Origin of the sequence: Paractinoplanes pyxinae (genome assembly GCF_026626335.1) — a bacterium.
GTDB lineage: Bacteria > Actinomycetota > Actinomycetes > Mycobacteriales > Micromonosporaceae > Actinoplanes > Actinoplanes pyxinae.
In genome coordinates this window covers 396,258-507,948 of sequence record NZ_JAPNTZ010000006.1, presented here as the reverse complement: position 1 = coordinate 507,948, position 111,691 = coordinate 396,258, and the positions used below count along the sequence as shown (strand labels likewise).

108 protein-coding genes and 3 tRNA genes (2 of these 111 only partly in view) are annotated in these 111,691 nt (G+C 70.5%); 58 read left to right on the top strand and 53 right to left on the bottom strand.

Annotated features, from left to right (window positions below; genetic code table 11):
• Positions 1-1,492 carry the 3' portion of an alpha/beta hydrolase gene (locus OWR29_RS19570; RefSeq protein ID WP_267564353.1) on the top strand. Its footprint begins 71 nt before the window's first position, so the window shows 1,492 of its 1,563 coding nt (coding positions 72-1,563); its start codon lies off the left edge, out of view; it ends in the stop codon at positions 1,490-1,492.
• Here OWR29_RS19570 and OWR29_RS19565 read toward each other — a convergent pair.
• Positions 1,443-1,901: a potassium channel family protein gene (locus OWR29_RS19565; protein WP_267564352.1), complete on the bottom strand. Its 459-nt coding sequence runs from the start codon at positions 1,899-1,901 to the stop codon at positions 1,443-1,445. The genes OWR29_RS19570 and OWR29_RS19565 overlap by 50 nt on opposite strands.
• A 64-nt stretch (positions 1,902-1,965) precedes the next feature.
• Here OWR29_RS19565 and OWR29_RS19560 point away from each other — a divergent pair, with 64 nt between their 5' ends.
• Entirely contained in the window at positions 1,966-2,427 is a 462-nt protein-coding gene (locus tag OWR29_RS19560) for a GNAT family N-acetyltransferase (protein WP_267564351.1), read from the top strand.
• Positions 2,428-2,443: 16 nt separating this feature from the next.
• On the opposite strand, the gene OWR29_RS19555 is transcribed toward OWR29_RS19560, so the two are convergent.
• The 4 genes from OWR29_RS19555 to msrB all read right to left on the bottom strand — a co-directional run bounded on the left by OWR29_RS19555 (position 2,444) and on the right by msrB (position 5,272).
• A complete protein-coding gene (locus OWR29_RS19555; protein WP_267564350.1) occupies positions 2,444-3,256 on the bottom strand; it encodes a carbon-nitrogen hydrolase family protein in 813 nt (270 codons plus the stop codon).
• An 86-nt stretch (positions 3,257-3,342) separates the two neighbouring features.
• A complete protein-coding gene (gene ligD / locus OWR29_RS19550; protein WP_267564349.1) occupies positions 3,343-4,374 on the bottom strand; it encodes a non-homologous end-joining DNA ligase in 1,032 nt (343 codons plus the stop codon).
• Between the two features lie 169 nt (positions 4,375-4,543).
• A complete protein-coding gene (locus OWR29_RS19545) occupies positions 4,544-4,738 on the bottom strand; it encodes a hypothetical protein (protein WP_267564348.1) in 195 nt (64 codons plus the stop codon).
• Positions 4,739-4,861: 123 nt separating this feature from the next.
• Positions 4,862-5,272 carry a peptide-methionine (R)-S-oxide reductase MsrB gene (msrB, locus tag OWR29_RS19540; protein ID WP_267564347.1) on the bottom strand — a complete coding sequence of 137 codons (411 nt, stop codon included), beginning with the start codon at positions 5,270-5,272 and terminating at the stop codon, positions 4,862-4,864.
• Between the two features lie 64 nt (positions 5,273-5,336).
• Here msrB and OWR29_RS19535 point away from each other — a divergent pair, with 64 nt between their 5' ends.
• Together OWR29_RS19535 and OWR29_RS19530 are read left to right on the top strand one after the other, a co-directional pair.
• Positions 5,337-5,801 carry a hypothetical protein gene (locus OWR29_RS19535; RefSeq protein ID WP_267564346.1) on the top strand — a complete coding sequence of 155 codons (465 nt, stop codon included), beginning with the start codon at positions 5,337-5,339 and terminating at the stop codon, positions 5,799-5,801.
• Positions 5,802-5,895: 94 nt separating this feature from the next.
• Complete coding sequence (locus tag OWR29_RS19530) at positions 5,896-6,447, top strand: LPXTG cell wall anchor domain-containing protein (RefSeq protein ID WP_267564344.1); 552 nt, start codon at positions 5,896-5,898, stop codon at positions 6,445-6,447.
• A 1,657-nt stretch (positions 6,448-8,104) separates the two neighbouring features.
• Here the strand turns inward: OWR29_RS19530 and OWR29_RS19525 are convergent.
• On the bottom strand, positions 8,105-8,824 hold the full coding sequence (locus OWR29_RS19525; RefSeq protein ID WP_267564343.1) for a TetR/AcrR family transcriptional regulator: 720 nt from the start codon (positions 8,822-8,824) through the stop codon (positions 8,105-8,107).
• 90 nt (positions 8,825-8,914) lie between these two features.
• Here OWR29_RS19525 and OWR29_RS19520 point away from each other — a divergent pair, with 90 nt between their 5' ends.
• Positions 8,915-9,826 carry a zinc-binding dehydrogenase gene (locus OWR29_RS19520; RefSeq protein WP_267564342.1) on the top strand — a complete coding sequence of 304 codons (912 nt, stop codon included), beginning with the start codon at positions 8,915-8,917 and terminating at the stop codon, positions 9,824-9,826.
• 248 nt (positions 9,827-10,074) lie between these two features.
• On the opposite strand, the gene OWR29_RS19515 is transcribed toward OWR29_RS19520, so the two are convergent.
• Positions 10,075-11,520 (bottom strand): deoxyguanosinetriphosphate triphosphohydrolase family protein, encoded by a 1,446-nt coding sequence (locus tag OWR29_RS19515; RefSeq protein ID WP_267564341.1) that lies wholly within the window; start codon positions 11,518-11,520, stop codon positions 10,075-10,077.
• Positions 11,521-11,530: 10 nt separating this feature from the next.
• Positions 11,531-12,109, bottom strand: a complete 579-nt coding sequence (locus OWR29_RS19510) for an LURP-one-related family protein (protein WP_267564340.1) — start codon at positions 12,107-12,109, stop codon at positions 11,531-11,533.
• Positions 12,110-12,145: 36 nt separating this feature from the next.
• Here OWR29_RS19510 and OWR29_RS19505 point away from each other — a divergent pair, with 36 nt between their 5' ends.
• From OWR29_RS19505 to OWR29_RS19495, 3 genes are read left to right on the top strand one after another with little or no spacing between them, the layout of a single operon-like run.
• On the top strand, positions 12,146-13,249 hold the full coding sequence (locus OWR29_RS19505) for an MBL fold metallo-hydrolase (RefSeq protein ID WP_267564339.1): 1,104 nt from the start codon (positions 12,146-12,148) through the stop codon (positions 13,247-13,249).
• Positions 13,231-13,809, top strand: a complete 579-nt coding sequence (locus OWR29_RS19500) for a YdcF family protein (RefSeq protein WP_267564338.1) — start codon at positions 13,231-13,233, stop codon at positions 13,807-13,809. The genes OWR29_RS19505 and OWR29_RS19500 overlap by 19 nt, the downstream gene beginning before the upstream one ends.
• Before the next feature lie 8 nt (positions 13,810-13,817).
• Positions 13,818-14,486 (top strand): glycosyltransferase family 2 protein, encoded by a 669-nt coding sequence (locus tag OWR29_RS19495; protein WP_267564337.1) that lies wholly within the window; start codon positions 13,818-13,820, stop codon positions 14,484-14,486.
• A 45-nt stretch (positions 14,487-14,531) separates the two neighbouring features.
• Here the strand turns inward: OWR29_RS19495 and OWR29_RS19490 are convergent, their stop codons facing one another.
• From OWR29_RS19490 to OWR29_RS19470, 5 genes are all read right to left on the bottom strand, one after another.
• The gene (locus OWR29_RS19490) at positions 14,532-14,723 is read right to left on the bottom strand and encodes a hypothetical protein (RefSeq protein ID WP_267564335.1); all 192 of its coding nucleotides are present in this window, start codon (positions 14,721-14,723) and stop codon (positions 14,532-14,534) included.
• 160 nt (positions 14,724-14,883) lie between these two features.
• The gene (locus OWR29_RS19485) at positions 14,884-16,245 is read right to left on the bottom strand and encodes an MFS transporter (RefSeq protein ID WP_267564334.1); all 1,362 of its coding nucleotides are present in this window, start codon (positions 16,243-16,245) and stop codon (positions 14,884-14,886) included.
• A complete protein-coding gene (locus OWR29_RS19480; RefSeq protein ID WP_267564333.1) occupies positions 16,242-16,787 on the bottom strand; it encodes a winged helix-turn-helix domain-containing protein in 546 nt (181 codons plus the stop codon). Before OWR29_RS19480 ends, OWR29_RS19485 begins: the two co-directional genes overlap by 4 nt.
• Positions 16,788-16,860: 73 nt before the next feature.
• Positions 16,861-17,769 (bottom strand): diacylglycerol/lipid kinase family protein, encoded by a 909-nt coding sequence (locus OWR29_RS19475; RefSeq protein ID WP_267564332.1) that lies wholly within the window; start codon positions 17,767-17,769, stop codon positions 16,861-16,863.
• A gap of 34 nt (positions 17,770-17,803) precedes the next feature.
• Complete coding sequence (locus tag OWR29_RS19470) at positions 17,804-18,382, bottom strand: GAF domain-containing protein (RefSeq protein WP_267564331.1); 579 nt, start codon at positions 18,380-18,382, stop codon at positions 17,804-17,806.
• Between the two features lie 154 nt (positions 18,383-18,536).
• Here OWR29_RS19470 and OWR29_RS19465 point away from each other — a divergent pair, with 154 nt between their 5' ends.
• Genes OWR29_RS19465 through OWR29_RS19455 form a run of 3 tightly spaced genes read left to right on the top strand, consistent with a single transcriptional unit; the run spans position 18,537 to position 22,079 of the window.
• Positions 18,537-19,373 (top strand): PfkB family carbohydrate kinase, encoded by an 837-nt coding sequence (locus tag OWR29_RS19465; protein ID WP_267564330.1) that lies wholly within the window; start codon positions 18,537-18,539, stop codon positions 19,371-19,373.
• Complete coding sequence (locus OWR29_RS19460; RefSeq protein WP_267564328.1) at positions 19,366-21,561, top strand: glycoside hydrolase family 65 protein; 2,196 nt, start codon at positions 19,366-19,368, stop codon at positions 21,559-21,561. Before OWR29_RS19465 ends, OWR29_RS19460 begins: the two co-directional genes overlap by 8 nt.
• Entirely contained in the window at positions 21,558-22,079 is a 522-nt protein-coding gene (locus OWR29_RS19455) for a DUF1697 domain-containing protein (protein ID WP_267564327.1), read from the top strand. The genes OWR29_RS19460 and OWR29_RS19455 overlap by 4 nt, the downstream gene beginning before the upstream one ends.
• Positions 22,080-22,138: 59 nt before the next feature.
• On the opposite strand, the gene OWR29_RS19450 is transcribed toward OWR29_RS19455, so the two are convergent.
• From OWR29_RS19450 to OWR29_RS19435, 3 genes are all read right to left on the bottom strand, one after another.
• Positions 22,139-23,173, bottom strand: a complete 1,035-nt coding sequence (locus OWR29_RS19450) for a hypothetical protein (RefSeq protein WP_267564326.1) — start codon at positions 23,171-23,173, stop codon at positions 22,139-22,141.
• Between the two features lie 416 nt (positions 23,174-23,589).
• On the bottom strand, positions 23,590-24,378 hold the full coding sequence (gene bioD / locus OWR29_RS19445; protein ID WP_438872625.1) for a dethiobiotin synthase: 789 nt from the start codon (positions 24,376-24,378) through the stop codon (positions 23,590-23,592).
• Between the two features lie 1,082 nt (positions 24,379-25,460).
• Entirely contained in the window at positions 25,461-26,888 is a 1,428-nt protein-coding gene (locus OWR29_RS19435; protein ID WP_324291252.1) for an aminotransferase class I/II-fold pyridoxal phosphate-dependent enzyme, read from the bottom strand.
• 180 nt (positions 26,889-27,068) lie between these two features.
• Here OWR29_RS19435 and bioB point away from each other — a divergent pair, with 180 nt between their 5' ends.
• Positions 27,069-28,064, top strand: a complete 996-nt coding sequence (bioB, locus tag OWR29_RS19430) for a biotin synthase BioB (RefSeq protein ID WP_267564325.1) — start codon at positions 27,069-27,071, stop codon at positions 28,062-28,064.
• Entirely contained in the window at positions 28,064-28,240 is a 177-nt protein-coding gene (gene bsaP / locus OWR29_RS48285; protein ID WP_438872619.1) for a biotin synthase auxiliary protein BsaP, read from the top strand. The genes bioB and bsaP overlap by 1 nt, the downstream gene beginning before the upstream one ends.
• Here the strand turns inward: bsaP and OWR29_RS19425 are convergent.
• Together OWR29_RS19425 and OWR29_RS19420 are read right to left on the bottom strand one after the other, a co-directional pair.
• A complete protein-coding gene (locus OWR29_RS19425) occupies positions 28,237-29,280 on the bottom strand; it encodes a GNAT family N-acetyltransferase (protein WP_267564324.1) in 1,044 nt (347 codons plus the stop codon). The genes bsaP and OWR29_RS19425 overlap by 4 nt on opposite strands.
• Positions 29,281-29,385: 105 nt before the next feature.
• On the bottom strand, positions 29,386-30,093 hold the full coding sequence (locus tag OWR29_RS19420; RefSeq protein ID WP_267564323.1) for an ACT domain-containing protein: 708 nt from the start codon (positions 30,091-30,093) through the stop codon (positions 29,386-29,388).
• A gap of 331 nt (positions 30,094-30,424) precedes the next feature.
• Between OWR29_RS19420 and OWR29_RS19415 the strand changes: the two genes are divergently transcribed.
• On the top strand, positions 30,425-31,141 hold the full coding sequence (locus OWR29_RS19415; RefSeq protein WP_267564322.1) for a pyrimidine reductase family protein: 717 nt from the start codon (positions 30,425-30,427) through the stop codon (positions 31,139-31,141).
• Positions 31,142-31,145: 4 nt separating this feature from the next.
• Here the strand turns inward: OWR29_RS19415 and OWR29_RS19410 are convergent, their stop codons facing one another.
• Genes OWR29_RS19410 through OWR29_RS19400 form a run of 3 tightly spaced genes read right to left on the bottom strand, consistent with a single transcriptional unit; the run spans position 31,146 to position 32,296 of the window.
• A complete protein-coding gene (locus OWR29_RS19410) occupies positions 31,146-31,499 on the bottom strand; it encodes a nuclear transport factor 2 family protein (protein ID WP_267564321.1) in 354 nt (117 codons plus the stop codon).
• 21 nt (positions 31,500-31,520) lie between these two features.
• Entirely contained in the window at positions 31,521-31,955 is a 435-nt protein-coding gene (locus tag OWR29_RS19405) for an SRPBCC family protein (RefSeq protein WP_267564319.1), read from the bottom strand.
• A complete protein-coding gene (locus tag OWR29_RS19400; RefSeq protein ID WP_267564318.1) occupies positions 31,952-32,296 on the bottom strand; it encodes an ArsR/SmtB family transcription factor in 345 nt (114 codons plus the stop codon). Before OWR29_RS19400 ends, OWR29_RS19405 begins: the two co-directional genes overlap by 4 nt.
• A 205-nt stretch (positions 32,297-32,501) precedes the next feature.
• Between OWR29_RS19400 and OWR29_RS19395 the strand changes: the two genes are divergently transcribed.
• Genes OWR29_RS19395 through OWR29_RS19380 form a run of 4 tightly spaced genes read left to right on the top strand, consistent with a single transcriptional unit; the run spans position 32,502 to position 38,866 of the window.
• A complete protein-coding gene (locus OWR29_RS19395) occupies positions 32,502-34,250 on the top strand; it encodes an ATP-binding protein (protein ID WP_267564316.1) in 1,749 nt (582 codons plus the stop codon).
• Between the two features lie 10 nt (positions 34,251-34,260).
• A complete protein-coding gene (locus tag OWR29_RS19390) occupies positions 34,261-35,412 on the top strand; it encodes an exonuclease SbcCD subunit D (protein WP_267564315.1) in 1,152 nt (383 codons plus the stop codon).
• Entirely contained in the window at positions 35,409-37,895 is a 2,487-nt protein-coding gene (locus OWR29_RS19385; RefSeq protein WP_267564314.1) for an AAA family ATPase, read from the top strand. Before OWR29_RS19390 ends, OWR29_RS19385 begins: the two co-directional genes overlap by 4 nt.
• Positions 37,892-38,866 (top strand): hypothetical protein, encoded by a 975-nt coding sequence (locus OWR29_RS19380; RefSeq protein WP_267564313.1) that lies wholly within the window; start codon positions 37,892-37,894, stop codon positions 38,864-38,866. The genes OWR29_RS19385 and OWR29_RS19380 overlap by 4 nt, the downstream gene beginning before the upstream one ends.
• A gap of 48 nt (positions 38,867-38,914) precedes the next feature.
• On the opposite strand, the gene OWR29_RS19375 is transcribed toward OWR29_RS19380, so the two are convergent.
• On the bottom strand, positions 38,915-39,655 hold the full coding sequence (locus OWR29_RS19375; RefSeq protein ID WP_267564312.1) for a TetR/AcrR family transcriptional regulator: 741 nt from the start codon (positions 39,653-39,655) through the stop codon (positions 38,915-38,917).
• A 52-nt stretch (positions 39,656-39,707) separates the two neighbouring features.
• Between OWR29_RS19375 and OWR29_RS19370 the strand changes: the two genes are divergently transcribed.
• The 7 genes from OWR29_RS19370 to OWR29_RS19340 all read left to right on the top strand — a co-directional run bounded on the left by OWR29_RS19370 (position 39,708) and on the right by OWR29_RS19340 (position 46,685).
• Positions 39,708-40,499: a class I SAM-dependent methyltransferase gene (locus OWR29_RS19370; protein ID WP_267564311.1), complete on the top strand. Its 792-nt coding sequence runs from the start codon at positions 39,708-39,710 to the stop codon at positions 40,497-40,499.
• 436 nt (positions 40,500-40,935) lie between these two features.
• Positions 40,936-41,619: a sigma-70 family RNA polymerase sigma factor gene (locus tag OWR29_RS19365; protein WP_267564310.1), complete on the top strand. Its 684-nt coding sequence runs from the start codon at positions 40,936-40,938 to the stop codon at positions 41,617-41,619.
• A complete protein-coding gene (locus OWR29_RS19360; RefSeq protein ID WP_267564309.1) occupies positions 41,616-42,392 on the top strand; it encodes an anti-sigma factor family protein in 777 nt (258 codons plus the stop codon). The genes OWR29_RS19365 and OWR29_RS19360 overlap by 4 nt, the downstream gene beginning before the upstream one ends.
• 210 nt (positions 42,393-42,602) lie before the next feature.
• Positions 42,603-43,316 carry a COG4315 family predicted lipoprotein gene (locus tag OWR29_RS19355; RefSeq protein WP_267564451.1) on the top strand — a complete coding sequence of 238 codons (714 nt, stop codon included), beginning with the start codon at positions 42,603-42,605 and terminating at the stop codon, positions 43,314-43,316.
• A gap of 88 nt (positions 43,317-43,404) precedes the next feature.
• Positions 43,405-44,157 (top strand): DUF4142 domain-containing protein, encoded by a 753-nt coding sequence (locus OWR29_RS19350; RefSeq protein ID WP_324291251.1) that lies wholly within the window; start codon positions 43,405-43,407, stop codon positions 44,155-44,157.
• Positions 44,158-44,199: 42 nt separating this feature from the next.
• Complete coding sequence (locus OWR29_RS19345; protein ID WP_267564307.1) at positions 44,200-45,516, top strand: Pecanex-like protein 1; 1,317 nt, start codon at positions 44,200-44,202, stop codon at positions 45,514-45,516.
• Between the two features lie 284 nt (positions 45,517-45,800).
• Positions 45,801-46,685: a DNA-3-methyladenine glycosylase family protein gene (locus OWR29_RS19340; RefSeq protein WP_267564450.1), complete on the top strand. Its 885-nt coding sequence runs from the start codon at positions 45,801-45,803 to the stop codon at positions 46,683-46,685.
• 18 nt (positions 46,686-46,703) lie between these two features.
• On the opposite strand, the gene OWR29_RS19335 is transcribed toward OWR29_RS19340, so the two are convergent.
• Positions 46,704-47,594 (bottom strand): LysR family transcriptional regulator, encoded by an 891-nt coding sequence (locus OWR29_RS19335; RefSeq protein WP_267564305.1) that lies wholly within the window; start codon positions 47,592-47,594, stop codon positions 46,704-46,706.
• A 70-nt stretch (positions 47,595-47,664) separates the two neighbouring features.
• On the opposite strand from OWR29_RS19335, the gene OWR29_RS19330 reads away from it, so the two are divergent.
• Entirely contained in the window at positions 47,665-48,474 is an 810-nt protein-coding gene (locus OWR29_RS19330) for an oxidoreductase (RefSeq protein ID WP_267564304.1), read from the top strand.
• Here the strand turns inward: OWR29_RS19330 and OWR29_RS19325 are convergent.
• Positions 48,449-49,237, bottom strand: a complete 789-nt coding sequence (locus OWR29_RS19325; RefSeq protein WP_267564303.1) for a TrmH family RNA methyltransferase — start codon at positions 49,235-49,237, stop codon at positions 48,449-48,451. The genes OWR29_RS19330 and OWR29_RS19325 overlap by 26 nt on opposite strands.
• Before the next feature lie 63 nt (positions 49,238-49,300).
• Here OWR29_RS19325 and OWR29_RS19320 point away from each other — a divergent pair, with 63 nt between their 5' ends.
• Both OWR29_RS19320 and OWR29_RS19315 read left to right on the top strand, forming a co-directional pair.
• Positions 49,301-50,056, top strand: coding sequence for an ROK family protein (locus tag OWR29_RS19320; RefSeq protein WP_267564302.1), 756 nt, complete (start codon positions 49,301-49,303; stop codon positions 50,054-50,056).
• A gap of 1 nt (position 50,057) precedes the next feature.
• Positions 50,058-50,783 (top strand): HAD family hydrolase, encoded by a 726-nt coding sequence (locus OWR29_RS19315; protein ID WP_267564301.1) that lies wholly within the window; start codon positions 50,058-50,060, stop codon positions 50,781-50,783.
• Here OWR29_RS19315 and OWR29_RS19310 read toward each other — a convergent pair.
• Complete coding sequence (locus OWR29_RS19310; protein ID WP_267564300.1) at positions 50,764-51,630, bottom strand: helix-turn-helix transcriptional regulator; 867 nt, start codon at positions 51,628-51,630, stop codon at positions 50,764-50,766. The genes OWR29_RS19315 and OWR29_RS19310 overlap by 20 nt on opposite strands.
• Before the next feature lie 100 nt (positions 51,631-51,730).
• Here OWR29_RS19310 and OWR29_RS19305 point away from each other — a divergent pair, with 100 nt between their 5' ends.
• On the top strand, positions 51,731-52,597 hold the full coding sequence (locus tag OWR29_RS19305) for an oxidoreductase (protein ID WP_267564299.1): 867 nt from the start codon (positions 51,731-51,733) through the stop codon (positions 52,595-52,597).
• On the opposite strand, the gene OWR29_RS19300 is transcribed toward OWR29_RS19305, so the two are convergent.
• The gene (locus tag OWR29_RS19300) at positions 52,588-53,223 is read right to left on the bottom strand and encodes a class I SAM-dependent methyltransferase (RefSeq protein ID WP_267564298.1); all 636 of its coding nucleotides are present in this window, start codon (positions 53,221-53,223) and stop codon (positions 52,588-52,590) included. The two genes, OWR29_RS19305 and OWR29_RS19300, sit on opposite strands and share 10 nt — an antisense overlap.
• 80 nt (positions 53,224-53,303) lie before the next feature.
• Between OWR29_RS19300 and OWR29_RS19295 the strand changes: the two genes are divergently transcribed.
• The gene (locus OWR29_RS19295) at positions 53,304-56,342 is read left to right on the top strand and encodes a putative bifunctional diguanylate cyclase/phosphodiesterase (protein WP_267564297.1); all 3,039 of its coding nucleotides are present in this window, start codon (positions 53,304-53,306) and stop codon (positions 56,340-56,342) included.
• Here the strand turns inward: OWR29_RS19295 and OWR29_RS19290 are convergent.
• Positions 56,339-57,514, bottom strand: a complete 1,176-nt coding sequence (locus tag OWR29_RS19290; RefSeq protein ID WP_267564296.1) for a cysteine desulfurase-like protein — start codon at positions 57,512-57,514, stop codon at positions 56,339-56,341. The genes OWR29_RS19295 and OWR29_RS19290 overlap by 4 nt on opposite strands.
• A gap of 9 nt (positions 57,515-57,523) precedes the next feature.
• Positions 57,524-58,603, bottom strand: coding sequence for an NAD-dependent epimerase/dehydratase family protein (locus OWR29_RS19285; protein ID WP_267564295.1), 1,080 nt, complete (start codon positions 58,601-58,603; stop codon positions 57,524-57,526).
• A gap of 59 nt (positions 58,604-58,662) precedes the next feature.
• Here OWR29_RS19285 and OWR29_RS19280 point away from each other — a divergent pair, with 59 nt between their 5' ends.
• The 3 genes from OWR29_RS19280 to OWR29_RS19270 are packed head-to-tail and all read left to right on the top strand — an operon-like array spanning position 58,663 to position 62,182.
• A complete protein-coding gene (locus OWR29_RS19280) occupies positions 58,663-59,136 on the top strand; it encodes a 2Fe-2S iron-sulfur cluster-binding protein (protein WP_267564294.1) in 474 nt (157 codons plus the stop codon).
• Positions 59,133-60,095, top strand: coding sequence for an FAD binding domain-containing protein (locus OWR29_RS19275; protein ID WP_267564293.1), 963 nt, complete (start codon positions 59,133-59,135; stop codon positions 60,093-60,095). The genes OWR29_RS19280 and OWR29_RS19275 overlap by 4 nt, the downstream gene beginning before the upstream one ends.
• Positions 60,092-62,182 carry a xanthine dehydrogenase family protein molybdopterin-binding subunit gene (locus tag OWR29_RS19270; RefSeq protein ID WP_267564292.1) on the top strand — a complete coding sequence of 697 codons (2,091 nt, stop codon included), beginning with the start codon at positions 60,092-60,094 and terminating at the stop codon, positions 62,180-62,182. The genes OWR29_RS19275 and OWR29_RS19270 overlap by 4 nt, the downstream gene beginning before the upstream one ends.
• On the opposite strand, the gene OWR29_RS19265 is transcribed toward OWR29_RS19270, so the two are convergent.
• Complete coding sequence (locus tag OWR29_RS19265; protein WP_267564291.1) at positions 62,179-62,757, bottom strand: TetR/AcrR family transcriptional regulator; 579 nt, start codon at positions 62,755-62,757, stop codon at positions 62,179-62,181. The genes OWR29_RS19270 and OWR29_RS19265 overlap by 4 nt on opposite strands.
• A 94-nt stretch (positions 62,758-62,851) precedes the next feature.
• Here OWR29_RS19265 and OWR29_RS19260 point away from each other — a divergent pair, with 94 nt between their 5' ends.
• Positions 62,852-63,895, top strand: coding sequence for an NAD(P)-dependent alcohol dehydrogenase (locus tag OWR29_RS19260; protein WP_267564290.1), 1,044 nt, complete (start codon positions 62,852-62,854; stop codon positions 63,893-63,895).
• Positions 63,896-63,971: 76 nt separating this feature from the next.
• Here the strand turns inward: OWR29_RS19260 and OWR29_RS19255 are convergent, their stop codons facing one another.
• Both OWR29_RS19255 and OWR29_RS19250 read right to left on the bottom strand, forming a co-directional pair.
• Positions 63,972-64,709, bottom strand: coding sequence for an SDR family NAD(P)-dependent oxidoreductase (locus OWR29_RS19255; RefSeq protein WP_267564289.1), 738 nt, complete (start codon positions 64,707-64,709; stop codon positions 63,972-63,974).
• Positions 64,710-64,777: 68 nt separating this feature from the next.
• Complete coding sequence (locus tag OWR29_RS19250; protein WP_267564288.1) at positions 64,778-65,122, bottom strand: histone-like nucleoid-structuring protein Lsr2; 345 nt, start codon at positions 65,120-65,122, stop codon at positions 64,778-64,780.
• Positions 65,123-65,390: 268 nt separating this feature from the next.
• Here OWR29_RS19250 and OWR29_RS19245 point away from each other — a divergent pair, with 268 nt between their 5' ends.
• Entirely contained in the window at positions 65,391-66,530 is a 1,140-nt protein-coding gene (locus OWR29_RS19245; RefSeq protein WP_267564286.1) for a glycoside hydrolase family 12 protein, read from the top strand.
• A gap of 173 nt (positions 66,531-66,703) precedes the next feature.
• On the opposite strand, the gene OWR29_RS19240 is transcribed toward OWR29_RS19245, so the two are convergent.
• A complete protein-coding gene (locus OWR29_RS19240; RefSeq protein WP_267564285.1) occupies positions 66,704-67,465 on the bottom strand; it encodes a GNAT family N-acetyltransferase in 762 nt (253 codons plus the stop codon).
• 98 nt (positions 67,466-67,563) lie between these two features.
• On the opposite strand from OWR29_RS19240, the gene OWR29_RS19235 reads away from it, so the two are divergent.
• Positions 67,564-67,878 carry a hypothetical protein gene (locus tag OWR29_RS19235; RefSeq protein WP_267564284.1) on the top strand — a complete coding sequence of 105 codons (315 nt, stop codon included), beginning with the start codon at positions 67,564-67,566 and terminating at the stop codon, positions 67,876-67,878.
• Between the two features lie 23 nt (positions 67,879-67,901).
• Here OWR29_RS19235 and OWR29_RS19230 read toward each other — a convergent pair whose 3' ends face one another.
• The 3 genes from OWR29_RS19230 to OWR29_RS19220 all read right to left on the bottom strand — a co-directional run bounded on the left by OWR29_RS19230 (position 67,902) and on the right by OWR29_RS19220 (position 71,221).
• On the bottom strand, positions 67,902-68,405 hold the full coding sequence (locus OWR29_RS19230) for a pyridoxamine 5'-phosphate oxidase family protein (RefSeq protein WP_267564283.1): 504 nt from the start codon (positions 68,403-68,405) through the stop codon (positions 67,902-67,904).
• 55 nt (positions 68,406-68,460) lie between these two features.
• Positions 68,461-70,101 carry a GMC oxidoreductase gene (locus tag OWR29_RS19225; protein WP_267564282.1) on the bottom strand — a complete coding sequence of 547 codons (1,641 nt, stop codon included), beginning with the start codon at positions 70,099-70,101 and terminating at the stop codon, positions 68,461-68,463.
• 109 nt (positions 70,102-70,210) lie between these two features.
• A complete protein-coding gene (locus tag OWR29_RS19220; protein ID WP_267564449.1) occupies positions 70,211-71,221 on the bottom strand; it encodes a zinc-dependent alcohol dehydrogenase in 1,011 nt (336 codons plus the stop codon).
• Positions 71,222-71,273: 52 nt separating this feature from the next.
• On the opposite strand from OWR29_RS19220, the gene OWR29_RS19215 reads away from it, so the two are divergent.
• On the top strand, positions 71,274-72,881 hold the full coding sequence (locus OWR29_RS19215) for an AMP-binding protein (protein ID WP_267564281.1): 1,608 nt from the start codon (positions 71,274-71,276) through the stop codon (positions 72,879-72,881).
• A gap of 6 nt (positions 72,882-72,887) precedes the next feature.
• Positions 72,888-73,514: a TMEM175 family protein gene (locus OWR29_RS19210; protein ID WP_267564280.1), complete on the top strand. Its 627-nt coding sequence runs from the start codon at positions 72,888-72,890 to the stop codon at positions 73,512-73,514.
• On the opposite strand, the gene OWR29_RS19205 is transcribed toward OWR29_RS19210, so the two are convergent.
• The 3 genes from OWR29_RS19205 to OWR29_RS19195 are packed head-to-tail and all read right to left on the bottom strand — an operon-like array spanning position 73,502 to position 77,439.
• Positions 73,502-75,094 (bottom strand): ArnT family glycosyltransferase, encoded by a 1,593-nt coding sequence (locus OWR29_RS19205; RefSeq protein ID WP_267564279.1) that lies wholly within the window; start codon positions 75,092-75,094, stop codon positions 73,502-73,504. The genes OWR29_RS19210 and OWR29_RS19205 overlap by 13 nt on opposite strands.
• A 9-nt stretch (positions 75,095-75,103) precedes the next feature.
• Positions 75,104-76,774: an AMP-binding protein gene (locus tag OWR29_RS19200; RefSeq protein ID WP_267564278.1), complete on the bottom strand. Its 1,671-nt coding sequence runs from the start codon at positions 76,772-76,774 to the stop codon at positions 75,104-75,106.
• 14 nt (positions 76,775-76,788) lie between these two features.
• Positions 76,789-77,439 (bottom strand): dioxygenase family protein, encoded by a 651-nt coding sequence (locus tag OWR29_RS19195; protein ID WP_267564277.1) that lies wholly within the window; start codon positions 77,437-77,439, stop codon positions 76,789-76,791.
• Between the two features lie 123 nt (positions 77,440-77,562).
• On the opposite strand from OWR29_RS19195, the gene OWR29_RS19190 reads away from it, so the two are divergent.
• The 3 genes from OWR29_RS19190 (at position 77,563) to OWR29_RS19180 (ending at position 82,272) form a co-directional block, all read left to right on the top strand.
• Entirely contained in the window at positions 77,563-80,364 is a 2,802-nt protein-coding gene (locus tag OWR29_RS19190; protein ID WP_267564276.1) for a TRAP transporter permease, read from the top strand.
• Position 80,365: 1 nt separating this feature from the next.
• Positions 80,366-81,370, top strand: coding sequence for a TAXI family TRAP transporter solute-binding subunit (locus OWR29_RS19185; protein WP_267564275.1), 1,005 nt, complete (start codon positions 80,366-80,368; stop codon positions 81,368-81,370).
• A 62-nt stretch (positions 81,371-81,432) separates the two neighbouring features.
• Complete coding sequence (locus OWR29_RS19180; protein WP_267564274.1) at positions 81,433-82,272, top strand: DUF6745 domain-containing protein; 840 nt, start codon at positions 81,433-81,435, stop codon at positions 82,270-82,272.
• A gap of 503 nt (positions 82,273-82,775) precedes the next feature.
• Here the strand turns inward: OWR29_RS19180 and OWR29_RS19175 are convergent.
• Positions 82,776-83,669, bottom strand: a complete 894-nt coding sequence (locus tag OWR29_RS19175) for an LLM class flavin-dependent oxidoreductase (protein WP_267564273.1) — start codon at positions 83,667-83,669, stop codon at positions 82,776-82,778.
• Between the two features lie 289 nt (positions 83,670-83,958).
• Here OWR29_RS19175 and OWR29_RS19170 point away from each other — a divergent pair.
• Positions 83,959-84,031: transfer RNA gene (locus OWR29_RS19170), tRNA-Trp, on the top strand.
• Positions 84,032-84,196: 165 nt separating this feature from the next.
• Here the strand turns inward: OWR29_RS19170 and OWR29_RS19165 are convergent.
• On the bottom strand, positions 84,197-84,583 hold the full coding sequence (locus tag OWR29_RS19165) for a VOC family protein (protein WP_267564272.1): 387 nt from the start codon (positions 84,581-84,583) through the stop codon (positions 84,197-84,199).
• Between the two features lie 48 nt (positions 84,584-84,631).
• Between OWR29_RS19165 and OWR29_RS19160 the strand changes: the two genes are divergently transcribed.
• The 5 genes from OWR29_RS19160 to OWR29_RS19140 all read left to right on the top strand — a co-directional run bounded on the left by OWR29_RS19160 (position 84,632) and on the right by OWR29_RS19140 (position 86,449).
• Positions 84,632-84,703 (top strand) — tRNA-Met (locus OWR29_RS19160).
• 4 nt (positions 84,704-84,707) lie between these two features.
• A tRNA-Arg gene (locus tag OWR29_RS19155) sits at positions 84,708-84,781 on the top strand.
• A gap of 4 nt (positions 84,782-84,785) precedes the next feature.
• Complete coding sequence (locus tag OWR29_RS19150; RefSeq protein ID WP_267564271.1) at positions 84,786-85,256, top strand: ArsR/SmtB family transcription factor; 471 nt, start codon at positions 84,786-84,788, stop codon at positions 85,254-85,256.
• Positions 85,253-85,708: an SRPBCC family protein gene (locus OWR29_RS19145; protein WP_267564270.1), complete on the top strand. Its 456-nt coding sequence runs from the start codon at positions 85,253-85,255 to the stop codon at positions 85,706-85,708. Before OWR29_RS19150 ends, OWR29_RS19145 begins: the two co-directional genes overlap by 4 nt.
• 48 nt (positions 85,709-85,756) lie before the next feature.
• Complete coding sequence (locus OWR29_RS19140; protein ID WP_267564269.1) at positions 85,757-86,449, top strand: ArsR/SmtB family transcription factor; 693 nt, start codon at positions 85,757-85,759, stop codon at positions 86,447-86,449.
• On the opposite strand, the gene OWR29_RS19135 is transcribed toward OWR29_RS19140, so the two are convergent.
• Complete coding sequence (locus tag OWR29_RS19135; RefSeq protein ID WP_267564268.1) at positions 86,446-87,159, bottom strand: TetR/AcrR family transcriptional regulator; 714 nt, start codon at positions 87,157-87,159, stop codon at positions 86,446-86,448. The two genes, OWR29_RS19140 and OWR29_RS19135, sit on opposite strands and share 4 nt — an antisense overlap.
• Before the next feature lie 42 nt (positions 87,160-87,201).
• Between OWR29_RS19135 and OWR29_RS19130 the strand changes: the two genes are divergently transcribed.
• On the top strand, positions 87,202-88,023 hold the full coding sequence (locus OWR29_RS19130) for an alpha/beta fold hydrolase (RefSeq protein ID WP_267564267.1): 822 nt from the start codon (positions 87,202-87,204) through the stop codon (positions 88,021-88,023).
• Here the strand turns inward: OWR29_RS19130 and OWR29_RS19125 are convergent.
• The gene (locus OWR29_RS19125) at positions 88,007-88,792 is read right to left on the bottom strand and encodes an SDR family NAD(P)-dependent oxidoreductase (protein WP_267564266.1); all 786 of its coding nucleotides are present in this window, start codon (positions 88,790-88,792) and stop codon (positions 88,007-88,009) included. The genes OWR29_RS19130 and OWR29_RS19125 overlap by 17 nt on opposite strands.
• A 70-nt stretch (positions 88,793-88,862) precedes the next feature.
• On the opposite strand from OWR29_RS19125, the gene OWR29_RS19120 reads away from it, so the two are divergent.
• On the top strand, positions 88,863-90,602 hold the full coding sequence (locus OWR29_RS19120; RefSeq protein ID WP_267564264.1) for a pyruvate dehydrogenase: 1,740 nt from the start codon (positions 88,863-88,865) through the stop codon (positions 90,600-90,602).
• Here OWR29_RS19120 and OWR29_RS19115 read toward each other — a convergent pair.
• Positions 90,599-91,600, bottom strand: coding sequence for a fatty acid desaturase family protein (locus OWR29_RS19115; RefSeq protein WP_267564263.1), 1,002 nt, complete (start codon positions 91,598-91,600; stop codon positions 90,599-90,601). The two genes, OWR29_RS19120 and OWR29_RS19115, sit on opposite strands and share 4 nt — an antisense overlap.
• Positions 91,601-91,702: 102 nt before the next feature.
• Between OWR29_RS19115 and OWR29_RS19110 the strand changes: the two genes are divergently transcribed.
• Entirely contained in the window at positions 91,703-92,998 is a 1,296-nt protein-coding gene (locus tag OWR29_RS19110) for a sensor histidine kinase (protein ID WP_267564261.1), read from the top strand.
• Complete coding sequence (locus OWR29_RS19105) at positions 92,950-93,585, top strand: response regulator transcription factor (RefSeq protein ID WP_267564260.1); 636 nt, start codon at positions 92,950-92,952, stop codon at positions 93,583-93,585. The genes OWR29_RS19110 and OWR29_RS19105 overlap by 49 nt, the downstream gene beginning before the upstream one ends.
• Here OWR29_RS19105 and OWR29_RS19100 read toward each other — a convergent pair.
• Positions 93,570-94,502 (bottom strand): LLM class F420-dependent oxidoreductase, encoded by a 933-nt coding sequence (locus OWR29_RS19100; protein WP_267564448.1) that lies wholly within the window; start codon positions 94,500-94,502, stop codon positions 93,570-93,572. The genes OWR29_RS19105 and OWR29_RS19100 overlap by 16 nt on opposite strands.
• 287 nt (positions 94,503-94,789) lie before the next feature.
• Here OWR29_RS19100 and OWR29_RS19095 point away from each other — a divergent pair, with 287 nt between their 5' ends.
• Both OWR29_RS19095 and OWR29_RS19090 read left to right on the top strand, forming a co-directional pair.
• The gene (locus OWR29_RS19095) at positions 94,790-95,773 is read left to right on the top strand and encodes an ABC transporter substrate-binding protein (RefSeq protein ID WP_267564446.1); all 984 of its coding nucleotides are present in this window, start codon (positions 94,790-94,792) and stop codon (positions 95,771-95,773) included.
• Positions 95,774-95,837: 64 nt separating this feature from the next.
• On the top strand, positions 95,838-96,665 hold the full coding sequence (locus OWR29_RS19090) for an ABC transporter permease (protein ID WP_267564259.1): 828 nt from the start codon (positions 95,838-95,840) through the stop codon (positions 96,663-96,665).
• An 88-nt stretch (positions 96,666-96,753) separates the two neighbouring features.
• On the opposite strand, the gene OWR29_RS19085 is transcribed toward OWR29_RS19090, so the two are convergent.
• Genes OWR29_RS19085 through OWR29_RS19060 form a run of 6 tightly spaced genes read right to left on the bottom strand, consistent with a single transcriptional unit; the run spans position 96,754 to position 103,780 of the window.
• On the bottom strand, positions 96,754-97,155 hold the full coding sequence (locus OWR29_RS19085) for a type II toxin-antitoxin system VapC family toxin (protein ID WP_267564258.1): 402 nt from the start codon (positions 97,153-97,155) through the stop codon (positions 96,754-96,756).
• A 5-nt stretch (positions 97,156-97,160) separates the two neighbouring features.
• On the bottom strand, positions 97,161-97,364 hold the full coding sequence (locus OWR29_RS19080; RefSeq protein WP_267564257.1) for a hypothetical protein: 204 nt from the start codon (positions 97,362-97,364) through the stop codon (positions 97,161-97,163).
• Between the two features lie 44 nt (positions 97,365-97,408).
• A complete protein-coding gene (ligD, locus tag OWR29_RS19075) occupies positions 97,409-98,374 on the bottom strand; it encodes a non-homologous end-joining DNA ligase (RefSeq protein ID WP_267564256.1) in 966 nt (321 codons plus the stop codon).
• A gap of 9 nt (positions 98,375-98,383) precedes the next feature.
• Positions 98,384-100,111 (bottom strand): acyl-CoA dehydrogenase, encoded by a 1,728-nt coding sequence (locus OWR29_RS19070; RefSeq protein WP_267564255.1) that lies wholly within the window; start codon positions 100,109-100,111, stop codon positions 98,384-98,386.
• Positions 100,112-100,146: 35 nt separating this feature from the next.
• Positions 100,147-101,934 (bottom strand): sensor domain-containing diguanylate cyclase, encoded by a 1,788-nt coding sequence (locus OWR29_RS19065; protein WP_267564253.1) that lies wholly within the window; start codon positions 101,932-101,934, stop codon positions 100,147-100,149.
• 40 nt (positions 101,935-101,974) lie between these two features.
• Positions 101,975-103,780 carry an alpha-amylase family protein gene (locus OWR29_RS19060; RefSeq protein WP_267564252.1) on the bottom strand — a complete coding sequence of 602 codons (1,806 nt, stop codon included), beginning with the start codon at positions 103,778-103,780 and terminating at the stop codon, positions 101,975-101,977.
• Positions 103,781-103,971: 191 nt separating this feature from the next.
• Here OWR29_RS19060 and OWR29_RS19055 point away from each other — a divergent pair, with 191 nt between their 5' ends.
• The gene (locus tag OWR29_RS19055; RefSeq protein ID WP_267564251.1) at positions 103,972-105,666 is read left to right on the top strand and encodes an alpha/beta hydrolase; all 1,695 of its coding nucleotides are present in this window, start codon (positions 103,972-103,974) and stop codon (positions 105,664-105,666) included.
• A gap of 3 nt (positions 105,667-105,669) precedes the next feature.
• On the opposite strand, the gene OWR29_RS19050 is transcribed toward OWR29_RS19055, so the two are convergent.
• Positions 105,670-106,233, bottom strand: a complete 564-nt coding sequence (locus tag OWR29_RS19050) for an antibiotic biosynthesis monooxygenase (RefSeq protein WP_438872618.1) — start codon at positions 106,231-106,233, stop codon at positions 105,670-105,672.
• Positions 106,234-106,307: 74 nt separating this feature from the next.
• Between OWR29_RS19050 and OWR29_RS19045 the strand changes: the two genes are divergently transcribed.
• Positions 106,308-107,357, top strand: a complete 1,050-nt coding sequence (locus OWR29_RS19045) for a WD40/YVTN/BNR-like repeat-containing protein (RefSeq protein WP_267564249.1) — start codon at positions 106,308-106,310, stop codon at positions 107,355-107,357.
• A 22-nt stretch (positions 107,358-107,379) separates the two neighbouring features.
• Here OWR29_RS19045 and OWR29_RS19040 read toward each other — a convergent pair whose 3' ends face one another.
• Both OWR29_RS19040 and OWR29_RS19035 read right to left on the bottom strand, forming a co-directional pair.
• Positions 107,380-107,991, bottom strand: coding sequence for a hypothetical protein (locus OWR29_RS19040; protein ID WP_267564248.1), 612 nt, complete (start codon positions 107,989-107,991; stop codon positions 107,380-107,382).
• Positions 107,975-108,994 carry a hypothetical protein gene (locus OWR29_RS19035; RefSeq protein WP_267564247.1) on the bottom strand — a complete coding sequence of 340 codons (1,020 nt, stop codon included), beginning with the start codon at positions 108,992-108,994 and terminating at the stop codon, positions 107,975-107,977. The genes OWR29_RS19040 and OWR29_RS19035 overlap by 17 nt, the downstream gene beginning before the upstream one ends.
• Before the next feature lie 417 nt (positions 108,995-109,411).
• Between OWR29_RS19035 and OWR29_RS19030 the strand changes: the two genes are divergently transcribed.
• The 3 genes from OWR29_RS19030 to OWR29_RS19020 all read left to right on the top strand — a co-directional run.
• On the top strand, positions 109,412-110,347 hold the full coding sequence (locus OWR29_RS19030; protein WP_267564246.1) for a sensor histidine kinase: 936 nt from the start codon (positions 109,412-109,414) through the stop codon (positions 110,345-110,347).
• Positions 110,344-111,012, top strand: a complete 669-nt coding sequence (locus tag OWR29_RS19025; protein WP_267564245.1) for a response regulator — start codon at positions 110,344-110,346, stop codon at positions 111,010-111,012. Before OWR29_RS19030 ends, OWR29_RS19025 begins: the two co-directional genes overlap by 4 nt.
• A gap of 74 nt (positions 111,013-111,086) precedes the next feature.
• On the top strand, positions 111,087-111,691 hold the beginning of the coding sequence (locus tag OWR29_RS19020; protein WP_267564244.1) for a tannase/feruloyl esterase family alpha/beta hydrolase. The gene runs 889 nt beyond the window's last position; 605 of the gene's 1,494 nt are visible here — the first part of the coding sequence; it begins with the start codon at positions 111,087-111,089; its stop codon lies off the right edge, out of view.

Sequence of the window (111,691 nt, the reverse complement as noted above, 5' to 3'; positions counted from 1 at the left end):
GCCCACATTCGCGCCCAACGGCTCCAGCGAGGCGGGCCCGGTCACGTCCTCGGGCGCACCCACCACGAACGGCACGGCCGACTGGCAGCCCTGCCCCGAGGTGCCGAAAGAGCTGGTCGGCCAGACCGCGCCCGGCATGACGTACGACTGCGCCGACGTCAGCGTGCCGCGCGACTGGAACAACCCGAACAATGGCGAGACGTACTCGATCGCCATGATCCGCATCCGGTCCGACAAGCAGCAGGGCCGCATCGGCTCGCTCCTGCTCAACCCGGGCGGCCCCGGCGGCTCCGGCGTCGAGACGGCGGTCTACTACACGTTCGGCGAGGCGTTCGGCGGCCTTCCGACCGAGGTCATGAACAAGTTCGACATCATCGGCTTCGACCCGCGCGGCGTCGGCCGGTCCGACCCGGTCAAGTGCATCTCACCGGCCGATCAGGACAAGAGCTTCGCCGCCCCGCCCGACCCGAGCACCCCGGCCGAGTTCGAGCAGTTCGTCGCCCTCAACAAGAAGATCGCGAGCGACTGCGGCGCCAAGTACGGCGACCAGCTGCCGCTCTTCTCGACCGAGCAGGCCGCCCGCGACATGGATTCGCTGCGCCAGGCCGTCGGCGACGACAAGCTGAGCTACATCGGCTGGTCCTACGGCACGCTGCTCGGGGCGACGTACGCCCAGCTCTTCCCCAAGAACGTGCGGGCCCTGGTGCTCGACGGGGCGATCGACCCCAAGCAGAACTTCATCGAGGGCTCCGAGACCCAGGCCAAGGGCTTCGAGCGGGCGTTCACCAACTTCACCAACTGGTGCAAGGCGACACCCGACAAGTGCCCGATCGCGGCCGACGCGCGCAAGGCGGTGACCGATGCGCTGGCCGCGGCGGCCACCAAGCCGGCGCCGGGCAGCGACGGCCGCCAGGCCACCCCGGGCTGGATCTTCGTGGCCGTGATCTCGTCGCTCTACACCGAGTCGGGCTGGGCCAAGCTGGCCGACGCGATCGCCGAGCTCAAGCAGGGCAACCCCAAGGGCGTGTTCGCGCTGGCCGACCAGTACGCCGAGCGCAAGCCCGACGGCTCGTACAGCAACCTGTTCGACGCCAACCTGGCGGTCAACTGCGCCGACACCAACGACGCGCCCACGATCGACGAGGTGCGCCGGCTGCAGGGCCAGTGGCGCACGAAATACCCGCTGTTCGGGGCGGCGCTGGCGGTCGGCATGCTGCCGTGCGCGGTGTGGCCGGGCGAGCGCGACCCCTACCCGGCCGGCGCCGCCACCGACGCGCCGCCGATCGTGGTGGTCGGCACGACTGGCGACCCGGCCACGCCGTACGAGAACACGGCCGACCTGGCCTCGATGCTGGGCGTCGGGCACGTGCTGACGTGGGAGGGCGAGGGTCACACGGCCTACCCGAGCACGTCCTGCATCGTGAAGGCGGTCGACGGCTATCTCATCGATCTGAAGGTGCCGCAGGAGGGGCTCCGCTGTCCGGCAAAGTGATGCCGTCCCGCTCGGCCATGGCCTCGAGCAGCGCCCGCACCTGACGCAGGTTGGCCTTCAGCTCCTCCTGCTCCTCGTGGTGAAAGGCGTCCGAGTCGACGATCAGCTTGCTGGCGAAGTGCGCCGTGATCAGCGGGATCACCACCAGCACCATGATCGAGATGAGCAGCCCGGCCAGCACCCGGGCCTGCCACGACTCGGGCGAGATGTCGCCGTAGCCGACGGTCGACGCGGTGACCACGGCCCACCAGATCGAGTCGCCGATCGACTGGTCGGTCTCGAAGAAGTGGTAGAGCACGCCGCAGACGACGATCAACATGGCGTACGCGAGGATCAGCGTGCCCGGCGAGTTGGCCAGCCAGACGATCCCGCGGTAGACCTTGAGGACCGGTTTAAGCAGCACCTTCATGGCGACATGGTGCCTTCCCCGGTCCAGCTCCGCATCGGTGATCAGGTTGTGTGAGACTGCCGCGATGGAGTTCCGCGCTGCCACTCGGGCCGATGTGCCGGCCGTGCTTGCGTTGCTGGCCGACGACGACATCAGCCGCGCCCGCGGTTTCGGCGACGCCCCGGTGGCCGAGGACGTCGACGCCGCGATCTGGGCCGCCTTCGAAGAGATCGACGCCGACCCGAACAACGAGCTGATCGTGGCCGACGACGGCGGCGAGATCGTCGCCACCTGCCAGCTGACGTTCATCCCGGGCTTGAGCCGCAACGGCGCCCGCCGCATGACCATCGAAGCCGTCCGCGTACGAGCCGACCGCCGCGGCTCCGGCCTGGGCACCGACTTCATGAAGTACGCGTTGACCCGCGCCCGCGAGCGGGGCTGCCGCATCGCCCAGCTCACCACCGACAAACGCCGCGACGACGCCCACCGCTTCTACGAGCGGCTGGGCTTCGTCGCCTCCCACGAGGGCATGAAACTGGCGTTGTAGGCCGGTGGCCTTCGCCTCAGGGCAGGCTGGTTCGCGCCGCGGGCAGGTAGTCCGGCCGGTAGGCCAGTGCGATCACATCCTGACGGCGTTGCCCGAGGTACCAGTCGGCGGCCTCTTCCGTGTTGATGGTCTGCCGGAGCATGCCGGGGCGTCCCGCCGGTAGCTCAGCCAGCACCTCTCCTCGTGGCGAGATCACCAAGCTGGGGCAGTGCTGGTCCCGGTGGCAGATGTTGGCGGCAGCGAGGAAACGCTGGTTCTCGGCGGCGCGGCTGATCAGATGGCTTCGCCAGACCCCGTCGAGCTCACGGCGGTTGGCGGCGTTGGTGAGATAGACGAAGACTCGCGCGCCGGCCGTCGCGAGATACTGCCACTGTTCCGGGAAGCGGATCTCCCGGCAGAGCTGCATGCCGACGGTGACGTTCCCGTTGGGCTGGGCAACTTCCACGGTCGGCGGAGAGTCGCCGCGGCTCAGGAGCCCACGCTCGTTCATCGCCAGGTTGACCTTGCGGTAGACCTCGGGCTCGCCGGCGGCCGGAAAGAAGATGCCGGCGTTGCACCACCCGTCCTGCCAGGGCAGCAGTGAACCGGAGAAGATCTGCACCTGATGCTTCCGGGCGAGCCGGGCCACCTCGGCCACAGCGTTGCGTATGACGTCCGGCGGCAGCGCTGTCAGCGGCGTCAGATCCTCGCCGTAGCCTGACAGCATTCCTTCGGGCAGCACGACCACGTCACCCGGGCGGGTCTCATCGATGACCTCGCGCACCGCGATGAGGTTGGCATCCACATCCCACACCACCGGAACCTGGGCGATCACGATCGACATCTGCATCGCGCAATCCTGAACGACTGCCGAATGCCCGCCGGCGTCGGGTCACGGCCTCGGCTGCGGCCGGCGCGTCCCGATGGGCGAAGGCGTTACTCGTCGCTCTGCCAGTTGGCCGCGTTCTTGCGGCTGGGCTGCACGCGGGGCGGCTCGCCGGGCATCTTGGGGTGATCGGGGGGATAGGGCATGTCGCCTTGGCCGTTCTTCTCGTCCCGTTCCACCCACTCGAGCAGCGCGGTCAGGTCGTGGGCCACGTCGTCGATCGCGGCGTGCGGGTCACCGATCTCGGCGAAACGCTTCGGCAGGGTGCGCAGGTCGAAGTCGTCGGGTTCGACATCGGGCAGCTCGGCCCAGGTGAGCGGGGCCGAGGCGGTGGCCCGGGCGTTGGCCCGCAGGCTGTAGGCGCAGGTGATCGTGCGGTCGCGGGCCATCTGGTTGAAGTCGAGGAAGACCCGCTCGCCCCGCTCCTCCTTCCACCAGGCGGTGGTGATCAGGTCGGGGCGGCGGCGTTCGGCCTCGCGGGCCAGGGCGATCGCGGCCCGGCGGACCTCGACGAACGACCAGCGCGGCTCGATGCGCATGTAGATGTGCACGCCGCGGCCGCCGGACGTCTTCGGGAAACCCACCCAGCCCAGGTCGTCGAGCACCTCGTGCAGGACGCCGGCCGTGGCCACCACGTCGGCGAACGAGTTGCCCGGCTGCGGGTCGAGGTCGATGCGCAGCTCGTCCGGGTTGTCGGGGGCGTCGCCGCGGACCGGCCACGGGTGGAAGACGACAGTGCCCATCTGTGCCGCCCAGGCCACGTGGGCCAGGTCAGCGGGGCAGAGCTCGACCGCCGTACGCATGCTCGGGAACTTGATCTGCGCGGTCTGGATCCACTCGGGGACGCCGCGGGTGGGGATGCGCTTCTGGAAGAACGCCTCGCCCTCGATGCCGTCGGGGAAGCGCTGCAGCGTCGTCGGGCGGTTGCGGAGCGCGCGCATGATCCCGTCGCCGACGGCGAGGTAGTAGTCGAAGACGTCCCGCTTGGTGTAGTTCCGCTCGGGGAACATGACCTTGTCGGGGCTGGTCAGGCGAACCTCGTGGCCGGCGATTTCAATGATTTCCGCTGCGGCTTTCGGCATGCGTCTGACCCTAGAGCAACTTCAAGATCAAAAGCATGCTGTCGTAGCGGGGTGGGGGGTTGCAGACCGTCGCTCCCGCCGAGGGCCGCGGCGCGGTGAGCTGGCCGCTGGCGCGTCCAGAACGCTCACCGCACCACGGCGACGTGCGTGAGTGGTTGCGCTCCAAAGATCAACTGCGGACGCGGTTGTCGAGTGGTTGGGGCTGGCTCACCCACCACTCGGGCGGGACCATCTCGTGGATCTCGTCGGCGATGGCCTTCAGATGGTCGCCGGTGGCGTGGCCGTGATGGGCGTCGGCGAGGCCCTTGACCCGCACGTACCACTCGGCGAGTTGTTCACACTTGACCGAAACCTGGTAGTCCATGAAGCCGACGCTAGGCCGGTGCGCTGGTGATCGCACTCGGAACCGCTCAGCGGCACCCGGCTGAGCGATCACCTGGCGGCTGCTCACCGGCACCGCGGGTCGGGTGCCGGTGGCTGTGGTGCGTCAGGCGGACTTCGGGTCGAGCTTGATCGAGAGACTGTTGACGCAGTGGCGGGTGTTCTTGGCCGTCATCTGCTCGCCGCGGAACACGTGACCCAGGTGCGAGTCGCAGCGGGCGCAGCGGATCTCGGTGCGGACCATGCCGTGCGAGTAGTCGTCGATCTCTTTGACCGCGCCCGGGATGGCGTCGTCGAAGGACGGCCAGCCGCAGTGCGAGTCGAACTTGTAGTCGCTCGGGTAGAGGGCCGCCCCGCATGCGCGGCACTCGTACATGCCCTCGGTCTTGGTGCTGACGTACTCCCCGGACCAGGGCGCCTCGGTGCCGGCCTGGCGCAGGACACGGAACTCGTCGGGGGAGAGGCGCACGCGCCACTCCTCCTCGGTGGTGGGCAGGGTGGTCTCGTTCTGTGCCATACATCAAAAGTACGTCGCACTCAAAGTGCGGGCGGTGTGCTCCGCGTCTCCGTTGAACCTGAGCATGGAAGACGCACCGGCGGCCACCTTCCGGCCCACCTGGCAACAAGCCCTCGGCCGGGGTCTGTACCTCGGCTCGCTCGTCGCGATCGCGGTCCTGATGATCGCGGCGATCCTGGCGCCGCCGGGCCTGCTGTGGGTGGCCGCCCTGGCCGGGCCGACCGTCGTGGGCGGGCTGGCCGGGGTGCTCGCGGGGCGGTTCACCGGCACGCAGATCAGCGCCCGGGGAATCCGTACGGTGTCGGTCTTCTCCGACGGCGTCGCCACCTGGAACGAGGTCGTCGACCTACGGGCGGAGCGACGCGGCGGCCGGACGGTGGTGTCGGTCTATCTAGAGTCCGGCGCGAGTGTGCAGCTCCAGGCCCCGTACAGCGGTGGGCTCTTCGCTTCTGACCCGAAATTCGAGGGGAAAATGTTCGCTTTGTCCTATCTGTGGCGGAGTCACCGTTTCGGTGGTCTTCCGGGATGATGACCCGCCGAAGGGTCTTAACGGGTAAATCGGGCAATTGCCGCTAAGCTCCCCACCGGACCGAGAACACCGCAACAGGAATGGAAAACTCCTCATGAGTTCAATCAGCCGGATCGTCGCCGTCGGCCTGCCCGCCGTCGGCCTCTCCGCCGCACTCGCGCTGGGTGTCTCCCCGGCCCTGGCTTCCCAGGCCGCCATCGACCAGGCCCGCCCGGTCGTCGCCGCCACCGGCTACGGCGACGAGGAGCCGGACGCCACCGACGAGGCCCCCACCCGCGGTCAGGGTGGCTACGGCACGCCGGCCACCACCGGCCCGGCCGCCACCGCGGCCAGCACGCCGGACGTCGACGACACCGACTCGCCGGACACCGACACGGACACCCCGGACTCGGACACGCCGACGCGGGGCAACAACGGCTACGGCCCGACGCCCTCGGCCAGCGCCGACACGGTCACGCCGTCGGCCACGCCCAGCACCCCGACCGGCGCGCTCCCGGCCACGTCGCCCCCCGGCGGCGGCGTCAGCGCCGGCGGAGCCCTCCCGGTGACCGGCGCCCCCACGGGCACCGTCATCTCCCTCGGCGCCCTGATGGTCGCCGCGGGCGCAGCGTCGGTCTGGTACACCCGCCGCCGCCGCAACGCCTGAAGCATCTCCTGAAAAAGGCCGCCCGGTCGGGCGGCCTTTTTCTTTGCCTTCGCCTTCGCCCCGCCATCGCGTCCGTGCCCCGCCTTCGCGCTCGCACTGCGCCGTCGCACTGCGCCCGCGCCGCACCCTCGCGCCCGCGCCATGGCTTCGCGTCCGGGCTGCGCTTTCGCGTCCGTGGCGCGCCTTCGCGCCGCGCGCGTCGCCCCGCGACCACGTCCGGCTTGAAGTCGTAGCGTGGTTTCGGCCTGTGGCGCACCCCCGCGCCTGGGCCACATCCCGGCCTTCGCCGCGCCTTCGCGCTCGCGCCGCGCGACCATGCCTTGGCTTGAAAGTCCGCATCGTGGTTTCGCCCTATGGCGCACCCCCGAGCCCGGGCCACATCTCGGCCTTTGCCGCGCCGTCGGGTCGGCGGCTTGTTTTACGCTCGGTTCCTGAGTTTGCGCCCCTTCCTTGCACGCTGCGCCTGCCGGCGTCGATCCACAGGAAGCCCCTCGGCTGCGCCTGTCTGCGGACGCCCGCGCCTCTTCGGGCCTGGTTGTGCGGCTGAACGGGTGGGAAAGGCGAGAGGGGAAGGCCGCAGGAAGTTGAGTGGCGGTGGGTCGGTCGCCAGCGCCTTTGCGTCCGCGCAGCCTCCCTCGCATCGCGGCCACCGCACCGCGTCCACGCCGCCTTCGCGTCCACGCCGCCTTCGCGTCCACGCCGCCTTCGCGTCCACGCCGCCTCCGCGTTCGCGCCGCCCCGTCGCACCGCGTCCACCGTGCTGAGTGGCCGCGATCAGCTGCTTGATGGCCTCGCGCCCGCGCCTGCGTCTTCGCGCCGCGTCCGTGCCGCTCCCTCGCGTCCACCGCACCGCGTCCACGCCGCTTTGGCGCTCGCGCCGCCCCGTCGCACCGCGTTCACCGTGCCGAGTGGCCGCGATCAGCTGCTCGATGGCCTCGCGCCGCGCCTGCGTCTTCGCGCCGCGTCCGTGCCGCTCCCTCGCGTCCACCGCACCGCGTCCACGCCGCTTTGGCGCTCGCGCCGCCCCGTCGCACCGCGTCCACCGTGCCGAGTGGCCGCGAAAAGCTGCTCGATGGCCTCGCGCCCGCGCCCGCGCCTGCGTCTTCGCGCCGCGTCCGTGCCGCTCCCTCGCGTCCACCGCACCGCGTCCACGCCGCCTTCGCGCTCGCGCCGCCCCGTCGCACCGCGTCCACCGTGCCGAGCGGCCGCGATCAGCTGCTCGACGGGCCGCGCCCGCGCCTGCGTCTTCGCGCCGCGTCCGTGCCGTCTTCGCGTCCTTGTCGCCCGCCTCGCGCCTGCGCCGCGCTGCGGCCTCGCGGTGCGTGCGCGTTGTGGTTTTGCGTCTGCGCGGCGCCCTCGCGCCTGGGTCGCTGCGGCCTGCGCTGAGCCGTCGGGTCTGCGGTTCGCTTCGCGTTCGGTTTCTGTGTCTGCGCCTCGCCCTCGCGCCTTGCCGGTGCGTTTGTCTGCGGACGCCCTCGTCGTCACGGCTCTTGCGCGCCTCGTTGGGCCCGTGAGCTGGGGGCAGGTGTGGGGGGAAGGCTGCGGGAAGTTGCGTGTCGGCTGGGGTGAACTCGCCTGCGGAGCGGGTGTGCTGTGGCGGTGTGGTGTCGGCTCTGAGGGTGCTGATCGATGGGGTGGCGGCGGGCTTTGTGAGGTGCTAGTCAGCGGGTTGGGGGTTGTGGGTGAGGACTCGGTCGAGCCAGTCGGTCAGTAGTTGGCGCTCGGAAGGGGTCAGGGCGTCGAGGCGGGGGACGTGGGCGCGGAAGGTCACGGTGGCGGCGACGGTGTCTTGGCTGGTGGCAGGTGGGGCGTCGGTGAGGATTTGGCTCAGCACGGCGTCCCACATCGTTGCGGGTAGGGCGGGGTCGGTGAGCTCGGGTGGGGTCGCCAGCAGGGTCTGGATCGTTCCGACGGCGGCGGCCTGAATGACGGCTACGGCGCGCTGCTCGCTGAGCCGGAGCCGGCCGGCGGCGGCTATGCGGCTCACCTGCGCTCCCAGCGCCTCGCGGCCGGCGCGGGCCGCCGCTGACTGCCGGACGCGGTCGGGGTCGCTCAGCAGGCGGAACAAGGCCGGGTGGTTCACGCCGAACTCGATCTGGGCCAGCCAGGTCGCATGCAGGTCCTGCAGGGGATCCGAGTCGGCGGGTGTGGCCTCCGTCTTCGCCGCGACCTGGCCTGCCATGACGTGTTCGGCCACGGCGTCGAGCAGGCCGTCCTTGTCGCCGAAGAGGCGGTAGATGATCGGCGCCTGCATGCCGGCCCGCTCGGCGACGCCCCGGGTGGTCACCGCGGCCGGCCCCTCCTCCCGCAGCATCTGCGCGGCCAGCGTGACGATGCGGGACCGGACATCGGCGCGTCGGGCAGCAGCGGCAGTCACGTAACCACGATAACGCGACGTTGCTAACATGATGCTTCCGGTGGAATCAATTTAGTGCTTCCCTTGATACCAGCTACGAGGGAGGCACTCATGAAGGCAGTTCGCTACGACCGGTTCGGCGGCATCGATCAGCTCTACCTCGACGACGTTCCCGAGCCGGTGGCCGGCCCCGACGAGGTGGTCGTCCGGGTCGAGGTCGGCGCTCTCAATCCGGGAGCGCTGCCGGCGCTGAACGGCAGCTCATACACGCCGGGACGAGATCTGGCCGGTGTGGTCGTCGCGGTGGGCGACGACGTGCACGACTTCGCCGCCGGGGACGCCGTTCTCGGGTGGTTGCAGAGTTGGGACGCCCACGCCGAGCTGGTCGCCATTCCGGCGGCCCAGCTGGTCAGGAAGCCGGATGCCCTCTCGTGGGACGTGGCCGGCTCGCTCTACACCACGCCGATGGCCGGCCTGGGCGCGGTCAAGGCGGTCGCCCCGCAGCCGGGCGAGACGATTGTGATCTCGGGGGCCTCGGGCGGCGTCGGCTTCACCGCGGCCCAGTTGGCCGTCCGGGCCGGGGCGACCGTGCTCGGCTTGACCAGCGAGGTCCACTTCGACCTGCTCCGGCGCCACGGCATCGAGCCCGTCCGCTACGGCGAAGGCGAACAGGAGCGCATCCTCGACGCGGCCGGGCAACAGCCGGTGAGCGCGTTCATCGACGCGGTCGGCGGCGGCTACATCGATCTCGCCCTCGCGCTGGACGTGCCTCGCGAGCGGATCGACACGGTGGTCGACTACCGCGGCGCCCACGAGAAGGGCGTCAAGGCGCTCGGCACGACCGACGCCGGCGGCACCCCGGCCCTGGCCGAGCTCGCCGAGCTGGCCGCCGCCGGCGAGCTGCACATCCCCATCGCCGCCGGCTTCCCTTTGGCGGCAGTGCAGGACGCCTATCGAGCTCTGGCCGACCGCAAGCTCCACGGCCGAATCGTCCTGCACCCCCAGGAACTCGACCAGCCCTGAGCCGCCGCCTTGAGCGCGACGCCCGCCGCGCGAACGCCACGGGCGGGCTGTCGGACTTCCGCGGGAGCTCGGACGGCGTTTCGGGGTTGGGTTCGAGCGCAACCACTCACGCAGGTCGCCGTGGTGGGGTGAGCGTTCTGGACGCGCCAGCGGCCAGCTCACCCCGCCGCGGCCCTCGGCGGGAGCGACGGTCTGTAACCCCCCACCCCGCTACGACATCCAGATTTGGATCTTGCCGTTGAGCCTGCCTATAGAACGAACGCATCCGTCCAGAGTTGGCGGGATTTCCCGGACAGCGCCTGCATCAACCCCACCGCCTGGTTGTCGGTCAGGCCGGCCACGAAGTCGATGACGGCGCGGCCGCGGGCCCGGTCGACGCGTTCGGGAGTGCCCGCGGGCAGCTCGGCCTCGGCCAGTTCGACCAGGTCGCGCAGGCGGCTGGGGATGCGGTTCTCTTCGTCGGGGTCGATCAGCCAGGCCATCAGGGCGTCGACCAGCGAGGAGACGAGCCGGCCCTGGCCGCGCTGGTGCAGGGCCAGGTCGGGGCGGGCCAGCACGAAACGGTTCTGGACGAACTTGAGGATCTGCACCTCGTGCCACTGGGCTGTCGCGAGCTGGACGTGGCCGGAGCGGACGGCGGGGTCGGCGATCGTCTCGACCGATTCGACCAGGCGGCGCGTCCAGGTGGCGGAGAACGCCGCGACCTGGGACTCGGCGTCGAGTGAGCCGTCGAAGGGGCGGGCCAGCAGGCCGTCGACCAGTTCGGCCCGGACCAGCTCGACGGCGGCGGCGAACGCGTCGTCGTCGGCCATCCAGGCGTCCTTGCGGTGCAGCTGGCGGCGCAGGGACTCGATGGCGCCGCCGGCGCGGGTCAGATCGGTGGAAGGGCCCCAGCGCTGCCAGGCCATCAGCTCGGTGGCGACGGCGCCCTGCTGCAGGACGCCGACCCGGTGCACGTCCTCGAGGTCGTGGATGGCGTACGCGATGTCGTCGGCCGTGTCCATGACCGAGGCCTCGACGGTCTGCTGCCAGTCGGCGACCCGGCCCGCGAACGGGGCCCGGGCGGCGTGCATGTCGGCCGCCTCGGTCGAGTAGGCGCCGAACTTCAGCGAGCCGGCCTCGGGGTCGTCGGTGGGCGGGGCGGCGCCGCGGGGGGCCGGGTCCATGAAGCGCTGCGGGTCGCGGCGGGTCCACGGGTATTTCAAAATCGCGGCCCGGACGGCGTTGGTCAGGTTGAGCCCGATGGTGGCCTGGCCGCGGCTCTCGGTGCTGGTGACTATGCGGTACGACTGGGCGTTGCCCTCGAAGCCGTCGCGCAGCTTGAGCCGCTGGCGGGCGACCCGGTCGAGCACCCGCTCGCCCAGGTGGCCGAACGGCGGGTGACCCAGGTCGTGGGCCAGGGCGGCCGCCTCGACCACGTCGGGGTCACAGCCGCCCAGCTTGTCGGCCAGGTCGGGGTCGACCCGCTCAGCGATGGCCCGGGCCACCTGGGCCACCTTGAGGCTGTGGGTCATCCGGTTGTGCACCAGCAGGCCGGCGCCGCCCGGGCTGATGACCTGGGTGACGCCGGCGAGCCGGGCGAAGAACGGCGACGCGACGATGCGGTCGCGGTCGACGCGGAACGGGCTGGAGGCGAGGTCGCCGGGGGCGACCAGCCGGTCGCCGAAGAGGCGTTGAGCCCGTGGGTCGTCCATCCGGACGAGATTACCGGGCCTGCAGCGCGTCCAAGGCGACGGACATGGCCGCGACCAGGCGACGGTCGACCTGCGGGTCGTGGATCGTCACGACGTAGCGGTCGCGCAGGCCCCACTTCTTGACGACCGAGAAGACCGGACGGTCGGCCAGCACGAAGTCGAAGTGGTAGGGCAGCCACGACAGCGACTCGACGAAGCGGCGCAGGATCGCCACCAGCTGGTTGGTCTCGCGGCCGATCATCTCGCCGAAGCCGGGCTGCTCGAGGTGCCAGGTCGAGCGGATCAGCGACTCTTTGAAGTTCTTCTTGAACAGGCCGATCGCGGCGCCGTTGGCGTCGGTCACGTCGTAGGTGGCCCCGAGGTCGATGCGCTGGCGCGCCTTGAAGCCGAAGACCGGCACCTGCTTGGTGTCGTCGGCGTACAGCGTGACCTGCTCCTTGAATGCCATGCGCTTCTGCTGCGCGAAGGCGAGGAGACCGGCCTCCTGGCCGTCGGGGGTGACGGCGTGGATCTCGTATTGGTTGACCATCAGCCGGATGCGCTGACGGATGATCAGCTGCTGCTGAGTTTGAAGGGTGTCGACAGTCACGGCTGAGCAGTGTGTCACACCTGGCAAACTGGTCTGATGGCGAAGCGAGCACGTACTGGATCTCTTATTGCGCTGGCCGTGGGGGCCGCGGCGGTGTGGGTCGCGCGGGAGATCCCGCGCCAGATGGGCGGCCGGGCCAAGGGTGAGCGGCTGGCCCGCATGCAGGCCTCGCCCCAGTTCTCCGAGGGCAAGTTCCGCAACAGCGTCCCGGCCACCATGCTCGCCGCCTCGTCGATGCCGAAGATCTTCGCCGAGACCCTGCGCGACCGCGAGCGCCGCCACCCGCGCCTGCCGATCCCGCTGGTCACTCCCGACCCGGGCGCCACCGCCGACGGGCTGCACGTCACCTGGTACGGCCACTCCTCCGCCCTGGTCGAGATCGAGGGCAAGCGCGTCCTGCTCGACCCGGTGTGGAGCGAACGCTGCTCGCCGTCGCAGATCAGCGGGCCCAAGCGCCTGCATCAGCCGCCGGTCGCCCTGCGCGACCTGCCGCCGCTGGACGCCGTGCTGATCTCGCACGACCACTACGACCACCTGGACATGGAAACCATCCAGAACCTGGTCGACCTGCAGGCGGCGCCCTTCCTGGTGCCGCTGGGCGTGGGCGCTCACCTCGAGCGCTGGGGCGTGCCGGCCACCCGCATCGTCGAGATGGACTGGAACGACACCCACCGCGTGGCCGGGCTCGAGTTCATCGCCACCGCGGCCCGGCACTTCAGCGGGCGCGGGTTCGGCCGTGACGGCACGCTGTGGGCCAGCTGGGTGATCAACGGGCCGACCCGCAAGGTCTTCTACTCGGGCGACACCGGCTACTTCCCCGGCTTCGCCGAGATCGGCGAGAAGCACGGCCCGTTCGACGTCACGCTGGTGCAGATCGGGGCGTACAGCGAGAACTGGCCCGACATCCACATGTTCCCGGAAGACGGCGTGGCCACCCACGTCGACGTGCGCGGCGGCCTGATGATCCCGGTCCACTGGGCGACGTTCAACCTGGCCCTGCACGAGTGGCCCGAGCCGGCCGACCGCACCTGGCGTGAGGCCAAGGCCCGCGACGTCCGGCTGGCCGTGCCGCGTCCGGGTGAGCGCGTCGACGTCGACAACCCGCCCGCGGTGGACGGCTGGTGGCAGCAGATCGCGTAGCGGCCGCGCTCCTGGTCCTCGGCAACGGCTTGACCGCCTCCGGCCTCTCGGCCGGCAGTCTGGCCCGGGTGCGGGCTGCGGTTTCCTATCCGTACGTGGAAAGGGTCGTGTTTTCCGGGGGCTGGGAGCAGGCCCGATCGGGTGCCGCCGAGCCGCCTCCGGGGTGCCGCGAGGCCGACCTCATGCGGGCGGCCGCGGTCTCGATGGGGATGAACCCGGACGTCGTACGGATCGAGTGCCGGTCGCGGAGCACTCTGGAGAACCTGCTGCACGTGGCGCAGGACGGGCTGCTCGACGGGTTGCGGCTGGGGCCCGGGCGGCCGCTCGGGCTGGTCACGCACGCCTGGCACCTGCCGCGGGCCCGTTTCCTGGCGGGCAAGGTGCTGGGGTTGCGCGGCGCCGCCCTGGTTGATGTGCCGGCGTCGGGGCTGCCGAGGGGCGGTCTTTTCGAGTACGGGGTGCGGGCCGCGTCGCGTGTCTGCTTCCTGGGCGTCCGCGATCCGGCTGTGCTGCTGCGCCGGGAGCGACGGATGGTAACGATGTTGCGCCGCGGGGTATAGCAGCGCGCATGGTGGTGCTTGTGCCGGTTTATCAGCCGGGTGGCGGGTTGTCCCGTCTGGTGGCCGACGTCCGTGCGGCCGATCCGTCGTGCGCTGTGGTGCTGGTCGACGACGGTTCGACGAAGCCGGTGGAGATGCCGGGGTGCACGGTGCTGCGGCATCCGGTGAACCGTGGCAAGGGGGCGGCGCTGCGGACCGGGTTCGCGCACATCGCCTCTGCGTATCCGGGTGAGCCGGTGGTGTGCGCGGACGGGGACGGTCAGCACAGCGCCGCGGACATTCTGCGGGTCGCCTCGCGGGTGGCTGAGGGCGACCACCTGGTGCTGGGCGTGCGGCGAGTACGGCGGATGCCCCCGCGGTCGCGGCTGGGTAACGCGATCACGCGGGAGCTGTTCCGGGCGGCGACCGGGCGCTGGGTGCGGGACACCCAGACCGGGCTGCGGGGATATCCGGGCTCGATGCTGGGCTGGCTGGTCGGCGTGCCCGGCGAGCGGTTCGAGTACGAGATGAACGTGCTGCTGGCGGCGGTGCGCGGCGGCCACCCGATCGAGCAGGTGGAGATCGCGACCACTTACCTGGGCGGGAACGCGTCGTCGCATTTCGGGTCGATGAGCGATGCCGTACGGGTGTATCGGGCGCTGCTGCGGTTCGTGATCGTGGATCGGTTCTCGCTCTAGCGCCCTCGTCGGCCCGCGGCTCAGCGTGGGCCGACGACGGGCGGCTCAGCTGCCGGCGGTGAAGGCGGCGGCGAAGAGGAGGGCGAACAGGAGGGCCGTCGCCGTCAGGAAGCCGGCGGTGGGCACCCAGGCGTGCGGGCGGGTGGCTCGGGCCGGGCGCCGGGCGGGCGGACGGCGGCTGGCGTGGAAGCCGGCGACGATGGCGGCGGCCACGAGCAGCAGGACTGCGACGCTCACTGCGGAACTCGGGTGGAACGGCATGGCGAACCCCCTGGCGATGCGTAGCGGTGCCGGATGAGTGATCGCCAGTGTGGGGTCGAGCGGGCCCACAATCCAGGGGATATACGGGCGAATACGGATGTAAACGGCTCGTCGGGGAACGAAAGTGTCTTGTCGCTTATCCGACTGTCGCGGACGGCGTTCTCGGGTGGTCTGCCGCGTCTGATGGGCCGCCGTATAGGGACGTACTGGCGTCTCCTGATGTCGACGGCTCAACTGATGCCGGAGGCTCTAGTGATCGGGTCAGGCGGCTCAGGAAGAAGAGCGGGGCCAGGGTCACGGCGAGGTAGAGGGCGCCCGCGGACAGCAGGGCGGCGCGCAGGCCGGTGCCGTCGACGGCCAGGCCGCCGAGCAGGCCGCCGAGGGGGAGCCCGGCGTACGAGAGGGCGCCGATCACGCCGAGCACCCGGCCCCGCAGGTGGGCCGGGATGCGTTCGTAGCCGACCGCCATCAGGATCGGGTTGACCGCCGCGATGGCCAGGCCCGCCCCGAACGCCACCGCCAGGATCAGCCACAACTCGTTGCTGAGAGCCAGCGTGAACAGCCGCGGCGAGCCGGCGATCAGGAAGCAGACGACGAAGGTCAGCGCCCGCGGCACCCGCACAGCGAGGATCGAGTAGGCCGTCGCGCCGAGCACAGCCCCCAACCCGAAGACGCCGCCCACCAGCCCGAACGCGGCCGGGCCGGCACCGGTCTCGCGTACCCAGACCGGTAGGAAGACCGCGATGTAGGCCTGATCGGCGAGATTCGTGAAGAAGAGCATCGCGGTGACGGCCAGGATCAGCCGGTCGCGCCGCAGAAAGGCGAACCCCGCCGCGATACCGCGAGTAGCCACGCCCGCACGTGTCTGGGGAGGAGGGTCGGCAGCCGCGGGAGCGGCCGGTGCAACAGCGCTTCCGGCTGTCTGATGATCGGCGGCGGGAAAGCGGACGGTGGTCGTGACCAGGACGGCGGCCACGGCGAACGAGGCGGCATCGATCAGCAGGACTGTCGCCGGGCCGAAGGAGGCTACGAGGATGCCGCCCAACGGCAGGCCGACGAGAAGTGCGGCTCGGGACAGGCCTTCGAACAGGCCGGTGGCGCGGCCCATCGGCGTACCGGAAACCTCGACCGCCACCGGCAGGAGCGCCCGCTTGGCGACGGCGCCGCAGCCGGCGACCGCGCCCGAGACCGCGACCGTCGCGACCAGGCGGCCGAAGGTCAGCTGACCGAACAGGTGCAGCAACGGGATCAGGCCGACCGTGATGGCGCTGACCACGTCGGCCGCGATGGCGACGCGGCGCGGACCCGTGCGGTCGACCAGCGCGCCACCCAGCACCCCGGCCAGCACGAACGGCAGCGTCTGAGCGAGCGCGACCACCCCGACCCGCGTAGCCGAGCCGGTCGTGACCAGCACCAGCCACGGCACCGCGACCGTGGCGATGTGGCTGCCGGCCAGCGAAACCGTCTCGGCCGCGAGCAGCCCGGGCAGCGGTCTCATTCGGACATCGGGAGGATCTGCCACTGCACGCTCACCCGGGCCGCGTCCTCGGGGGCCTGGGCGGCGTACTCGTCGAGCAGGGCCTTGAACCGGCGGCTCAGCTCGGCGGCCTGGCTCACGGAGAGGCGCGGCTGCTCGGTGGCCAAGTAGAACGCGTCCTGCCAGCCCTCGGACATCGTCGGCAGGTCGGCGATGGTCGCCTCGACGCGCTGGAAGTCGGCCGCCGCCACGGCTCGCAGGTAGCCCTCGGCGCTGCCCTCCGCCGCGCGCCCGGTCGCCGGGTCGAGTGTGGTGCGTTGATGGGCGGCCCGCCACCAACGTTCCCGGGCGGTGCCCCGGTCGGGGTCCTCCTCGACGAAGCCGTACGCGGCCAGTTGGCGCAGGTGATAGCTGGTGGCCCCGCTCGACTGGCCCAGCCGCTCGGCCAGCTTGCTGGCCGTCGAGGGCCCGCGTTCCCGCAGCAGGTTCAACATCCGCACGCGCAACGGATGCGCCAGCCCCCGCAGAGTCCGCGGATCCAGCGCGACAGCATCGTCAGCCATGACGCAAAGGTATCTTTGCAAAGGATCCTTTGCAAGCGCGGCAAGAGGAAGGCCGGAGCCTTCATGAGGTGTGTCAGGAAACGGAGGACGGCTCCCGCGGGACGCAGATCTTCACGGCGCCCGGTGAGACCTTGGCCGAGAAGGACTTCGTCTTGGTGCGGGCGCCGCCGTCCAGTTCGTATTCCATCTTCGACTCGAGCTCGACGTCGATGCGGCGGGCCCGGGTCGTACGGACGAAGGGGGAACTGTCGCTGCGGCCCACCGCCATCGTCCCGAGAGCGCGCGCCCACTGCATCGCGCCCTGGGCCGTGGCCACGCCGACGTCGAGCCAGCCGTCGTCGGGCTTGGCGTCGTCGAACGCCTTGATGCCGCCGGTGATCTTGCTGACGTTGCCGATCAGCACGCAGCTGGCCTCGTCCTCGAACCACTTGGTGCCGTCGACCTTGATGGTCGCCGTGGCCGCCTCGCCGTTGACGTGGCGCAGGCCGGCCCATACGTACGCCAGCTTGCCCAGCCTGTCCTTGAGGTTGCGGTCGGCGTCGTTGATCATCGCGCCGTCGAAGCCGATGCCGGCCATCACGCCGAAGTACTCGCCGTCGAGTTTGCCCAGGTCGATGGGCTTGTCCTCGCCGTGCAGCGCGACCTCGACCGCCTCTTCGAGCGTGTCCGGGATGCCCAGGTTGGTGGCCAGCAGGTTGCCCGTGCCGGCCGGAAGAATGCCGACCGGCACCTTGGAGCCGGCGTGCGCCACGACGTCGATCGAGCGCTGCACCATGCCGTCGCCGCCCCAGACCAGCAGCCTGTCCGGCTTGTCCTTCAGCGCGGCAGCAACGGCCTTGGGCGCCTTCTTGCTCTTGGGCACCTCGTACCAGGCCAGGTCCTCGATGCCGGCGTCGCTGAGGCGGCGGCGCAACTCGTCCAGGCCGCCGCCCAGCGTCTTCTTCTGATGCGCGACTACGGCGATTCTGCGGGGGGTACGCATGAGCTGCGCACTACCCGAAGCGCCGGAATCGTAATCAGCTGACCGTTTCCCGCATGCGCTGCTCGGCGGCTGCGCTGCGGATCACCATGAGGCGCAGCTCGAGCTCGTCGGAGACCATCGAGGCCAGGTGCTCCAGCGCCTGCAGCTGCCGTTCGGTGGCCTCGCGGGGCTTGTTGTCGATCACGTTGACCGTGCCGAGCCGGTAGCCGTCGTGGGTGCGGATCGGGGCCGCGGCGTAGAAGCGCAGGCCGAGCTCGCCCCGGACCAGCGGGTGCTCGAGCGTGCGCGGGTCGACCGCCGCGTTGTTGATCACGTAGACGTCGTCCTGGGCGATGACCGACGCACACAGACCCGGCTCCTTGCCGACCTCGCGGACGCCGACCAGGCCCTGGCACGCGGCCAGCCACACCTTGTCCTGCTCCACCAGCGACACCGTCGCGATCGGGGTGTTGAAGATGGCGCCGGCGACGAACGCGATCCGGTCGTACGCGTCCTCGACCGGCTGATCGACCAGCCGGTAGCGACGGACGGCCTCGAGCCGCGCCTGCTCCTCCGGACCGACGTTGTCCAGGTACTCGTACGCGTTCGACGACACGGGATTGCTGTTGGTCATGGCCGGTGATCCCCCTCACATTCGACGGCAGTGCCAGAGAGCCTAGAAAGGGCATCGGTGTCCTGCAATGCTCTCGATGGTCGAATTGCGCTCACAGTCAAGGCTCAGCTACGAAAGTCGCACAAATTGTCGGTCGCTGGGTACAAGCTGACGCGTGACATCTACCGCCGCCGTGATCGGGCAACTGGCCCGTGACCTCGTCCTCACCGTTGATCAATTACCCGAGCCGAGCAGTTCGGCGTCCGCGGGCAGTCGCCATGAGCAACTTGGCGGCAAAGGTGCCAATCAGGCGGTGGCCCTGGCCCAGCTCGGCGTGCGGCCGTCGCTGGTCGCGGTGGCGGGCGACGACGTGATCGGCGACGTGCTGCTCGACCAGGCTCGGCGGGACGGGATCGACGTACGCCCGGTCGTTCGCCGGTCGGGTGCGCTCACCGGCCTGATCGTCGAGATTCTGGAGCCCGACGGCAGCTACCGCTACATCGAGGACCTGCCGCCGGCCGTGCTGCTCGAAGAGGCCGACGTACTGCGCGCCCGAAAAATCATCGCGGGCTCGGACGCCGTACTCGTGCAATTGCAGCAACCCGAGGCGGCGACGCTGGCCGCGGCGCGGATCGGGCACGAGGCTGGCAAGCTGGTCGTGCTCGACGGCGAGATCAAGAACAAAGAACTTCTGCGGTACGCCGATGTGGTGCGCGCCGACGAGCAGGAGTCCGCTGGACTGGACGAAGGAGTTCTGGACTACGGGCCGAAGCTGCTGGCCCTGGCCCAGGAGGACGGCAACCTCTTCGTGTGGCGGGGCGGGCAGGTCAAGGTGCCGCTGGGCGATGTGAAGGTGGTCGACACGACCGGCGGCGGGGACGCCTTTGTAGCCGGGCTGACCGCGGCACTGCTGGCCGGTGACTCGTACGAGCAAGCGGCGCGTAGGGCGACGGCCGCGTCCGGCGCTACGGTCGGTCACGTGAGCGGACGACCGGAGCTGCGCAATGTCTGAGATCGCACCGGCCGAGCCGTGGATCGTGCGTGAGGTCGGCGCCCCCGTCGAGGAGGACGGCGAGCTGCTGCAGGGCGAGTCGATCTTCGCGCTGGCCAACGGGCACGTCGGCCTGCGCGGCAACCTGGAGGAGCCGCACCTCGGGGGCATGCCGGGCACGTTCCTCAACTCGCTGTTCGAGGAGCGTGACCTGCAGTATCCCGAGGAGGGGTACGGGTTCCCGGAGCGCACGCAGACGATCGTGAACGGGCCCAACGGCAAGCGGATCTCGCTGGCCGTCGACGGCGAGAGCTTCGATTTGCGTACGGGTGAGGTGCGCCGCCACGAGCGGGTGCTCGACCTTCGCGCGGGCACGCTCACCCGAGAGGTCGAGTGGGTGTCACCGAGCGGAGTTGCGCTCTGGTTACGTACGGAAAGGCTGGTTTCTTTCGTACGGCCGTCGGTGGCGGCCATGCGTTACTCGGTGCGCGCCGAGGCGGAGTTGCGTATCGAGTCCGACCTGGTCGTCGACGAGGAACTGCCGTCCCCGCGCGAGGACGACCCGCGGGCCAGCGCCATCTTCCAGGATCCGTTCGAGCCGGTGTCGCACGACGATGACCAGCTGGTGTGCCGCACGCGCCGCAGCAACATCTCGGTCGCGGCCGCCGTCACGCACACCGGCGCGGAGGGCACGATCTCGTCGTCGCCCGAGCTGATCCGCTGGACCACCACCGGGCGGGGCGAGATCACCTTCGAAAAGTTCCTCGCCTACCACTGGCCCGCCTCGGACCAGGCCGTGACCGACCGTGACGTGGCGGCCCGGGACGGCTTCGACACGCTGGCCGCCGAGCAGCGCGAATACCTCGACGACTTCTGGGCCGGGGCCGACGTCGAAGTGGACGGCGACCCGGACATCCAACAGGCAGTCCGGTTCGGGCTGTTCCATGTGCTGCAGGCGGGCGCCCAGGCCGGTCCGCACCCGATCCCGGCCAAGGGGCTCACCGGCAACGGGTACGACGGGCATACGCTGTGGGACACCGAGACGTACGTGCTGCGGATGCTGACCTACACCCACCCCGGCTGCGTCGGCCCCGCGCTGAAGTGGCGGCACAGCACCCTCGGCCACGCCCGCGACCGGGCTCGTGAGCTGGGTCTGCAGGGCGCGGCCTTCCCCTGGCGCACGATCAGCGGACCCGAATGCTCCGGCTACTGGCCCGCGGGCACGGCGGCGCTGCACGTCAACGCGGACATCGCCGACGCCGTGCTGCGCTACCACGCGGCCACCGGCGACGACGAGTTCATGCGCGAGGCCGGCCACGAGCTGCTGACCGAGACGGCGAACTTGTGGAAGTCGGTGGCCTACACCGACGACGAGGGCGTCGCCCACATCGCGGGGGTGACCGGCCCCGACGAGTACACGGCCCTGATGGACGACAACATCTACACCAACCTGATGGCCCAGCAGAACCTGGCCGCGGTCGGCGTCGAGCTGCCCCTGAGCCTGCCCTACTCCGAGCGCCGCCGGGTGCACGAGCAGGCCGCCGGCTTCACCCGGCTGCCCGAGTGGACCTTCACCGACCACGACTACCCGCTCATGCTGAGCCACCACTACCTGAACCTGTACCGCAAACAGGTGGTCAAGCAGGCCGACCTGGTGCTGGCCATGATGACGCGGAGCGACGCGTTCACCCCCGACGAGAAACGGCGCAACTTCGAGTACTACGAGGCCCGGACCGTACGGGACTCGTCGCTGTCGGCCCCGATCCAGGCGGTGCTGGCGGCCGAACTGGGGCACCTGCAGCTGGCGCACGACTACCTGGCCGAGGCGGCGCTGCTCGACCTGCGCGGCGGCGGCGAATCGGGCGGCGACGGCCTGCACATCGCGGCCTGCGCCGGGGCGTGGATCGCATTGGTGATGGGCTTCGGCGGCCTCCGCGACCACGACGGCGAACTCTCGTTCGGCCCGCGCCTGCCTCCCGGCCTGCAGCGCTTGGCGTTCCACCTGCACTGGCGGGGCGCCTCGCTTTGCGTGACAGTCAAGCGCGACTCGGTCACGTACACATCGGACGGCGAGGTCACTTTCCGCCACGAAGGCAAAGAGGTCCGCGTACGAGCCGGTGAGGAGCTGACGTTCGCCATCGACCCGGTCGACGACATCCCGGCGCCCCCGTCACCCCGGCCGCCACGCCGCCATACAGTCTCGTCGTGACGGTTTGGGTGGCCTTGTTGCGGGCGGTCAATTTGGGCGCCCGCAACAAGGTGCCGATGGCTTCGCTGCGGGCCCGCCTGGCCGAGGCCGGCCTGCCCGGAGCGCTGACGCTGCTGCAGAGCGGCAACGTCGTGGTCGAATCGGACCTCGAGGTGGGCCCGCTGATCCGGGCGGTCGTACGGGACCACTTCGACGTCGACCAGCCCGTCATGGTCCGCAGCCGCGACCGCCTCGACGAGATCATCGCCGCCAACCCCTTCCCGGCCGCGGCCATAGCCCGCCCGACGCTGCTGCGGGTGACGTTCCTGGCCGAACGCCCCGCACCCGACCGCATCAAAACCCTGGAACAACACGACGACGTACGCCTGCACGACCGCGAGGTCTACATCGACTACAACGACCGGGTGCACGGAAACCCCATCAACACGGCGATGGTCTCCCGCCGGCTGGCCCTGCACGGCACCGAACGCAACTGGTCCACCCTGCTCAAGCTGGCCGCCCTGGCCCACACGCTCTAGCCAAGGGAGCTTCGGGCGGCTCGGGTTACCACGATTCAGACTTCGGGGCATGTCATGGGTCAGCGACGTCGGCCTTCGGCGTCGTCCCGGAATCCCCACTCCAGTCGATAGCTGCGCCTGACGACAACCTCGCTCAGCTGCCATTTGTACTTGAGGCGGCCTGTGCCGGTTCGCTGTGGACGCACCGGGACGTGCACTGGCGCCTCTCCCATCAGTGGTTCGACCTGTGCTCCCCACACAACGGGGCGAAGATATTCGGGGAACTCCGCGACGATCACGAGCCTATCGGTCGGGAAAAGAGCGCGACGCGAAAACCAGTGGCCCCATTTGTCGCCGGACACGCGGTAGGAATAGGACATGGTAGTCGAGGATCCAGGGCTCAGCGGGAGCGTCTTGTTGTCGTTCTCGAAGAGAACCCTTATCTCTTTCCTGTTGGCGAGATTGACCTTCGCATGCCAGCTGAGAGGCTCACGCTCGCACCAAGCCTCAAAGGCGAGCTCCGACCAGATCAAAGGGTGCCTCTTGTGGTGCTCGCGCGATCGGTCCGGCTCCTCGGGATAGCGGCCGACGACAATAGTGACGTCATATCCCGTAACAGGAGTTGATCCGTCGTTGCGGAGATCACGCCGAATCTCGATCTCGTAGCCCTCATCCTGGTGCGAAATACGAGCTTCTTCGTTCAGAACTCTCAGGCCAGTGCCCTCGTCGGCCGACAATTCCGCTTCGCCGGCCGAAGAGGCGGCACCTAGTGATCCGGTAGAGGGTGTGCCCGCATCCTCGTCCGAGTGTCGACAAGCGAGCCACATCTCTTGGACTTCGAGGACGACGGTGTTTGGATCCGGCTTGTGTGTCGCCCATTCGGCCAGCACCCGAACCACGCACTCCAACTTCGACCATCGGGGGAGTCCGTCACCGCGCAGAATTCCGCTGACCGTTTCATGACTGACGGTGTCACGTAGATCGTCTCGGTCGCGAATGGCAATGCTGATGTTCCGGGCGCTAGGAAGGCCGGCCGAGCGATGCAGGAGTTGAGTTGCCTGCTTCAGGCGCCGACGTGCCTGATCTTGCGCGAGGTCAGTGTTCAGCTCTGACATGGCCACCGCCCACACTAGTGCCGTCAGGTTTCGTCAAGAAACTATCGTCTCACGCATGGTCGGCGAGGCAAGCGTTGTCAGGATCAGGCAACTCTGAGCAAGAGATGCGGGGGCGCGCCAACTCGGCCGCACGCTGAAGATATGACGTACTCGCTTGAACTCTTGCGCCGTGGCGGTCGCGCTTGCGGACCTTGCCGGAACCTGTTCGTAACTGTCGTGATTCTCCTGACGGCTCATCTATTTTTGGATGGAGAATCGACCGACTTGATAAACGCAATAGGCACATGTCTGCATCTGGAGGCGGTGCTCTTCGGCAGGCATCGGCGACTTCCGGACCCTGAAGGTGACGGAGTGACCCATTGAAGTCCGGCGGTGGACTGAGTCATTCAAAATCAAACAGGGCGTCGTCTCGACTATCAGTGGTGGCCTTCGCCGAACTCCTCGGCCCAGGTTCGCCAGTTGTCCAGGACGCCGTAGAGAGACGGGGTCAGCCAGCCGGGGGCCGAGCGGCGGAAGACGCCGGGATCCATCCGGCCCGCGCCGGCCGGCAGGGCGCCGACCAGGTGGGGGACCAGTTCGCTGAGGTTGGCCCAGTGCACCAGCTCGGGGTCATGCGGCCAGGAGCCGATGACCACGCCGGCCGGGACGCCACGGCGGGCCAAGGCCTCGAGCGTGAGCGCGGTGTGGTTGAGGGTGCCGAGGCCGGCCCGGGCGACCACGATCGTGCTGATGCCCAGGGTCGTGGCCAGGTCGGCGACCGTCCACGACTCGCCCGAGGGGCGCACGCCCATCGGGACCAGCAGGCCGCCGGCGCCCTCGACCAGCACCAGGTCATGCTTGTCGGCCTCGGCGCGGATGGCGTCGACGACTTCGTAGAGCTCGAGCGGGGGCATCTCGGCCACGGTGGCGGCGGCCAAGGGGGCCAGGGGGTCGGGGTATTCGGCCAAGGTGCGCGTTGTGCCGGGGGCGGCCAGGCGGGTGATGACCTCGATGTCGGTCGGCTCGCCGGTGGAGATGCCGGTCTGGCCGGGCTTGATGACGGCGACGCGCAGGCCGGCCGCCTGGGCCGCGGCCGCCACAGCGGCGGTGACCACGGTCTTGCCGACCTCGGTGTCGGTGCCGGTCACCAGTACGATGCCGCGCCACTCGCCGGACTCCGGGCGCCGCGGGGCCGGCTGTGCCGAGGGCGGGGCCTGCGCGGACAGCTCGGCTGAGATCTCCGCGCTGATCGCTTCGCCGCTCGGCGGATCGTCGAGGCCGGTGCCGCCCGGCGCAGGAGAATCCGGGCTCGGCGCAGACTCCGGCACCGGATGCCCCGGCGCGGGCGAAATGGGCGCGGGCGAAATGGGCGCGGGCGAAATGGGCGCGGGCGAGATGGGCGCGGGGGAGTCGGGCACCGGATGGCCCGGCGCGGGCGAGACCGGCGCGGGGGAGTCGGGGATCGGGTGACCGGGGGCGGGTGAAATAGGCACCGGCGAGTCGGGGATCGGATGGCCCGGCGTGGGTGAGATGGGCGCTGGGAAGTCGGGCACCGGATGGCCCGGCGCGGGTGAGATGGGGGCGGGGGAGTCGGGGATCGGATGGCCGGGAGCGGGCGAGATGGGCGCGGGGGCGTCCGGGATCGGGTGGCCGGGGATCGGCGCGGGGGAGATTGGCGCTACTCCCGGTGGTGCTTCGCCCGGGGGGACTTCTTCCGGCTCGGCCGGGGGAGCTGTGGCGACATGGGCGTGGCCAAGAGTCTTGGAGGCCGCGCCAGTGGCCAACGGCTCGGTGGCACCCGGAAGAAGCTGCTCCGACTCGGCCGGCGGCGCTGTGGCGACGTGCTTATAGCCGACGGTTTCACGGGCAGCGCCGGCACCGAATGGCTCGATGGCACTCGGAAGTAGCTGCTCCGACTCGGCCGGCGGCGCTGGGGCGACGTGCTTGTAGCCGACGTTTTCAGGGGCAGCGCCGGCGCTGAACGGCCCGATGGCACTCGTCGCGGCGGTCGTGACACGAGTGTTGGCGGTCGGCGCGAACTGCCCTGCATCTGGCGGCTCGGTGGCGGCGGGTTGCGGTGCTGATGCGGCGGAATCGACTGCAGCCGTGACCAGGCTGTCGGCTTTGGAGGGCTGTTCGTGGGGGGCAAGCGCGGAGGACGCGGACAGCATCGTGTCGAGGCTGGGCGCGGGCTTGAGGGTGAAGGAGCCGGCCTGGGCTGTGAGGACGACCGTGGCCTCGGGGAGCCGGGTCAGGAGCTCCCGCAGGTGGATGGAGGCTGCGTCGCGGCGGGTGGGGACGGGGCGGGTCACGGGGCGCACTCCACGATGACGTCCAAGGCTCGGGCGAAGTCGGCGTCGGAAACTCCCGCGTTCAGGGTCAGGCGCAGGCGGGAGCTGCCGTCGGGGGTGGACGGCGGGCGGAAGCAGCCGACGGCCACCCCGCGGTCGCGGCAGTCGTCGGCCCAGACCAGCGCCGCCTCCGGGCCAGGCGCCATCACCGACAGGACGCCGGCGACAGGCACGGCGACTTGCAGGTCGGCGGCGGGCGCGACAACTCTCTGGTCGGCGGCGGGCACGTCGGCTTGCGTGCCAACGGCGGGCACGGCACTCCGCGGGCCGACCGTCCGTACACCGGCGGCGGGCGTGGCGGTCTGCGGGCCGGCGGCATCAGCGGTGGTCTGCGAGCCGGCGGCGGTCTGCCGGCCGGCCGCACTGACGGCGATTTGCGAGTCAGCCGCGGGTGAGTCATCGGCGGGCGCCATGGCAGGGGGCGTCGGCTGCGCGGCGGTGGGCACGACGACTTGGAGGCCGGCGGCGGTCAGGTGGGTGACTGTCTGCCGGGCGCGGGCTCGTAGCAGGGCTCGGCGGTCGTCGGCGGCTTGAGCGATGCGGACGGCCTCGTGGACGCCGGCGGCCACGGCGGGTGGGAGCGCGGTGTCGTAGATGAAGGTGCGGCCGGTGTCGATCAGGTGCTGGATGAACACGGCCGGGCCGGCGACCACGCCGCCGGCGCCGCCGAGGGACTTGGAGAGGGTGGCGGTGACGATGACGTCGTCGCGGCCGGACAAGCCCGCGGCGGCGACGCCGCCGGCGCCGGCAGAGCCCAGCAAGCCCAGGGCGTGGGCGTCGTCGACCAGCAGCAGCGCGCCGCGGGCCGAGGTCACCTCGTGCAGGGTGGCCAGCGGCGCCAGGTCGCCGTCGACGGAGAAGACCGACTCGGTGACGACCAGGGCTCGGGCGGGTCGGTGAGTGTCGAGGATCTCGGCGACGGCTGCGGGCGAGTTGTGTGGCGCCACCACCGTGCGTACGCCGGAAATCTTGCAACCGTCGATCAGCGAGGCGTGGTTGTAGGCGTCGGAGACGATCAGGTCGCACACGGTGGTGAGACTGCGCACAGCGGCCAGATTGGCCAGGTAGCCCGACGAGAACACCAGCGCCGCCGGCAGGCCCATCCACGACGCGAGTGCGCTTTCGAGGGCGGCGTGCACCTCCGACGACCCGCGCACCAGCCGGGAACCGGTCGCTCCCAACCCGTACGCCGCAAGGGTTTGAGCCGAAGCCGCGACCACCGCAGGGTGGACGGCCAGGCCGAGATAGTCGTTGCCGGCCAGATCGACCACCGGGTCACCGGCCGGACGGGGGCGCAGGCGACGCGTCAGCCCCGCCTTGGACCGGCTTGCCGCCAGCCCGTCCAGAGCCTCCAACCAGCCCGCCACAACACCCTCCAACACCACGGGAACACCCTCAGGCGATCGCGAGATTGGGAAACTACCACCCACCACCGACAGCTTCTCCGCCCGCAGAAGCTCTCCATCCAACCGCCCCGCCCACCGCCCCTGAAACGACTGAAGGCTTCCATCCAACCGCCCCGCCCACCGCCCCTGAAACGACTGAAGGCTTGTTAACGTACGGGCATGTCAGATCTCCTCGACCGGGCCACAGCCCAGGTGCTCAACGACGGTGTCGGCCTCGACGAGGCGCAGATCCTCGAAGTGCTGCGGTCGCCTGACGACGATCTTCCCGCGCTGCTGCAGCTGGCTCACGACGTCCGCATGAAGTGGTGCGGCCCCGAGGTCGAGGTCGAGGGCATCGTCTCGCTGAAGACCGGCGGCTGCCCCGAGGATTGCCATTTCTGCTCCCAGTCGGGGCTTTTCGCTTCCCCCGTACGCTCGGTCTGGCTCGATATTCCGTCGTTGGTCGAGGCGGCCAGGCAGACGGCCGCCACCGGGGCCACCGAGTTCTGCATCGTGGCCGCCGTCCGTGGCCCGGACCGCCGCCTGATGGACCAAATGCGTGAGGGCGTCAAGGCGATCAAGGCCGAGGTCGACATCCAGGTCGCGGCCAGCCTCGGCATGCTCAGCCAGGAACAGGTGGACGACCTGGTCGACATGGGTGTGCACCGCTACAACCACAACCTCGAGACCTGCCAGTCGCACTTCCCCAACGTGGTGACCACGCACACGTGGGAGGAGCGCTGGAGCACCCTCAAGATGGTGCGCGACTCCGGCATGGAGGTGTGCTGCGGCGGCATCCTGGGCCTGGGCGAGTCCCTCGAGCAGCGGGCCGAATTCGCGGCTCAGCTGGCCGAGCTCGACCCGCACGAGGTGCCGATGAACTTCCTCAACCCCCGCCCGGGTACGCCGCTGGGCGACCAGCCGGTGGTCGAGGGCAAGGACGCGCTGCGCGCCATCGCCGCCTTCCGCCTGGCCATGCCGCGCACGATCCTGCGCTTCGCCGGCGGCCGCGAGATCACGCTGGGCGACCTGGGCACGCGGGACGGGCTGCTGGGCGGCATCAACGCGGTGATCGTCGGCAACTACCTGACGACGCTGGGCCGCCCGGCCACGGCCGACCTCGAGCTGCTGCAAGACCTGAAGATGCCGGTCAAGGCTCTGTCGGCGACCATCTGATGTTCTGTGACCGGTGCGGCGAGCCGGCCGCGGAAGGCGATCACGGCGCTTGCGCGGCGGCTCGGGAGCTCGAGCCGCCGCGGTTCTGCCCGGACTGCCGCCGGCGGATGAAGGTGCAGGTGGTGCCCACCGGGTGGACAGCCACCTGCGTCGAGCACGGCACGCGAACGAACTAGATCGCGGCCGGGGTCTCTTTGCCGGCGGGGCGGTGGCCCGCGATGGGCAGGGTCACGCTGACCAGCGTGCCGTCGCGGTCGGCGGGGCCGCCGCCGAGGCGCCGCAGCGTGCGCAGCATGGCCACGTTGTCGGCCGCGGTGTGCGCGATGAGCGCGGCGAAGCCGGCCTGTTCGGCGTACGCGTAAAGCCGGCGCAGCAGGGCGGTGCCGACACCACGCCGCTGCCAGTCGTCGTCGACCAGCATGGCGACCTCACCCAGGTCGCCCTCGGCGAGCAGGTTGCCCATGGCCACCACCTTGTCGCCGGCCAGGGCGAGCAGGGTCCGCCCGGCGCCGGACGGCTCGAGCAGCTGGCCCAGCCGCGCATCGGTGGGCGCGCCGCCCAGGTAGCGCCGCTGCAGGGACGCCGCCGAACTGCGGACGTGCAGATCGCGTACGGCGTCGAAGTCGTCGATCGTCGCCGCCCGCAGTGTGAGCTCGGCACCGTCGGGGAGCAGCAGCGTCGTCTGCCCCTCTTGCCGGCGCAGCATCGCGCCGGACAGCTCGACCAGGGCCTGGGCCCGCGCGTACTCGGCCGGGGTGAACGCCGGGACCGCGCGCAGCACCTCGAACGAGCCGCCGGCCGGGTCGGCCAGCACCATGCGGGCCGCTTCGTAACCGGGGCGGGTGGTCAGCGGCTCGGGCCGCCAGCGCACCTCGGTCGCGTCGAGCAGGGCGACCAGCGCCTCGGCCAGCGTGTCGGGTTCGTGGACCAGGCGGCCGGCCAGCGCCAGGGCCCGGGTCGGCTGGTCGACCAGGCCCTGCGCCTCGGCCCGGGCGACGAACGCGTCACGCCCGCGGCCCTTGGCCACGGCGGCCAGCAGCTCGGTCTCGGTCATGGTTTCCGGCGCGTCGACGAGGAAATCGTCGACGGCGCCGGCCTCGGTGGTGTGCACCTGGACGGCGAGGATGTTCACCGACCGCAGGGCGAGGCTTGCGGTCAGGACGGAGAGGTAGCCCGGTCGGTCGTCAACCGTTGCCCGGATCCGCCACAGTGCCATGAAGGGCACCCCTTTCGGCGAGTCACGTCAGCTTTGCCACCGTCAATTCTCCTCCGCCGCTGTTAAGCAGACATTGCTTGAGCTGGGATTTCGGCGAGAGTCGAATCACAGCGGGGTCGGCACGGCGGCGGCGTCGAGCCGGTCGCCCAGGATCACCGCGGCCGCGCGGACCAGCTGCGCCACCCGGTCGACCTCGGTGACGTGGAAGGCCGCCGCGGGCAGGTCGTCGGCGTCGGAGCGGGCGACCACGAGCACCAGGCCGGCCCGGCCGAACGGGGCGATCGCGTAGTGGGTGCTGCTGGGGCCGCTCAGCGGGCGGGCCCGCAGCGGGGTGACCTCGGGCAGCTGCAGCGGGTTGGGCGCACGCCAGCTCGCGTAGGCCACGCCGGGCTCGGACGGCATGGTGCGCGGGGCGCCGGACCGGGCGGCCCAGTCGGCCGGGACGACCGCGGCCGCGGCCCAGTCGGCCGCGAGCAGGCCGGGCACGGCGTCGACCAGCGTGGCCAGTCCGTCACTGGGGTTGGCGGCCACCTGGGCCAGCAGTTCGGCGTCGTGACCGCCCGAGACGGGGGCGCCGATCGCCTTCCAGACCCCGTCGACCTGGACGCCGGGAATCGCGGCCAGACCGGCCAGCAGCCTCTCGACGCGGGAGGCGCCCGGCCACACGACGGTGAAGTCGTCGACGGCCCGGCCGCCCAGGCGTTCCAGCACCACCACCTGCACGATGTCGGCCCCGGCGACGCCCAGTGTGCGGGCCACCTGACCGAGGGCGCCGGGGCGATCGGGCAGTGTGACTCGAACCCGCAGCAACATGCGACTCCTCCCGCCTGTGGACGGCGCGGCGAGGCCGTCCCCTGAGGCGTACAGCCTGCCAATTCGGCGTTTCGCCCCGGTTGCGACGCCGTGTCCGACGCGTCATGCCGGCCCGGCTATGCCGAGAATCACACCAGGCCATGCCGGTTTTGGTATCAGCCGTCAGTGCGATTCAAGTGACCGGACGGGGGCCGGGCGGGCGGTATGGTCGGGGCGTGATCTGCCAGGCCTGCCGGGAGCGGCGGCACGAGGAGTGCCGCGGCGGTTCGTGGTGCGACTGCCAGCACCGTACGAAGGAACCGACCCCACCCGTGACGGGCCCGCCCGGCCCATGACGTCGTTCCCCGCCTGGCCGTCCGGCGCCGACGGCCTGGTCGAGCTGTATCCGCGCAACCCGTCGCCGACGCTGCGGGTCAACTTCATCGCCAGCGCGGACGGGGCGGTGACCGTGGACGGGCTGTCCGGCGGCCTGCACGGGCCGGGCGACAAAGAGATCTTCGACTCGCTGCGGATGGTCTGCGACGCGTTGGTGGTCGCTTCCGGCACCGTACGCGCGGAGAACTACGACGCCCTGCGGCTGACCCCAGCCGCCCGTCAGTGGCGGCTCGCCCACGGCCTGCCCGAGTTCCCGCTCATGGTGATCGTGTCGCGCTCGCTGCGGCTGGACGTCGACCAACTCGTCTTCTCCGACGCCCCGATCCGCCCGATCGTGCTGACCACCGGCCAGGCGGACGCGTCACATCTGGCCGGGGTGGCCGAGGTCATCACGGTGACCGACCTGCGGGCCGGAATCGCGGCACTGCACGAGCGCGGCGCGACCCAGATCCTCAGCGAGGGCGGCCCCACCCTGCTCGGCTCGCTGATCGAGGCCGACCTGGTCGACGAGCTCTGCCTGACCGTCTCGCCCCTGCTGGTCGGCGGCGGCCCCGGCCGCATCTCGACCGGGTCCGCTACCAGCGCCCGTCACCTGTCCCTGCGTCACGTCCTCACGCTCGAAGACATGCTTTTCCTGCGGTACGGCCGAAGCCCGGATCGTGCGGCGGAGTGAGGACTCAGGACAGCGGAACGACGTAGGAGTCGACGCGGGTGATGAGCCCGTCCCGGAAGGTGAACAGGTCGTTGAACGCGAAGCGGAAGGGGCCGTGCTCGACGCTGACGCCGCGGCCCTCGCCCGTCGTGACGACGACCGGGCCGTCCTCGAAGACCCGCTGGACGTCGAGTTCGGGGCGGCCGGTGAAGGCCGGATTCTCGATCTCGCCGTCGAACTCGGCTTTGCCGCGCGTGTTCCGGTGGCCGTGGATGATCCATTCCACGTCCTCCGTGAGGGTTGCGAGGATGCGCGGGTGGTCGCTGTCGCGGAATCCGGCGAAGTATTCCTCGACGATCTCTCGTTGAGTGGCTGTCATGGCGGTCTCCGTTCCGAAGTGTCAGTGCTGCAGGTGCGCGGCGAGCGCGTCGAGGATCGAGGTGAGCCCGTCGGCGGCTTGCGTCGTCCGCAGTTCGGGCGGGAGCCGGCGCTGGTGAACCGTCAGGTCCGAGCCACCCGCGGCGGGCGTGATGGTCACAGTCGTACGGAGGCCGGTGACCGGCTCGTCGAACACCAGCTCGTGGGGTGCGACGAGGCGCACGTACACGAATCGCAGGCGCCGGATGGCACCGGTGGGCGCGTGGGTGTCGAGGGCGAACTCGCCGTCGGGTCGCAGATCGACGGTCACCGACTCGGGCGGCACCCAGGCATGTGCTCCGCCCCAGAAGGCCGCGATGCCGGCCGGTGTGGTGAAGGCTGCCCAGACGCGTCCGGGTTCGGCGGCGAGACGGCGCCGGGCGATCAGTTCGTCGCCGTCGAGTCTCGCCCGCGTCATCGGGTCGCGCCGTCGGCCAGGTGCTGCTCGAGGGCGTCGAGCCGGTCGTCCCAGGCCCGGCGTTGCTCGTCGATCCACGTGCTCAGCAGCGCGAGGTGGGCGACCTGGAGCCGGCAGGGCCGCCTCGTGCCCTCCCGTCGTTGCTCCACCAGGCCGCATCGCCGCAGTACACCGATGTGGTGGGAGATCGCCTGCTGAGTCAGGGCGAACGGTTCCGCGAGCTCTCCGACGGTCGCATCACCACGAGCGAGCTGAGTCACCAGAGCGCGGCGGATCGGGTCGCCGAGGGCGGCGAATGCGGCGTCCAGGTCCGCACTGGGAGTGGTGAGTGAGCCAGGCACGATGCCGACTGTAATACAAACGAGTGCTTTAGCAAACATTCGTTTGTGGATTTGCGCCACGCCTGGAGTCATCGGTTCATTGATGGGCGCGCCTCCACCAAAGGACCAAGATCTTGTGGATAACTCTGTGTATGAGCACTAGAAGTTGTGGACAACGCGTGCCAACCCACGGGCGGTGCGGGTTCTGTCGTACCCCTGGTGCAACATGATCGGCGTGTCTGACGAAACTTCCCCCGTCGGGCGGGTGCTAGGTACAGCCGATGCGACACCGCTCCAGTTCTGGACGGCCGTGTCCGAGGGCAGCTATCTGCAACTCGACGACGTCGTGGTGACCAAGCGTGATCTGCCGGACCGCGAACCGGTCACGATCGCCGGCGTGGTGACCCAGGTGCGGGCGCGGCACGAGGGCGCCCAGTTCGACTCCGACGTCTTCGCCATCGCCGAGGGCACGCTGCCGGCCGTGGTGCAAGAGGCGGCCGAGATCACCACCACCCGGGTCGACCCCGAGCTGTACGTTCCGCCCTCGCCCGGCGCCATCGTGCACCGCGCGTCGGGTGAGGCACGCGACGCCGCGCTGCACTTCGACCGCATGGAACGGCGCATCCCGATGGGCACCGGCCGCGACGGCGTGCCCGTGTTCCTCAACGCCGACTTCCTCGACGGCACCCGGGGCGCGCACGTCTCGATCAGCGGCATCTCCGGCGTGGCCACCAAGACCAGTTTCGCCACGTTCCTGCTTTACTCGGTGTTCCGGTCGGGCGCGCTGGGCGCCGACGGGACCAACGCCCGCGCGCTGATCTTCAACGTCAAGGGTGAGGACCTGCTGTTCCTCGACCACCCGAACACGAAGCTCGACGAGGCGACCCGGGCCAACTACAAGCTGCTCGAGCTTCCGGCTACGCCGTTTTCCGACGTACGGGTCTATGCCCCGCCTCGGGCCGGCGACTCGTCCGGCGCCCCCGACGTGAGCAGCCGGCTCACCGGCGTCGACACGTTCTACTGGACGCTCGAGGAGTTCTGCGGGCTGCGCCTGCTGCCGTACGTGTTCGCCGACGCCGACGACGAGCGCCAGCAGTACACGATGGTCGTCCACTCGGTCACGGCCCACCTGAACCGGCACGCCGTCCCGGCCGAGGGCGGCATCAGCATCGACGGGCGGCGGATCGGCTCGTACGGCGATCTGGTCGACCACATCGTCGAGCAACTCACCGACGACGAGACCAGGTCGACGTGGGCCGGCTCCGCGGTCAACATGGGCACCGTCAACGCGTTCGCCCGCCGCCTGATCGGCAGCAAGCGCGACCTGGCCCGGCTGATCCGCGGCGACCTGGCCCAGCGCCGCCCGCACGCGATCAAGACGGCCGAGTCGGCCCAGGTCACCGTGGTCGACCTGCACAACCTGCCCGACCGCGCCCAGCGGTTCGTGGTCGGCGTGACGCTCAAGACCGAGTTCGAAGAGAAAGAGAAGGCCGGCACCGGCCGCCCGCTGCTCTTCGTCGTGCTCGACGAGCTGAACAAGTACGCCCCGCGCGAGGGCACCTCCCCGATCAAAGAGGTGCTGCTCGACATCGCTGAGCGCGGCCGCTCGCTCGGGGTCATCCTGATCGGCGCGCAGCAGACGGCCAGCGAGGTCGAGCGCCGCATCGTGACCAACTCGGCCATCCGCGTGGTCGGCCGGCTCGATCCGGCCGAGGCGGCCCGTCCCGAGTACGGCTTCCTGCCCCCGGCCATGCGCCAGCGGGCGCTGCTGGCCCGCCCCGGCACGATGTTCGTCAACCAGCCCGACATCCCGGTGCCGCTCTGCGTGGAATTCCCGTTCCCGGCCTGGGCCACGCGCAAGTCCGAGTCCGGGCCACCGCCCGCCGAGACGATGAAGTCCATCGTCCAGGGGGCCGATCCGTTCGCCGTCGTGGGCTCCCGCGGCGGTTCGTCCGACGACGACATTCCGTTCTAAGGTTTCCGCGATGCGCATCCTGCACACGTCCGACTGGCACGTCGGCAAGGTCCTCAAGGGCCGCGGCCGGCACGAGGAGCACATCCGCGTGCTGGCCCAGGTGGTCGACGTGGCCCGGGCCGAGAAGCCCGACCTGGTGATCATCGCGGGTGATCTCTACGACACCGCCGCCCCCACAGCCGACGCCACGCGGGTGGTCACCCGGGCCCTCACCGCGCTGCGGAACACGGGCGCGCAGGTGGTGGCCATCGGCGGCAACCACGACAACGGCCCCGCCCTGGACGCGTTGCGCCCGTGGGCCGAGGCGGCCGGCATCGTGCTGCGCGGCGCCGTGCGCGACAAGGCCGACGAGCTGCTGATCACCGGCGAGACCGCCGGCGGCGAGAAGTGGCAGCTGGTGACGCTGCCGTTCCTGTCCCAGCGGTACGCGATCCGGGCCGCCGAGATGTACGAGCTGACCGCGGCCGAGGCCACCCAGACGTACGCCGACCACATCGCCCGGCTGATCGAGCGGCTCAGCGACAAGTTCGACCAGCCCGGCGTGGTCAACCTGCTGACCGCGCACCTCACGATCGTCGGCGCCTCGGCCGGCGGCGGCGAGCGTGAGGCGCACACCATCATGGGTTACGCCGTGCCGGCCACCGTCTTCCCGCGCAACGCCCACTACGTCGCCCTGGGCCACCTGCATCGGGCCCAGCAGGTGATCGCCCCCTGCCCGACCCGGTACAGCGGCAGCCCGCTGGCCATCGACTTCGGCGAGGAAGAGAACGTCTCGTCGGTGGCGATCGTCGACGTGGCGACCGACAAGGCGGCCCGGGTGCGCGACGTGCCGATCACCGGGGCGGTCGCGCTGCGCACGGTGCGCGGCACGCTCGAACAGCTCGCAACGGTGAACCTTCCGGACGCCTGGCTCCGTGTCCTGGTGCGCGAGAAGCCACGGGTCGGCCTCCGCGAGGACGTGCAAGAGCTGCTGCCCAACGCCCTCGAGGTGCGGATCGACCCCGAGATGATGCCCGACCGGGCGGGGGAGCGGATGGCACAGCGGGCCGGTCGGTCGCCGCGCGAACTCTTCGGCGACTATCTGGACAGTCGCGACAACGCCGAGGACGGCGTCCGCGAACTCTTCGACGAGCTTTATGACGAGGTGAGCACTCACTCATGAGGCCGATTCGCTTGGACATGGCGGGCTTCACCGTCTTCCGGGACGAGACCAGCGTCGACTTCACCGACGCCGACTACTTCGCGCTGGTCGGGCCGACCGGCTCGGGCAAGTCGACGGTGCTCGACGCCATCACGTTCGCGCTCTACGGCACCGTCCCGCGCTGGGGCGGCACCCGCGGCATCGGTAACGCGCTCGCCCCCTCGGCCACCGAGGCCCGGGTCCGGCTCGTCTTCGAGTCGGCCGGCGACCGCTACGTGGCCACCCGCGTGGTCCGGCGCGACGGCCGTGGCAACGTCAAGACGGCCGGCGCCGGTTTGCAGCTCATGCCGACCGGCTTCGACGTGTCCAAGCTCGACACCGGCATGGACCTGGAAGACCTGGGCGAGGTGCTGGCCGGCACCCCGGCCGAGATGGACCAGGCCGTGCTGGACGCCGTCGGCCTGCCGTTCGAGCAGTTCACCAGCTGCGTCGTGCTGCCGCAGGGCCAGTTCGCCGACTTCCTGCACGCCAAGCCGGCCACCCGCCAGCAGATCCTGGTCAACCTGCTCGGCCTGCACGTCTACGAAGAGGTGCAGACCCGGGCCACCGGCCGCGCCCAGACCGCCGAGGGCAAGCTGGCCGTGGTCGACCAGAATCTGGCCGCGCTGGCCGACGCCACCGACGAGGCGGTCGAGGCGGCCGAGCGGCACGTCGCCCGCATGCGGGAGCTGACCGTCGCCGTCGAATCGGCCGTGCCTGGGCTGCGGGCCAAGCGCGCGGCCGAGGCCGAGGCGGCGTCGGCGCGGGATGCGCTGAGCGCCGAGGTGCGGCTGCTCTCCTCCGTGCGTACGCCGGAAGGAAGCGTGGAAACGGCCGGGGTGACCGCCGCGGCCAGGGCGAGGGCCACCGAGACCGCGGACGAAGTGCGCGGCGCGGAAGAGAAGGAAGAGAAGATCCGCGGCGAGCTGGCGGCGGCCGGCGACGCGGGATCGCTCAACCTCATGCTCGACCGGCACGCCGAGCTCGAGAAGCTGATCGGGCAGGCCGACTGGTTCGCGGGCGAGGTGTCCGTGGCCGAGGTCGAGCACAAAGATGCGGCGGCCTCGGCCGAGATCGCGCACAGCGCCCAGGTCGGCGCGACCCAACTGCTGGAACAGGCGCGGCTCGACTACACCGAGGCCCAGCGCATCGACCGGGCAGCCGCCCTGCGCGCGCATCTGGCCGCGGGCGACCACTGCCCGGTGTGCGAGCAGACTGTGACCACAGTGCCGCCGGTGCCCGAGGAATCCGCCGTCCGAGCGGCCGAAACGAGTGGCAAGGCGGCGCGGGCCGCGGCCGAGATCGCCGAGAAGGCCTGGCAGCAGAAGGACGCGATCGCCCGCAAGCTCGAGAGCAACCTGGAACGCAAGCGCGCCCAGCACGAACACCACCTGACCCGGCTGGCCGAGGCGCGGGCCGCCGTAACCGAGTCGCCCGGTGTCGACGCGCTGCGCCGCCAGCTGGCCGAGATCGACCGGCTGCAGAAGCTGCTCGACCGGGCCGGCACGGCCGTGCGGACGGCCCGTGCGGCCAACCGGCAGGCCCAGGCCGCGGTCATCGCCGCCGAGGATCGTCAGCGCTCGGCCTGGCGCGAGTTCGACACCGTACGCGATCAGGTCGCCCGCTTCTCGCCGCCGCCCGCCGACCGGGACGACCTGGCCGGCGCGTGGAGCGCACTCGTCGACTGGGCCGCCGGGCTGGCCGCCCAGCGCGCCGTCGCCCGCGACGAGGCCGAGGGCACGGTCGCCACCGCCCACCGCACCACCGTCGCCGCCCAGCAAGAGATCGCGGAGCTGTTCACGGCGGCCGGCGTCGCCGTGCCCGCCACCGACGAGGCCTCGCTGATCCGGGCCGCCGCGATCACCGCCGAACGCTCCGAGGCGGCCCTGCAACGGTTGGTCGACCGCCGCGAGCAGGCGCACGAACTCACCGAGCAGCGGATGACCCTTCAGCGCGAGATGCGGGTGGCGAAGGCGCTGGCCGGGCACCTGCGAGCCAACAACTTCGAGCGCTGGCTGCTCGAAGAGGCGCTCGACCTGCTCGTCGACGGCGCCTCGCGGATCCTGCGCGAGCTGACCGGCGGCCAGTACGACCTGATCCACGACAAGGGCGAGTTCTTCGTGATCGACCACCACGACGCCGGGCTGCGGCGCGGGGTGCGCACGCTCTCCGGCGGCGAGACGTTCCAGGCCTCGCTGGCCCTGGCGCTGGCCCTCTCGGAGCAGCTGGCCGGCATGTCGACCACGGCCGCCAGCCTCGAGTCGATCGTGCTCGACGAGGGCTTCGGCACGCTCGACGCGGCCACGCTCGACGTCGTGGCGGCCACCCTGGAAAACCTGGCCGCGCGGGGCGACCGCATGGTCGGCGTGGTCACCCACGTCAATGCGCTGGCCGAACGGGTGCCGGTGCGCTTCGAGGTGCACAAGGACGCGCGGACCGCGCACGTGACAAGGGTGGGCCTTTGACCAGCATGTACGTGGACGCGTGGGATCCGTCCTACGGCTCGTCGTTCGAGGGTGGCGCCGATGGCGGCGACGGCCCAGCCTCGGCCAGTAGCGCCCAGGTCGACACCGACGTCGAGGTGCCGGCGGCCGAGTGGGCGCCGATCGACGTGTCCACCTCGGTGCGGTGCCCCGACGTGGTCTTCCTGGTCGACGGCGTCCGGCGCAACGACGCGGGACTGTGGACGGCGGAGGAGGACGGCACGTCGTACGCGGGGCTGGCCGCCTCGTACGCGGCCGGGGTCGTCCGGTGCGACCTGGCCCGGGGCGCGGCCGAACTGGTGGGCGCGCGGGTCGGCCGGGGGCTCTTCACCGCCAGCCCAACGGCCGGTGACGTGCGAGCCGGGTCGGTGGTCTACGAGGTGCACCGCATCCACGGCACAGGCGAGGCCAGCAAACTGCCCGCCGCGGTGCAGGGCCCGCTGACCGCCCTCGAGATCGAGATTTCGGCCTCGGCCCGCGACACCAGCTCGGACGGCCGCGACCTGCTCGTGGTGGACGGGCCGCTGCGCAACCGGCGGCAGCTGCCGCGCACCATCGGCTACGTCAAGACGCAGCAGAAGCAGTACCTGCCGGCCGCGCTGACCGCGGTGGTGACGTCGCTGCGACCAGGGCAGCGAACCCCGGTCTTCCACCTGGGCACGGTGTGGGGCGGCTGGTCGTGGTACCTGCGTCTGCCCGGCGGCTCCGGGGCGCCCTGGTCGGGCATCGTGCGGGTGGAGTGCTCACCCGACCTGACCCCGGACGAGGCGATCGAGCTGGCCGAGGTGTCCGGCGCGACGCTGCCGCGGTTCGCGTCATCGGCCTACAAAGACCCGCGGGCGCCCCAGAACCTGGTGCCGATCGCCGGCCTGGAACGACGGCTGCGCGGCTTGCTGGGCGATTCGCGGGTGCTGCACCGGGCGCTGACCCTCGCGACCGCCCGCTCCCGCTGACGCCTTAGCCGCCCTTGGCGTTTGCTCGCGTGGGTTCGTGGGCCGCCTCTAGGCGCCTGCTCGCGATTGCTGAGGGCGTCCGTTCGCGCCGGTCAGGATTGAGGCGATGAGTTGGCGGGTGGCGGCCGGCCCGGGGCGGTCGCCCTCGCGGTCCGCGAAGACGAGGTGCGCCGCCCCGACCAAGGCCAGCGCCAGCGTGCGGACGTCCGCGTCGGCGGGGACGCGCTGCCGGGCCTGTTCGGCGTTCAGGTAGGCGGCGACTACTGCGGTCGCCTCGACCAGGAAAGGCGGGCCCTCAACTCGCGGGCTTTCGCTCCGCGGGCTTTCACCTTGCGGGCTTTCACCTTGCGAACCTTCGCTTCGCGGGCCTTCGCTTCGCAGGTCTTCGCTTCGCGGGGCCTCGCGTCGCGGGGCCTCGGTTCTTGGGCTCTTGGTTCGCACGCGGGCTCGTAGGTCGTCGCGGGACAGGAGCAGGGAGATCAGGGCTAGGCCGACCGGGTCGAAGATGCCCGAGAACAGGTCGGCGATGTTCTCGTCGACCTGGCCCGACCCGGCCGCCTCGACCATGGTCGCGCCCCAGGCCTGGAAACCGGCGATGCGGCGGCGCACCAGTTCGGCCAGGAAGTCGTCGAAGTCAGTGAAGTGCCGGTGCAGCACGCCCTTGGCGCAGCCGGCCTCCGTTGTGACGGCTCGGCTGGTCAGGGCGTTCGGCCCGTTCCGCAGCAGGACACGCTGGGCTGCGTCGAACAGTTGCTGGCGGACGTCGCGCAGCGCCACTCCGGTCGGCACCCGGTCAGCCTTGCACATCGACGAGTGGGCGCATGCCCACTAGAGTGGGCGCATGCCCACTCCAGCCTTCCGGGACCGTCGTGCGGCCGAGTCCTTCGGCGTCGACGCCGCCCGCTACGACCGCACCCGGCCCCGCTATCCCGTCGCGCTGATCGAACGGTTGGCGGCTCCGGAGGTCCTCGACGTCGGCATCGGCACCGGCATCGTGGCCCGCCAGCTGCGCGATGCGGGCAGCCACGTGACCGGCGTCGAGCCCGACCCGCGCATGGCCGCCTTCGCCCGCGACAACGGCTTCGACGTCGAGGTCGGCACCTTTGAGCAGTGGGATCCGGCCGGCCGCCTCTTCGACGCCGTCGTGGCCGGCCAGACCTGGCACTGGGTCGAGCCCGAGGGGGGCGCGGCCAACGCGGCTTCGGCCCTGCGCCCCGGCGGTCGCCTCGCGCTGTTCTGGAACGCCGGCCAGCCCTCACACGAGGCGGCCGCGGCCTTCGCCGAGATCTACGAGCGCCTGATGCCCGGCAGCAGGCTGGCCGCGGCCTACCGGTCCATGGTCTCGGCCGCCCAGGGCTATTCGATGCTCGTGGACAAGGCCGACGAGGCGATCGCGGCGACCGGCGCGTTCCTGCCGCCCGAGCGCTGGACGGCCGAGTGGGAGCAGGTCTACACCCGCGACGAATGGCTCGACCAGCTGCCCACCCAAGGCCTGCTTACTACGCTGCCCGCCGACGAGATCGAAGCGCTCTCCTCGGCCACCGGCGCCGCCGTCGACGCCCTCGGCGGCAGCTTCCCGATGCGCTTCACCACGCTCGCCACCATCGCGACGAAGGATGCGGCGCCGCGCTGATTGATTTGTGCGCTAGATCCGACTGAAGGCGCTTTTCGGGGCGATTGGGGCGGGGACCGCTCGAAGAGGCCGGATGACGGTCAGACATCCTCCGAACGGGCGAGACGCGGCCGTGGGAGCGCTCCCGAAGTGTGAGACGGGGACGCTGCGTTTTCGTTTGCCTACTTTCCGGTAACGCCGCACCGCCAGTGCGTCGACCCTGCTCAACTGCGTATTTCATGGGGCCCGTGTGGCTGAGTATTATTCGGCTGCCCTGGCTGTCATATCGGTGCAGATCGATTGATTCGGATCGCCTGCCGATGCGCCTCGTGACCCCCCACACGACCGCGGAGGATCGTTTGAGACCGCTCCCCGAAATTTTCCCGTCCGCGTTGATCCCGAGGGCGGTCCTCGGCCGTATCTCAGGCGACGGGGAAAACGCCGGGTGGAGGTATCGATGCATGCGGTGGCCGAACATCGGCTGGCGCCAGGCGGGGTGCGCCTGATGACACAGCAGCATTCCGGTGGACGGTGGCAGTCACTCGACGGAGGCCGTAGTGCGGGCGATGGTGGTTCAGTGATTCCCCGGCAGGCGCCGCGGCATGAGGCCGCGCCCCCGGCGGGGGCCAGTCACGAGGACACTCTGGTCAAGATGCTCTACGAGGAGCATGCGGGGCCGTTGCTGATGTTCGTGCTGCGCCTGACCGGTGGTGACCGCCAGCGCGCCGAGGACATCGTGCAGGAGACGTTGCTCCGGGCCTGGCGCAACGCGCACCGGCTCGGCGCCCAGGGGCAGCAGTCGCTGCGCCCGTGGCTGGTGACCGTGGCGCGGCGGATCGCGATCGACGACCACCGCAGCGCGAGCGCCCGGCCGGCCGAGACCTACGACCGTGAGCTCGAGAGCTTCCCCACCCAGTCCGATGAAACCGACCGCGTTCTGCAGTCGATGACGGTCTCCGACGCGCTGCGCGAACTCAGCCAGTCGCACCGCGAGATCCTCATCGAGACGTACTTCCGGGGCCGCACGGTGCCGGAGGCGGCGGAGAAGCTCAACCTTCCGTTGGGCACCGCCAAGTCACGGGTGTATTACGCTCTGCGTGCGTTGCGGACGGCGTTGCAGCAGCGGGGGGTGACCGAATGACCCAGGAAGACCACTTCGATGTGGCGTCGTACGCCTTGGGCGTGCTCGACGAACGTGACGCCGCGCAGTTCGAGGACCATCTGATCGAATGCCCGCGATGCGCGTTCGAGCTCGAGTCGTTCGTCGAGGTCGCCGATCTGCTGGCCGACGTCGACGCGAACTCGGTGATCGTCGCCGAGGAGACCCGGCGCGACGGCTTCATGCTGCAGAAGGTGATCGGCGAGGCCTCTCGCGAGCGCCACCGGGCCAACAGCCGGCGGCTCTACTCGCTGGCCGCGGCCGTGGTCATCTTCGCGATGCTGTCGATCGGCGCGTTCTTCGTCGGCGGCTCGGTGCTCGGCGACAAGAGCGACCCGGCCACCGCGAACACCGCCCAGCGCGACAGCACCCAGCTCGACCCGCTGCCCAACACGGACGGCGTCGGCATCGGCGGCACCGCGCTGGCCGGCGAGTCGCTGTCCGGCAGCGACCCGCGCACGGGCGTGGCCGCCACGGTGGGTCTGGAGAAGAAGGACTGGGGAACGCAGATCCAGTTCGCCATCTCCAACATCCAGGGCCCCAAGGTTTGCCGCCTGGTCGCGGTGCACACCGACGGCACGAGCGAGCCGCTCGTCTCGTGGAAGGTGGGCGACCGGGGCTGGGGCACCGCGGCCAACCCGGAGCCGCTGCTGCTGCAGGCGATCACCTCGACGCCGCGCGACAACATCGCGCACATCCAGGTGCAAGAGGTCACCGAGAGCGGCGCCGGTCAGACGCTGGTTCGCGTTCCGTAACCGCTTCAGTACCGATAAAGGATCCCGGCCGAACGGCCGGGATCCTTTGTTTTTTCTTAGAGAAGCAGCTCCGGCCGCCCGCCGCCAAAAACTCGGAAATTGATGGGAACTTTCTTCAACCGTCGCGACCTTGCCCTCGTACTACAGCCCGGAAACGCCAGACAGACAGAAAGCCTGGGAGGGCAAGTGCTACCGGAGAAGCGAAAGTTGATGGTCGTCGGCGCCGCAATCGCCGCGGCGTTCGCAGTGACCGGCTGTGCCCCGAAGGGATACAACGCCGCCGACTACGGCAACGCCGCCGAGCCCGCCTCGGACAATGTGGCGGCCACGGCCGGCGCCACCGCGAGCCCGGAGGACCCGGCCGCCACGGGCGCCCCGTCCGACCCAGACGCGACGGCCCCGCCGGCCGCCGCCGACGCCGCCCCCGAGCTCAGCGAGGACGAGGTCACCTCGAAGCTGACCGGCACCAAGGTGGCCCGCATGGGCAAGGTCGTGACGAACGACGAGGGCTTCGTGCTCTACCGCTTCGACAACGACGGCAACAACCCGGCCAAGTCGAACTGTGTCGGTGACTGCGCCGAGGTCTGGCCGCCCTCGCTGACCAACGACGGCAAGCCGACCCTCAAGGGCGTCGACTCGAAGCTCGTCGGCACGGTCACCCGGGCCGACGGCACCAAGCAGCTGACCCTCAAGGGCTGGCCGCTCTACACCTACATCGGTGACAAGAAGCCCGGTAACTGGAAGGGCCAGAACGTCAACGGGACCTGGTTCGTCATTCAGCCCGACGGCGCCAAGAACCTGACCTGTCTGCCCAAGGTGTCCAAGCCGGTCGCCCCGCCCGCCGACGATTCCGCGGGTGATTCCGACGCCGATTCCGGTGACGCCGGTGACGCCGGCGGCACGGGCAGTGACTACAGCTACTGAGTTAAAAGTCTTTTAAAGAATTCGCTGATCCGGAGGTTGAGAGAAAATGCTTACCGCTCGCTCTACGCGCCGCTCGACGCGTTGGTTGGTGGGCATTTCCGCGGCGGTTCTGACGTTCCTGGTCGCGCCCTTCACCCCCGCTCAGGCCGCGCCCGGCGACAGCGGACCGATCCCGGTCCCGTCGTCGAACGGCCTGAGCAACAAGGGTGTCGGCGCGATCAGCGACGCCGACAAGGACTTTGTCATCAAGGTGCGGCTGGCCGGTCTCTGGGAGATCCCGGCCGGCAACATGGCCCAGGAGAAGTCGAACGACCCGCGCGTGGTGAAGATCGGCAAGTCGATCGCCGAGCAGCACGTGGTTCTGGACGCGCTCGACCGCTCCACCGCCAAGAAGCTGAACATCGACCTGCCGGCCAAGCCGAACAGCGATCAGCAGTTCTGGCTGCAGGAGATGAAGGACGCGAACGCCACGACGTTCGACCAGATCTTCATCGACCGGCTCCGGGCCGCGCACGGCAAGATCTTCCCGGCCATCGCCACCATCCGGGCCTCCACGCGCAACGACTCCGTGCGCAAGCTGGCCCAGGAGGCGAACCAGTTCGTCATGACCCACATGACGCTGCTGGAGTCGAGCAACATCGTCGACTACGCGGCGCTTCCCACAGCTCCCGCCCCCGCGAACCCCGGCAGCGGTCCGGTTCCGGTGGACGGGCAGATGCTCGCGGCCGCCAGCAGCAGCGGCGGCATCCCGGGCGTCAGCACCACCGTGATCCTGCTCGTCCTCGCGGCCGCGCTCGTGGCCGGCGTCATCACGTCCATGCGCATCTTCCGGGCGCGGTAGCCCCAGCTGCGTCCCCATCGCGCAAGAGAAAGGTGTCACCCCATGCGAAGGTCCAAGTACCGGCGCGCATCCAGGAGCAACAACTGGTTCTCCGGCAAGCGCCGCATCATCGCGGTGGCTGCCACGCTGGTGGCCTTCGGCGGCATCGTGACCGTCACCCAGGTCTCCAACGCGAGCACCGACCGCAACCAGAAGAAGGCTCTGGCCGCGTGTGACAACGTTCAGGCTCCGCAGCGCGCCAAGCTCTCGACGGAGACGCGCAAGGGCACCTACACCACCAACGGTGGCCCCAACGGGGGCAAGGTGACCCAGCACGCGGACGACGGCGCCGGCGAGACGGTGTCGACCCAGACGCTGCGCACGCGCTGCCGCAACTGGGTGATGAACAACGTCGGCAACAACGGCAACAACAACGGCGGCAACCAGACCCCGCCGACCGAGGCCGCGACGACCGCCCCGGCCGCCGACCCGAGCGCCGGCACCGGCGAAGAGGGTCAGGGCAACGGCGAAGAGGGCAACGGCGACAACGGCCAGGGCAATGGCGACAACGGCCAGGGCAACGGCGAGCAGGGCAACGGCGACAACGGCCAGGGCAACGGCGAAGAGGGCCAGGGCAACGGCGAGCAGGGCAACGGCGGTGACAACGGCCAGGGCAACGGCGAGCAGGGTAACGGCGAGCAGGGCAACGGCGGTGACAACGGCCAGGGCAACGGCGAGCAGGGTAACGGCGAGCAGGGCAACGGCGGCGAGAACCAGCCCGACCCCGAGCCCACCGAGGAGCAGACCACCCCGCCCCCCGGCGCCGGCCTGGGCGTTCTGACCAACAGCTGTGACACCAGCAACCTGAGCCCGCACACCGGCTTCCAGGAAGGCAGCCACTGCGTCTCGACCGAGTTCGGTGAGGTCGGCGAGGCCAACGCCAACCCGACGCTGCTGATCACCCGGGCCCCGCGCTCGGTGGCGCCGAACCAGCCGTTCACGCTGACCGTCAGCACCCGCAACCTGATCCGTGACCGCTTCCTCGCGGCCGGCGCCGGTGGCTACTACGTGGAGAGCTCGGTCCTGGCCAACGGCCTGGTCCGCGGTCACTTCCACACCGCCTGCCGCATGCTGGCCAACACCAACGAGGCCCCGGCGCCCGACCCGGTTCCCGCGTTCTTCGTGGCGACCGAGGACAGCCGTGGTGGCGCGACCCCCGACTCGGTCAACATCCAGGTCCCGGGTCTGCCCAACGCGGGCACCGCGCAGTGCGCCTCGTGGGCCGGTGACGGCTCGCACCGCATCCCGATGATGGTCCGCGCCAACCAGACGCCGGCCTTCGACGTGGTCCGCATCACCGTCCGCGGCGGACGCCGCTGATCCAAGGAGCTTCGCCGCTCGTACCCGGAGGCGAACCCGGACGGGACGGGGTCACCGACATGGCCCCGTCCCCGAAGGGACCCCCCGTCGCCCTCCGGGCGGTCGCCCTTCCCCCTGACGGACGACAGCAGCGGTAGCTCCTAGGACGTTCCGGACCACTCGGGTGTCCGGACGTCCCCTCCGATGGCCCTGACCGGGAGCGCGGTCAGGGCCATCGGCCTGTTCACCGTCGGTGAGTGGGCAATGGGCGGCGGAAGTGGCACAGTGTCCCGGTGAGCCGCAGGATGACGACACCGGAGCGCTACCACTTCGGCGCCTCGGTCCGGTCGCTGCTGGTGCCCCGGCACGACCCGTGCGGCGTGTTCACCGGCGACGAGCTGTGGCTCACCGCCCGTACGCCCGAAGGCCCGGCCACCCTGCACCTCGCGCGCGACGGCAAAGACCTGGTCGCTACCGGGTACGGGCCGGGTGAGCAGTGGATCCTCGACCGCGCCGACGCCATCGCCGGCCTGCGGGACGACGTCGCCGGCTTTCTCGATCTGGCCGCCGCTCACCCGTTGGTCAAACGCCTGGCCCGTACGTTCGAGGGCATCCGGATGCCGTCGACCGGCCTGGTGTTCCGCAGCGTCCTGCGCGCCGTGCTCGAGCAGAAGGTCACCGGCAAAGAGGCTCACCGGGCGTATCGCATGATCTGCCAGAACCTCAGCGATCCGGCGCCGGGGCCGCGCGAGCTGATGCTGCCGCCCGACCCGGCCGTGATCGCCGCGACGCCGTACTGGGTCTTTCATCCGTACGGGATGGAGCAGCGCCGCACCCAGGCCCTGCAACGCGCGGCTGTGGTGGCCGCCCGCCTCGAGGAGTGCGCCGACTCGGTCGAGGCCACGCGCCGGCTGATGGCGCTGCCCGGCATCGGGGTGTGGACGGCGGCCGAGGTCGTGCGGGTGGCCTACGGTGACGCCGATGCCGTGAGCGTCGGCGACTTCCACATCCCGAACACGGTCGCGTGGGCGCTGGCCGGTGAGGCGCGCGGCACCGACGACCGGATGCTGGAGCTGCTGGAGCCGTTCCGCGGGCACCGTGCCCGCGTGTGCGACCTGCTGGCCCACGGCGGCATCGGCGCCCCCAAGTTCGGCCCTCGCATGCCGATCCGCTCGTTCGCCCGTTTCTGAGAAGACGCCCGCAGAAAATCAACCCCAGGTCGTCAGGTCCAGCGTGCGCGCCAGGTCGTCGGCCAGTTCCAAGAGGCCGGGCAGCAGCGGGTTGTCGTGGCCGGGCAGCCAGGCGACAACGGTCTGGGCGACCTCACCCGCCAGCGGTACGAAGGTCACGCCACCCCGCCGGATGCTGCGCGCCGACTGAGCCAGCCAGGTGACCCCGACGCCGGCCGCGACCAGCCCGAGCAGGTTCGGCACCCCGGCCGCCCGCTGCACCACGCGCGGCTCGAACCCGGCCGCCGCGAAGTCCCGGTCGTACTTCTCGTGCCATGGCGGCCACGAGGTGCGTGGGGTGAGCACCCAGTTCTCCCCGGACAGGTCGGCCAGCCGCACCGATTCCCGGGCGGCCAGCGGGTGCCCGTCCGGCACGGCGATGCAGACCGGCTCGCTGACCAGCACCCGGGTCCGCAGGTCGGGCACCGCGGGCGGCCGGGTGAACGCGGCGTCGTACCGGCCCTCGCGCAGCCCGGCCACCAGCTCCGCGATCGGCACGTTGTGGGTGGTCAGCGTCGCGCTGGGGAAGCGTTCCCGCACGGCCCGGACCACCGGCGGCAGCATGTAGTTGGCCGTCGACTCCAGGAACGCCAGGTCGAGCGTGCCGGCCACCCGGCGTACGTCAGCAATGGCCACCTCGACGCGGTGCAGGATCTCGCGGGCGGACGGCAGAAAGGCCGACCCGGCCGCCGTGAGCCTCGTGCCGCGGCTGTCCCGGTCGAAAAGACGTACGCCCAGAAGCCTTTCCAAGGTGGCGATCTGCTGCGACAGGGACTGCTGAGCGATGTGCAGCCGCTGGGCGGCCCGGCCGAAGCTCGACTGCTCGGCGACGGCTACGAAATAGCGCAGGTGGCGGAGTTCGACGCTCACAGGCGTGGACTGTAGCCGGGTCAGGCAGTCGATGTTGGAGCGTCGCCCGGCTCGCGGACAGGGTGGAGCCATGAAGAATTGGCTCATCACGGGGTGTTCGGCGGGGTTCGGGCAGGCGATCGCCCGGGCCGCCCTGGGAGCGGGAGATCAGGTTTTCGCCACGGCGCGGCGGCCCGAGACGTTGGCCGGGCTGGGCGCGACACGTACGGCGGCCTTGGACGTGACCGACGAGCAGCAGGTCGAAAGGGTGGTGGCCGAGGCCGTACGGGAGCTGGGCCGGATCGACGTGGTGGTGAACAACGCCGGGCACGGCAGCGTCGGCGCGGTCGAGGAGTTCACGATGGCCGAGCTGCGGGCGGTCATGGAGGTGATGTTCTTCGGCGCGGTCACGGTGACCAAGGCCGCGCTGCCGCACCTGCGGGCCCAGGGGAGCGGCACGTTCGTGCAGATCAGCTCGATGGGCGGCCAGGTCACGATGCCCGGCTTCGGCGCCTACTGCGCCGCCAAGTTCGCCCTCGAAGGCGTGTCGGAAGCGCTCGCGGCCGAGGTCGCGCCCTTCGGCGTACGAGTTCTCATCGTCGAGCCGGGGGCCTTCCGCACCGAGTTCGGCGGCGGCCGGATGCAACGCTCGCGCACGATCGACGCCTACGCCGCCTCGACCGCCCAGACCCGGGCCGCCGTCGACAGCATGGACGGCAACCAGCCGGGCGACCCGGCCCTTGCCGCGGCCGCGATCCTCGAGGCGGTGAACAGCCCGGACGCGCCCCTGCGGCTGGCCCTGGGCGGCGACGCGGTGGACGCGATCGCCGCCACCCTGGCCGAGCGGACCGACAACCTGCGGGCCTGGGAGAAGGTCAGCCGCGGGACCGCTGCCGGCTGACCTCGTAGAGCACCACCGTGGCCGCGGTGGCGGCGTTCAGCGAGCTGGCCGCGCCCGTGATCGGGATGCGGACCAGCACGTCGGCCGCCGCCTTCCAGGCCGCGCTCAGCCCGGCCGTCTCGTTGCCGATCAGCAGCGCGGTCGGGCCGGTCAGGTCGTGGTCGGCCACCTCGACCGCGCCGTGCTCGTCGGTGCCCACCAACTGCACGCCGTTGCGGGCGGCCCAGGGCAGCACGTCGTCCGGCCCGTCGGCCTGAATGACGGGCAGAGCGAAGATCGAACCCGTGCTGGCCCGTACGGACTTCGGGTCGTACGGGTCGGCGGCGTGTCCGGTCACCACGACCGCGGCCGCGCCGAACGCGTCGGCCGAGCGGATCAGCGTGCCGATGTTGCCGGGCGTCGACGGCCGGTCGAAGACCACCACCAGGTCGGCGTCCGGTAGCGCCGGCCGATCGGGCAGGCCGACCACGGCGATGAGTTCGGCCGATTCCTTGTCCGCCAGTTCGGCCACCAGCGCCGGGTCCATCGCCACCGGGCGGGCGCCGCTGCGGTCCAGCATCTCGCGCGCCCACGACGACAGGGACTGCCGGTCGGGATAGATCAGATCGCGCACGGGCCAGCCGTAGTCGACGGCCAGCGAGATCGGTCGTACGCCATGGACCAGGAACTCGCCGGCCCGGTGGCGCTTCGTACGGTTGGTGAGCAGCGCCTGCCACTGCTGGAAGCTCGCGTTGCGGGTGCTCACCCGGACGGCCCTCGACACCGCAGCGACGATACCGGGTCACAATTGCTGTGCGAGGAGGTGTACTCCATGCAAACTGGCGGCGTGGCTTTCACCCTGACGATCGACTGTGGCGGCGGCGGCATCAAGGGTTCCGTGCTCGACGAGGCGGGCACCATGCGTGCCCAGCCGCTGCGCGTCCCCACCCCCTACCCCCTGCCCCCCGATCTCTTCGTCAAGACGTTGGTGCAGCTCGGCGAGCGGTTGCCCGCGCACGACCGGGTCACCGTGGGCATGCCGGGCATGCTGCGGCACGGCGTCGTCGTGGCGACCCCGCACTACATCACCCGCAGCGGACCCCGCACCAAGATCGACCCGGAGCTGCAGGACGCGTGGTTCGGCTTCGACGCGCGGACGGCCCTGGAGGACGCGTTCGGGCGGCCCACCCTCGTGCTCAACGACGCCGAGGTGCACGGGGCCGGCGTGGTGGCCGGGACGGGCTGCGAGCTGGTGCTGACCCTGGGCACGGGGCTGGGCTGCGCGCTGTTCGACGGGGGCGCGCTGGCTCCCCACCTCGAGATGTCGCAGGCGCCGGTGCGGTGGGGCATGTCGTACGACACGTACATCGGCGAGCACGAGCGCCGCCGCCTCGGGGACGCCCTGTGGTCGCGCCGGGTCCGCAACGTCGTCGAGGGGCTGCGGCCGGTGTTCCTGTGGGACAGGTTGTATCTCGGCGGCGGCAACTCCCGGCTGATCGTGCCCACCCAGCTCGCGCGGATGGGCGACGATGTGGTCGTGGTGCCCAACACGGCGGGCATCGTCGGCGGTGTGCGCGCCTGGACCCTGGGCACCACCCGCTGACATGCGTCCCGCGGCGATCCTGCTCGACTTCGGGGGAGTGCTGGCCGACGCGCCGCCCCGGCGCACCGCTCCGCCGGGTCTCGTGCTGCGCATTTTCAACCTGGTCAACGGGTCTCTGACGCCGGGCGAGATCCAGCGCACGCTCACCGAGGGCGCGTCGGCCTGGGCCGCGTGGCGCGACGAGGACTGGCCGGACGAGCTGAGCCAGGCCGAGGTGTGGGAAAGGTTCATCCTGCCCGGGTGGCCGCCGGCGGCTCAGGTGCCGGTGCGCGGGGCCGTGCGCAAGCTGAGCTACGAGTGGGCCTGGCGGGACAACTGGGCGCTGCGGCCGGGCATCCCGTCCGCGCTGGAGGCGGCCGCCGAGGCCGGGGTTCCGCTGGCCGTCGTGTCGAACACCCTCTCCGGCGCGGCCCATCGCGACTTCCTCGACCGGGCCGGCATCGGCCGCTTCTTCGCCGTGCAGATCTACAGCGACGAGGCCGGCGTGCGCAAACCCAACCCGCAGATGATCTGGAACGCGACCGACGAGCTGGGCCTGCCCCCGGAGGAGTGCTGGTTCGTCGGCGACACCCCGCGACGCGACGTTGTCTGCGCCCGCCGAGCCGGGGTCGCCCGAGCGATCCTGATGCCTTCCCCGCGTACGGCCGAAGAGCCGGCCGGCGCGCCGCCCGACGACACGGTCGAGGACGGCTTCGGCCTGCGTACCCTCATCGAGAAGTACCTCTAGTGGCGTGCAGCGAGGCCAGCAGTTGCAGCCGGTCGGCGCCGGCGCTGCCCTCCTCGGCCGTGAAGACCAGCATGACCGGGCCCGGCTGCCCCGGCAGCGGGTACGTGTCCCAGTAGAGGTCGATGTCGCCGACCTCGGGCATCCGGAACGTCTTGGTGCCGCTGACCGACGCCCGGACGTCGTGCCGGGCCCACAGCCGCCGGAACTCGGCGCTGCGGATGCTCAGCTCGCCGACGACGGCGGTGGCCCGCGGATGGGTCGGGTCGGTGGCGACGGCGGCCCGCATCATGCCGATGTAGTCGAGGGCCTGCTGCTCCCAGTCCTTGCACTGCCGCTCGGCGGTGCGGCTGTCGTCGAACATCAGCATCAGCATGTTCAGCCGGTCGGGCGGATAGTCGTGCGGGTCGCCCAGCAGCGCCTCGGCCATGTCGTTCCAGGCCAGCACGTCGAGGTGCCGGCCCAGCACCACCGCCGGGGTGGCCAGCGCGCGCAGCATCCGCCGGGTGCCGTCGGGCACGATCTCGGGCTCGCGCCGCGGCGGCGCCGGCGCCGGTCGGCGGGCCGCGCGGGCCAGCGTGAACAGGTGCCGCCGCTCGTTCTCGTCGAGGTCGAGCGCGCCCGCGATCGCGTCCAGCACGTCGTCCGACGGGCGCAGGTCGCGGCCCTGTTCCATCCGCTGGTAGTAGTCGGTGCTCAGACCGGCCAGCAGGGCCAGTTCCTCACGCCGGAGCCCGGTGACCCGGCGCCGGCCGCCCGGCTCCAGGCCGACGTCCTGCGGGCGCAGCCGGTTGCGGCGGGCCCGCAGGAAGTCGCCGAGTTCCCGGGCGTACGGGTGAGTGCTCGCCATGCAGCCAGTGTGCCGCCGTCGCCGGCCGGAAAGGTAGGTCCACCAGACCTAGGCCGGGCGGTGCGACGGGCATCCGCCGCGGCGGCCCTAGCTTCGCCCCATGACTACGAATCTGCACGGCCGCACCGCCGTCGTCACCGGCGCGAACTCGGGCCTCGGCCTGGTCACCGCCACCGAGCTGAGCCGGGCCGGCGCCCAGGTGATCCTCGCCGTCCGGAACGTCGAGGCCGGGAAGGAGGCGGCCCGGACCATCGGGGGCGACGTCGAGGTCCGGGAGCTCGACCTGGCCTCGCTCGCGTCGGTCCGCGCCTTCGCCGCCGGAATTTCGTCTCTCGACCTGCTCATCAACAACGCCGGGGCCGTGTTGCTGGGACCACGCCGCGAGACCTCCGACGGGTTCGAGCTGCACATGGGCACCAACATGCTCGGGCACTTCGCCCTCACCGGCCTGCTCCTCGACGCGTTGGCGCCCCAGGCCCGGGTGGTGAACCTGAGCTCGATCACCCACAAGCGGGCCCGGCTGAACTTCGACGACCTGATGTCCCGGCAGAACTACGGCGCTTCCCGGGCGTACGGCGTCTCGAAATTGGCCTGTACGGTCTTCGGCCTGGAACTGGATCGCCGGCTGCGCGCGGCCGGGCGGCCGATCACCGCGGTGCTGGCGCATCCGGGCATCACGCGCACCAATCTGACGCCGCGGGCCTGGGAGCACCGGGGCCGGCTGGGCCGCCTCATCGCCGCGGCGTCCGTGGTAACCACCCAGCCGGTCGAGCGCGGCGCCGAGCCGCAACTGCACGCCGCGACCGCCCCCGGCCTGCGCGGGGGCGAGTTCTTCGGGCCGGCCGGCTTCCTCGAGATGCGCGGCCGGGTCACCGCGGTGCGCCCGAGCGCCACGGCCGCCGACCCGGCCGTCGGGAAGCGGCTGTGGGCGGTGGCCGAGGAGCTGACCGGCGTTTCCTACCTGTGAGTCAACTGCCAGACCTTCGTACGCCGGGTGTCCACGCTCTCCAGGCTGACCGGCACGGGGATGTCGTAGACGGCCTGCTCCACCAGCCCTGAACTGGGCAGATAGGCGCGACCGGGATCGCCCACCAGCACCAGGGAACCGCGCTGGGCCGCGCGCAACAGGTACGGCAGCACCCGGGCCGCCATCTCGCGGCTGTAGAAGACGTCGCCCGCCAGAACCACGCCGTACGGGTCATCGGTGTCCAGGATGTCGGCCTCGAGCAGGGTCACCGAGACGTCGTTGGCGGCCGCGTTGGCTTCGGCGGCGGCCAGCGAGTACGGGTCGATGTCGTTGGCCGTCACCGGCGTCGCCCCGGCGCGCGCGGCGGCCACCGCGACCAGGCCCGAGCCGGTGGCCAGGTCGAGCACCGAGCGGCCGGCGACCAGATCGGGGTGGTCGAGCACGTGCCGGGCCAGGGCCTGCCCGCCGGCCCAGGCGAAGGCCCAGAACGGCGGCGGCTGAGCCGGGCCGGCCTCCTCGGTCTTCTCCCAGAGGGCGATCGGCTCGTCCGCCTGGAACAGCGTGATCTCGGGGACGAAGGGGACAGGGGCAGCGGTCGTGTTGCCGCGGATGAACTCCAGGAGCACTCACCGATTGTGCCCGGTTGCTCAACTCGCGCCGCGGCGGACCGATGAGACGACCACTCCCTTCGGAAAAAGGAACACGCATGCCCCCACGCTGGGTGGCCGCCCTCTTCGGCGGCTGGATGGCGGTGCTCGCGGTGCTGTTCGTCGCGGCGCCGGCCGGGGCGCAGTCGGTGCTGCGCCTGATCGCCGGCGGCACCGCCATCGTCGTGGTGGGGCTGGGCGTCCGCCTCAACCGTCCCGCCCGGCGGCTGCCGTGGCGGCTGCTCGCGACGGCGATCGCGCTGGCGGCGGCGGGCACGGCCCTCTACCGGGCCCCGGAATCGCTCACCGCGCACGTTCCGGGGCTGGTCACGGCCGGGGCGCTTCTGGTCACGGCGGGGTATCCCGTGCTCGCCGGCATGCTTTTCGTGTCTCTGCGACGGCGTACGGGCGGGACCCGTGACCGCGCCGCCATGCTGGACGCCCTCACCGTCACGGCCGGGGTGGCCCTGCTGGCCTGGACCTTCCTCATCGGGCCCAACCTGGAGCGCACCGGCGGCGACCCGTGGACCACCGTCGCCTTCCCGCTGGGCGACCTGCTGCTGCTCGGCATGCTGACCCGGCTGCTGATCAGCGACCGGCCGGTGTTCTCGGCCCGGCTGCTCGGCGCGGGCGTGATCCTGCTGCTGCTGGCCGACGTCGGCTACGAGCTGTCGCTGTTCGAGGTGCCGGTGGTCGCCCTGTGCCGGTTCGCGCTCTACACCGCGGCCGGGCTGGCCGCCCTGCACCCGTCGATGGCCGAGCTGGACGAGCCGGCCGGCCTGCCCGTCCCGGCGCTCGGCCGTGGCCGCCTGGCCCTGCTCGGGGCCGCCTCGATGACCGTGCCGGTCGTGCTCGTGGCGAGCATGCTGCGCGACGAGCGGAGCGACCTGGTCGCCGCGGTGCTCAGCGCGATCACGTTCCTGCTGGTGCTGGTGCGGATGGCCGGGATCATGACCGGTCACCGGCAGGCGCTGGCCCGGGAAAGGGCACTGCGCGAGGCCTCGGCCGCCCTCGTCTCGGCGGCCGACAACGACCAGGTCGCCGAAGCAGTCCGTACGGCCGTGGCGCACCTGCTGCCGCCGGACACCCCGCACGCGGTGGTCCTGGCCGTCACCATCGCCCAGCCCGGCCTGTTGTCACCCGAGGCAGTGGCGCAGGCAGCGGTGGACCGGTCGACCGGAACGGCCGCCCGCGTGCTGCCGACCCGGGACGTCGACTGGGCCGTCTCGACCCGGCTGCACCACTTCGCGATGTCTCTGCGCTGCCCGATGGTGCTCTCCGACCGGCCGACCGGCGACCCGCTGGTCGGGGTGCTGCACGTCGGCGCGCCCACGCCGGCCCTGATCGGACTCACCCGGGCCATCGAGGTGCTGGCCACGCAGGCCGCGCTGGCCCTGGAACGGATCGGGCTCAGCCAGGAGGTCATCCGCCGCAACAGCGAGACCTATTTCCGTACGCTCGTGCAGAAGACCTCCGACGTCATCCTCATCGTCGACGAGGACGACCGGATCCGGTACGCCAGCCCGTCCGCGCTGACCCTGTTCGACGAGGACCCGACCGGCAGCCGGATGTCCGCCCTGTTCCACCGGGCCGAGCGCTCCCGGCTGGCCGAGGTGCTGGCCGCCCTGCGTACGGGCGAAGGTCTGCAGGAAGGTCTGGACTTTCAGGCCCGGGCCGGCGTGGTGCTCGAGACGCACGGCCAGGACCTGCGGCACGACCCGACCGTCGGCGGGCTGGTGCTCACCCTGCGCGACGTCACCGAGCGCCGCCGGCTCGAGGCCGAGCTGACCCACCGGGTGTTCCACGACGCGATGACCGGGCTGGCCAACCGGGTGCTGTTCCACGACCGGCTCGGCCACGCGCTGCACCGCGGCGCCCGCGACGGCTCGGTCGTCGGCGTGCTGTTCATCGACCTCGACGACTTCAAGAAGGTCAACGACACGATGGGTCACGCCGTCGGCGACCAGCTGCTGATCGGCGTGGCCAACCGGATCGCGGGCGCCCTGCGCGCCGACGACACCGCGGCCCGTCTGGGCGGCGACGAGTTCGCCGCGCTGGTCGAGAACGTGCAGGACCCGGGCGCGGTCGAGGAGACGGCGCAGCGGATCCTGGCCGCGCTGGCCGAGCCGATCCTGCTCGACGACGGCTCCGAACTGACCGCGGTGGCCAGTATCGGCATCACCACCACACCCGAGGCGGACACCCCGGACGAGCTGCTGCGCCAGGCCGACCTGGCCCTCTACGTGGCCAAGGGAGCCGGCAAGAACCAGTGGCGGCGCTACCAGGCCCACCTGCACGGCGCGATGGTCGAGCGGCTGGAGCTGCGCTCGGCCCTGGACCACGCCGTGCACGAGGGGCACTTCCTGCTGGCCTACCAGCCGATCATCGACCTCGGCACGGACGAGCCGGTGGGCTTCGAAGCACTGGTGCGCTGGCACCACCCGACCCGCGGGGTGGTCGCGCCGGCCGAGTTCCTCGAGGTGGCCGAGGAGAGCGGACTGGTCGTGCCGATGGGCCGCTGGGTGCTCGACCAGGCGCTGCACACGGTGGCACAGTGGCGGCGCATCCTGCCCCGCAGCCGGCAGCCGTTCGTCAGCGTGAACGTGTCGGTGCGGCAGTTCCGCGAGGGCAACTTCGTCGAGATGGTGCAGCAGGCCCTGGCGTACTCCGGGGTGCCGGCCCGCGCGCTGATGCTGGAGCTCACCGAGAGCGTGCTCGACGGCGACCACGAGCGGCTGTGGGCCGACCTGGCCGTGCTGCGCGAATGGGGCGTACGCGTGGCCATCGACGATTTCGCCGCGAGCTCATCCGCGCTGGGCACCGTGCGCCGCCGCCCGGTCGACGTCGTGAAGATCGACAAGGCATTCGTGGACGGCGTGGTCGACGACCCGCATCAGCTCGCGCTGGTGGCCGGCCTGATCAACCTGGCCCAGGCGCTCGGCCTGACCGTGATCGCCGAGGGCATCGAGGACCCGGCCCACCGCGACCTGCTGGCCCGGCTGGGCTGCCCGCTGGGCCAGGGTTACCTCTATTCGAGCCCGGTCGACGGCACCGAGGCGCTGAGCCAGATCACCGACCGCCTGCCGCTGGTCGCCTAGAGAGCTTCCAGCAGGCGGTCGACCTCGTCGGCGGTGTTGTAGTGGTAGATGCTGGCCCGCACCGCGCCGCCGGTGGCCCGCAGCCCGGCCGCCTCGAAGTACTCGACCGCGTAGTAGTCGCCGTGCGAGACGCAGATGTTCCGCTCGCCCAGGCGGCGGGCGGTGTCGGCCGGGGCCTCGCCGGCCAGCCGGAACGAGACCGTGGGGCAGCGCTCGGCGCCGGCCGGGCAGATCGTCACGCGCTCGTCCTCGCCCAGGCCGGCCAGCAGGCGGTCGAGCAGCCCGAGCTCGTGCTTCTCGGCCGCGGCCATGCCCGCCAGCACCCGCGTACGCCGGTCGCCCTCGACGTCGGCCAGGCCGGCGAGAAAATCGACGGCGGCGGTGAGGCCGGCCAGCAGCTCGAAGCTCAACGTCCCGTACTCGAAGCGGTCCGGCGCCCCGGACGGCGACGGGATCAGCTTCACCGGGTGCAGCGGCTCCCACACCCCGGGGTCGGCGATCACGGCCGCGTAGTGCGGACCCGACCACTTGTACGCGCTGGTCACATAGAAGTCGGCGCCGAGCGCAGCCACATCGGTCGGGCGGTGGGCCGTGGCGTGCACCCCGTCGACGTACACCTGGGCGCCGGCCGCATGCGCGATATCGGCGATCGGCTGGACGGCGGGCACGGTGCCGGTGGCGTTGCTGGCCGCGGTCACCGCCACCAGCTTGGTGCGCGGCCCGATCAGCTCGCGGTACTGCTCGACCGGCAGCTCGCCGGTCTTCAGGTCGACGTCGGCCCACTTGACGGTCGCCCCGGTCTGCACCCACGGCCGCACGTTCGCGTCGTGGTCTAGCCGCGACACCACCACTTCGTCGCCCGACTCCCAACCCTGCGACAGCGTGCGGGCCACCAGATAGGTCAGCGCGGTCGCGCTCGGCCCGAAGGCCACCCCGGCCGGATCGCCGCCCACCAGGTCGGCCACGGCCGAGCGGGCGGCGGCCACGATCTCGCCCGAGCGGCGGGCCGGCTCGTGGGCGGTGCCCCGGTTGGAGACGGCCGTCCGCATGGCCCGCGCGATCGCTTCGGTCACCGGTTCGGCCGGCTGGGTGCCGCCCGCGCCGTCGAAGTGCAGGAAGCCCTCGGCGAGAGCGGGGTACTGGGCCCGGACGCGGTCGACGTCGAAGATCATGACTCGAACCTAGTAGGGGTTGCCCGTACCCGGTAGGCGGCCCTTCAGCAGGCCGCCCAGCCGGCCCGGCAGCGCCGGATCGCCCGACAGCGGCGGGCCGCCGTCGTCGTGGGCCCGGTCGGCCATGCCCGCCACCAGCTCTTTCAGCGCGGAGACGGCGTCCCGGCGCGGGTGCCAGCCGAGCTCGGTGGCGGCCCGGTCGCACGACATGAGCGGCGCCTTCAGACCCAGCTCGACCCAGCCCTGGTCGACCGGCTGCAACCGCAACCACCAGCTGGCCGCGGCCGCCCCCTTGAGCACGAAGCCGGGCACCGGCACCTGCACGCCGTGGAAGGCGCGCGCCGCGACCTTGGGGTCGAGCACCGGACCGGCCGCGATGTTGAAGGCGCCGTGCGCATCGGACAGGATCGCCCGCGCGTAGGCGTCGGCCACGTCGTCCGCGTGCACCGCCTGGGCCCGCAACGCCGGATGCGACGGCACCAGCGGCAGCCACTGCGGGCGCAGCAGCCACGCCGGCAGCAGCGGCCCCGCGAAGTAACGCGCGATCTCGGTGCCCACGGCCCGCTGGAAGATCAGCCCCGGCCGCAGTCGCACCACGCGCAGCTGCGGGTGGTCGGCCTCGATCTGGTCGAGCATCCACTCGACGAGCGCCTTGTGCCGGCTGTACGAGGACTGCAGCACCCCGGCCCGCGGCCAGCTCTCCCGGACGTACGCGTCCTTGGGCCCCGGCGAATAGGCCCCCACCGACGAGGCGTAGACCAGCGCGGGCACCCCGGCCCGCAGCACCGCCTTGGCCACCGCGCGGCTGCCCAGAACATTGGTGCGATAGAGCACGCGCTGATCGTGGCTGGGCTGGATCTGCCAGGCCAGATGGACCACGGCGTCGGCCCCGGCGAAGATCTCGCTCAGCTGGTCCACCGACCCGGCCGTGCCGATGTCGGCCGAGTGCCAGTCGGCCTTGGCGTAGACGCCGGTCCGCGTGGGCAGCCGCCGTGCCACCCCGACCAGCGACACGTCCGGTTCGGCGCTCAACCGGCGCAGCAGGGCGGTTCCGGCGTTCCCGGTGGCTCCCACGATCACGACTCGCATGCTTAACCGCTACCCGGCGGCGGGCGGTTGAATCACGTTCGTACGGGTACGACCGCCGCATGGATCTCGTCGTCAACGGTGCCGAGCAGAGCCTCGACCTCGACCCGCGCACCACGCTGCTGGACGCCCTGCGCGAGCACCTGGGGCTGACCGGCGCCAAGAAGGGCTGCGATCACGGGCAGTGCGGGGCCTGCACTGTGCTGCTCGACGGCCGCCGCGTCAACAGCTGCCTGATCCTCGCGATCACCCTCTCCGGCTCCGAGGTGACGACCATCGAGGGCGTCGACCACCCGGTGCAGCAGAAGTTCCTCGAGCACGACGGGTTCCAGTGCGGCTACTGCACGCCGGGCCAGATCTGCTCGGCCGTGGGGATGCTGGACGAGTTCTCTCAGGGATGGCCGAGCGCGGTCACGGGTTCCGGTCCGCCTGATCTGTCGGACCCGGAGATTCGCGAGCGCATGAGCGGCAACCTGTGCCGCTGCGGCGCCTACCCGAACATGGTCCCGGCCATCCGTGAGGCGGCGGAGCGATGAAGACCTTCACCTACCGTACGGCGGCCGGCGTGGCCGACGGGCTCGAGCCGGGCGCGACCTTCCTGGGCGGCGGCACCAACCTGGTCGACCTCATGAAGCTCGGCGTGGCCACGCCCGACGTGCTGGTCGACGTGACCCGGCTCGGGCTCGACGACGTGGCCGAGCTTCCCGGCGGCGGTCTGCGGATCGGCGCCGGCGTGCGCAACAGCGACCTGGCGGCCGACCCACGCGTACGCGGGCAGTATCCCGTACTCAGTCAGGCCCTGCTGGCCGGCGCCTCGGGCCAGTTGCGGAACATGGCCACCACTGCCGGCAACCTGCTGCAGCGCACCCGGTGCCGGTATTTCATGGACGCCACGATGCCGTGCAACAAGCACGACCCCGGCTCCGGCTGCCCGGCCGTGTCCGGCGACCACCGCAACCTGGCCATCCTGGGCGCCTCGCCGTCCTGCATCGCGACCCATCCGTCGGACATGGCGGTCGCGCTGGCCGCCCTGGACGCGGTCGTACGGATCAGCGGTCCCACCGGCGAGCGGACCGTGCCGGTCACCGAGTTGCACCGGCTGCCGGGCGACACCCCCGAGCGCGACACCGTCCTCGAACACGGCGAGTTGATCACCGCCGTCGACCTGCCGCCGCTGGAGTTCGCGACCCGGTCCACCTATCGGAAAGTGCGCGATCGGGCCTCGTACGCCTTCGCGGTCGGCTCGGTCGCGGCGGCCCTGCAGGTCACCGACGGCACCGTACGCGATGTCCGCCTGGCGTTCGGCGCGGTCGCTCACAAGCCGTGGCGCGCCAGTCAGGCCGAGGAGGCGCTACGCGGCCGGCCCGCCACCCGCGAGTCGTTCCTGGCCGCGGCCGACGCCGAATTGGGCGCCGCCCGCCCGCTGCGCGACAACACGTTCAAGGTCGCCCTGATCCGCAACCTCGTCGCCTCGGTGCTGGAGGGACTGTCATGACCACCACCACCGAACGCGCCGTCGGGCAGCCGATCGAACGCATCGAGGGGCCGGACAAGGTGCGCGGCGCCGCCCGCTACGCCGCCGAGTACCAGGTCGGGGACGATTTGGCGTACGCCTGGGTGGCGCAGTCGCCGGTGGCGAGCGGCACCCTGAACGGCGTGACCGTCGACCCGCTGGTCGAGGCGGACGACGTGCTCGCGGTGCTGTGGCACGGCAACGCGCCCCGGCTGGCCGAGGCGGACGATCCCGAACTGGCGGTGCTGCAGTCCGAGCGGATCAGCTATCGCGGCCAGGCCCTGGCGCTGGTCGTGGCCCGTACGTTCGAAGCCGCCCGCCGGGCCGCGGCCACCCTGCAGCTCGACATCGCCGAGGACCCGCACGACACCGTGCTGCGCACCGACCACCCGGAGCTGTACGCGCCCGAGAAGGTCAACCCGGCCTTCCCCGCCGCGACCTCGTCCGGCGACGTCGACGCCGCGTTCGAGGCGGCGCCGGTCACGGTCGACGTCACGTACAGCACGCCCGCCCTGCACAACAGCCCGATGGAGCCGCACGCCACGACCGCGCTGTGGGCGGGCGACGACCTGGTGCTGTACGACTCCAACCAGCACCCGCCGGGCATCGCGGCCACGGTCGGGGCGCTTTTCGATCTCCCACCGGAACGCGTGCACGTGATCACCGAGCACGTGGGTGGCGGCTTCGGGTCGAAGGGCACCGCCCGCCCCAACGCGGTGCTCGCGGCCATGGCGGCCAAGGTCACCGGCCGTCCGGTACGGCTGGCGCTGCCCCGCCAGGCCCTGTTCAGCATGGTCGGGCACCGGACGCCGACGATCCAGCGCGTCCGCCTGGCCGCGGCCGAGGACGGCCGGCTGACCGCGATTGATCATGAGGTGGTCGAGCACTCGTCGCGCCTGTTCGAGTTCGCGGAGCAGACCGCGGTGGCGACCCGGCACATGTACGCCGCCCCGAACCGCCGTACGGGCCATCAGTTGGTCCGCCTCGACATGCCGACACCACGCTGGATGCGGGCGCCCGGCGAGGCGCCCGGCATGGTGGCGCTCGAATGCGCGATGGACGAACTGGCGGTGGCGCTCTCGCTGGACCCGATCGAACTGCGCGTACGCAATGAGCCTTCGGTCGAGCCGGAATCGGGAGTTCCCTTCAGCAGCCGCCACTACGTGGAGTGCCTGCGGCGCGGCGCCGACCGGTTCGGGTGGCACGACCGCGATCCCCGCCCCCGGCAGCGCCGCGAGGGCGACTGGTGGATCGGGACGGGCGTGGCCGGGGCGACCTACCCGACGATGGCCCAGCCGTCGACGGCCCGGGTGCGTCGCCTCGCCGCCGACTCGTACGAAGTCTCGATCGCGGCGGCCGACCTCGGAACGGGTGCGCGCACGATCCTGACCCAGATCGCGGCCGATGCGCTCGAGGTGCCGGTCTCGCAGGTGCGGATGCGGATCGGGGACAGCACGCTGCCCAAGGCCTCGGTCGCCGGCGGCTCGTCGGGCAGCGCGTCGTGGGGGTGGGCGGTGACCGGGGCGTGCCGCGCTCTGCGATCCTCCTCCTCCTCCTCCTCCTCCTCCTCCTCCGATGAAGCCACCTTCGATTCCAGCGAGCTCATCGAGAAGCAGGAGAAGGACGGAAAGCACGCCTTCGGCGCCCACTTCGCCGAGGTGCGAGTCGACGCCGTGACCGGGGAAGTGCGGGTGTCCCGCCTCTTCGGCATGTTCGCAGCCGGCAAGATCCTCAACCCGCGCACGGCCCGCAGCCAGTTCCTGGGCGGCATGATCATGGGAATGGGCATGGCCCTGCACGAGGAGTCGGTGCTGGACCCCGCCATGGGCACGTGGGTCAACCACGACCTGGCCGAATACCACATCCCGGCCCACGCCGACATCGAGTCGATCGAGGCCGAGTGGCTGGACGAGCAGGACGACCAACTCAACCCGATGGGCAGCAAGGGCATCGGCGAGATCGGCATCGTCGGCTCCCCGGCCGCCATCCTCAACGCCATCTGGCACGCGACAGGCGTCCGCATCCGCGACCTGCCGGCCCGTCTGGACAAAATCCTCCCGCATATCTAGGGCGCGACGGCGCGTTCCACGCTCTCGCGTAGCAGGGCTCGGCGGCGGTCGTGGTCGGCGGCGGGCTCGTCGGCCGTGGCGGCGTAGAAGCCGCTGGCCGGGGACCAGGCGAACGCCATCGACAAGACCAGCGCGAAGATCTCGGCCGGCTGGCCGTCCCGGATCTGGCCCGCGGCTTGGGCGGCGGCGATGGCCTTGAACTTGGGCTCGTCGTCGGTGCCCTCGGACAGGCGGCCGGCCGGGTGTCGCTCGAGCCGGAGCCACGTGACCAGTCGGACCAGCTCGGGGTGGCGCAGGTTCTCGTCGTACAGGCCGACGGCGAAGCCCGCCAGGTCGGCCGGGTCGAACGTGATCGCGCCCAGCAGCCGGTCGACCCGGTCGGCCACGACCGCGTCGAACAGGCCGTCCTTGCTGCCGAAATAGCCGTACACCTGGGCCTTGTTGGTCTGCGCGGCGGCGGTGATGCGGTCGATGCGGGCGCCCGCGATGCCGCGCTCGGCGAACTCGACGGCGGCCGCGTCGAGGATGCGGCGGCTGGTCGCGGCGCCGCGCGCGGTGGTCGGCAGGGGTGGCATGGGCCCAGCCTAACAAACAGACGAGTTGGTTTGCTTTTCCGCCGATGGCGGCCTACGGTCGAAAACAGACCGAATAGTTTGTCTGGGAGGAACCATGCGCACCACCACTGGATGGCAGGGCACCGGCATCGCCACCACGCTGCAGCGAGGCTCCATCGAGCGCCGTGACCCGCGACCCGACGACATCGTCGTGCGGATCGACTACTGCGGGGTCTGCCACAGCGACCTGCACGCTCTCAACGGCATGACCGGCAAGCCGACCGAGGGGCTGGTCCCCGGTCACGAGTTCATCGGCACGGTCACAGCGGCCGGGCCGGACGTGACCGGCTTCGCGGTGGGTGACAAGGTCGCCGTGGGCACGATCGTGGACTCGTGCAGCGAGTGCGCGATGTGCCAGGTCGGGCAGGAGAACTTCTGCTACCAGGGCGCCACTGTCACCTACGGGGGCACCGATCGGGTCGACGGCACGGTGACCAAGGGTGGCTACAGCCGCGAATACGTGTTGCGCGAGAAGTTCGCGTACCGGCTGCCCGACGGTCTCGACCCGGCGGCCGCCGCGCCGCTGATGTGCGCCGGCATCACGATGTGGGAGCCGATGCGGGCCAAGGGGATCGGGCCGGGCAGTCGCGTCGCCGTGGCCGGCCTGGGCGGGCTGGGCCACCTCGGCGTCAAGCTGGCGGTCGCGCTCGGCGCCGAGGTCACGGTCCTTTCCCGTACGCCGGACAAGTCCGAGGACGCCCGGAAGCTCGGAGCGACGGGGCTGATCGTCACCACCGACGCCGACCAGATGAAGCAGGCGTTCGGCCGGTTCGACCTGATCCTCGACACCATCTCGGGCCCGCACGACGTACCGGCGTTGCTCGGCCTGCTCACGCTGGACGGAACCCTCAGCGTGCTGGGCTATCCGTGGGAGTTCCCGCTCAACGTCATGAACCTGATCTTCGGCCGCAAGAGCATCAGTTCCTCCGGTACGGGCGGCACCCGGCACACGGCCGAGCTGCTGACCTTCTGCGCGGAGCACAACGTCACCGCCGACATCGAACTGCTGCCCTCAGCGAGCGTCAACGAGGCCCTGACCCGCCTCGACCAGGGCGACGTGCGCTACCGCTTCGTCCTCGACATGTCCGACCTCGACTAAGGCCTGTCCGGCCGATCACGTGAGCGAGGCGCTGCCTGGGCCTCAGCGCAGGCTCGCGGGATCGGCCGAACGGACCCTAGAGCCGGCCCTTGATCTCTGCCTTGCCCGCCGCCTTTCCGGCGTAGATGCGGTCGGCGAGGCCGGGGAAGACGTGGGCGGCGACGATGGCGGCGCGGTATTTCGCCGGTACGACTATGCGGCGGCGAGGGCGGCGCAGCGCCTTCTCGACGGCGGCGACGATTTCGGGGCCCGGCAGGTTGGTGCGGTGCTTGTTGAACGGCGTCGCGATGTAGCCGGGCTCGACAAGGGTGATGCCGATTCCCGTTCCGGCCAGTTCCCGCCGTACGGAATCGGTCATGCCCCGCAGGGCGAACTTGGTCGCCGAATAGACGCCGTTGATGCCGACCTCGCCCGCCACCGAGCCGATGTTGACGATGGCGCCCCCGCGCTGGTCCCGCATGATCGGCACGACCGCGCGCATGAGCCGGATCGGGGCCAGCATGTTGACCTGGATCATGCCCTCGACCGCCTCGTCCGGGGCCAGAATCGAGGCGGCGCCGCCGATGCCCGCGTTGTTGACGAGGCCGTCGATGCGCCCGGTGACCGCCCGGGCCCGTTCGACGAGATTGTCGATCGCGCTCTGATCGCGTACGTCGGTGGGGACCACAACGGCGCCGGGCAATTGCGCGGCTAGTGCTTCGAGTTTGTCGGCGCGACGGGCGGCCAGAACCACCGTCGTTCCGTTGCGAGCGAGCCGTTCGGCCGTCGTGCGACCGATTCCGCTCGACGCGCCCGTCACGATGACGACCGGCATGCTTTCCTCCCCATGCGAAAGCGGCGCCGCCGAGGATCGGCGACGCCGCTCATTCTGCTCCGGCCGGACTAGCGCTTGCTGTGGTACGCCTCGACGATGTGGCTCGGGATGCGGCCGCGCTCCGAGACCTCGTAGCCGTTCTTGTTGGCCCACTCGCGAATCGCCTGGTTCTGATCGCGGCTGGCGCGCCCGGTGCTCGCCGGGGCGGTGCGACGGGTCGGCGAGACGACGGCCGTGCGGCCCACCCGGGTGGCCGCATTCAGAAACGGGTCGAGCGCTTTGCGCAACTTCCCGGCGTTCTTCTCGGAGAGGTCGATCGTGTAGTTCACACCGTCGAGTCCGAACTCGACGGTGCGGTCGGCCTCGCCACCGTCGATGTCGTCGGTCAGAAGGGTTATTACCTGCTTGGCCATCGTGTGCCCCGCTCCTGCTGCGATGTCATTTGAACCACGACAATGCTCATGCTCGCTTCGCCGTGAATGTCGATACGGTTGCATTCTGTCTCGCGACAGTTCCTAGTGCAAATTGCCTCCTTCCGCATGTCGCAATTCTGCCCGGTCTTACACCCGGGCAGGTGGGCTCCGGACACCTCTTTTCATGCTCGTGAATGTCCTGTAACGTGTCGTGGGAGCGCTCCCACCGTGCCCGTCCCCACGGGATCCCCCTCTCTAGGAGCTCGGAATGAGACGTCTTCTCCGCGCCGCACTGGCCGCCGGACTGCTGGCGACCGCTGCCGTCGCCACGTTCGCCTCCGCCGGCCCGGCCTCGGCCGATGCGGAAATCTGCGAACAGTACGGCCAGACCACGATCGGCGGCCGCTACGTCGTGATGAACAACCGCTGGGGCACCTCGGCCCAGCAGTGCATCGACGTCACCGGCACCGGTTTCACGATTACCAGCCAGCAGGGTGTCGGCAACACCAGCGGCGCCCCGGTGTCCTATCCGGCGGTCTATCTCGGCTGCCACTACACCCGCTGCTCACCGGGCACCAACCTGCCCATCCGGGTCAGCGACATCTCGTCCGCGACCAGCAGCATCACCTACCAGTACGTCTCCGGGGCGACCTACGACGCGGCGTACGACATCTGGCTCGACCCGTCGCCGCGCACCGACGGCGTCAACGCGCAAGAGATCATGATCTGGTTCAACCGCCAGGGCTCGATCCAGCCGATCGGTTCGGTCGTCGGCAATGCGACGATCGGCGGGCGTACGTGGGAAGTGTGGCGCGGCAGCAACGGCGCCAACGCGGTGATTTCCTATGTCGCGCCGTCGCCGATCACGAGCTGGAGCTTCAGCGTCCTCGACTTCATCCGCGACACGCAGAATCGCGGAGCCATCACTAGTAGTTGGTATTTGACAAGTATTCAGGCCGGATTCGAGCCGTGGATCGGTGGCGCCGGTCTTGCCGTGACCAATTTCGCGGCCGCCGTTAACGGTGGCGGCAACCCGACGACACCTCCGCCGGGCACGACTCCGCCGCCGACGACTCCGCCTCCCGCGACGTCCGGTTGCCGCGTCACGTACGCCACCAACACGTGGAATACCGGTTACACCGCCAATGTGACTGTCGCGAATACCGGATCGACCGCGTTGAACGGCTGGACGCTCGGCTTCACGCTGCCGGCCGGCCAGACCATCACGAGTTCGTGGAACGCCGCATTGACCGGTTCGAGTGGCGCGGTGACCGCCCGCAACATCGCGTGGAACGGCGCCATCCCGCCCAACGGCAGCGCGTCGTTCGGTTTCCAGGCCACCCACACCGGCAACTCGTCCGCGCCGACGGCCTTCACCCTCAACGGTTCTCCCTGCACCACCGCGTAGAGGTTCGCCACCACCCCGATCCCGAGCCGCCTCGTCGCCGATTCTCCGGTGCCGGGGCGGTTCGTCCATTCCACAAGTTGATCTTCATGATTCCCGCGCCGTTCAATTGCGCCGATTCCCAAGCGACGCCGGCCCACGCCGAGTCCCACGAAGCCGAACACCGAGCCGCGCGTTCAACTCGGCGTGGTGTGGAGGCGGATGCTGAGCTGGGCGCCGAGTTCGCGGAAGCCGAGCGCCCGCGCCAGGCGGCGCGAAGGTTCGGGACGGGCCCGCCACTGCGGAACCAGCCCCGCCCGCAACGCGTCCCGCACGGCCGCCGACGCGACCGACCGGGCCAGTCCCCGCCCCCGGTGGCGCGGGTCCGTCAGCACGCTGAGATGCGCCGTGCCCGTCGGCCAGACCTCGTATCCGGACGCCGCCACGATCTCGCCCGCCGACCGCAGCACGAACGCCGCCGAGTCGATGTCCTCGAGCCCCGCCTCACCACGCTCGTCGTCGCTGACCCGCCCGATCAGCGACCCCAGCTCACCGACCGCGACCCGCTCGACCCCGTCGTCCGCGCCCGCCCGAACCCCGTCCGCGGCCGCCCGACATTCGTCCGCGCCCGCCCGAAACCCGTCCGCGTCACAGTAGGCAAGCGTCGCCGGCCCCAGCACGTCTTCCACCGGCAGCCTTCCGCGCACAACGTCCACGTCAGTGAGGGCCGCCGCACCCAATCCGCCGAGACCCCGCCGCACAACATCCGCACTCCGCTCGTCCGGCGCAGTGGCGATCACGCCTTCCGACACCCGCACAATGCCCACCCATCCCGGCGGACAAAGCCGAGACGAAGACGAGACAACTACCTCCAGGCCATCCGCGCCGAACTCGACCGGCGCCCCGGCCAACCCGGCCCAGAGCCGCCGCGCGTGCTCCACCAGCAAGTCATCGCTCACGCCCCGCATCATGGCGACCGATCGCCCGGCCGACCATCGAGATTCGCCCCGCCCGACGCGACCGCAATGAAGGCCGCGCACCTGCCATACTCCAGCTCGTGGGGATCGGCGTGCGAGTCATCGAGTACTCCGGAGAAGTCGTGGAGATGCTGGCTGCCGGGTACGACGTAGAGCCAGTCCGCGAAGCCGCCGCATCCGATCCCGGGCGATACCCGTTGCTGGCCGGAGTCGACGAGTACGACGACACGACGTTCAACGCGCGCCAGGCCAAGGTGCTCATCACAGAGCTGACGAGCCTCGCGGCGACCGAAGAGCTGGCCGGCACCACGGCACAGCTGATCACCCTGGCCGAGCTGCTGCTACCCGCTCCGGGCCGCCCCCACCACCGCCAGCTGGTCTTCGTCGGCGACTGACGCGCCAACCAGGACAACGGGATTCAGAGCACCCGGGCCCGGTGGTCGCGCATGATGTCGTGCAGGGTGCAGCTCTCGCCCGGCTCGCCCGGGCACAGTACCCATAGCTCGGAAGCGGCGGCCTGATAGAGCCGCCACGACGAGTCGCCGACCAGTTTCTCCCGCTGGAACGGGCTGCCCCCACGATCGGCCGGCCCCGGATAGTGCACCAGCAGCTCGTCGAGTTCGTCGGCCGGCACTTCGCGGCCCTCACCGACGGCATAGACGGCCCGCCCGTGGTACGGCGGCACAGTGGAGTCGAAGACGGTGATGGCGACCGCCGGCCGGGCGGCCAGGTTGAGCGAATGCTCCGAGTCGACCGCGGAGACCCAGAAGAATTCCCATTCGCCGGCCCACGAGAAGTAGACCGGGGAAGCCCACGGCTGCCCGCCGCTGGAGACCGTGGCCAAGGTGAGGAACCGATTTCCGTCCAGCAGCTCACGCGCGTGCGATTCCAGCTCAGCGTTCGGCTCATCCGGTGTCGCCATGCGAGCCAGCGTAGGACTGCCCCGGCCGTCCCGCGATCCCGTCCGGGCTTCGATCTCATGACCGCTCGAGGCGCAGGGCCGCGGGGGCGTGGGCGGGCACGGCCGGGGAGTGCGGGGCGATCGGCGCGAGCCGGCGATAGGGCTGCCCGATGGCCGGGCGGGCGTCGGTCTCGCCCTTGTTGGGCCACAGGGCGATCGCCCGCTCGGCCAGTGCCGTGATGGTCAGCGACGGGTTGACGCCCAGGTTGGCCGGCACGGCGGAGCCGTCGATCACGTGCAGCCCCTCGTACCCGTACACCCGGTGATAGGGGTCGATCACCCCGTCCGACCGGGACGCGCCGATCGTGGCGCCGCCGAGGATGTGGGCCGTCATCGGGATGTTGAAGATGTCGCCCACCCCGCCCCCGGCGAAGCCGCCGATGTGCTTGGCCATGCGTCGCACGGCGTCGTGGCCGACCGGGATCCAGCTCGGGTTCGGCGCCCCGTGACCGGGACCGGTGGTCAGGCGGCCGCGCCGGGTGCGGCTCACGGTCAGCGAGTTGTCGGCCGTCTGCATCACGAGCGCGATGATCGTACGTTCGCTCCAGCGCCGCACCGACAACGAGCGAGCCAGGACGTACGGATGACGAAGCGCCTGCCCGAGGAAACGCACCGGCCTCGGCACCCGCCCGCCCCCGTCGACCAGCAGCGTCGACAGGAGCCCCATGGCGTTGCTGCCCGGCCCGTACCGCACCGGCTCGATGTGTGTCGTCTCGTCGGGATGGAAGGACGAGGTGATCGCCACGCCCCGCGAATACGGCTCGTCCGGCACCGATCCGGCCTGGGCGCCCAGCAACGCCTCGGAATTGGTGCGGGTCAACGCGCCCAGCCGCGGCGACAGACCCGGCAGCACGCCGGTGTCCCGCATCGTGTGCAGCAGCCGCTGCGTGCCGAGGGCTCCCGCGGCCAGGATCACGTCGTGCGCCAGGAACTCGCCTCGCGTCGACGACACGAGCCACCCCGCAGGGCTGGGCCGCACCGACAACACCTCGGTCGAGGGGTGCACGACCGCGCCCGCCCGCTCGGCCAGGTGCAGGTAGTTGACGTCTAGGCTGTTCTTGGCGCCGATCTTGCACCCGATCATGCAGTTGCCGCACTCGGTGCAGCCCGTTCGCGCCGGGCCGGCCCCGCCAAAGAACGGATCGGGCACGGTGCGGCCGGCCTCGCCGAAGTAGACCCCGACCGGCGTACGGCGGAAAGTCTGACCCACGCCCATCTCGTCGGCCACCTGACGGATCACCAGGTCGGACGGGGTCATAGTGGGCTGCTGGGTGACGCCGAGCATGCGCGACGCCTGGTCGTAGTACGGCGTCAGCTCGGCCGCCCAGTCGGTGATGGCGGCCCAGTGCCGGTCGGCGAAGAACGTCGACGGCGGGCGGTAGAGCGTGTTCGCGTACACCAAGGAACCGCCACCGACCCCCGCCGCCGACAGCACAACGAGGTCTTTCAGCAGCGTGATGCGCTGGATGCCGCGCAGCCCGAGCTTCGGCGCCCACAGGAAGTTGCGCAGATCCCACGACGTCTTGGGCAGGGTGTCGGGGGTGAAGCGGCGGCCCGCCTCGAGCACGCCGACGCGATAACCCTTCTCGGCCAGACGCAGCGCGCTCACGCTGCCGCCGAAGCCGCTGCCCACGATCACCACGTCGTATTCCGCCATGGCCCCACTCTGGCATTACCGGCCGGTAACCGACAGGCCCCCTGTGGACAACGGCGAATTGTGGATAACTCCGGGGCGGCCCTCGGCCGGGTCTAAAGTCGCCCGCAACTCACGCCGAGAGGAGGACCTTGAGATGGCGACCGGAGGCAGCGTCGGCGAACGCGGCGGCGGCATCGGCCAGCGGATGCACGGCGGTGACCATGGCCGAGACGTCCACCGCGCCCGACTCGAGCAGCCGCATGGCCTCGGCGAAGTCGGCCGGCAGATAGGTGGCGCTGCCCTGGATGCGCAGCTGGGCGTCCTGAATCAGCGGCAGCGGGATGGTCACGTCGGCCGGCGGTACCCCGACCACCACCACCGTGCCGCCCTTCATCACCAGCGCGAGGGCCTGGTCGGTGGTCGACTGCTCGGCCACGCAGTCGAAGACCACGTCGGCGCTCTCGCCCAAGGCGTCCCGCACCTGGTCGACGGCATCCGGGGCGGTGGCGTCGATCGCGGCGTCGGCGCCGAAGGTCAGCGCCCTTTCCCGCGAGGCGGCCGACCGGGCGGTCATGACGATGCGCTTGGCCCCGGCGGCCCGCGCCACCTGCAAGGTCAAGATCCCGATGGTGCCGGCTCCGAGAATGGCCACGGTCCTTTCCCGTACGCCATCAGCCAGGCCCACGGCGTGGACGGGCGTTCCCAGCGGCTCGATGAACGCGGCCGTCCGCCAGTCGAGCGCGTCCGGAATGACGTGCAGCCGCCGCTGATCGATCGTGAACAGCTCAGCCATGCCGCCCTGGTCGTGGGCGCAGCCGAAGAAGCGCAGCCGCTCGCAGATGTTCTGCCGCCCGGCCCGGCACTGCTTGCACTCCCAGCAGGGCAGGAAGGGTTCGAGCGTGACCCGCTGACCCACCGCGACAGCGGTCACGCCCGGCCCGGCCGCCTCGACCGTGCCGCACACCTCGTGCCCCGGCGCGTAGGGCAGCTCGATGAACGGGTGCAGCCCGGCCAGCGCGTGCGTGTCCGAGCCGCAGACCCCGGCCACCGCCGTGCGCACCAGCACCTCACCCGGCCCCGGCTGCGGCACCTCGGCCGCCACCACCGAAACCTCGTCCTTCGAAACGATCACCCGCTGCATGGTCACGACAAGACCCTAGCTTTCGTGCGGCTCGAAGGGTCATGCTGCGGGAATGCTGTCCTATGCCTCGGGTGTGTCGGAGCTGCCGCTGCTCGGCGAGACGATCGGCGCCAACCTGGAACGCACGGTGGCCCGCTTCGGCGACCGCGAGGCGCTGGTCGACGTGGCCGCCGGGCGCCGCTGGACGTACGCCGAGCTGGACGCCGACGTCAACCGGCTGGCCCATGGCCTGCTGGCCAAGGGCATCGAGCCGGGCGACCGGGTCGGTATCTGGGCCCCCAACTGTGCCGAGTGGGTGATCACCCAGTACGCCACGGCCAAGATCGGCGCGATCCTGGTCAACGTCAACCCGGCCTACCGCACGCACGAGCTGCGCTACGTCGTCGAGCAGTCGGGTCTGCGGCTGCTGATCAGCGCGGAGTCGTTCAAGACCAGCGACTACCGGGCGATGGTGACGTCCATCGGATTCGACGATGTCGTCTACATCGGCACGGCCGGCTTCACCGACTTGTTCCGCGAGGGCGGCGAACTCGATCTTCAAGAGGCGCTGGCCTTCGACGACCCGATCAACATCCAGTACACGTCGGGCACGACCGGCTTCCCCAAGGGCGCCACCCTGTCGCACCACAACATCCTGAACAACGGCTACTTCGTCGGCGAGCTGATCAAATACACCGAGCAGGACAGAGTGTGCCTGCCGGTGCCGCTCTACCACTGCTTCGGCATGGTGATGGGCAACCTGGCCGCCACCTCGCACGGCGCCTGCATCGTGCTGCCCGCCCCCGGCTTCGACCCGGCCGCCACCCTGGCCGCGGTGGCCGCCGAAAGCTGCACCTCGCTGTACGGCGTACCGACGATGTTCATCGCGGAGCTCGGCCTGCCCGACTTCGCCGAGTACGACCTGTCGACGTTGCGGACCGGCATCATGGCCGGCTCGCCGTGCCCGGTCGAGGTGATGAAGCGGGTCGTCGCCGAGATGAACATGAGCGAGGTCGCGATCTGCTACGGCATGACCGAGACGTCCCCGGTGTCGACCATGACCCGCCCCGACGACACCCTGGCCCGGCGCACCGAGACCGTCGGCCGGGTCATGCCGCACCTCGAGTCCAAGGTGGTCGACCCCGATTCCGGCCGGCCCGTGCCGCACGGCGAGCCGGGCGAGCTCTGCACCCGCGGCTATTCGGTGATGCTGGGCTACTGGAACCAGCCCGAGGCGACGGCCGAGGCGATCGACCCGGCTCGCTGGATGCACACCGGCGACCTGGCCACAATGGACGACGAGGGCTATGTCAACATCGTCGGCCGGATCAAAGACCTGGTGATCCGCGGCGGCGAGAACGTCTATCCGCGCGAGGTCGAGGAATTCCTCTACACCCACCCGGACATCGCCGACGTCCAGGTGATCGGTGTCCCCGACGCCAAGTACGGCGAAGAGCTGATGGCCTGGATCGTCATGCGTCCCGATGCGACGCCCTTGACGGCCGACAACGTCCGCGAGTTCTGCGCCGGCAAGCTGACCCACTACAAGGTGCCGCGCTACGTCCACGTGGTCGACGGCTTCCCGATGACCGTGACCGGCAAGGTCCGCAAGGTCGAAATGCGCGAACAGGCGGTCGGCATCCTCGGCCTCCAGGACGCCGCCGCCATCCGCAACGCCTGACCCGGCATGACCACAACGACTCACGCTTCCGAGGTCGAGAAGGCCTCGGCGGAACGTCTCAAGTTCTTCTCGGATGCGGTCATTGCGATCGCGATGACGTTGCTGGCGTTGGAACTGCCTGTGCCGTCGGGCGAGACCGTGGGCGAGGTGTGGCGGTCGTTCGGCGGGAACTGGGAGGAATACCTGGCCTTCCTGATCACCTTCTGGGTGATCGGGCAGCAGTGGATGAACCACCACTCGTTCCTGCGCTACGTCGATCGGGTGCCGCATGCGTTCGTGCGGCTCAACGTGCTCTGGCTGCTGACCGTGGTGGTCACGCCGTTCGCCATGCGGATCCTGGTCAGCGAGGCGCCGTTCGAGTTCGGGTTCACGCTTTACGGGATCGTGCAGGTGCTGTCGGCGCTGATCCGGTTCCTCATGATCCGGCAGATCCGCGGGCACGACCTGGCTGGTCCGGAGGCGCCGGCGGGCTTCTATCGGGACATCCAGGTGCGGCTGCTCGGACTGGCCCTGATCTTCGCGGTGGCTGTGCCCTTCGCCTATCTGATCGGACATTGGGCGTACGCGATCTGGGTCGCCGGTCCGGCGGTGATCGGTGGCCTGCGGCGCCGGGTGGGTCGTCAGCGACGGTAGATGGTGATCGAGTAGCCGACCTGGTCGATCGGGGTGCTCGTGTCGAGCAGCCGCTCGAGCTGGTTGCGGGCCAGGGCCACCCGCGAGTCCGAGACCACGAGCAGGCCGTGCACCTGGTCGACCGGCACGGTCAGCGGGTTGCGGCCCTCGATGCCGTAGTAGCCGGGCACGCCCGCGCCCTTGTACACCAGCCAGACCGGCTCGCCCGGATACTTCGTACGCAATCTCTCGGCCAGCCGAGGCAGGTCCTGGCCCCAGTCGACGTTGGAGTCGTGCAGGTTGTTGTGGGTGTTCGAGGTGCCGCCGAAGGCCTCGTTCGAGTAGGGCAGGTAGTACGGGAAGGTCAGCAGCGAGCTCACGCCGACGAAAGCGATCAGGGCCGCGGTCGGGATCCACGCCCAGCGCCACCGGATCAGCACGACAGCACCGGCCGCCACGGCCAGCAGCATCGGCATGAAGATCACGTAGCGGGTGCCGTAGTCGCGCGAGCCGGTCATCGCCACCAGCATCAGCACGCCGGCCGGCAGCAGCAGGTAGAGCGCGGCGATCCACTTCTTGACCAGCAGCGTGATCACGCCGGCCAGCCAGAGCAGCATCATGCCGATCGGCGTCTTGATCAGCAGCGCGACCGGCAGGTAGTACCAGAGCGAACCCCGGTAGGCCTCGCCCAGCAGGAACCCGTTGAACGTGCGCGACTCGAACACGAACTGGATCAGCACGCCGTCCCGGTAGGCCTGCGGGAACGGCAGCAGGTCGACGGCCAGGCCCTTGAGCCCGCCGGGGTGGGGCAGGGTGGCCGGGGTGGTCCAGCGCAGCCGCGGGTCGACGGCCAGGTAGACCAGCCACACCACGGCCACGGCGACCAGCCCGACGCCGATCGCCCCGAGCACCCGTGCCCCGAGCTGCCGCCACTTGCCGGAAGCGGGGAACACGGCCGGCGCCAGCAGGGCCAGCAGCAGAGCCACGGGCACAACGGCGAGAGTGTTCATGCGGGTGGCCAGGGCCGCGCCCAGCGCCACCCCGGCCAGTGGCAGATACAGGCGTGGCTTGTCCCGGGCTCGCCACAACATCCAGAACGTGACCAGCACGAAGCCGGCCGCGGGCACGTCCAGCGTGGCCAAGGCGCCGTGCGCGATCACGTCAGGCGAGAAGGCGTACAGGGCCAAGGCGATCAACCCGGCCCACGGACCGGCCACGTCACGCGCGAAGAACAGGACGGCCAGGCCGAACAGCAGCGTGAGCAAGATGATGGGCAGGCGCGCGGCCAGCATCAGCTCGAACGGGTTGTTGCCGCTCTCGTAGAGCAGATGCCGCCCGAGATAGCTCTGATTCACCCGGTTGGGGGCGTCCAGCTCCGGGTCGGCGAAGGCCAGCCCGGCCGCCATCACCAGCTTGGCCAGCGGCGGATGCTCCGGGTTGTAGACCAGGCTGTGCTGCTGCCGGTAGACCTCGGCCGTGGCCACGTAGACCGGCTCGTCGATGGTCGGCGACTGCTGCACGGCCGTGGTGACCATGGCGAACGCCATCTGCCCCAGCAGCAGCACCACAGCCAGCGGGTAGAGCAGACGCCGTCGGAGCATCGCGCCAATCTATCCGGCGAATTCTCCCGGCGGCGCGGCGGACGGGTCGGCGTGCTTCTCCACCTCGGCGGCGCGCAGCTCGACCCGGCGGATCTTGCCCGAGATCGTCTTGGGCAGCTCGGCGAACTCGAGACGGCGGATCCTCGCGTATGGCGGCATGTGCTCCCGGGCGTACGCGAAAAGGGTCTCGGCCGTCGACGCGTCGGCCGCCCAGCCCTCGGCCAGCACCACGTACGCCTTGGGCACCGCGAGGCGCAGCGGATCGGGGGAGGGCACGACCGCCGCCTCGACCACGGCCTCGTGCTCGATCAGCACGCTCTCCAGCTCGAACGGCGAGATCCGGTAGTCGGAGGCCTTGAACACGTCGTCGGTGCGGCCCACGTACGTGATGTAGCCGTCATCGTCGCGGGAGGCCACATCGCCGGTGTGGTAGTAGCCGCCGGCCATCCGCTCGGCGGTCAGCTCGTCGTCGCCGTGATAGCCGACCATCAGGCCGGTCGGCCGCGGATCGAGCGCGACACAGATCTCGCCCTCGTCGGCCTCTTGGCCGGTGGTCGGATCGATCAGCGCGATCGTGTAGCCAGGGACCGGGCGGCCCATCGAGCCCGGCTTGACCGGCCGGCCGGGGGTGTTGGCGATCTGCACGGTCGTCTCGGTCTGGCCGAAGCCGTCCCGGATGGTCACGCCCCACGCCTTGTTCACCTGGTCGATGACCTCGGGGTTGAGCGGCTCGCCGGCGCCCACGACGATCCGCGGCGGCGTGGCCAGCGCGGAGAGGTCGGACTGGATCAACATGCGCCACACCGTCGGCGGCGCGCAGAAGCTGGTGACCCCGCAGCGCTGCATCTCGGCCATCAGCCGGGCCGGGTCGAAGCGCGTGTAGTTGTAGATGAACACGCAGGCCTGCGCGTTCCAGGGGGCGAAGACGTTGCTCCAGGCGTGCTTGGCCCAGCCGGGCGACGAGATGTTGAGGTGTACGTCGCCGGGGCGCAGCCCGATCCAGTACATCGTCGAGAGGTGCCCGACCGGGTACGACTGGTGGGTGTGCTCGACCAGCTTGGGCCGAGCTGTCGTGCCCGAGGTGAAGTAGAGCAGCAGGGTGTCGGTCGCCGGCGTGGCGCCCTCCGGTTCGAACGCGACATTTCCGGCGTACGCGTCAGTGAGTGGCAACCAGCCGTCGACCGGCGCCCCCACGGCGATCCGCACGACGTCCACCTGCGCGAACTTGTCGGCCGCAGCGGAAGTGGCGATCACGAATCGGGCGCCGCCCCGGGCGACCCGCTCGGCGGAGTCGGCCGGGCCGAGCAGGGGCGTGGCCGGGATCAGCACCGCGCCCAGCTTCATGGCGGCCAGGATCGTGTCCCACAACTCGGCCTGGTTGCCCAGCATCACCACGATGCGGTCACCACGCCGTACACCCTGGGACCGCAACCAATTCGCCACCTGGTTCGACCGCCGGGACATCTCGGCGAACGAGAAGCGCTGCTCGGAGCCGTCCTCTTCGACGATCCAGAGCGCGGGCGCGTCGTTGCCCGCGGCGATCACGTCGAACCAGTCGAGAGCCCAGTTGAACTCGCCGAGGGCCGGCCATCGGAACTGCTCGACGGCGCCGTCGTAGTCGCTGCTGTGTTCCAGCAGGAAATCCCGTGCCGCCCGGAACGCCTCTGTGCCCTCGGTCATCTGAGCCTCCTCGCTCAGATGCTAATGGTCCTGGTCGCCACGAGGCCACGGCCAAGATCACCCGTGACGGTGGCCATGGTCAGCTCGCCGCCGTCCTCGGTCACCGGCGTGGCCAGGGCGAGGTGGGTCGCGCTCTGTTCGTATCCAAGCGTGCCGTACGCCGTGGCGCAGGCATCCCCGGGCAGGGCCACCTGGGTGGTCGCGCCCGGAACGGCCTCGACGTGCAGGTGAGGCCACCGGCCGTCGTGGGCGCCGGGGAAGATCGTCGAAAAGGTGGTCCAGCCGCTCTCGTCGGTGAACTGGACGCCGCGCAGGTAGTTGCGCTCCTCCAGGCCGGGGGAGTGCAGCGAGTACGCGCCGTCGCGGTCGGCGTGCCACAGGTAGAGCGCGTGACCGGCCAGCGGGCGGCCCGAGTTCGCGCTGACCAGGCGCAGCCGGACGGTCAGGGGCACGCCGCGCGCCACTCCGGTCGCCTTGCCGAAGCTGCGTCGCAGGTCCCGGCGTACGAGTCCCGAGCGCGAGAGGTCGTCGGTGCGCCCGCCGGCCAGCGCGGCCACCGTCACCCCGTGATCCAGGCTCAGCATGCGGCGCCGGCGCAGCAGCGCGAAGTCGCGGGCAAATCCCTCGAGGCGCTGCTTCGGCAACGCTTGCACCTGCACGGTCATACGGCCCCCTCCGCCGACGGTCAGGGGTCCATTACGCCGTTCCCCGGGTGCAGTCGCGGTGATCGTCCGGTTGCGGGCCGGTTGCGGTTACCAAGTGCGACACAACCTAGTACTGTCCGTTTCATGGGCGATGATCGATCCATGGGGCGTCTGTCCACCATGGACGCCCTGCAGTACGACGACGAGGAGCTGCCCGCCCGCGAGCTCAAGGGCCGCATCGGGCTGGCGGTGGCCGTCGTCGCGTTCGCGGTCGCCCTGCTGGTGCTGTGGCAGGTGTTCCGCCCGCTCGCCCGGGGCAGCCAGTTCTACCTGATCATCTTCCTGGCCGGCACGCTCCCGCTGGTCTTCCTGGCCTACCGCTCGCGCCTCTTCAAGACCGAGAACCGCAACCGCCCGACCGTGCTCGACTGGGTGCTCGCGGTGGCCGCCCTGGTCGTCTGCCTCTACCCGGTCAGCCCGCTCGGTGGCGGCTACGACGGCTTCCTCGACCGTCAAGGCCTGCTCGAACCGGCCGACATCGCCTTCGGGGCCGTGCTGCTGGTGCTGGTCGTCGAGGCCTGCCGGCGGACGACCGGGCTGGCGCTTCCGATCGTCTGTCTCGCTTTCCTGGCGTACGGGTACTACGGCGGCCTCCTTCCGCAGAGCTGGCCGATCGCCCACGCCGGGCTGGACTTCTCGCAGATCGTCGACGCGCTCTACAACTCGGGCAGCGGGTTCTACGGCACCCCGCTGGACGTCGCGGCCACGTACATCGTGCTGTTCACGATCTACGGCGCCGTGCTCGACCTCTCCGGCGCCAGCCGCTTCTTCGTCGACCTGTCGGTGGCGGCGTTCCGCAAGTCACGCAGCGCGGCCGGGCGTACGGCGGTCGCGGCCGGCTTCCTGCTGGGCACCGTCTCGGGCTCGGGCACGGCCACCGCGGTCAGCGTCGGCGCCGTCACCTGGCCCATGCTGCGCCGCGCGGGCTACCCGGCCGAACAGGCGGGCGGCATGCTGGCCGCGGCCGGCGTCGGCGCGATCCTGTCGCCGCCCACCCTGGGCGCGGCCGCGTTCATCGTCGCCGAATACCTCGACGTCTCGTACCTGACCGTCCTGGGCTGGGCGATGATCCCGACCGTCCTGTACTACCTGGGCATCCTGCTCGCCGTCGAGATCGACGTGCGGCGCTTCCGGGTCCGCGGGCTGGAGGCGCCGCCGGTCAGCACCCTGCGGCTGCTGGGCCGGTTCGGCTACCACTTCTCGTCGCTCGTGCTGATCGTGGTGCTGCTGGCGCTGGGCCAGAGCGCGACCCGGGCCGTCGTCTACGCCACCCTGCTGGCCTTCGCGCTCTCGTTCCTCGACCGGCGGTCCTGGCTGACCCCGCAACGGGTGTTCACCGCGCTCAGCGCCGGCGTCCGCAGCGTGCTGCCGGTGGTCGCGGTGTGCGCCGCCGCCGGCATCATCACCGCCACGACCACCAAGACCGGGCTGGGCGCCCAGCTGGCGTCGCTGCTGGTGCGCGGGGCGCAGGCGGTCACCTCGAACCCGACGGCCGTGCTGGCGCTGACGGTGATCCTGGCCGCGGTCGCGCTGGCCATCCTCGGCCTGGCGGTGCCGGTCACGGCCAGCTTCATCATCGGCTGGGTCATCATCGGGCCGGCGCTGCTGGCCCTCGGAGTGCCCGCGCCCGCCGCGGCCATGTTCGTCTTCTACTACTCAGTGCTCTCCGAGGTCACACCACCCACAGCCCTGGCCGCCGTCGGCGCAAGCGCAATCACCGGCGGCCGCACGATTCCAACGATGTGGCAGGCCCTGAAGTATGCGCTGCCCGCCTTCCTGGCGCCCATCGCATTCGTGCTGACCCCGGCCGGTTCCTACCTGCTGGCCCGCGGCCCTTTCCTCGACATCGTGTGGGCCACCGCCGCCGCGCTGGTCGGAGTGGCCGCACTGGCGGTCGCCACCGGCGGCTGGGTGCTGGGCGTCGGCCGGGCCGGCACCCCAAGCCGCCTGCTGGCCGCGATCGCCGGCCTGCTCCTGCTCTACCTAGAGCCGCTGACCATCGCCATCGGCGTCGCCCTGCTCACCGTGTCCGTCGGCTGGGCCGCCGTCGACTGCCGCCGTCGTCCGGCCGCGACCTCAGACCAACCGCTCGCCCCACCCACCGCCCCTACGGCCGCGGGCACTTCGCCCACCGACCCTTCCGGCGCAGGCCAGCCGCCCACCGACCTTTCGGCCGCGGACCGGCCGTCCACCGACCCTTCGGGCGCGGACCGGCCATCCACCGACCCTTCGGGCGCGGACCGGCCGCCCGCCGACCCTTCAGGTGCGGGCCGGGCGCCCACCGACCCTTCGGGTGCGGGTCGGCCGCCCACCGGCTCTTCGGCCGCGACCCAGCCATCCGCGCCGGCGGCAACGCCATCAGCTGCGGGGAAGCCGCCGGGTGACGAGTCGCCTGCCGTTCTCCTGGCCGCCGAGCCGGCTCCGGTCATCGCCGCTTCGGCCTCTTCGTCGCCGCCCGCTGCCGATCCCGGGACCGCCGCTCCTGGTGCCGCTGGTTCGTCGGCTGTTGATCCGGGGATCGCCGCTCCGAGTGCCGCTGGTTCGTCGGGTGCTGGTCCGGCGGCCGCCGTTCCCAGCGCCGCTCGTCCGGGGGCGGCCGCTCCCAGCGCCGCTCGTCTGGGGACCGCCGCACCTAGTGCCGCTGGTCCGTCGACTGCTGGTCCGGGAAATGCGGGTTCCACTACTGCCGGTTCGGGGGCGGGGCAGCCCGGTTCCGCCGGCGCCCCACCTCCGGCTCTACGTGAGGCGCTCAGCGAGTCGCCACCCGATCGGTCTTCTGCTTTGCCCGGTGAGGGGCGCGATGGCTCGCCGGCACCGGGTTCGCCGTCCGCTTCGCGTCTGAGTGAGGGCGGGCTCGACACCACGCACACCGAAGAACGGGGTTGATATGAAGCGCATGGTTATGGCGGCCGGGATCGCTCTCGTCCTCACCGGGGCGTCGGCGGCCTGCGGCGGACGGCAGGACGCCGCCTCGACCGACGCCGGCGGGGAGGTGACGTGCACTGTGGCCAACGAGACGCGGCTCGGGATCGCGACCGGCAATGCGACCGGCGTCTACTTCGCTCTCGGAAACGCGTACGCGGAACAGATTGGCGCCACCGGCGGCAACGTCAAAGCGACGGCGTCGGAGACGGGCGCCTCGGTCCAGAACATTCAGCAACTGGTCGCGGGCAGCTACGGCGTCGCGTTCTCGCTGGCCGACACGGCGGCCGACGCGATCAACGGCACGGGCAGCTTCGACAGCAAACAGCCGATCGCCGCGCTGGCCCGGATCCACACCAACTACACCCAGGTGATTGTGCGCAAGGCGGCCGGCATCAAGGACGTGGCCGGCATGAAGGGCAAGCGCGTCTCGACCGGGTCACCCAAGTCCGGCACCGAGGTCATCGCCAACCGCCTGCTCACGGCGGCCGGCCTCGACCCGGCCAAGGACATCAGCGCCCAGAAGCTCGACCTGACCAAGACCGTCGACGGCATGAAGGAGGGCTCGATCGACGCGCTCTTCTGGTCGGGCGGCCTGCCCACGCCCGGCATCACCGACCTGCTCACGACCTCCGGCGGTCAGGTCGAGTTCCTCGACATCACGCCGCTGCTGCCCGAACTGCAGAAGATCAATCCGGTGTACGAGACCGGGAGCATCCCGGCCGCAACGTACAAGCTGGCCGGCGACACCCCGACGATCGTCGTGCCCAACCTGCTGCTGGTGAAGGACGACCTCGACGCGAACGTCGCCTGCGTACTCACCAAGACCCTGTTCGACCGCAAGCCGCAGCTCGAACAGGCCAACGCCGCCGCCAAAGAGATCAGCCTCGACCAGGCCCGCAAGACCGACCCGGTGCCGCTTCACCGCGGCTCGGTGAAGGCCCTCGACGATCTCGGCGCACCCAAATAATCGCTGGACAGGCCGTTTCTTCCGAGAGAAGCTGATCTCATGACCTTCTCTCGGAAGGGCGCGTGCGCCCTCGCGCTTTGATCGCGCCCGCGCGGCGACAGGCCGCGCTCCGTCAAGAATTGTGGGATCGGGCGGTCGAAACACGCCGCGAATGGCTCGAGGTGGGCGTCTCCACCAAGCCGGCCGACCACACCGTCTCGGAAGAGATAATTGCTTCCCTGTACGCGCGTCACGGCCGTCCGCGGCCGGAGTTCATCCGCGTTCCGTCGCCCCGCGCGGCCATCCCGTACCTCGAAGGCCTGCCCACCCACGACGATCTGCGCTCGTGGCTGGGCGACCGGCGGCCACCCGGCCGTTTCCCGCTGGCCGGGGACATTGCGGCCGGCCTGTCCCAGTTGCGTTCGGCGCTCGAGGCCGAATTCACCGAGCCACCCCGGGACCGTACGCCGATGAAGCGCCGCAAAGGTGAGGCGTGGCCGGTTCTGCCGCCCGGCCAGGCCCTCGACTCGGGGTTGCCGTTCCACGAAATGCTCATTCAGGGCGTACGGAATGCGCTGTTCCGAAGTCTGGCCGGGATCTACTTGCCCGTCCGATCCGCGCTGGCGCACGCCGCCGGCCCGGTGCCGGTCGGCTGGTACGGGCAGCAGGACGCGGCGTGGCTCGCGCACGTCGACGCCATCCGCCGGACGGTCCAGCCCCACCTGCGACGCGAACGCGAGTTCGCCGAATGGTCGGCGCTCACCCGCTCGGCGGGTTGGTGGTGGCCCGGCGAACACCGATGCGTGCTCGTCGACCGCCCGGTAATCCTCCGAACCGAACCAGTGCCCCATGCCTGGCACGAAGAGATCCGCCTCGTCCACATCGAATACGCCGACGGCTGGTCGGTGACGCCGGCCCGCTGATCCCACCCGGATGGCCCGTCCCCGTGGCGGGTCATCCGGCCGCGGTCCGGCCCGGCTCACTGAGTCGTGAGCGCCCGCTCCGGTGAGCTCACCGCAGAGCCGTTACAAGCAACTGGTTGGTTGGAAGCGGCGGCGCTGGATCCGGTGGTGTTCGCTGCTGTGCCGTTACAAGCAACTAGTTGGTTGGAAGCGGGTGGCGCTGAATCCGGTGCGGTTCGCTGCTGAGTCGTCACAAGCAACTGGTTGGTTGGAAGCGGCGGCGCTGATTTCGGCGGTGTTTACTGGTGTGCCGTCACAAGCAACTGGTTGGTTGGATTTGGCGACGGGCGACGGGCGACGGGCGACGGGCGACGGGCGACGGGCGACGGGCGACGGGCGACGGGCGACGGGCGGCAGGCGGCAGGCGGCAGGCGGCAGGCGGCAGGCGAGTGGCGGCGGGCGACGGGCGGCGTGCGAGTGGCGGCGGGCGGCGTCGTGGGCCGGTGAGCTCTGTTCGGCGGCTGTCAGTTTCGGGCGAGCAGGGCGCGACTTTCGGCCAGGACCTCGCATTGGTCGCGCCAGCCGGGGCCGGTCAGGCCGATCACTATGTGGGTGGCGCCGGCTTTTCCGTACGCGGCGAAGCGGTCGGCCACCTCGGCGGCCGGGCCGGTGATGGGTAGATCCAGCACGTTGTCGAGTGTTGCGCCATAGGTGCGGGCTATGTTTTCGGCCAGTTCGCGCGGGGTGGGCAGGCCGGGCGCCGAACCCAGCGCGCCGCTGGCGCCGACCGTGATGGACGGGGTGGCTCGGCCATGCCCGGCCGCCCATTCGGCCAGGCGTTGCGCTCCCTGGGCGACGACGCTCGGGGCGATGAGCGACGGGAACCAGGCGTCGCCGTAGCGGGCGGCCCGGCGCAGCGCGGCGTTGCCGATCCAGAACGGTGGCCGGGCAACAGCCGGCAGCAGTTGGACGATCGGCCGGCCTGGCTCGTCGGGTAGCGCTACCTCTTGTCCATCGAGCAGGCGCGGCAACAGTTCGAGTGCGTGGTCCGTGCGCGGGCCGCGGTCGCCGAACGGTACCCCGGCCGCCGCCCACTGGGCCTCGCCGCCACCGGAGCCGATGCCGAGGATGAGGCGGCCTTGCGAAACGTGTTGCAGCGACGCGATCTGTTTGGCGGCCCAGGCCAGCGGGCGGATGGCCGGGATGAAGACGCTGGCGCCGACGCGGATACGGGTGGTGCCGGCGGCGGCCGCGGCGAGCGCCACCGCGCAGTCGAGGGACGGCATGCCGGTGGCCAGGTGGTCGCCGTGCCAGACGCTGTCGAGGCCGAGCTCCTCGGCGTGCCGAGCCGCCTCGGGCAGGCTGATGTGTTCCCGCTGCTGAATCGCCACCGACGGCAGGATGACCCCGATCTCCACAGGGGAGAGTCTTCACCCTCAACCGAACTTCAAGTCAATGGCGGCGGCCGTTAAATCAATTGCCGCCGCGGAGGGCAGGCCCTACTGTTCGGGGTGTCCGCGAGAGCGCCACACGAAGGGGGATCGAAGATGCGATGGCATGAAGCCATGAGCGCCGACCTCCGTGTGAGTGCCGCGGGAACGCGTCGGCGAATGCGACGACGCGTGCGCCGGCCGCTCGCCTGCGACGCGCGCTGACCTCGCCGGGCTCCGGCGCTGTCGGCCTCTCCGCGGGGCGCGAATTCAACGTATGGGCGTAGCTCAACTGGTAGAGCGACGGCTTCCAAATCCGTTAGGCGCGGGTTCGAATCCTGCCGCCCATGTGCTTTTCGAATGTCATTTCCAGACGGGAGCGGCGGCGCGCGCGGGCCGGCTGCGGCGGGTGAGACGACCGCCGGGCTAGCTGTCCGGGCATATTTGCGCTACCCAGGCAACGTGCGGCCGCCGCTCCGGTCGATTCGTCAACCGTCACTGCGTACGGGAAACAGTCAGCCGTCATCGCGTACGAGGCAGAAAGGATGGCCGGCCGGGTCGAGCAGCACCCGGACGTGCGCCTGCGGCTGGTCGGCGGCCAGTTCGGCGCCGAGTTGCTGCGCCTCGGCCACCGCCGAGTCCAAGTCGCCGACTTGGAAGTCGAAGTGCATCATCGGGCGCTGGCTGCCCTCGGCGGGCGGCCAGATCGGCCGTACGTAGTCGTTGGCTTGTTGAAAGACGACGAAGTTCGACCCGTCCGGGGTGGTGGCCAGGACGGTGGTGCCCGGCTCCTCGTGCACCACGGGCCAGCCGATCAGGTCGGAGTAGAACCGGGCCAGCTTCGCGGGGTCGGGCGCTTCGACGGCCATGCCCCACCACATGTTCTTCGTCCTTGTCAGCATCCCAGCACCCTAGAACCGGTTGCGGACATTCCGCTTCCGGTATGACCCGTCGTCGTAGCTCAGCGGGAGAGCGCCGCCCTCATAAGGCGGAGGCCGGTGGTTCGAGACCACCCGACGACACGACGCCCCCGTAGCGCAGGTGGACAGCGCGCCGGTCTACGAATCCGGAGGTCGGGAGTTCGAATCTCCCCGGGGGCACTCATTGAACTTCTCGGTTCAGTTTCGTAAGGTGAACCATGTGGTTCAGCAAGAGGGATTGGATCGGGTGTTCGCCTCGCTCGCCGACGCGACGCGGCGCGGCATCCTCGTGCGGCTGGGCGAGGGCCCGGCCTCCATCGGCGAGCTCGCCGAACCGACCGGCATGACGTTGACCGGCATGAAAAAACACGTCCAAGTTCTCGAGGACGCCGGTCTGGTGGTCACCGAGAAAGTGGGCCGCAGCCGGCAGTGCCGCCTGGCGCCCGCGCCGCTCGACGACGCCATGGAGTGGATCAGCTTCTACCAAAGGCTTTGGGCCCGCCGCCTCGACGGCCTCGACGCCTACTTCACGCTGCGCCGCGGCGCAGCCGACCAAGAACGCAGCGCGATCGCGGCCGACCAAGAACGCAGCGCGATCGCGGCCGACCAAGAACGCGGCGCTGCCGACCGTACCGAGAAGGAGCAGGGGACATGACGCTGGACATGCGAATGACGCGCGAATTGCCGGCCACGCCGGAAGAGGTGTTCGACGCGTACACCGACGCCGAGAAGCAGAAGATCTGGTTCAGCATCCTCGACGAGGAGCCGGGGATCGTCGAGATCGAGGTCGACCTGCGGGTGGGCGGCAAGCAGACCGCCGTCTGGGGTCCGAACCGCGACATGCTGTTCCGCGAGACGCAGACCTTCCTCGAGATCGACCGCCCGCGCCGCCTGGTCACCGAGTCGACCGGCTCCGGGCCGGACGGGCAAGAGATGACCACCCGCGTCGAGGTCACGTTCGAGCAGAAGGGCGACGGCACGCTCATGACCGTCGTGCAGAGTGGCTTCCCCGTCCCCGAGGTCCGCGACTTCTTCATCGGCGAGGTGTGGCCGGGGGCGCTGGCCCGCATCGAGGCCTACCTGGAGCGCGAGAAGCAAAACGCGTAACCGCATGGTTCGGTGAGCGCCGAAGCGTTGGCGTCGCACACTGGGAGCATGGCCACCGCCGGGGAACTCGCTGCGCTTGCCGGGCTGCTGGCTGATGAGACGCGGGCGGGAATGTGCCTGGCGTTGCTGGACGGGCGGGCTTGGACGGCGGGGGAGTTGGCGCGGCACGCCGGGGTCGCGCCCTCCACCGCCACCGAGCATCTGCACCGGCTGGTGAGCGGTGGGTTGCTCGTCGAGCGGCGGCAGGGGCGGCACCGGTATGTGCAACTGGCGGACGAGTCGGCCGCGCAGCTCATCGAGGATCTGGCGGCACGGCTCGAACCGCGGGCGGTGCCGGCGAAAGGCCTGCGGGCGGCGGTGGCGAGCGAGGCACTGCGGCGAGGGCGCACCTGCTACGACCATCTGGCCGGGCGGCTCGGGGTGGCGGTCACCGAGGCGATGGTGGGGGCGGGGATGCTCGACGTCGACGGCGGGTTCGCTCTCACGACGTACGGGAAACGGTTCTTGACCTCGACGACCGGGGCTGAACTGCCAGGCGGGCGGCGGCCGCTGGCCCGGGGCTGCCTCGACTGGACCGAGCGGCGGCAGCACCTGGCCGGCGTGGCCGGGGCGCGGCTGTGCGAGACGTTTCTCGCGCGGAACTGGGTCACGCGCATCGGTTCCGGCCGCGCCGTCCGCCTCACGCCGGACGGCGGAAAGGCGCTCGGCGAACTCCTCGACCTGGACGCCGCCGGCCTCTAATCCCGGCGGGAAAGATGTGGGCCGCCGGCTTGGAGGCCTGTGGCGAGCAGGTTCACCGCGGCCAGCAGGCCGGCACGTGGCGCGTCCTGCCAGTTCGGGGTGATCGCGGGGAGGGCGGCCGTCAGCGGATAAGCGTCCGGGACGGCCGCCGCCCCCGCCTGCCAGGCCTCGAGGTCGGCGTCGGTGAGACGGGAGTAGGCCGCGGCCGTCTGTGCGGTGGCCCGGACCGTCGCGTACAGCATGGTCACGGCCGGCGTGCGTGAGGCGGGCGGCACCGCGAAGCGCTCGAACACGCCCAGCAGCGCCTCCATCCAGTCCTGCTCGTTCGGGCCCTGGGTGGCCTGCGCCCACGACCGCTCGGTCAGCCACGGATGCGCCAGATACACCTCGTACAGCGCCGTCGCCCACCCCGACAGGCCCTCGGCCAAGTCTTCCTGCGCCACGGAAAGAGCCGGCATCGCCGACGCCTGGTCCTGCATCAGGGCGAGCAGGTTCTCTTTAGTTCCCACGTACGGGTAAAGGGCCATCGCCGTCTTGTCGAAGCGCGCGGCCACCGCCCTCGTCGACACCGCCTCGAGCCCCGACGCGTCGGCGAGCGAAATCGCCACAGCCAGGATCTCGTCCAGGTCGAGCTGCTGTCTGGGCCCGCGGCGGGGCGTGGGCAGGGTCGCCCCACGATGCCGCCAGAGCCGCTTCAGATGGTCGTCCATAACTCCTGACAGTGTATAGTGTTTCGCATGCGGACAACGAGCATGACGACTGTGAGACTGCACGACGGATCCTGTATCGACGTTCAGAGCCAGGGCAGCGGTCCCGCCATCTTCCTCCCCGTCAGCACCGCGATCCTCGAGGGTGAGCAGGCCGACGCCATCCGCGCCTGGGGCGCCGACCCCAACAACGGCCACGCCCTCGCCACCGGCCTGGCCGAGGCCGGCTTCCGCGTGATCACCGCCGACTACGAGGGCCACCTCAACCAGCACCCGGCCCCGCCGACCCTGACCGCGGACGCGGTCGCCGCCGATCTGCTGAGCATGGCCGGCGTCGACCGGTTCGCCTACTACGGCTATTCCTGGCTCGCCCTTTCCGGGCTGCAACTCGCCATCCGTACGGAGAAATTGACGGCCCTGGCCATGGGCGGTTATCCACCCCTCGGTGGCCCCTACGAAGCGATGCTCGCCGTCACCCGCAAGGCTCACGAAATGGCGCTGAATCCGCCGCCCCCGCCCACCGGCGAGGCCGTGCCCGGCGACTGGGACTCGGTGGCCTTCACCCAGACGCCCGATCAGACCCGGCAGTTCGTGACGCTCTACGAGTCGCTTCAGAATTTCGACGACAGCACCGTCCATCTCGGCATTCCGCGGCTCGCTTTCGCCGGCGAAGAGGACAACATCCAGTACGGCTCGGCCTGGGACAACGCCTATGTCACCCTGGCCGAGCCGACCGTCCGCAATCGCGAAGCCCTGACGAAGGACGGCTGGGAGGTGGCACTGATCCCGAAGGCCGACCACATGGTGGCCATGCAGGCCGCGAACGTCCTGCCCATCCTGATCCCGTGGCTCAGGTCGTCACTTTGAGCCAGCCGCCGTCCACGTAATAGGTCGACCCGACCGAATAGGCGGCGCGCTCGGAACACAGGAAGACGAAGAAATCGGCGACCTCGGACGGCGTGGCGAACCGTCCGATGGGCGCGTTGTCCTCGGCGATCTTGGCCAGGTACTCCTCCCACGTCTGGTCGGTGTCGGCGGTCAGCGCCTTCGCGGTCTTGATCCAGTCCCCGGTCATGACCAGGCCGGGGTTGACCGCGTTGACCCGGATGTTGTCCCCGATCAGCTCGTTGGCCAGGCACTTCGAGAACATGACGAGCGCCGCCTTGGTGGTGTTGTAGATCGGCTCGTAGCCCAGCGGCTGGGTGGCGCAGATCGACGCGTTGTGCAGGATCACGCCACCGCCGCGGGCCTTCATCTGCGGCGCGATCTCGCGGGCGAGCCGGACCGCCGCCATCACATGCAGTTCCCAATAGAATTGCCAACGCGAGTCGGGCGCGGTCAGGATCTTCTCCTCGCTGCCGGTGCCCGCGTTGTTGATGAGAATGTCCGCGCCGCCGAATTCCCGCTCGACCTCGGCGGCGACCCGGGCCGCCTCGTCCGGGATCGTGAGATCCGCCGCGATGGTGAGAACCCGTACGCCGGAAATCGACGAGGCGACCTCGGCCAGCCGGGAAGCGGAGCGGGCGACGAGGGCCAGATGCACACCCTCGGCGGCCAGCCCCTGAGCGATCGCCTCACCGATACCGGCGCTACCACCTGTGACGACTGCCACCCTGTCAGTGAGACGCAGATCCATTTCTTACTCCGTTCGCGCGCAAATGAGATCGGGTACTTCCCGAACATTCGCACGAAGGCGGGAGGCCGGGGTGTTCGGTAAGGGAAAGACAGTCGCCGACCAGTTGGTCGAGGTGCTGGTTCAGGCCGGCGTGGAACGGATCTACGGACTGGTCGGGGACAGTCTCAACGCGCTCTCCGACGCCATCCGGCGCAACGACGCCATCGAGTGGGTGCACGTCCACAACGAGGAGGCGGCGGCGTTCGCGGCCGCCGCGGAAGCCCAGCTCACCGGCAAGCTGGCGGTCTGCGCGGGCAGCTGCGGGCCGGGCAACACGCACCTGATCCAGGGCGTGTTCGACGCGCACCGGTCGGCCGCGCCGGTGCTGGCCATCGCCTCGCACATCGTCTCGACCGAGATCGGCTCCGGCTTCTTCCAGGAGACGGACCCCAAGCAGCTGTTCGGCCAGGCCAGTCACTGGACCGAGATGGTGTCGTCGGCGGAGCAGATGCCGCGGATGGTGCGCATGGGCATCCAGCAGGCGGTCGGCAAGCGCGGCGCGGCGGTGCTGGTCGTGCCGGGTGACGTGCTGGCCGCCGACGCGGCCAACGAGACCGGCGCCGGGCACGCGGTGGCCGGGCCGGTGCTGGGCGCGCCGTCCGACTACGTGATCGAGGATCTGGCCGAGCGGATCAACGCGGCGAAGACGGTGGCGATCTTCGGCGGGATCGGCTGCGCCGGCGCCCGCGACGAGGTGCTGCAGCTGGCCGAGGTGCTGGGCGCGCCGGTCGGGCACTCGCTGCGGGGCAAGGACGTGCTGCAGTACGACAACCCGTACGACGTGGGCATGTCGGGCCTGCTCGGCTATGGCGCCTGCTACGAGGCGACGCACGAGGCCGATCTGCTCCTGCTGCTGGGCACCGACTTCCCGTACCGGCAGTTCCTGCCCCAGAAGAACACTGTGCAGATCGACATCGACCCGTCGCGCCTGGGTCGCCGTACGGCTCTGGAACTCGGTGTGGCCGGTGACGTCGGCGCCACGATCCGGGCGCTGCTGCCGAAGCTGGAACGCAAGGACCACAAGTTCCTCAACAACATGCTCAAGAAGCAGGTCGACGAGCTCGAGCGCGTGGTCGACGCGTACACGAAAAACGTCGAGAACCTGGTGCCGATCCACCCCGAGTACGTGGCCTCGATCCTCGACGAGGAGGCGGCCGGCGACGCCGTCTTCACCGCCGACACCGGCATGTGCACCAGCTGGGCGGCCCGCTACATCACGCCCAACGGCCGCCGCCGGCTGCTCGGCTCGTTCGTCCACGGCACGATGGCCAACGCGCTGCCGCACGCGATCGGCGCCCAGAAGCTCGACCCGAGCCGCCAGGTGGTGTCGATGTCGGGCGACGGCGGCCTGGCCATGCTGCTCGGGGAACTGCTGACCGCCAAGCTGCACAACCTGCCGGTCAAGGTGGTGGTCTTCAACAACTCCAGCCTCGGCATGGTGCGCCTCGAAATGCTGGTGGCGGGCGATCCGCCGTACGAGACCGACCACGACCACGTCGATTTCGCGGCCATCGCCAAGGCGGCCGGGCTTTTCTCCGTACGCGTGGAGAAGCCCGACGAGGTGCGCGGGGCGCTGCGTTCCGTGCTCGACCATGACGGCCCCGCCCTGCTCGACGTCGTGACCGACCCCAATGCGCTGGAGATCCCGCCGCACATCACCAAGGAGGAGGCGGCCGGGTTCGCGCTCGCCGCCGGAAAGTCGGTGCTCTCCGGCGGCGTCGGCCAGATGCTGCACCTGGCCCGCACGAATCTGCGCAATCTTCCTCGCTAAGCGGCCCGGCGGAGTTCGGCGCCCACGTCGTGCAGGTGACGCAGAGCCTGGCCGTACGAATCGGTCAGGCTCGTCACCTCGTACGGGACGCCGATCTCGGCGCAGTACTGCTGCACGATCGGCTGGGCGTGGCGCAGGTTGGGCGTCGGCATGGCCGGGAACAGGTGGTGCTCGATCTGGTAGTTGAGCCCGCCCAGCGCCACGTCGACGAACCGCCCGCCGCGCACGTTGCGCGAGGTCAGCACCTGCTTGCGCAGGAAGTCCTCGTCGCCGGTGGGGTGCGGCATGCCCTTGTGGTTGGGCGCGAAGGTCATTCCCAGGTAAACCCCGAAGATCGCTTGGTGTACGACGAAGAAGGCGACCGCCTGCAGCGGGGTCAGCACGAGCAGCAGCGCGGCGGCGTATGCGGCGATGTGGGCCCCGATCAGCAGCGCCTCCCCGACCTTGCCCCGCTGCATGATCCACTTCACGCTGTCCCGCTTGAGGCTGAGCCCCAGCAGGGTCAGCAGCGGGAAGAAGAAGTACGCCTGGTAGCGGGTCAGGAAGCCCTTGCCGGCGGCCGCCTCGCGCGACCACACCAGCACGCCCGGCCCCACGTCCGGGTCCAGGTCGTCGTGGTTGGGGTTGGCGTGGTGCTTGGTGTGCTTGTCCATCCAGTAGCCGTACGACATGCCGATGGCCAGGTTGCCGGCGATCAGCCCGGCCCGCCGGCTCGGCTTGTTGGTGCGGAACACCTGCCGGTGCGCCAGGTCGTGGGCCACCAGCGCGGTCTGCGCGAACATCACGCCCAGGAAGGCGGCCACGGCCAGCGTCCACCAGGAGGCGCCGACCACGAAGAACGCGCCCCAGCCCCAGGCCAGCGCGGCGCCGACCAGCGACAAGCGGAGGGCGTAGTAGCCGGGCCGGCGGCGCAGCAGCCCCGCCGCGTTGATCCGCCGGCCCAGTTCCGCGAAGTCACTACCGGCCGCTGTCCGCGGCCGTTCTGCCATCGTCGTCATGCCTTTCAGCGAACCGTGCGGACCCCCTCAAGGTCAGGAGTGCGATCCCCCCAACGTTTGGTGGGGCTAGCACTACTGAGTTGAAGGCCACGTTGGGCCACGATGAAAGGCGTGGAGACCAGAGACTGGATCAAAGACGGGCTCAAAGCCATGGCGGCCGGCCTGCTCGCTGTCGTGCTCGCCGTGCTGAACTTCCCGCTCTTCGTGCTTTTCCTGCTGTCGCTGGTGCTCACCCCGGTGCTCGGGATCGGCCTCTTCCTGCTGCCCGCGGTCACCGCGCTGATTCGGCTGCGGGCCGACGCGGCCCGGCGGGTGGCCGCCTGGCACGGCGTGGCCATCGCGCGGCCCTACCGGCCGAAACCGGCGGGCACGGCGCCGATCGGCTGGGGCCGCTACAAGCAGATCATCACCGATCCGGCCACCTGGCGTGACTTCGCCTGGCTGCTGCCCGGGGCGGTCGCGGGGCTGGTGCTCGGCATTCTCACGCTCGCTCTGCCCGCGTACGGCGTGGAAGGGATTGTTCTTCTTCCGCTCTGGATCTATCTGGCCGAGGGCTGGTCCGGCTACGGCGTGAACTGGCCGATCGAGAACGTCGGCGAGGGCTTCCTGTCGATACCGCAGGGTGTGGTGTTCCTGATTCTCGGCATCGCCGTGGCGCCCTACCTGCGCCGGTTCGACGCGCAGTTCGCCCGGCTCTTCCTGGCCCCCACCCGGGCCGCCGAGCTGCGGCTGCGCGTCGATCAGCTGACCGTCACCCGGGCCGACACGGTCGACGCCCAGGCGGCCGAGCTGCGCCGCATCGAACGCGATCTGCACGACGGCGCCCAGGCCCGGCTGGTCTCGCTCGGCATGACCATCGGCCTGGCCGAGGAGCTGGTCGACCGCGACCCCGACACGGCTCGCAAGCTGATGGCCGAGGCCCGCGAGACCAGCTCCACCGCGCTGGTCGAACTGCGCCATCTCGTACGAGGTATCCACCCGCCGGTCCTGGCCGAGCGCGGCCTCGACGGCGCCGTCCGGGCGCTCGCGCTCACGTCGCGCATACCCACCACAGTCGACAGTGATGTGGCCGGCCGCCTCGAGACGCCGGTCGAATCGGCCGCCTACTTCGCGATCGCCGAAGCGTTGACAAATGTGCAACGCCACAGCGCGGCCACCTTCGCCTACGTGAGCATGCACCGCACCGGCGACCTGCTGCGCCTGGAGGTCGGGGACGACGGCCGGGGCGGCGCCGACTCGAAACGCGGCACCGGGCTGGCCGGAATGGAACGACGCCTGGCCGCCTTCGATGGCACGATGTCCGTGTCCAGCCCGCCCGGCGGGCCGACCATCGTGACCATGGAGCTGCCGTGCGCGTCGTCATCGCCGAGGACCATGCTCTCCTCCGGGACGGACTGACCCGGATCCTCGAGGCGTTCGACTTCGAGGTCGTCGCCGTCGTCGACCGTGGGCCCGACGTGCTGCCGACCCTGCTCGAGTGCAAGCCCGACGTGGCCGTCCTCGACGTGCGGCTGCCGCCCACCTTCACCGACGAGGGGCTGCAGGCGGCCATCGCGGCCCGCCGCCAGGCGCCCGGCCTGCCGATCCTCGTGCTCAGCCAGCACGTCGAGCCGCTCTACGCCCGCGAACTGCTCTCCGACCGCCGGGGTGGGGTCGGCTACCTGCTGAAGGACCGGGTGTCCGACGTCGCCCAGTTCATCGACGCCGTACGCCAGGTGGCCGGCGGCGGCACGATGATGGACCCCGAGGTGGTGGGCCGGCTGCTCGACCGCAGCCGGCCGCTCGACGTGCTCACCGCCCGCGAGCGCGAGGTGCTGGGCGAGATGGCGGCCGGGCGCTCCAACGCGGCGATCGCGGCCAAGCTCTTCATCACCGAGAAGGCCGTCAGCAAGCACATCAACAACATCTTCACCAAGCTGGGCCTGCCGGTGTCGGAAGACGACAACCGGCGCGTGCTGGCGGTGCTGGCCTACTTGGACAGCTGATTCAGTACCTGGCTCGCTATCAAGTCGATGTGGTCGAGATCGTCCATGTCGATCAGCCGCAGGTGCACGCGGGTCGCGCCGATCTCTTGCATCTCGCCGATGCGCTGCACGAGCTGGTCGGGGGAGCCCTCCACCGGATCCTCGGGCGGGAGCACGCTCTTGACGTGCAGGGGAGCGGCGCGGCGGGCGGCCTCTTCTTTCGTGCGTCCGATCGCGACGACAATCCCGGCCGACAGCGTGAGCGGCTTCTCCCGGCCGACGGCGTCCGCCGCTTTTCTCACGCGATCGAAGGCGGCCGCCGTCTCGGCGACCGTCTTGAACGGCATGTTGTATTCGTCGGCATAGCGGGCCGCCAGTTCCGGCGTACGGCGTGGGCCCTTGCCCCCGACGATGATCGGCGGATGCGGCCGCTGCACCGGGCGCGGCAACGCCGGGGCGTCCACCAGGTGGTAATGCTTGCCGTCGAAGGAGTAGTTCTGTCCCTCGGGCGTGCCCCAAAGTCCCGTCAGGATCTCGAGCTGCTCCTCGAGGCGGTCGAAGCGCTCGCCGACCGGCGGGAACGGGATGCCGTAGGCGGTGTGCTCGCGCTCGACCCAGCCGGCGCCCATGCCCAGCTCGACCCGGCCGCCGCTCATCTGGTCGACCTGCGCCACCATGATCGACAGTGGACCGGGCATACGGAAAGTAGCCGAATTGACCAGTGTGCCGATCCGCAGCGTACGGGTCTCACGAGCCAGTCCGGCCAGCGTGATCCAGGCGTCGGTGGGGCCGGGCAGGCCCGGTTCCGGCGTCAACGCACGGTAATGATCGGCCCGGAGTAGCCCCTCGAACCCGGCGTCTTCCGCATGACGGGCGAAGTTCAATTGAGTGTCGTACGTCGCACCCCGGTGCGGTTCGACGAACAGACAAACACGCATCATCGTCCCTCATAAACCGAGCTGGGCGCATACCCGCGCTCATCCTGATCGATCATCCGTGATTCGTCTACTTCGGCTTTTGAGACGAACCTGTCATCGATGCATGTGCCAGTTTGCCCTACGATCCCCGTCGGGACACCACTGCCCCACGTTCGGCCACTCCAGGCCCCGGTGCGCCATTTGCCGGGATGCCGACTCCCCCATCGACCGCACCAGGTCGGGAAGGATCTACGGTGCACAGAAGGACCCTCGTACGTTCCGTTGTCGCCGGCGCGCTCGCTCTCACCATGAGCGCGGCCGCCGCCGGGTGCAGCGACGACTCGGCTGACGGCGACGGTGGCAGCACCGGCTCGCTCGAGAAGATCACTTACCTGACCTCGTTCGGCACCTTCGGCCGTGACTCGTACGCGTACGTCGCGCTCGACAAGGGCTACTTCAAGGACGCCGGCTTCGACGTCACGGTCAACCCGGGCAAGGGCTCCGGCGAGAACATCAAGTCGATCGTGTCCGGTCAGGCCCAGTTCACGCCGATCGACCTCACCGGTGGCCTGCTCGCCGCCGGCGGCAAGGACAAGACCACCGGCTTCACCGCCGTGGCGGCGATCCAGCAGCGCACCATGGCCGCGATCATCGCGCTCGAGGGCAACGGCATCAACGCCCCCAAGGACCTCGAGGGCAAGACGCTGACCGACCAGCCCGGCTCGGTCGTGCGCACGCTGTTCCCGACCTACGCCAAGCTGGCCAACGTGGACCCGAACAAGGTCACGTTCCGCAACGGCCAGGCCCAGGAACTGATCGGCCTGCTCGCGTCCGGCCGCACCCAGGGCATCGGCCAGTTCGTGGTGGGCAAGCCGACCGTCGAGACGGTGGCCAAGCCCAAGAAGGCCGTCGTGCTGCCCTACAGCGACGTGCTGCAAGACCTGTACGGCAACGTCCTGATCACGTCGACCAAGTACGCGACGGACAACCCCGAGAAGGTCAAGAAGTTCACCGAGGCGCTGCTCAAGGGTCTCGCCGACTCCATCGAGAACCCCGAGGAGGCCGGCAAGATCACGCAGAAGTACGTGCAGACGGCCAAGCCTGAGGGTGTCGCGGCCGAGCTCGCCCTGATGGGCCCGTACGTGAAGTCGGCCGCGGCCGGCATCCCGGTCGGCGCCCTCGACGCCGAGCGCGTGGCCCGGAGCATCGCGATCCTGCAGGGTTCGGGCCAGATCGAGCCCGGCCTCAAGCCGGAGCAGGTCATCAACTTCGACCTGACCCCCAAGGCCTGACCGTTGTCTACGCTGGGGTGCGCCGGTTCGCCGGCGCACCCCGCTGCTTCGAGGAGCACCGCCGGTGCAAGAGACGTTGACGCCCCCGACGGAGGCCGCCGTGGCCCGTCCCGCCCGCCCCGCCCGCCGGTTCTCACCCAGCGCGGTGGCCTGGCCGGTGCTCGGCATCGTCGTCACCCTGGTGGTGTGGTGGGCGGTCGTCGAGATCTTCGACATCCAGCCGATCATCCTGCCCAGCCCGGTCGACGTCTTCGAAGGCTTCCGCACCTACCCTGAGCTGCTGCTGCAGACGACGTGGGACACGGTCCGGGTCACCCTGATCGGCTTCGCCCTGTCGGTGCTGATCGGCGTGGCGCTGGGCACCGCGATCGCCGCCTGGAAGCCCTTCGAGCGGGCGTTCGGCCCCCTGCTGGTGGCGCTCAACGCCGTACCGAAGGTGGCGATCGCCCCGCTGATGATCGCCTGGTTCGGCTTCGGCACCAAGCCCGTCCTGGCCATGGCCTTCCTGCTGTGCTTCTTCCCGATCGTGCTGTCAACGGCCACCGGCCTGGCCAGCACCCCGGCCGACCTGGCCGAGCTGGCGCGGTCGCTGGACGCCACCCGAACCCAGACCTTCCTGCGCGTACGGGTGCCGGCGGCCCTGCCCCAGATCTTCGTCGGCCTCAAGCTGGCGATGCCCCTGGCCGTGATCGGCGTAGCCGTAGGCGAAATGCAGTCCGGCGGCGTCGACGAGGGCCTGGGCACGATCATCGTCCAAACCGCAGGCCAGGGCGACACGGCGACCGCCTTCGCCGCCCTCACCCTCATGGCGATCGTCAGCATCATCCTGTACTACCTGCTGGTCCTGATCGAGCGCCTGGCCCTGCCCTGGGTCCGCGGCACCACCGCCTGAACCGTCCGTCCGGACGCCGGCTGCGTCATACACGACCTCAACCGCGAGGCGCAGGCGCTGAGCCTCCACCTCGACCGCGTCCAAGTACCTACCTCGTCAGGATCTCAAGGCGATGGTAGGCCCGGAAGTCTTCGAAATCCTTGACGTTGAGGGTGGCCAAGGGAAGTTCGTGAGTCAGGCAACAGGCCGCGATCCACGAGTCGTTCGTCGGGCGCGGACGTCCGCGCCGCATCGCTGCCGCAGCGAGAAGGCCGAAAGCGTCGGCGACGTCCTCGTCGCCGGGGAGCATGGGCATCGCCGCCAGCCACGCGTCCAACATGCGGCGGTTAGCGGTGCCCCATTTGCGGACCTCCGCCCACTTCATCAACTCGGCACGAGTCACGAATGTGATGAGGGGCTGAGTTCCGATCAGGCGTGTGGACAGCGTCGGAGGAAGGCGTTTCTTGATGATCAATGAAGCCGCGTCGGTGTCGAGGACCACGGCTCTCATCGACGTCAGGCCAGGTCGCGCTGGCGCTCGGCGTAGGTGAAGTCGAGGAACTGATCGAGTTCTTCGTCCGACTCGAAGACGTCGGCGGCAAGCGCGTCGAGATCGTCTTGCGAACGAATCGGGCGCGCGTCCTTGGCCCGAATCAGTTCATCAACGGTCAGGCGGCCGGGACGCGGAGCGATCGGCTGGCTACCAGCACTGGCGTTCATCGCGCCTCCTTCCAGTCACTCGACCTGATTCAGGGTACTCGCGGTCAGTCGGCGTCGGCGGGGCCCTCGAGGCCGGACTTCTCGTCTCGGTCGGCCCACTCCAGCAGGGTGGTCAGGGAGTGGTGTTTGTCGTCGATCTTCGCGTGCAGGTCGCCCAGCTGGGCGAAGCGGGCCGGCACCGTCTGGATCGTGAAGTCTCGCGGGTCGGCGTCGGGGATCTCGGACCACTCGACCGGGGTGGAGACCGTGGCGGTGGGGACTCCGCGTACGGAATAGGCGCTGGCGATCGTGTGGTCGCGGGCGTTCTGGTTGTAGTCGACGAACAGCTTGGCCGGGTCTCTGTCCTTGCGCCACCAGGTGGTCGTCACGTCTTCCGGGGCCCGCCGCTCCACCTCGCGAGCGAAGGCCAGAGCGGCTCGGCGTACGTCGGAGAAGCCCCACGACGGCTCGATGCGCACATAGATGTGCAGGCCCCGGCCGCCTGACGTCTTCGGGTAGCCGGTGATGCCCAGGTCGTCCAGCACCTCGTGAGCGACCGCGGCCACCCGGCGCACCCGGTCGTACGGGCAGTCGGGCATGGGGTCGAGGTCGATGCGCCACTCGTCGGGCTTCTCGGTGTCGGCCTTGCGGGAGTTCCAGGGGTGGAACTCGACCGTCGACATCTGCACGGCCCAGATCACGTCGGCCGTCTTGGTCACGCACAACTCGTCGGCGTGGCGGTTGTAGCGCGGGAACTTCACCCGCACCGTCTCGAGCCACGGCGGCGCCCCGTGCGGCACCCGCTTCTGGTGCACCTTTTCGCCGGCCAGCCCGTCGGGGAACCGGTGCAGCATGCACGGGCGCTCGCGCAGCGCCCGCACGATGCCGTCACCCACCGACAGGTAGTAGTTGACCAGGTCGAGCTTGGTCAGGCCGAGCTCCGGAAAGTACACCCGGTCCGGGTTCGACACGCGCACGGTGAAGTCGCCGACCTCCACCTCGGTCGCCGGGCTCTTGCTCGAAGAGGCCATGCGATCAACTTAACCGAGAACCGCGTCGTCGAGGTCGGCCAAGAGGGTGTCGCCTGAGTCGAGCAGGTCGAGCAGGGGCGCGATGCGGGGGAGTTCGTGGGTGAGGAAGTAGCGGGCGGCCAGCCGCTTGCCGTCGTAGAAGGCGCCCTCCTTGCCCTCGGTGGCCGCCAGCTGGGAGAGCCACAGCCAGGCGATCACCAGGTGGCCGGTGGCTTCCAGGTACGCCGTGGAGTTGGCCAGGGCCGCGGTGGGATCGCCGTTCGCCCACAGCTTGCGGGTGGTCGCGGCCAGGCGGTCGCACAGCGCGACCACCGGTTGGCCCAGTTCGGGCGGCGCCGCCACGGCCGTGGTGACGATGCGGCCGATCAGCAGCTGCAGGCCGGCCCCGCCCCGCATGATCACCTTGCGGCCGAGCAGGTCGAGGCCCTGGATGCCGTCGGTGCCCTCGTGGATCGAGTTGAGGCGGTTGTCGCGGTAGAACTGCTCGACCGGGTATTCGCGGGTGTAGCCGTAGCCGCCGTGCACCTGGATGGCGTGGTCGTTGGCCAGGCGGCACCACTGGGACGGCCACGCCTTGACGATCGGGGTGAGCACGTCGAGCAGCAGGTCGTTGTCCTCCGACGGCTCGTCGAGCAGCTTGGCCGCGTACAGGATCAAGGCCAGGCCCCCTTCGACGTACGACTTGGAGGCGAGCAGCATGCGCCGGACGTCGGGGTGCCGGACGATCGGCACGGCCGGCGCCAGCGGATCTTTGTCGGCCACGGGACGGCCCTGCGTACGCTCCCGGGCGTAGTCGAGGGCGTGCAGGTAGCCCGTGTAGCCCAGCGCCACCGCGCCCGCCCCGACCCCGATCCGGGCCTCGTTCATCATCTGGAACATGTAGGCCAGGCCCTTGCCCTCCTCGCCGACCAGGTAGCCGGTGGCGTCGTCGAAGGAGAGCACGGCGTTAGTGGTGCCGCGGTAGCCCATCTTGTGGTTGAGCCCGGCCAGGGACACCCCGTTGCGCTCGCCGACCGTGCCGTCGTCCTCGACGTGGTGCTTGGGCACGATGAACAGCGACAGCCCCTTGACCCCGGCCGGCGCCCCCGCGGCCCGGGCCAGCACGAGGTGCACGATCGTCTCGCTCAGCTCGTGGTCGCCGCCCGAGATCCACATCTTCGAGCCGTTGACCCGATATGTCCCGTCGCCGGCCGGCGTGGCCCGCGTCAGCACGTCACTCAGCGCCGACCCGGCCTGCGGCTCCGACAAGCACATCGTCCCAGTGAAACGCCCCTCCAGCATCGGCCGCACGAAACGGTCGATCTGCGCCGCGGTCCCGTGCGTCAGCAGCAGGTTCGCATTGCCGGCCGTCAACAGCGAATAGGACGAGGTGGCGATGTTGGCCGCCTGGAACCAGGCGAAGCACGCCCGGGCCACCACGTGCGGCAACTGCAGGCCGCCGACCGCGTCATCCATCGTGGCGCTGAGCAGCCCGGTCTCGTTGAAGACCTTGAGCGCCGCCGCCACCTCGGGGATCACCGTGACGCGTACGCCGTCGAAGGTCGGCTCCTCGAGGTCGGACTGCCGGTTGTGCGGCGCGAAGTCCCGCTCGGCGATCTGGGCCGACACGTCGAGGAAGGCGTCGAACGTCTCGCGGGAGTGCTCGGCGAACCTTTCCCGGGCCGTGAGCGCCTCGACGTCGAGCCACTCGTACAGCAGGAAGTCGAGGTCACGTCGCGAGAGGATCTTGGAGGACACCGCGGGCACCGCCGTTCATCGAAGACGAGGGGTCTTCAGTCTGCCGCACGATGCCTTCCCGCTCGTGCCTGCGGATAACTGCGCGCGTGCTTGACGGCGTACATCGCGTGGTCCGCGGCCCGCAACGCCTCGTCCGGATCGGTGGCGCCGGCCGCGAGATGCACGCCGACGCTGGCGCCGATCCGCACCTGGGCGCCGCCGACGACGAACGGGTGCGCGATGGCGTCCCGGATGCGGGCGGTCATGGCGTCGCTGTCGGCCGGCCCGAGCACGCCCGGCATCAGGATCACGAACTCGTCGCCACCCACCCGGGCCAGCACGTCCCACTCCCGTACGCAGGCGCTGAGCCGGGCCGCGACCTGCCGCAGCAGCTCGTCGCCGGCCTCGTGCCCGTACGCGTCGTTGACCGGCTTGAACCCGTCCAGGTCGACGAAGAGCACCGCCACCGGCTGCTCACGCAGCGAGGAGCCCAGCGCGTCCTGCATGCGGCGGCGGTTGGGCAGCCCGGTCAGCGCGTCGTGCTGCGCCTCGTGGGCCAGCCTCTCCTGGAAGGCGCGGTTCTCGCTGATGTCGCGGGCGTTGATGACGATGCCGTGCAGCGCCTGGTTGTGCATCTGGTTGGACGCGGTGAACTCGAACCAGCGGTACTCGCCGGCCGCCGAGCGCACCCGGCACTGCAGCCGCAGCAGCTCGTCGCGGTTGGTCAGCAGCCGGCCGAACTGGTCGCGCATCCGTTGCTGGTCGTCCGGGTGCACCAGGGCGAAGACGCTGGTGCCGACCAGCACGCCCTCGTCGTAGCCGAGGACGGCGGCCGCGCTCGGGCTGGAGTACTCGATGTCGCCGTTGGCGCCGAGCACCGAGACCAGGTCGGGGGCGTGCTGGAAGAGGGCCTGAAAGCGCTCGTCGGCCCGCCGGCGCTGCATCTGGGTGCGCCAGCCGAGCAGGAACATGGCCAGCACGCCGATCAGCAGCATCGCGCCCATGGTCATGTTCAGCGTCTGGCTCTTGGTGTGCACCGCGCCGTCGAACGACTTCTTGGTCTGCGTACGCACGTAGGACCACCCGCCCGGCAGGCCGCCCACCGTGATGGCGACCATCTGGGTGCCGGCGACGGTGGTGTACTCGACGAACCCGCCGGTGAGCTGGGCGGCCAGCGCCCGGCGGATGGCCGGGTCGATCTGGGTGCCGAGCTCGCGGACCCGGTTGGTGGCGGCGATGGTGCCGGTGCTGTCGACGACCGCGGTCTGGTGCACCTCCGAGCTGAGCGTCACCGTGTACTGCTGCAGGTCGGTGGTGGCCACGTTGTTGAGCCCGACCAGGACGGCCGCCGGGGCGCCGCCGACCACGACCGGGACGCCGACCGCCTCGAGATACGTGCCGTCCACCACCATGATCGACGAGAAGCCGGCCCGCTCACCGCTCGTGAGCATGGTGAACAGCGGTTTCCAGCCGGCGTTGTCCGCGGCCGGCACACCGGTGGCCCGCGAGCTGGTGAGCACCTGCCCGTCCAGTGTCACCAGCAGAGCCCCGTACCCGAAGGTGCTGCTCTTGGCGGCGAAGGCGCGCAGCGTCGCCCGGTCGGTGGCGTTGTCGCGGCCGAGGTGAAGGGTGTTGCCGGTGAGGAAGTCGCCCAGTTCGCCCGCCGACAGGAGCTGCAGCCGGCCGACGAGGGTGCCGTTGTTCACGGCCAGAGCCCGCGAATCGGCCATGTGCACCTCGTCGGCTGCTCGAAGCGCCGACCGGTTGACGAGAAAGCCGATCGTTCCCGCAGCAGCCAGCAGCACCACGCCGACCACTACGGCGATCCAGTTGCGCAGCCGCATGCCCTCTTCATCGGCAGTCGCTCTGGCAACTGAACGGAAATCAGCGCTCGATGAGCCAGACGAACCCGAGCGCCGGCAGGTGCGCCCTTCCTTCCCGTACGAGTAAAGGCCCGTCACTGCTCAGCGCGGTCTCCAGCCAGCCGTAGTGCCCGATGACCGAGGCCTCGACGGTCTGCTCCCGCTCGCTGAAATTGGCCAGCCCGATGAACGTGCCGCTGCGGGGGTGCCGGCGGCGCCAGGCGAAGACGTGCCCATTGTCGACTCCGAGGATCGCCGTCTCGCCCCCGCCGCGCAGGGCCAGCAGGTCTTTCCGGGCGGCGACCAGCTCCCGCAGCCCGGCGAAGACCCGGCCCTCCGGCGTCTCCGGGTCGTGCCGCCGCTGAGCCGCGGTCCAGTCCATGTGCGGCCGGTGCATCCACCGGTTGTCGTCGGCCAGCGCCGGGTCGTCCCGGTACGAGGGGTCGTTGCGCATGGCGAGTTCGTCGCCCATGTAGATCAGCGGGATTCCCCCGTACGCGAAGGCGACCGCATGCAGCAGGAGCAGGCGCCGTACGCCGTCGGGCCAGCTCGCCGGATCGTCGGTGATCCCGCACAGCGAGGCGGCCGAACCGGAGATCCGAGCGTCACCGGTGTCCGGATTCTCCTGGAAAAGTGCTCCTTGCGCGTACGAGCCGTCGAAGCGGCCCGAGAAGAACGAGTTGAGAAAGTTGCGGTGGTTCCACCAGTCCCAGCCGACCTCGGCCGCGTCCTCGGCGCTGACCGCCCAGCCGATGTCGTCGTGCCCGCGCACGTAGCTGACCCAGGTCGCCTCGGCCGGGATGGGCTTCATCCGCGACAGCGACTGGGCCATGAGCCGCGCGTCCTTGGTGGCCAGGCTGCTCCACAGCATGACCATGAGCTGGTTGTGATAGGCCAGCTCGCACTCGGGCCGGTAGCGGTCGTGCCCGCCCAGGTAGGGCACCAGGTCGTCGGGCGCCACGATCGCCTCGGCCTTGAAGATCACGCCGGGCGCGGCCACCCGGACCAGCGCGTGCAGGGCCTGCACGATCCGGTGCACCTCGGGCTCGTTGAGGCAGGTCGTGCCCAGTCGCTTCCACAGGAACGGCACGGCGTCGAGCCGGAACACGTCGACCCCGCGGTTGGCCAGCCACAGGATCGTCTCGAGCATCGCCTTGAAGACGTTCGGATTGGCCCAGTTGAGGTCCCACTGGTAGCTCCAGAACGTGGTCCAGACCCACTCGCCATCGAAGTTGGTGAACGAGCCGGGCGCGCGGTCCGGGAAGACCGGCACGATCGTCCGCTCGTACGCGTCGGGCATCTCGCGGTCGGGGAAGGACATGTAGAAATCCGCGTACGCCGGGTCGCCCGCCCGCCAGCCCTCGGCCCACGCGTGCTCCTTGGCCGTGTGGTTCAGCACCAGGTCGACGCAGAGGCTCATGCTCCGCTCGTGCAACCGGCCGGCCAGCTCGCTGAGGTCGTCCATCGTGCCCAGCCGCGGGTCGACCGCGCGGTAGTCCCGTACGGCGTACCCACCGTCGTTCTCACCCGGCCGCGGTTCGAGAAGCGGCATGAGGTGCAGATAGGTCACGCCCAACTCGTCCAGATAGTCCAACTTATCGGTTACCGCACGAAGCGACCCGGCGAACCGGTCGGCGTAGCAGACGTAGCCGACCTGCCGGGCCCGCTGGTACCAGCGCGGATCGATCTCCCGCCGCCGATCGAGGTCACGCAGAGCGACCGGTCGATCGCCAGCCGCATCGAGGGCCACCGCTACCAGGTCGTTCAACGGGACTGTGCCGTAGACAACCTCCAGTGGCTCGTAGATGTCGAGTAGCGACGTGGCCAATCGGGCAAGAAACGCAAGTGCCTCCGAACGGCCCAGTCTCTCGGTGGCGGCGGCGGTCAAAGATGGAAGCAGGGCCTCGAACGCGCTTGCGGCCCGGGTGCGAACGGAAGATCCTGCCATCGGGTCAACGTAACCGTCGGTGGGGCGCGGGTCACGCATATCGACGGCGGTGGCGAGGGGCGGGGGAGCCGATGCGCAAAGTGGTGTTACCGGCCCCGCTGATACCCGTCCAGCGCGCGGTCATCTCCTCGGCCACCGCGCCGACCGTCGTTCCGCGCCGCCGGGTCGTGCGCTGCGGGCTCAGCGTCACCGGCTTCGGCCTGTGCGCGATCTTCTACTGCCTCACCTACACCCCGTCCCTGCTGCCCCGGCCCTGGTTCCTGCAGGGTGTCGTGGCCGGGCTGACCGCTTCTTTCGGGTATGCGGGGGGAACGGCCATCGGGGCGGTGGTCCGCCTGCGGTGGTGGCCGTCGCGCCGGGTCGAGCGCATCGCCTGGCGGACGCTGTTCGTGCTCGTGCCCCCGCTGATTCTGCTCTTCCTGTGGCTCGGCACCCGGTGGCAGCGGGATCTGCGCGTACGACTGGGAATGCCGCCCCAGCAGGAGTACGACCTGGTTCGTACGGTGACCATCAGCCTCATCACCTTCGGGGCGCTGCTGTTGCTGGCCCGCTGCCTGCGGCTGGCCGCCCACGGGTTCGCCCGGCTGTTCGGCCGGCTGGTGCCCGAATCGGCGGCCTACTGCGCCGGCTTCGTGGTGGTGACACTGCTCAGCTACACCGCGTTCGACGGCATCCTGGTCAGCAACCTGGTCACCAGCGCCGACCGCTCGGCCGCGGTCACCGACAGCGGCACCGGCAACGGGGTGGTGCAGCCCGGCTCGGCCCTGCGCTCGGGCAGCCGCAGCTCGCTGATCAGCTGGGACTCGCTGGGCCGCCAGGGCCGCAACTTCGTGACCAAGGCCCCGCCGATCGACCAGCTCAGCGCGTTCGCCGGCCGCACAGCGATGGACCCGGTACGCATCTACGCCGGCCTCTCCTCGGCGGACTCGGTCGAAGAGAGAGCGGCATTGGTCGTACGCGAAATGGACCGCACCCACGCCTGGGACCGCGCGGTCATCGCCGTCTTCACCCCCACCGGCACCGGCTGGGTCGACAACGACGTGCCGAGCTCGCTCGAATACATGTACGGCGGCAACACGGCGCTGGTGTCGATGCAGTACAGCTACCTGCCGAGCTGGATCTCCTTCATGGTCGACCGCACCAAAGTCGTCGACGCCGCCTCGGCCCTGATCACCGCGGTCCGCGAACGCTGGGCGGCGATGCCGGCCACCCACCGCCCGAAACTCCTGATTTTCGGCGAGAGTCTGGGAACGTACGGAACCGAAAAGACCTTCGGCACGGCGGAAGCGATGGTCACGGGAGCCGACGGCATCCTGCTCGAAGGCCCCACCTTCGCCAACCCGATCCACCGCGACCTCACGGCTGCCCGGGCCCCCGGCTCGCCGGTCTGGGATCCCGCCTACCCCCAGCTCCCGGTCGAGTTCTCCTCCGAGTCCCACGAGCTGCGAAACCTGCCCACCCCACCGCGCGTCGTCTACATGCAGAACTCCTCCGACCCGGTCGTCTGGTGGAGCCCCAGCCTGCTGTGGCACAAGCCCGACTGGCTGAAGGGTCAACGAGGCCCCGACGTGACCCCCGACATGCACTGGTACCCGGTCATCACGTTCTGGCAGACCACGGTCGACCTGCTCTTCGCCAACAAGGCCCCCATAGGCCACGGCCACGTCTACAAATCCGGCGCGGTCGACGGGTGGGCCGCCCTGGCCCCACCCCCCGGCTGGACAGTCCACGACACCGACCGCCTGCGAGCCCTTCTCGACAACTGACGGTCAGCGGCGGAGCCACGGCTGGAGCAGGCGGGTGACCTGGGGGAGCACCAGGTAGGTCATGATCGGCGTGAGGCAGAGGGTGCTGATCAAGGTGCGGAGCACCACGTTCAGGTCGATCAGCAGGTGGTTGAGGGTGAGCGCGGCCAGCAGGCTGACCGGGAAGAAACCCAGCCAGATGGTCACCGCCTGCTTCCAGCGCGGCGGGGCCTTCGGCGTGGCGGTCTCGCTGACCTCGTGGGCCCGCGGCGGGTCGAACCAGCCTTCGATTCCGGTTCGTTTCTCCGTACGGGTGTGCTCGACGAAGCCTTCGGCCGACGACAGCCACCAGCGGCGCTGCGGGGACTCCTCCCAGTTGCGCAGGGCGTGCTCGTCGGCGAAGCGGTAGAGCATGTGCCACTCGTACGAGCCCTGGTCCGGGCGCACCCAGCCGGTGCCCAGGAAGCCGGGGAAGTCCTCGGCCAGCGTCGTGCCGGCGTTCACCCAGGCGATCATCTCGGCCGTCCGGGCCGGGTCGGCCTTCCGGGTGATGGCGACGGTGACAGCGGGAGACTCCATGTCCCACATTCTGGTACGCCGAGGTTTCCGGCGGGCTTCGCTTCCGGTTTCCGTGCCGTGGCCCACACGGTAGGTTCCGCAGCATGACCTTGCAGCGAAAGTTGTCGATGGTGGCGGCGGGTGTCGCCGCGGCTCTGCTCCTGCCCGCAGCCCCCGCCCAGGCCGGCGGCGGCGCCCTGGGCTGGCAGCTGACCCCGACCGGCACGGAGGCGCGGTTCCGCGGCCTGGCCCCGGTCAGCGCGAAGGTGGCCTGGGTGGCCGGCTCGGCGGGCACCGTTCTCCGCACGGTTGACGGAGGCCGTACGTGGAAATCGGTTGGCCCGGCCGACGCGGCGGCGCTCGAGTTCCGCGACATCGAGGCGTTCGACGCCCGGCACGCGGTGGCCCTGACGATCGGCAACGGCCCCGACTCCCGGGTCTACGCGACCTCGGACGGCGGCCGCACCTGGACCGAGTCGTTCCGCAACGAAGACCCGGCCGCGTTCTACGACTGCATGACGTTCCTCGACCGCAAGCACGGCCTGGCCCTGTCCGACCCGGTCGACGGCAAGTTCCGCATCCTGGCTACCCGCGACGGCGGCCGCTCGTGGAAGGTGCAGCCCACGGCCGGCATGCCCGCCGCGCTGACCGGCGAGTTCGCGTTCGCGGCCAGCGGCACCTGCCTGGTCTCGGCCGGCGGCAAGGCGTACTTCGCCACCGGCGGCGGCGCCGAGTCCCGAGTATTCACGTCGCGCGACGGCGGCCGTACGTGGTCGGTGACGGCCACACCGGTGCCGAGCGGCCCGAGTGCCGGCATCTACAGCTTGGCCGTACGGCGTGACGGCGCGGCCATCGCCGTCGGCGGCGACTACGCGGCCCCCACCGCCGCCCCGGACGGCGCCGCCTACCTGCGCGGCCGCACCTGGACGGTCGCCCGCACCGTCCCGGGCGAGTACCGTTCCGGCTCGGCCTGGCTCGGCCACGGCAACACGGCCCTCGCCGTGGGCCCCACCGGCAGCGACGTCTCCCACGACGCCGGCCGCACCTGGAAGCGTTTCGACACCGGCAGCTTCGACGCCGTCGAATGCGTAACCGGAGCCTGCTGGTCCTCCGGCGAAAAGGGCCGAGTAGCCAAACTGACCCACAAGCACTGACTCCGGCGGGATCGTCGGCGCCTCACGAGGCGTCGGCGATCCGCCCGTCGGGAGTCAGTCCGTTGGTCAGGATGCGGTTGCGGAGATCGTTGTCCAGGCCGGCGACGTCCCAGTTCCGGATGGCCCGGAGGGCGAAGCCGTCACCGCACAGGATCATGCGGATGAGCTCGGCGAGATTGCCCTCTTCGGCCAGCCGTTCCACGAGATGACGACCGGTCCGGCGGCTGAAGGTGGCGAGTTCCCTGACGGCCTGACGATCACCGCGTCGCTCGTAGAGCAACGCCAGGCTCATGCGGACATATTTGTCGCCGGACCAGAGCGCCAACCGCTCGAGCCCTTCAAGATCATCAGCGTCGAGCAGCTGGTCGGCTTGATACCGGTCCGTCTTCGTGTAGTCGAAACCCTCGATGCCGCCAGGAGACGTGTCAGCAGACTTTTCCTCCGGCGAGAGCTGCGTTGGTGGCGCCGGTGAAGCGAACGCAGCGCCGGCCGCCACCGGGGCCGGAGTTGGCGCGTGCGGAGCCTCCGACGACCGCCGCTCGAAGATCGCCTCCTCTCGCAACAGGAGCCGACGGCCGGCGGACCCGGCAAGATCAGCCAGCTGCTTCCGATCCAGGTCAGCCCCGAGGAGCACCGACCAGAGCCCGGCGGGAAAGGGCTCGAACCGCCCGAGTTTCCCGATGATCCGGGTTGCGCCACAGCCCCAAGGCCCACCTGGCCCCGGCCAGCAACTGTGGCGGGCTCGGCGCCGCCTGGGAAAGCGCGGCCGCCATCAAACGGTCTTCCCGCGCCGACTCCGCGGCCGTCTCGAGCTCCCGCCTGCTCCATCCCTCGAGCACGCTCACCGGCACGCCGGCCAGCCTCGCCAGCTCGCGCACCGCCGCCGCCCCCGGCCCGCCGATCGTTTCGGGCCGACGCCACATGCTGGCCACGACCACACATCGGCGCGCCGGGGTGGCTTGGCGCATCGCCCTCAGCGCACTCTCCGCGACATCGCTCATGTCATCCGCACGGTCGAGGTTGTCCAGCCACAGCACGTGGTCGCCATCGGGCGAAGCCGCGGCCAGCCGATCCCGGCCATCGCGATCTCGCATGTCCACGAACTGCCAGTCACCGAACTCCGCCGAGACTGCTTCCCACGCCGACCGCGACTTACCCGCGCAGGAACGACCCGTCACGAGGACGGCGCCCGCCGAACGCTTCGCCGCGGCCCGCAAAGAATCCTGCAGGGACCGATCGTGATCACGCGGAACGTATGCCGGCACGGCATCGGGCTCCGGTCTTCCCTCGAACCAGCTACGCAGCGGCGAAGACGACACCGGAAGAAATGCGGCCGGGTGCACGCCGACGTCCAACGGCCCGAGTTCACGCACGCGCGGCCATCCGGCATCCGGCTGGAGCCGAGCGGATTCTCGTGTCCGCGGCCGGCCCGCCTTCCTCTTGGCGCGGGCCCGCCGCACCAGGTCGAGCCACCAGATCTCGAGATGGACCGGGCGACCCTGCCGCTGGGCCAGAGCACCCAGGTACTTCGACAAGAATGTGACCGGCGCGTCCGTACGCGGGACCGAGATCCCGCCGAGCCAGTCGCTGAGCGACTTCTCGGAGAAGGAGACGCCGCTCGCCTTGGCGTCTTTCATCACCCGCCTCAGTGGCGGAGATCCCGCATCCTCGTACAGCTGCGTGAGCTCACCGCCCACCTGTGCAACCGGGCATCGCGAAGGCCGCCGCTGGGTCATCGACCTGTTCACGGTCGGCAGCTGACGGCGGGAGACGGCGGCCCGCAGTGGCCGCCGTCTGCCCCGGCACCTCGGCACTTCACCACGAAAACCTGCTCAGTCTCAGGTATGACGGTGCGGCCAGCCCGCGGACCGATGACCGTGGGTGTCGCGCTCCCTACGATCGTCGATGTGCACATGGGTAGGCGCGGTGGGCTTGCGGGCGCGGTGGCGGTGTGGGTGCTGCTGGTGTTGCTGATTACTGTCACTCCGGGTGGGGAGCGGTCGGCGCCCGCGTTGGCTGCGGCGTTTGGGCTGGCCACAGTTCAGGCAGCTTGTGTGGCCTGGATTCGGCGGCGGCCCGAGGCGGCCATGGTCGTCGCGATCGTTGCGGGTGTGGGTCTTGAGTTTCTGGCCCCGAGCATCGGGTGGTTGGGGCAGGTCGCGGCGGTGCTTGCTTCCTATGCGTTGGTGCGGTCGCCTCGGCGGTCGTTGTGGTTTCTGGCGGTTCTGGTGGCGGGTACGCCGTGGAAGCTGGTGTCCGGGGACTGGCGGAATCTGATGCTGGCCGCGGCCGGGCCGGCTCTCGGATGGGCTTTGGGGGAGCTCGGCCGCGTCCGGCGGCTGCGGCGGCAGGACGCGGAACGCCGCATTCTGGCTCAGGAAAGGGCGCGCATCGCTCGCGAGCTGCATGACGTGCTGGCGCACACTGTCTCGGTGATCGTGGTGCAGGCGGGGGCGGCCGCGGATGTTTTCGAGACCCGGCCCGACCTGGCCCGCAAGGCGCTCGGGTCGATCGACACGGCGGCCCGGTCGACGCTGGCCGAGTTGCGGGTGCTGCTGCAGACGATGAGCGCCGGCGACGTCGATGAGCAAAGCCCCCAGCCCGGCCTGGACCAGCTCGGCGCGCTGACGTCGAGCCTGCGGCAGACGGGCCTGCGGGTCGACGTCGACCAGCCGGCCGGCGGTGTGCCGCTGCCGGCGGCGGTGGACCTCTCGGCGTACCGGATAGTGCAGGAGTCTTTGACCAACACGTTGCGGCACAGCCGTTCGGACCGTGCGCGGGTCCGCGTCACCCGGGAGCCGGGCTCGGTGCGGCTCGAGATCAGCGACGACGGGCCGGCCCGGGTGACCGGCCGTGTCGACGGGTCCGGCCGGCGGGGCATCGTCGGGATGCGGGAACGGGCGCGGCTGCTGGGCGGGACGCTGGAAGCCGGCCCGCAGCCCGGCGGTGGCTTCCGGGTGGTCGCCGATCTGCCTTGGGAGCCGGTGTGATCCGGGTGCTGATCGCGGACGATCAGGAGCTGGTGCGGGCCGGGTTCGCGATGATCGTCGACAGCCGGGACGACCTCGAAGTGGTCGGGGAGGCGGGCGACGGCGTCGAGGCGGTCGCGCTGGCCGGCTCGCTGCGCCCGGACGTGGTGCTCATGGACGTACGCATGCCCAGGATGGACGGCATCGAGGCGACCCGGCAGCTGGCCGCGACCGGCAACCCGGCCCGGGTCGTCATCCTGACCACCTTCGACCTGGACGAGCCGGTGTTCGCCGCGCTGCGGGCCGGGGCCAGCGGGTTCCTGCTCAAAGACACCCGCCCCGACGACCTGGCGGCGGCGATCCGGGTGGTGGCGCGGGGCGAGGCGCTGCTCGCGCCCACGGTGACCCGGCGGCTGCTCGACCGGTTCGCCGGCGAGCTTCCGGGCGGTGCGCCTCCGCCCGCGCTGGACGCGCTCAGCGAGCGGGAGATCGAGGTCCTGATCCTGGTCGCGCGGGCGCTGTCCAACGACGAGATCGCCGAACGACTCACGCTGAGCCGGGCCACCGTGAAGACCCATCTCTCCGCGATCCTGTTCAAGCTGGGTCTGCGCGACCGCGTGCAGGCGGCAGTTCTGGCGTACGAATGCGGCCTCGTCCGGCCCGGCACGGCTCCGCCCCGGGGATGACCGCAAGACCCGTCCGTGGACCGATTACTCGATGCGTCCCTCCAATAAGGATGAATGCAAAGAGGAGGGACACGATGATCCGACTGCTGATGGCGGCCCTGATGGCCGTCCCCCTGGCGCCGGCGTCCGCCCCGGCGCCCGATCCGGCGGCGAAGTGCGCCGCGCTGACCTCGCAGGCGACCGTGACGTCGGCGACGGTGGTCACCGTCAAGCTGCGCCAGCCGACGCCGATGTGCGAGGTCAAAGGTGTCATCAAGCCGGCCACTCACTACACCGTGCGGCTGCCGGTGAGCGGTTGGACCGGCCAGTACGTGCAGCTGGGCTGCGGCGGGCTGTGCGGCGAGGTGCCCGGGCTCGACCTGCCGCTGGCCGGCTTCAGCTGTGCCGCCGCGCTCGACGGCCACCTGGTGATCGCCGGCGACGACACCGGGCACGCCGCCGGCGAGGAGGCCACCTGGGGCAACGATCCCCGGGCCCGGCTCGAGTTCGGCCTGCTGTCCGAGCATCGGCTGCGCACCGCCGCGGATGCGGTGATGCGGGCGTACTTCGGACGCGGCCCCACCCACCGCTACTTCGACGGCTGCTCCACCGGCGGCCGGCAGGCGCTGAACCTGGCCCAGCGCTTCCCGGCCGACTTCGACGGCGTGCTGGCCGGCGCTCCCGCCAACAACCTGGCGCC

Coding starts and splice junctions, on each gene's coding strand:
- OWR29_RS19565 (WP_267564352.1), bottom strand. CDS start 1,901: ATGAAGGTGCTGCTTAAACCGGTCCTCAAGGTCTACCGCGGGATCGTC.
- OWR29_RS19560 (WP_267564351.1), top strand. CDS start 1,966: ATGGAGTTCCGCGCTGCCACTCGGGCCGATGTGCCGGCCGTGCTTGCG.
- OWR29_RS19555 (WP_267564350.1), bottom strand. CDS start 3,256: ATGCAGATGTCGATCGTGATCGCCCAGGTTCCGGTGGTGTGGGATGTG.
- ligD (WP_267564349.1), bottom strand. CDS start 4,374: ATGCCGAAAGCCGCAGCGGAAATCATTGAAATCGCCGGCCACGAGGTT.
- OWR29_RS19545 (WP_267564348.1), bottom strand. CDS start 4,738: ATGGACTACCAGGTTTCGGTCAAGTGTGAACAACTCGCCGAGTGGTAC.
- msrB (WP_267564347.1), bottom strand. CDS start 5,272: ATGGCACAGAACGAGACCACCCTGCCCACCACCGAGGAGGAGTGGCGC.
- OWR29_RS19535 (WP_267564346.1), top strand. CDS start 5,337: ATGGAAGACGCACCGGCGGCCACCTTCCGGCCCACCTGGCAACAAGCC.
- OWR29_RS19530 (WP_267564344.1), top strand. CDS start 5,896: ATGAGTTCAATCAGCCGGATCGTCGCCGTCGGCCTGCCCGCCGTCGGC.
- OWR29_RS19520 (WP_267564342.1), top strand. CDS start 8,915: ATGAAGGCAGTTCGCTACGACCGGTTCGGCGGCATCGATCAGCTCTAC.
- OWR29_RS19515 (WP_267564341.1), bottom strand. CDS start 11,520: ATGGACGACCCACGGGCTCAACGCCTCTTCGGCGACCGGCTGGTCGCC.
- OWR29_RS19505 (WP_267564339.1), top strand. CDS start 12,146: ATGGCGAAGCGAGCACGTACTGGATCTCTTATTGCGCTGGCCGTGGGG.
- OWR29_RS19495 (WP_267564337.1), top strand. CDS start 13,818: ATGGTGGTGCTTGTGCCGGTTTATCAGCCGGGTGGCGGGTTGTCCCGT.
- OWR29_RS19485 (WP_267564334.1), bottom strand. CDS start 16,245: ATGAGACCGCTGCCCGGGCTGCTCGCGGCCGAGACGGTTTCGCTGGCC.
- OWR29_RS19480 (WP_267564333.1), bottom strand. CDS start 16,787: ATGGCTGACGATGCTGTCGCGCTGGATCCGCGGACTCTGCGGGGGCTG.
- OWR29_RS19475 (WP_267564332.1), bottom strand. CDS start 17,769: ATGCGTACCCCCCGCAGAATCGCCGTAGTCGCGCATCAGAAGAAGACG.
- OWR29_RS19470 (WP_267564331.1), bottom strand. CDS start 18,382: ATGACCAACAGCAATCCCGTGTCGTCGAACGCGTACGAGTACCTGGAC.
- OWR29_RS19460 (WP_267564328.1), top strand. CDS start 19,366: ATGTCTGAGATCGCACCGGCCGAGCCGTGGATCGTGCGTGAGGTCGGC.
- OWR29_RS19450 (WP_267564326.1), bottom strand. CDS start 23,173: ATGTCAGAGCTGAACACTGACCTCGCGCAAGATCAGGCACGTCGGCGC.
- bioB (WP_267564325.1), top strand. CDS start 27,069: ATGTCAGATCTCCTCGACCGGGCCACAGCCCAGGTGCTCAACGACGGT.
- bsaP (WP_438872619.1), top strand. CDS start 28,064: ATGTTCTGTGACCGGTGCGGCGAGCCGGCCGCGGAAGGCGATCACGGC.
- OWR29_RS19425 (WP_267564324.1), bottom strand. CDS start 29,280: ATGGCACTGTGGCGGATCCGGGCAACGGTTGACGACCGACCGGGCTAC.
- OWR29_RS19420 (WP_267564323.1), bottom strand. CDS start 30,093: ATGTTGCTGCGGGTTCGAGTCACACTGCCCGATCGCCCCGGCGCCCTC.
- OWR29_RS19415 (WP_267564322.1), top strand. CDS start 30,425: ATGACGTCGTTCCCCGCCTGGCCGTCCGGCGCCGACGGCCTGGTCGAG.
- OWR29_RS19410 (WP_267564321.1), bottom strand. CDS start 31,499: ATGACAGCCACTCAACGAGAGATCGTCGAGGAATACTTCGCCGGATTC.
- OWR29_RS19405 (WP_267564319.1), bottom strand. CDS start 31,955: ATGACGCGGGCGAGACTCGACGGCGACGAACTGATCGCCCGGCGCCGT.
- OWR29_RS19395 (WP_267564316.1), top strand. CDS start 32,502: ATGATCGGCGTGTCTGACGAAACTTCCCCCGTCGGGCGGGTGCTAGGT.
- OWR29_RS19390 (WP_267564315.1), top strand. CDS start 34,261: ATGCGCATCCTGCACACGTCCGACTGGCACGTCGGCAAGGTCCTCAAG.
- OWR29_RS19385 (WP_267564314.1), top strand. CDS start 35,409: ATGAGGCCGATTCGCTTGGACATGGCGGGCTTCACCGTCTTCCGGGAC.
- OWR29_RS19370 (WP_267564311.1), top strand. CDS start 39,708: ATGCCCACTCCAGCCTTCCGGGACCGTCGTGCGGCCGAGTCCTTCGGC.
- OWR29_RS19365 (WP_267564310.1), top strand. CDS start 40,936: ATGCATGCGGTGGCCGAACATCGGCTGGCGCCAGGCGGGGTGCGCCTG.
- OWR29_RS19360 (WP_267564309.1), top strand. CDS start 41,616: ATGACCCAGGAAGACCACTTCGATGTGGCGTCGTACGCCTTGGGCGTG.
- OWR29_RS19355 (WP_267564451.1), top strand. CDS start 42,603: ATGGTCGTCGGCGCCGCAATCGCCGCGGCGTTCGCAGTGACCGGCTGT.
- OWR29_RS19345 (WP_267564307.1), top strand. CDS start 44,200: ATGCGAAGGTCCAAGTACCGGCGCGCATCCAGGAGCAACAACTGGTTC.
- OWR29_RS19340 (WP_267564450.1), top strand. CDS start 45,801: ATGACGACACCGGAGCGCTACCACTTCGGCGCCTCGGTCCGGTCGCTG.
- OWR29_RS19330 (WP_267564304.1), top strand. CDS start 47,665: ATGAAGAATTGGCTCATCACGGGGTGTTCGGCGGGGTTCGGGCAGGCG.
- OWR29_RS19315 (WP_267564301.1), top strand. CDS start 50,058: ATGCGTCCCGCGGCGATCCTGCTCGACTTCGGGGGAGTGCTGGCCGAC.
- OWR29_RS19310 (WP_267564300.1), bottom strand. CDS start 51,630: ATGGCGAGCACTCACCCGTACGCCCGGGAACTCGGCGACTTCCTGCGG.
- OWR29_RS19305 (WP_267564299.1), top strand. CDS start 51,731: ATGACTACGAATCTGCACGGCCGCACCGCCGTCGTCACCGGCGCGAAC.
- OWR29_RS19295 (WP_267564297.1), top strand. CDS start 53,304: ATGCCCCCACGCTGGGTGGCCGCCCTCTTCGGCGGCTGGATGGCGGTG.
- OWR29_RS19290 (WP_267564296.1), bottom strand. CDS start 57,514: ATGATCTTCGACGTCGACCGCGTCCGGGCCCAGTACCCCGCTCTCGCC.
- OWR29_RS19285 (WP_267564295.1), bottom strand. CDS start 58,603: ATGCGAGTCGTGATCGTGGGAGCCACCGGGAACGCCGGAACCGCCCTG.
- OWR29_RS19280 (WP_267564294.1), top strand. CDS start 58,663: ATGGATCTCGTCGTCAACGGTGCCGAGCAGAGCCTCGACCTCGACCCG.
- OWR29_RS19275 (WP_267564293.1), top strand. CDS start 59,133: ATGAAGACCTTCACCTACCGTACGGCGGCCGGCGTGGCCGACGGGCTC.
- OWR29_RS19270 (WP_267564292.1), top strand. CDS start 60,092: ATGACCACCACCACCGAACGCGCCGTCGGGCAGCCGATCGAACGCATC.
- OWR29_RS19265 (WP_267564291.1), bottom strand. CDS start 62,757: ATGCCACCCCTGCCGACCACCGCGCGCGGCGCCGCGACCAGCCGCCGC.
- OWR29_RS19260 (WP_267564290.1), top strand. CDS start 62,852: ATGCGCACCACCACTGGATGGCAGGGCACCGGCATCGCCACCACGCTG.
- OWR29_RS19255 (WP_267564289.1), bottom strand. CDS start 64,709: ATGCCGGTCGTCATCGTGACGGGCGCGTCGAGCGGAATCGGTCGCACG.
- OWR29_RS19250 (WP_267564288.1), bottom strand. CDS start 65,122: ATGGCCAAGCAGGTAATAACCCTTCTGACCGACGACATCGACGGTGGC.
- OWR29_RS19245 (WP_267564286.1), top strand. CDS start 65,391: ATGAGACGTCTTCTCCGCGCCGCACTGGCCGCCGGACTGCTGGCGACC.
- OWR29_RS19230 (WP_267564283.1), bottom strand. CDS start 68,405: ATGGCGACACCGGATGAGCCGAACGCTGAGCTGGAATCGCACGCGCGT.
- OWR29_RS19225 (WP_267564282.1), bottom strand. CDS start 70,101: ATGGCGGAATACGACGTGGTGATCGTGGGCAGCGGCTTCGGCGGCAGC.
- OWR29_RS19220 (WP_267564449.1), bottom strand. CDS start 71,221: ATGCAGCGGGTGATCGTTTCGAAGGACGAGGTTTCGGTGGTGGCGGCC.
- OWR29_RS19215 (WP_267564281.1), top strand. CDS start 71,274: ATGCTGTCCTATGCCTCGGGTGTGTCGGAGCTGCCGCTGCTCGGCGAG.
- OWR29_RS19210 (WP_267564280.1), top strand. CDS start 72,888: ATGACCACAACGACTCACGCTTCCGAGGTCGAGAAGGCCTCGGCGGAA.
- OWR29_RS19205 (WP_267564279.1), bottom strand. CDS start 75,094: ATGCTCCGACGGCGTCTGCTCTACCCGCTGGCTGTGGTGCTGCTGCTG.
- OWR29_RS19200 (WP_267564278.1), bottom strand. CDS start 76,774: ATGACCGAGGGCACAGAGGCGTTCCGGGCGGCACGGGATTTCCTGCTG.
- OWR29_RS19195 (WP_267564277.1), bottom strand. CDS start 77,439: ATGACCGTGCAGGTGCAAGCGTTGCCGAAGCAGCGCCTCGAGGGATTT.
- OWR29_RS19190 (WP_267564276.1), top strand. CDS start 77,563: ATGGGCGATGATCGATCCATGGGGCGTCTGTCCACCATGGACGCCCTG.
- OWR29_RS19185 (WP_267564275.1), top strand. CDS start 80,366: ATGAAGCGCATGGTTATGGCGGCCGGGATCGCTCTCGTCCTCACCGGG.
- OWR29_RS19165 (WP_267564272.1), bottom strand. CDS start 84,583: ATGCTGACAAGGACGAAGAACATGTGGTGGGGCATGGCCGTCGAAGCG.
- OWR29_RS19145 (WP_267564270.1), top strand. CDS start 85,253: ATGACGCTGGACATGCGAATGACGCGCGAATTGCCGGCCACGCCGGAA.
- OWR29_RS19140 (WP_267564269.1), top strand. CDS start 85,757: ATGGCCACCGCCGGGGAACTCGCTGCGCTTGCCGGGCTGCTGGCTGAT.
- OWR29_RS19135 (WP_267564268.1), bottom strand. CDS start 87,159: ATGGACGACCATCTGAAGCGGCTCTGGCGGCATCGTGGGGCGACCCTG.
- OWR29_RS19130 (WP_267564267.1), top strand. CDS start 87,202: ATGACGACTGTGAGACTGCACGACGGATCCTGTATCGACGTTCAGAGC.
- OWR29_RS19125 (WP_267564266.1), bottom strand. CDS start 88,792: ATGGATCTGCGTCTCACTGACAGGGTGGCAGTCGTCACAGGTGGTAGC.
- OWR29_RS19115 (WP_267564263.1), bottom strand. CDS start 91,600: ATGACGACGATGGCAGAACGGCCGCGGACAGCGGCCGGTAGTGACTTC.
- OWR29_RS19110 (WP_267564261.1), top strand. CDS start 91,703: ATGAAAGGCGTGGAGACCAGAGACTGGATCAAAGACGGGCTCAAAGCC.
- OWR29_RS19100 (WP_267564448.1), bottom strand. CDS start 94,502: ATGCGTGTTTGTCTGTTCGTCGAACCGCACCGGGGTGCGACGTACGAC.
- OWR29_RS19095 (WP_267564446.1), top strand. CDS start 94,790: ATGAGCGCGGCCGCCGCCGGGTGCAGCGACGACTCGGCTGACGGCGAC.
- OWR29_RS19085 (WP_267564258.1), bottom strand. CDS start 97,155: ATGAGAGCCGTGGTCCTCGACACCGACGCGGCTTCATTGATCATCAAG.
- OWR29_RS19080 (WP_267564257.1), bottom strand. CDS start 97,364: ATGAACGCCAGTGCTGGTAGCCAGCCGATCGCTCCGCGTCCCGGCCGC.
- ligD (WP_267564256.1), bottom strand. CDS start 98,374: ATGGCCTCTTCGAGCAAGAGCCCGGCGACCGAGGTGGAGGTCGGCGAC.
- OWR29_RS19065 (WP_267564253.1), bottom strand. CDS start 101,934: ATGCGGCTGCGCAACTGGATCGCCGTAGTGGTCGGCGTGGTGCTGCTG.
- OWR29_RS19055 (WP_267564251.1), top strand. CDS start 103,972: ATGCGCAAAGTGGTGTTACCGGCCCCGCTGATACCCGTCCAGCGCGCG.
- OWR29_RS19050 (WP_438872618.1), bottom strand. CDS start 106,233: ATGTGGGACATGGAGTCTCCCGCTGTCACCGTCGCCATCACCCGGAAG.
- OWR29_RS19045 (WP_267564249.1), top strand. CDS start 106,308: ATGACCTTGCAGCGAAAGTTGTCGATGGTGGCGGCGGGTGTCGCCGCG.
- OWR29_RS19035 (WP_267564247.1), bottom strand. CDS start 108,994: ATGAAAGACGCCAAGGCGAGCGGCGTCTCCTTCTCCGAGAAGTCGCTC.